89 protein-coding genes and 1 pseudogene (1 of these 90 running past the window's edge) are annotated in these 115,343 nt (G+C 73.2%); 41 read left to right on the top strand and 49 right to left on the bottom strand.

What is annotated here, in order from left to right; genetic code table 11:
- Positions 1–234 carry the 5' portion of an ABC transporter ATP-binding protein gene (locus tag ACZ7GJ_RS11070; protein WP_470750916.1) on the bottom strand. It extends 480 nt beyond the left edge of the window, so only the first 234 of its 714 coding nucleotides appear in the window; the start codon lies at positions 232–234; the stop codon falls past the left edge of the window.
- A 103-nt stretch (positions 235–337) separates the two neighbouring features.
- Between ACZ7GJ_RS11070 and ACZ7GJ_RS11065 the strand changes: the two genes are divergently transcribed.
- The 3 genes from ACZ7GJ_RS11065 to ACZ7GJ_RS11055 are packed head-to-tail and all read left to right on the top strand — an operon-like array spanning position 338 to position 7,337.
- Positions 338–3,643, top strand: coding sequence for an FtsX-like permease family protein (locus tag ACZ7GJ_RS11065; RefSeq protein ID WP_470750914.1), 3,306 nt, complete (start codon positions 338–340; stop codon positions 3,641–3,643).
- Complete coding sequence (locus tag ACZ7GJ_RS11060) at positions 3,640–6,384, top strand: hypothetical protein (protein WP_470750912.1); 2,745 nt, start codon at positions 3,640–3,642, stop codon at positions 6,382–6,384. The genes ACZ7GJ_RS11065 and ACZ7GJ_RS11060 overlap by 4 nt, the downstream gene beginning before the upstream one ends.
- Entirely contained in the window at positions 6,381–7,337 is a 957-nt protein-coding gene (locus tag ACZ7GJ_RS11055; protein WP_470750910.1) for an ATP-binding cassette domain-containing protein, read from the top strand. Before ACZ7GJ_RS11060 ends, ACZ7GJ_RS11055 begins: the two co-directional genes overlap by 4 nt.
- A gap of 9 nt (positions 7,338–7,346) precedes the next feature.
- Here the strand turns inward: ACZ7GJ_RS11055 and ACZ7GJ_RS11050 are convergent.
- Positions 7,347–8,103: pseudogene (locus ACZ7GJ_RS11050) on the bottom strand (ATP-binding protein); the annotation flags it as partial.
- Between the two features lie 166 nt (positions 8,104–8,269).
- Between ACZ7GJ_RS11050 and ACZ7GJ_RS11045 the strand changes: the two are divergent.
- From ACZ7GJ_RS11045 to ACZ7GJ_RS11035, 3 genes are all read left to right on the top strand, one after another.
- Positions 8,270–9,403 (top strand): hypothetical protein, encoded by a 1,134-nt coding sequence (locus tag ACZ7GJ_RS11045; RefSeq protein WP_470750909.1) that lies wholly within the window; start codon positions 8,270–8,272, stop codon positions 9,401–9,403.
- A gap of 139 nt (positions 9,404–9,542) precedes the next feature.
- On the top strand, positions 9,543–10,469 hold the full coding sequence (locus ACZ7GJ_RS11040; RefSeq protein WP_470750908.1) for a MurR/RpiR family transcriptional regulator: 927 nt from the start codon (positions 9,543–9,545) through the stop codon (positions 10,467–10,469).
- Between the two features lie 319 nt (positions 10,470–10,788).
- Complete coding sequence (locus ACZ7GJ_RS11035) at positions 10,789–11,178, top strand: hypothetical protein (RefSeq protein WP_470750907.1); 390 nt, start codon at positions 10,789–10,791, stop codon at positions 11,176–11,178.
- Here ACZ7GJ_RS11035 and ACZ7GJ_RS11030 read toward each other — a convergent pair.
- The gene (locus tag ACZ7GJ_RS11030; RefSeq protein ID WP_470750906.1) at positions 11,163–12,509 is read right to left on the bottom strand and encodes a M1 family metallopeptidase; all 1,347 of its coding nucleotides are present in this window, start codon (positions 12,507–12,509) and stop codon (positions 11,163–11,165) included. The two genes, ACZ7GJ_RS11035 and ACZ7GJ_RS11030, sit on opposite strands and share 16 nt — an antisense overlap.
- Positions 12,510–12,561: 52 nt before the next feature.
- The gene (locus ACZ7GJ_RS11025; RefSeq protein ID WP_470750905.1) at positions 12,562–16,494 is read right to left on the bottom strand and encodes a Pls/PosA family non-ribosomal peptide synthetase; all 3,933 of its coding nucleotides are present in this window, start codon (positions 16,492–16,494) and stop codon (positions 12,562–12,564) included.
- A 378-nt stretch (positions 16,495–16,872) separates the two neighbouring features.
- Here ACZ7GJ_RS11025 and ACZ7GJ_RS11020 point away from each other — a divergent pair, with 378 nt between their 5' ends.
- Entirely contained in the window at positions 16,873–18,543 is a 1,671-nt protein-coding gene (locus ACZ7GJ_RS11020) for a glycosyltransferase family 2 protein (RefSeq protein ID WP_470750903.1), read from the top strand.
- Positions 18,544–18,557: 14 nt separating this feature from the next.
- Entirely contained in the window at positions 18,558–21,575 is a 3,018-nt protein-coding gene (locus ACZ7GJ_RS11015; RefSeq protein WP_470750901.1) for an SGNH hydrolase domain-containing protein, read from the top strand.
- Positions 21,576–21,586: 11 nt separating this feature from the next.
- On the opposite strand, the gene ACZ7GJ_RS11010 is transcribed toward ACZ7GJ_RS11015, so the two are convergent.
- The 7 genes from ACZ7GJ_RS11010 to ACZ7GJ_RS10980 all read right to left on the bottom strand — a co-directional run bounded on the left by ACZ7GJ_RS11010 (position 21,587) and on the right by ACZ7GJ_RS10980 (position 31,485).
- Positions 21,587–23,272: a thiopeptide-type bacteriocin biosynthesis protein gene (locus tag ACZ7GJ_RS11010; RefSeq protein WP_470750899.1), complete on the bottom strand. Its 1,686-nt coding sequence runs from the start codon at positions 23,270–23,272 to the stop codon at positions 21,587–21,589.
- A 70-nt stretch (positions 23,273–23,342) separates the two neighbouring features.
- On the bottom strand, positions 23,343–25,286 hold the full coding sequence (locus ACZ7GJ_RS11005) for a TOMM precursor leader peptide-binding protein (protein WP_470750898.1): 1,944 nt from the start codon (positions 25,284–25,286) through the stop codon (positions 23,343–23,345).
- Positions 25,283–27,049: a hypothetical protein gene (locus tag ACZ7GJ_RS11000; protein ID WP_470750896.1), complete on the bottom strand. Its 1,767-nt coding sequence runs from the start codon at positions 27,047–27,049 to the stop codon at positions 25,283–25,285. Before ACZ7GJ_RS11000 ends, ACZ7GJ_RS11005 begins: the two co-directional genes overlap by 4 nt.
- On the bottom strand, positions 27,046–28,236 hold the full coding sequence (locus tag ACZ7GJ_RS10995) for a lantibiotic dehydratase C-terminal domain-containing protein (protein WP_470750895.1): 1,191 nt from the start codon (positions 28,234–28,236) through the stop codon (positions 27,046–27,048). Before ACZ7GJ_RS10995 ends, ACZ7GJ_RS11000 begins: the two co-directional genes overlap by 4 nt.
- 38 nt (positions 28,237–28,274) lie before the next feature.
- Positions 28,275–30,944 carry a lantibiotic dehydratase gene (locus ACZ7GJ_RS10990; protein WP_470750894.1) on the bottom strand — a complete coding sequence of 890 codons (2,670 nt, stop codon included), beginning with the start codon at positions 30,942–30,944 and terminating at the stop codon, positions 28,275–28,277.
- Between the two features lie 107 nt (positions 30,945–31,051).
- Positions 31,052–31,237 (bottom strand): thiazolylpeptide-type bacteriocin, encoded by a 186-nt coding sequence (locus ACZ7GJ_RS10985; protein ID WP_470750893.1) that lies wholly within the window; start codon positions 31,235–31,237, stop codon positions 31,052–31,054.
- A gap of 62 nt (positions 31,238–31,299) precedes the next feature.
- Positions 31,300–31,485 carry a thiazolylpeptide-type bacteriocin gene (locus tag ACZ7GJ_RS10980; protein ID WP_365927814.1) on the bottom strand — a complete coding sequence of 62 codons (186 nt, stop codon included), beginning with the start codon at positions 31,483–31,485 and terminating at the stop codon, positions 31,300–31,302.
- 376 nt (positions 31,486–31,861) lie between these two features.
- On the opposite strand from ACZ7GJ_RS10980, the gene ACZ7GJ_RS10975 reads away from it, so the two are divergent.
- The 7 genes from ACZ7GJ_RS10975 (at position 31,862) to ACZ7GJ_RS10945 (ending at position 40,741) form a co-directional block, all read left to right on the top strand.
- Entirely contained in the window at positions 31,862–33,589 is a 1,728-nt protein-coding gene (locus ACZ7GJ_RS10975) for a GH25 family lysozyme (RefSeq protein WP_470750892.1), read from the top strand.
- Positions 33,590–33,920: 331 nt separating this feature from the next.
- Positions 33,921–34,862 (top strand): nitroreductase/quinone reductase family protein, encoded by a 942-nt coding sequence (locus ACZ7GJ_RS10970; protein WP_470750890.1) that lies wholly within the window; start codon positions 33,921–33,923, stop codon positions 34,860–34,862.
- Between the two features lie 224 nt (positions 34,863–35,086).
- Complete coding sequence (locus ACZ7GJ_RS10965; protein ID WP_470751059.1) at positions 35,087–36,097, top strand: M4 family metallopeptidase; 1,011 nt, start codon at positions 35,087–35,089, stop codon at positions 36,095–36,097.
- Positions 36,098–36,115: 18 nt separating this feature from the next.
- The gene (locus ACZ7GJ_RS10960; RefSeq protein WP_470750889.1) at positions 36,116–36,382 is read left to right on the top strand and encodes a protealysin inhibitor emfourin; all 267 of its coding nucleotides are present in this window, start codon (positions 36,116–36,118) and stop codon (positions 36,380–36,382) included.
- Between the two features lie 116 nt (positions 36,383–36,498).
- Positions 36,499–37,266, top strand: a complete 768-nt coding sequence (locus ACZ7GJ_RS10955; RefSeq protein ID WP_470750888.1) for a hypothetical protein — start codon at positions 36,499–36,501, stop codon at positions 37,264–37,266.
- A gap of 416 nt (positions 37,267–37,682) precedes the next feature.
- The gene (gene fusA, locus ACZ7GJ_RS10950) at positions 37,683–39,773 is read left to right on the top strand and encodes an elongation factor G (protein WP_470750886.1); all 2,091 of its coding nucleotides are present in this window, start codon (positions 37,683–37,685) and stop codon (positions 39,771–39,773) included.
- Between the two features lie 128 nt (positions 39,774–39,901).
- The gene (locus ACZ7GJ_RS10945) at positions 39,902–40,741 is read left to right on the top strand and encodes a hypothetical protein (protein ID WP_470751058.1); all 840 of its coding nucleotides are present in this window, start codon (positions 39,902–39,904) and stop codon (positions 40,739–40,741) included.
- A gap of 49 nt (positions 40,742–40,790) precedes the next feature.
- Here ACZ7GJ_RS10945 and ACZ7GJ_RS10940 read toward each other — a convergent pair whose 3' ends face one another.
- Positions 40,791–43,202, bottom strand: coding sequence for an ABC transporter permease (locus ACZ7GJ_RS10940; protein WP_470750885.1), 2,412 nt, complete (start codon positions 43,200–43,202; stop codon positions 40,791–40,793).
- Positions 43,196–43,957 (bottom strand): ABC transporter ATP-binding protein, encoded by a 762-nt coding sequence (locus ACZ7GJ_RS10935; protein WP_470750883.1) that lies wholly within the window; start codon positions 43,955–43,957, stop codon positions 43,196–43,198. Before ACZ7GJ_RS10935 ends, ACZ7GJ_RS10940 begins: the two co-directional genes overlap by 7 nt.
- Before the next feature lie 132 nt (positions 43,958–44,089).
- Between ACZ7GJ_RS10935 and ACZ7GJ_RS10930 the strand changes: the two genes are divergently transcribed.
- Both ACZ7GJ_RS10930 and ACZ7GJ_RS10925 read left to right on the top strand, forming a co-directional pair.
- Positions 44,090–45,355: a sensor histidine kinase gene (locus ACZ7GJ_RS10930; RefSeq protein WP_470750882.1), complete on the top strand. Its 1,266-nt coding sequence runs from the start codon at positions 44,090–44,092 to the stop codon at positions 45,353–45,355.
- Positions 45,340–45,987, top strand: a complete 648-nt coding sequence (locus tag ACZ7GJ_RS10925) for a response regulator (RefSeq protein ID WP_470750880.1) — start codon at positions 45,340–45,342, stop codon at positions 45,985–45,987. The genes ACZ7GJ_RS10930 and ACZ7GJ_RS10925 overlap by 16 nt, the downstream gene beginning before the upstream one ends.
- Positions 45,988–46,081: 94 nt before the next feature.
- On the opposite strand, the gene ACZ7GJ_RS10920 is transcribed toward ACZ7GJ_RS10925, so the two are convergent.
- Positions 46,082–47,464, bottom strand: coding sequence for a M64 family metallopeptidase (locus ACZ7GJ_RS10920; RefSeq protein WP_470750879.1), 1,383 nt, complete (start codon positions 47,462–47,464; stop codon positions 46,082–46,084).
- A 139-nt stretch (positions 47,465–47,603) separates the two neighbouring features.
- On the opposite strand from ACZ7GJ_RS10920, the gene ACZ7GJ_RS10915 reads away from it, so the two are divergent.
- Both ACZ7GJ_RS10915 and ACZ7GJ_RS10910 read left to right on the top strand, forming a co-directional pair.
- On the top strand, positions 47,604–48,980 hold the full coding sequence (locus tag ACZ7GJ_RS10915; RefSeq protein WP_470750877.1) for a helix-turn-helix domain-containing protein: 1,377 nt from the start codon (positions 47,604–47,606) through the stop codon (positions 48,978–48,980).
- Between the two features lie 59 nt (positions 48,981–49,039).
- Entirely contained in the window at positions 49,040–50,317 is a 1,278-nt protein-coding gene (locus ACZ7GJ_RS10910) for a cytochrome P450 (RefSeq protein ID WP_470750875.1), read from the top strand.
- A gap of 33 nt (positions 50,318–50,350) precedes the next feature.
- Here the strand turns inward: ACZ7GJ_RS10910 and ACZ7GJ_RS10905 are convergent, their stop codons facing one another.
- Both ACZ7GJ_RS10905 and ACZ7GJ_RS10900 read right to left on the bottom strand, forming a co-directional pair.
- A complete protein-coding gene (locus ACZ7GJ_RS10905) occupies positions 50,351–53,548 on the bottom strand; it encodes an ATP-binding protein (RefSeq protein WP_470750874.1) in 3,198 nt (1,065 codons plus the stop codon).
- Positions 53,549–53,561: 13 nt separating this feature from the next.
- Entirely contained in the window at positions 53,562–54,518 is a 957-nt protein-coding gene (locus tag ACZ7GJ_RS10900) for an SMP-30/gluconolactonase/LRE family protein (protein ID WP_470750872.1), read from the bottom strand.
- Between the two features lie 143 nt (positions 54,519–54,661).
- On the opposite strand from ACZ7GJ_RS10900, the gene ACZ7GJ_RS10895 reads away from it, so the two are divergent.
- Positions 54,662–55,333: an HAD family hydrolase gene (locus ACZ7GJ_RS10895; protein WP_470750871.1), complete on the top strand. Its 672-nt coding sequence runs from the start codon at positions 54,662–54,664 to the stop codon at positions 55,331–55,333.
- Here ACZ7GJ_RS10895 and ACZ7GJ_RS10890 read toward each other — a convergent pair.
- Both ACZ7GJ_RS10890 and ACZ7GJ_RS10885 read right to left on the bottom strand, forming a co-directional pair.
- Positions 55,315–55,839 (bottom strand): GNAT family N-acetyltransferase, encoded by a 525-nt coding sequence (locus ACZ7GJ_RS10890; protein ID WP_470750869.1) that lies wholly within the window; start codon positions 55,837–55,839, stop codon positions 55,315–55,317. The two genes, ACZ7GJ_RS10895 and ACZ7GJ_RS10890, sit on opposite strands and share 19 nt — an antisense overlap.
- Positions 55,840–55,901: 62 nt before the next feature.
- Entirely contained in the window at positions 55,902–56,888 is a 987-nt protein-coding gene (locus ACZ7GJ_RS10885; RefSeq protein ID WP_470750867.1) for an NAD-dependent epimerase/dehydratase family protein, read from the bottom strand.
- Positions 56,889–57,124: 236 nt separating this feature from the next.
- On the opposite strand from ACZ7GJ_RS10885, the gene ACZ7GJ_RS10880 reads away from it, so the two are divergent.
- On the top strand, positions 57,125–58,639 hold the full coding sequence (locus ACZ7GJ_RS10880) for an alpha/beta hydrolase (protein ID WP_470750866.1): 1,515 nt from the start codon (positions 57,125–57,127) through the stop codon (positions 58,637–58,639).
- Positions 58,640–58,647: 8 nt separating this feature from the next.
- Here the strand turns inward: ACZ7GJ_RS10880 and ACZ7GJ_RS10875 are convergent, their stop codons facing one another.
- The 7 genes from ACZ7GJ_RS10875 to ACZ7GJ_RS10845 all read right to left on the bottom strand — a co-directional run bounded on the left by ACZ7GJ_RS10875 (position 58,648) and on the right by ACZ7GJ_RS10845 (position 66,037).
- Positions 58,648–59,475: an NAD-dependent epimerase/dehydratase family protein gene (locus tag ACZ7GJ_RS10875; RefSeq protein WP_470750864.1), complete on the bottom strand. Its 828-nt coding sequence runs from the start codon at positions 59,473–59,475 to the stop codon at positions 58,648–58,650.
- On the bottom strand, positions 59,472–60,629 hold the full coding sequence (locus tag ACZ7GJ_RS10870) for a hypothetical protein (protein ID WP_470750862.1): 1,158 nt from the start codon (positions 60,627–60,629) through the stop codon (positions 59,472–59,474). Before ACZ7GJ_RS10870 ends, ACZ7GJ_RS10875 begins: the two co-directional genes overlap by 4 nt.
- Positions 60,623–61,900 (bottom strand): glucarate dehydratase family protein, encoded by a 1,278-nt coding sequence (locus ACZ7GJ_RS10865; protein ID WP_470750860.1) that lies wholly within the window; start codon positions 61,898–61,900, stop codon positions 60,623–60,625. The genes ACZ7GJ_RS10870 and ACZ7GJ_RS10865 overlap by 7 nt, the downstream gene beginning before the upstream one ends.
- Positions 61,900–62,823, bottom strand: coding sequence for a 5-dehydro-4-deoxyglucarate dehydratase (locus ACZ7GJ_RS10860; protein ID WP_470750859.1), 924 nt, complete (start codon positions 62,821–62,823; stop codon positions 61,900–61,902). Before ACZ7GJ_RS10860 ends, ACZ7GJ_RS10865 begins: the two co-directional genes overlap by 1 nt.
- A 96-nt stretch (positions 62,824–62,919) precedes the next feature.
- On the bottom strand, positions 62,920–63,768 hold the full coding sequence (locus tag ACZ7GJ_RS10855) for a carbohydrate ABC transporter permease (protein WP_470750857.1): 849 nt from the start codon (positions 63,766–63,768) through the stop codon (positions 62,920–62,922).
- Positions 63,765–64,691, bottom strand: coding sequence for a carbohydrate ABC transporter permease (locus ACZ7GJ_RS10850; protein ID WP_470750856.1), 927 nt, complete (start codon positions 64,689–64,691; stop codon positions 63,765–63,767). Before ACZ7GJ_RS10850 ends, ACZ7GJ_RS10855 begins: the two co-directional genes overlap by 4 nt.
- Positions 64,691–66,037, bottom strand: a complete 1,347-nt coding sequence (locus ACZ7GJ_RS10845) for a sugar ABC transporter substrate-binding protein (protein WP_470750854.1) — start codon at positions 66,035–66,037, stop codon at positions 64,691–64,693. Before ACZ7GJ_RS10845 ends, ACZ7GJ_RS10850 begins: the two co-directional genes overlap by 1 nt.
- 123 nt (positions 66,038–66,160) lie before the next feature.
- Here ACZ7GJ_RS10845 and ACZ7GJ_RS10840 point away from each other — a divergent pair, with 123 nt between their 5' ends.
- Positions 66,161–66,946: an IclR family transcriptional regulator gene (locus tag ACZ7GJ_RS10840; RefSeq protein WP_470750852.1), complete on the top strand. Its 786-nt coding sequence runs from the start codon at positions 66,161–66,163 to the stop codon at positions 66,944–66,946.
- Positions 66,947–66,973: 27 nt separating this feature from the next.
- Here the strand turns inward: ACZ7GJ_RS10840 and ACZ7GJ_RS10835 are convergent, their stop codons facing one another.
- A complete protein-coding gene (locus ACZ7GJ_RS10835) occupies positions 66,974–69,943 on the bottom strand; it encodes a right-handed parallel beta-helix repeat-containing protein (RefSeq protein ID WP_470750850.1) in 2,970 nt (989 codons plus the stop codon).
- Here ACZ7GJ_RS10835 and ACZ7GJ_RS10830 point away from each other — a divergent pair.
- Positions 69,825–71,666, top strand: a complete 1,842-nt coding sequence (locus ACZ7GJ_RS10830) for a cellulase family glycosylhydrolase (protein WP_470751057.1) — start codon at positions 69,825–69,827, stop codon at positions 71,664–71,666. The genes ACZ7GJ_RS10835 and ACZ7GJ_RS10830 overlap by 119 nt on opposite strands.
- Here ACZ7GJ_RS10830 and ACZ7GJ_RS10825 read toward each other — a convergent pair.
- From ACZ7GJ_RS10825 to ACZ7GJ_RS10800, 6 genes are all read right to left on the bottom strand, one after another.
- Complete coding sequence (locus tag ACZ7GJ_RS10825; RefSeq protein ID WP_470750849.1) at positions 71,598–72,110, bottom strand: luciferase domain-containing protein; 513 nt, start codon at positions 72,108–72,110, stop codon at positions 71,598–71,600. The two genes, ACZ7GJ_RS10830 and ACZ7GJ_RS10825, sit on opposite strands and share 69 nt — an antisense overlap.
- A 77-nt stretch (positions 72,111–72,187) precedes the next feature.
- Positions 72,188–72,979, bottom strand: coding sequence for a class I SAM-dependent methyltransferase (locus ACZ7GJ_RS10820; RefSeq protein ID WP_470750847.1), 792 nt, complete (start codon positions 72,977–72,979; stop codon positions 72,188–72,190).
- 77 nt (positions 72,980–73,056) lie between these two features.
- Entirely contained in the window at positions 73,057–73,605 is a 549-nt protein-coding gene (locus ACZ7GJ_RS10815) for an NADPH-dependent FMN reductase (protein ID WP_470750846.1), read from the bottom strand.
- Positions 73,606–73,614: 9 nt separating this feature from the next.
- Positions 73,615–74,820, bottom strand: coding sequence for an acyltransferase family protein (locus tag ACZ7GJ_RS10810; RefSeq protein WP_470750845.1), 1,206 nt, complete (start codon positions 74,818–74,820; stop codon positions 73,615–73,617).
- Positions 74,821–74,982: 162 nt separating this feature from the next.
- The gene (locus ACZ7GJ_RS10805) at positions 74,983–75,444 is read right to left on the bottom strand and encodes a carboxymuconolactone decarboxylase family protein (RefSeq protein WP_470750844.1); all 462 of its coding nucleotides are present in this window, start codon (positions 75,442–75,444) and stop codon (positions 74,983–74,985) included.
- Between the two features lie 136 nt (positions 75,445–75,580).
- Positions 75,581–75,781: a hypothetical protein gene (locus ACZ7GJ_RS10800; RefSeq protein ID WP_470750842.1), complete on the bottom strand. Its 201-nt coding sequence runs from the start codon at positions 75,779–75,781 to the stop codon at positions 75,581–75,583.
- Positions 75,782–75,797: 16 nt separating this feature from the next.
- Here ACZ7GJ_RS10800 and ACZ7GJ_RS10795 point away from each other — a divergent pair, with 16 nt between their 5' ends.
- On the top strand, positions 75,798–77,327 hold the full coding sequence (locus ACZ7GJ_RS10795) for a Yip1 family protein (protein WP_470750841.1): 1,530 nt from the start codon (positions 75,798–75,800) through the stop codon (positions 77,325–77,327).
- 23 nt (positions 77,328–77,350) lie between these two features.
- Here the strand turns inward: ACZ7GJ_RS10795 and ACZ7GJ_RS10790 are convergent, their stop codons facing one another.
- A complete protein-coding gene (locus ACZ7GJ_RS10790) occupies positions 77,351–77,773 on the bottom strand; it encodes a nuclear transport factor 2 family protein (RefSeq protein ID WP_470750840.1) in 423 nt (140 codons plus the stop codon).
- Positions 77,774–77,893: 120 nt separating this feature from the next.
- Here ACZ7GJ_RS10790 and ACZ7GJ_RS10785 point away from each other — a divergent pair, with 120 nt between their 5' ends.
- Together ACZ7GJ_RS10785 and ACZ7GJ_RS10780 are read left to right on the top strand one after the other, a co-directional pair.
- Positions 77,894–78,463: a PadR family transcriptional regulator gene (locus ACZ7GJ_RS10785; RefSeq protein WP_365922542.1), complete on the top strand. Its 570-nt coding sequence runs from the start codon at positions 77,894–77,896 to the stop codon at positions 78,461–78,463.
- Positions 78,450–79,223, top strand: coding sequence for an SGNH/GDSL hydrolase family protein (locus tag ACZ7GJ_RS10780; protein WP_470750838.1), 774 nt, complete (start codon positions 78,450–78,452; stop codon positions 79,221–79,223). Before ACZ7GJ_RS10785 ends, ACZ7GJ_RS10780 begins: the two co-directional genes overlap by 14 nt.
- Positions 79,224–79,238: 15 nt before the next feature.
- Here ACZ7GJ_RS10780 and ACZ7GJ_RS10775 read toward each other — a convergent pair whose 3' ends face one another.
- The 5 genes from ACZ7GJ_RS10775 to ACZ7GJ_RS10755 form a co-directional block, all read right to left on the bottom strand.
- On the bottom strand, positions 79,239–81,296 hold the full coding sequence (locus ACZ7GJ_RS10775) for a prolyl oligopeptidase family serine peptidase (RefSeq protein WP_470750837.1): 2,058 nt from the start codon (positions 81,294–81,296) through the stop codon (positions 79,239–79,241).
- 100 nt (positions 81,297–81,396) lie between these two features.
- Positions 81,397–82,653, bottom strand: coding sequence for an SGNH/GDSL hydrolase family protein (locus tag ACZ7GJ_RS10770; RefSeq protein ID WP_470750835.1), 1,257 nt, complete (start codon positions 82,651–82,653; stop codon positions 81,397–81,399).
- A gap of 152 nt (positions 82,654–82,805) precedes the next feature.
- Positions 82,806–83,075, bottom strand: a complete 270-nt coding sequence (locus ACZ7GJ_RS10765) for a hypothetical protein (RefSeq protein ID WP_470750834.1) — start codon at positions 83,073–83,075, stop codon at positions 82,806–82,808.
- Between the two features lie 41 nt (positions 83,076–83,116).
- Positions 83,117–83,587, bottom strand: coding sequence for a cyanase (cynS, locus tag ACZ7GJ_RS10760; protein ID WP_470750833.1), 471 nt, complete (start codon positions 83,585–83,587; stop codon positions 83,117–83,119).
- 44 nt (positions 83,588–83,631) lie between these two features.
- On the bottom strand, positions 83,632–84,222 hold the full coding sequence (locus tag ACZ7GJ_RS10755; protein ID WP_470750831.1) for a carbonic anhydrase: 591 nt from the start codon (positions 84,220–84,222) through the stop codon (positions 83,632–83,634).
- Between the two features lie 136 nt (positions 84,223–84,358).
- Here ACZ7GJ_RS10755 and cynR point away from each other — a divergent pair, with 136 nt between their 5' ends.
- Entirely contained in the window at positions 84,359–85,267 is a 909-nt protein-coding gene (cynR, locus tag ACZ7GJ_RS10750; RefSeq protein WP_470750830.1) for a transcriptional regulator CynR, read from the top strand.
- On the opposite strand, the gene ACZ7GJ_RS10745 is transcribed toward cynR, so the two are convergent.
- Both ACZ7GJ_RS10745 and ACZ7GJ_RS10740 read right to left on the bottom strand, forming a co-directional pair.
- Positions 85,252–86,100 carry a MerR family transcriptional regulator gene (locus ACZ7GJ_RS10745; protein ID WP_470750829.1) on the bottom strand — a complete coding sequence of 283 codons (849 nt, stop codon included), beginning with the start codon at positions 86,098–86,100 and terminating at the stop codon, positions 85,252–85,254. The genes cynR and ACZ7GJ_RS10745 overlap by 16 nt on opposite strands.
- A gap of 29 nt (positions 86,101–86,129) precedes the next feature.
- Positions 86,130–86,603 carry a hypothetical protein gene (locus ACZ7GJ_RS10740; RefSeq protein WP_470750828.1) on the bottom strand — a complete coding sequence of 158 codons (474 nt, stop codon included), beginning with the start codon at positions 86,601–86,603 and terminating at the stop codon, positions 86,130–86,132.
- 404 nt (positions 86,604–87,007) lie between these two features.
- Between ACZ7GJ_RS10740 and trpS the strand changes: the two genes are divergently transcribed.
- A complete protein-coding gene (trpS, locus tag ACZ7GJ_RS10735) occupies positions 87,008–88,057 on the top strand; it encodes a tryptophan--tRNA ligase (protein WP_470751056.1) in 1,050 nt (349 codons plus the stop codon).
- Between the two features lie 21 nt (positions 88,058–88,078).
- On the opposite strand, the gene ACZ7GJ_RS10730 is transcribed toward trpS, so the two are convergent.
- From ACZ7GJ_RS10730 to ACZ7GJ_RS10720, 3 genes are all read right to left on the bottom strand, one after another.
- Positions 88,079–88,993 carry an ATP-grasp domain-containing protein gene (locus tag ACZ7GJ_RS10730; RefSeq protein ID WP_470750826.1) on the bottom strand — a complete coding sequence of 305 codons (915 nt, stop codon included), beginning with the start codon at positions 88,991–88,993 and terminating at the stop codon, positions 88,079–88,081.
- Positions 88,994–89,002: 9 nt separating this feature from the next.
- Positions 89,003–89,533: a TetR/AcrR family transcriptional regulator gene (locus tag ACZ7GJ_RS10725; protein WP_470750824.1), complete on the bottom strand. Its 531-nt coding sequence runs from the start codon at positions 89,531–89,533 to the stop codon at positions 89,003–89,005.
- Positions 89,534–89,742: 209 nt separating this feature from the next.
- The gene (locus ACZ7GJ_RS10720; protein ID WP_470750823.1) at positions 89,743–93,693 is read right to left on the bottom strand and encodes a type I polyketide synthase; all 3,951 of its coding nucleotides are present in this window, start codon (positions 93,691–93,693) and stop codon (positions 89,743–89,745) included.
- 195 nt (positions 93,694–93,888) lie between these two features.
- Between ACZ7GJ_RS10720 and ACZ7GJ_RS10715 the strand changes: the two genes are divergently transcribed.
- The 7 genes from ACZ7GJ_RS10715 to ACZ7GJ_RS10685 all read left to right on the top strand — a co-directional run bounded on the left by ACZ7GJ_RS10715 (position 93,889) and on the right by ACZ7GJ_RS10685 (position 102,762).
- Positions 93,889–94,878 (top strand): aldo/keto reductase, encoded by a 990-nt coding sequence (locus ACZ7GJ_RS10715; RefSeq protein WP_470750821.1) that lies wholly within the window; start codon positions 93,889–93,891, stop codon positions 94,876–94,878.
- Positions 94,879–94,970: 92 nt separating this feature from the next.
- Positions 94,971–96,671 carry a GH3 family acyl-acid amido synthetase gene (locus tag ACZ7GJ_RS10710; protein WP_470750819.1) on the top strand — a complete coding sequence of 567 codons (1,701 nt, stop codon included), beginning with the start codon at positions 94,971–94,973 and terminating at the stop codon, positions 96,669–96,671.
- Between the two features lies 1 nt (position 96,672).
- The gene (locus ACZ7GJ_RS10705) at positions 96,673–97,551 is read left to right on the top strand and encodes an alpha/beta fold hydrolase (protein WP_470750818.1); all 879 of its coding nucleotides are present in this window, start codon (positions 96,673–96,675) and stop codon (positions 97,549–97,551) included.
- Entirely contained in the window at positions 97,544–98,740 is a 1,197-nt protein-coding gene (locus tag ACZ7GJ_RS10700; protein ID WP_470750817.1) for a mandelate racemase/muconate lactonizing enzyme family protein, read from the top strand. The genes ACZ7GJ_RS10705 and ACZ7GJ_RS10700 overlap by 8 nt, the downstream gene beginning before the upstream one ends.
- On the top strand, positions 98,737–100,494 hold the full coding sequence (locus ACZ7GJ_RS10695; protein WP_470750816.1) for a thiamine pyrophosphate-binding protein: 1,758 nt from the start codon (positions 98,737–98,739) through the stop codon (positions 100,492–100,494). The genes ACZ7GJ_RS10700 and ACZ7GJ_RS10695 overlap by 4 nt, the downstream gene beginning before the upstream one ends.
- A gap of 64 nt (positions 100,495–100,558) precedes the next feature.
- Complete coding sequence (locus ACZ7GJ_RS10690) at positions 100,559–101,434, top strand: FAH family protein (RefSeq protein WP_470750814.1); 876 nt, start codon at positions 100,559–100,561, stop codon at positions 101,432–101,434.
- A complete protein-coding gene (locus ACZ7GJ_RS10685; protein WP_470750813.1) occupies positions 101,431–102,762 on the top strand; it encodes a hypothetical protein in 1,332 nt (443 codons plus the stop codon). The genes ACZ7GJ_RS10690 and ACZ7GJ_RS10685 overlap by 4 nt, the downstream gene beginning before the upstream one ends.
- Here the strand turns inward: ACZ7GJ_RS10685 and ACZ7GJ_RS10680 are convergent.
- Positions 102,659–103,027 carry an ArsR/SmtB family transcription factor gene (locus tag ACZ7GJ_RS10680; protein ID WP_365922582.1) on the bottom strand — a complete coding sequence of 123 codons (369 nt, stop codon included), beginning with the start codon at positions 103,025–103,027 and terminating at the stop codon, positions 102,659–102,661. The genes ACZ7GJ_RS10685 and ACZ7GJ_RS10680 overlap by 104 nt on opposite strands.
- Before the next feature lie 187 nt (positions 103,028–103,214).
- Between ACZ7GJ_RS10680 and ACZ7GJ_RS10675 the strand changes: the two genes are divergently transcribed.
- The 3 genes from ACZ7GJ_RS10675 to ACZ7GJ_RS10665 are packed head-to-tail and all read left to right on the top strand — an operon-like array spanning position 103,215 to position 105,822.
- Positions 103,215–104,690, top strand: coding sequence for an MFS transporter (locus ACZ7GJ_RS10675; protein WP_470750811.1), 1,476 nt, complete (start codon positions 103,215–103,217; stop codon positions 104,688–104,690).
- Between the two features lie 11 nt (positions 104,691–104,701).
- Complete coding sequence (locus ACZ7GJ_RS10670) at positions 104,702–105,109, top strand: 5-carboxymethyl-2-hydroxymuconate Delta-isomerase (RefSeq protein ID WP_470750809.1); 408 nt, start codon at positions 104,702–104,704, stop codon at positions 105,107–105,109.
- Positions 105,106–105,822, top strand: coding sequence for an SDR family oxidoreductase (locus ACZ7GJ_RS10665; protein WP_470750808.1), 717 nt, complete (start codon positions 105,106–105,108; stop codon positions 105,820–105,822). The genes ACZ7GJ_RS10670 and ACZ7GJ_RS10665 overlap by 4 nt, the downstream gene beginning before the upstream one ends.
- A gap of 17 nt (positions 105,823–105,839) precedes the next feature.
- On the opposite strand, the gene ACZ7GJ_RS10660 is transcribed toward ACZ7GJ_RS10665, so the two are convergent.
- From ACZ7GJ_RS10660 to ACZ7GJ_RS10650, 3 genes are all read right to left on the bottom strand, one after another.
- Complete coding sequence (locus ACZ7GJ_RS10660) at positions 105,840–106,820, bottom strand: endonuclease/exonuclease/phosphatase family protein (protein ID WP_470751054.1); 981 nt, start codon at positions 106,818–106,820, stop codon at positions 105,840–105,842.
- Between the two features lie 103 nt (positions 106,821–106,923).
- A complete protein-coding gene (locus ACZ7GJ_RS10655; RefSeq protein ID WP_470750807.1) occupies positions 106,924–107,703 on the bottom strand; it encodes an alpha/beta fold hydrolase in 780 nt (259 codons plus the stop codon).
- Positions 107,704–107,775: 72 nt separating this feature from the next.
- Complete coding sequence (locus ACZ7GJ_RS10650) at positions 107,776–109,422, bottom strand: AMP-binding protein (protein WP_470750806.1); 1,647 nt, start codon at positions 109,420–109,422, stop codon at positions 107,776–107,778.
- Between the two features lie 205 nt (positions 109,423–109,627).
- Here ACZ7GJ_RS10650 and ACZ7GJ_RS10645 point away from each other — a divergent pair, with 205 nt between their 5' ends.
- Positions 109,628–110,422: a maleate cis-trans isomerase family protein gene (locus ACZ7GJ_RS10645; protein ID WP_470750805.1), complete on the top strand. Its 795-nt coding sequence runs from the start codon at positions 109,628–109,630 to the stop codon at positions 110,420–110,422.
- On the opposite strand, the gene ACZ7GJ_RS10640 is transcribed toward ACZ7GJ_RS10645, so the two are convergent.
- Entirely contained in the window at positions 110,389–111,705 is a 1,317-nt protein-coding gene (locus tag ACZ7GJ_RS10640; protein ID WP_470750804.1) for a tannase/feruloyl esterase family alpha/beta hydrolase, read from the bottom strand. The genes ACZ7GJ_RS10645 and ACZ7GJ_RS10640 overlap by 34 nt on opposite strands.
- Positions 111,706–111,919: 214 nt before the next feature.
- Here ACZ7GJ_RS10640 and ACZ7GJ_RS10635 point away from each other — a divergent pair, with 214 nt between their 5' ends.
- The gene (locus ACZ7GJ_RS10635; protein ID WP_470750803.1) at positions 111,920–113,005 is read left to right on the top strand and encodes a sensor histidine kinase; all 1,086 of its coding nucleotides are present in this window, start codon (positions 111,920–111,922) and stop codon (positions 113,003–113,005) included.
- Positions 113,002–113,625: a response regulator transcription factor gene (locus ACZ7GJ_RS10630; protein ID WP_470750801.1), complete on the top strand. Its 624-nt coding sequence runs from the start codon at positions 113,002–113,004 to the stop codon at positions 113,623–113,625. The genes ACZ7GJ_RS10635 and ACZ7GJ_RS10630 overlap by 4 nt, the downstream gene beginning before the upstream one ends.
- A 337-nt stretch (positions 113,626–113,962) precedes the next feature.
- Here ACZ7GJ_RS10630 and ACZ7GJ_RS10625 read toward each other — a convergent pair whose 3' ends face one another.
- A complete protein-coding gene (locus tag ACZ7GJ_RS10625; protein WP_470750799.1) occupies positions 113,963–115,156 on the bottom strand; it encodes a cytochrome P450 family protein in 1,194 nt (397 codons plus the stop codon).
- Positions 115,157–115,343 lie beyond the last annotated feature (187 nt).

Raw genomic sequence — 115,343 nt, 5'->3', positions numbered from 1 at the left:
GGTGCCGTCGATGCGGACGGCGCCGCCGGTCGGGGTGTCGAGGCCGCCGACGACGTTGAGCAGGGTGGTCTTGCCGGAGCCGGACCGGCCCTTGAGCGCGGTGAGTTCGCCGCGGCGCACCTCGAAGGACACGCCGCGCAGCGCGTGGACGGCCTGCGCCCCGCTGCCGAAACTGCGGTGTACCTGATCAACCGTCACCATCGGCTCCAGTGCGGTGACTTGTGACTGCGTCATGGTGCGTGCTCCCTCTCGGGTCGTCGGCGTGCGCTGTCCCCGAGCGCCTCGCCTCTCAAATTTGTTCATCCGTCACCTTCCAGGCGCAAGACCCTTCCGCAACTTGATCGAATCTGACAGCATCGTCCGCTATCCGGGAGCAACCGTCCGGATGGGGGAGGAACGGCACATGCTCGGCTTCGTCATGCGCCGGCTGCGCGGGCGACTGCCGCTCGCCGCCGCCGTGTTGCTGACCGTACTGATCACCACCACGGTGCTCACCGCACTGCTCGCCTTCACCCGCGGCGTGGGTGAGGCCGGGCTGCGCCAGGCGCTCCAGGGCCCCGGCCGCGACCGGACCGTCGTCGTGGTCTCCGGGGAGCACCAGGCCAACGCCCGCGCCAAGGACGACGAGGCCGTACGGGCCTTCGGCGCCGACCTGTTCGCCGCGCTGCCCGTCGGCGTCGAGACCATGGCCCGCAGCCGCTCGTACGGAATCCCCGGCGCGCGCGCCCAGGGCAAGGACGCCGACCTCACCCTGCTCGCCGCCCTGGACCGCGGCCGCGTACGGCTCCTGGCCGGGCAGTGGCCCGCCGCCGTCGCGCAGCCGGGCGGACGCGTCCCGGTGGCGGTGCCTCAGGCCGCTCTGAGCCGGCTCGGCCTGGCCGCGGGCGCGCTGCCCGCCGAGGTGCTGCTGGACGACCGTTACGGCGGGCCCCCGCTCCCCGTGCTGGTCACCGGCGTGTACCGGGCCGCCGAGCCCGACGCCGCCTACTGGCGGCTGGATCCGCTCAGCGGCCGGGAGATCCAGGTCGGCACGTTCACCACGTACGGGCCGCTGCTCGTCGACGACTCCGTCTTCACCGCCGGCGGGCTGCCGCAGAACAGCCGCGGCGCGCTCCTGACCCCGGAGATCGCCGACGCCCCGGCGAGCGAGATCGCCGCGATCCGGGCCCGCGTCGTCCCGGCCCAGGCCCGGTTCCTGAACGCGAGCGGGCTCCAGAGCCGCACCCAACTGCCCGAACTGCTCCGCGAGGTGGAATCGGGCCAGCTGGTGGCCCGGTCCACCTTGCTGGTCGGTGCGCTGCAACTGGCCGTACTGGCTTCCGCCGCACTGCTGCTCGTCGCCCACCTGCTGACGGAACGGCAGGAGGCCGAACGCATCCTGCTCACCGCGCGCGGCGCCTCCCGCCGAAGGCTCGGCGCGCTCACGGCGACCGAATCGCTGCTGCTCGCGCTGCCCGCCGCGGTGCTGGCGCCGCTGCTCACTCCCGTCCTGCTGCGGCTGCTCGGCGGTGTGGGGCCGCTCGCCAAGGTGCCGCTGGACAGCACCGCGAGCCCGCGGCTCTGGCCGGTGGCGGCCGGCTGCGCGTTCGCGTGCGTGCTGCTGACCGCGCTGCCCGCCCTGCTGCGCGGGGCCGCGGCCGCGGCGCTGCGCCGTACCGGCCGGCGCCAGGCCGTCGTCAGCGGCGCCGCCCGCTCCGGCGCGGACCTCGCCCTGCTGGTCCTGGCCGCGCTCACCTACCGGCAGCTCTCCCAGTACAGCGGGGACGGCGCCTTCGCCGCCGAGGGGGCCGGCCGGCTGGGCGTCGACCCGGTGCTCGTGGCCGCCCCGACGCTCGCGCTGTGCGCCGGCACCCTGCTCGTCCTGCGCCTGCTGCCGCTGGCCGCCCGGCTGGGCGGGCGGATCGCCGCGCGGGGCCGGGGGCTGGGGCCCGCGCTCGTCGGCTGGCAGCTCGCGCGCCGCCCCGGGCGGGCCACCGGACCGGTGCTGCTGCTCGTACTCGCGGTGTCCAGCGGGGTGCTGGCCCTCGGCCAGCACGCGTCGTGGTCCGACTCCCAGCACGATCAGGCCGATTTCGCCACCGCCGGCGGGCTGCGCATCTCCGACAGCGCGCTGGCGCCCATGGGCCGCTCCGGCCGGTACGGATCGCTGCCCGGCGGCGACCGGATCGTTCCGGTGATCCGCAGTCAGCAGGACCTGCCGGGCGGGAGGCCGGGGCAGGTGCTCGCGCTCGACGCGACCGGCGTGGCCGAACGGGTACCGCTGCGTTCGGACCTGAGGGACGGACGGCCGATGCGCGACCTCTTCGCCCCCCTCGCAGCGCCCGCCCCCGGCGGCGCGGGCATCGCGCTGCCGCGCAACGCGCAGCGCATCGACATCGACGTGGCCGCGCAATCGGTGGACGTCTCGGGAGCGACGGGCAGAACCCTGCTGGGGCTCATGCTGCGCGACCGGTTCGGTCTGATCCACCAGTCCCCGATGCTGCCGCTGGCCGAGAACGGTGAGAGCACCCTCTCCATGAACCTCGGCACGCTGACGGACGCCCCGATCGGGTCGGCCGCCGAGCCGCTGCACATCGCCGGGGTGGTCATCACCTCCAGCGCGCCCGGCGGGCAGCTGACGGTCCGGCGGATCTCCACCGCCGCCGACGGGACCGGTCCCGCCGTCCCCGTCGAGACGTCGGGCCCCTCCGGCCCCGCCTGGAACCTGTCCGCCCCGAACGTGGGCGGTGGCGAACCCGCCGGGAAGCTGCTGACGGACGGCGGTCCGGCCGGGCCCGCCCTCCTCCGGATGAGCCACACGGGCGGTTCGCACGTCCCCGGCGGCGTCAAGGTCTCGCTGACCTCGACCGCCCCGCCCGCCGCCGAACTGCCCGCGACCGCCACCCGCGCGTACCTCAAGGCGATCGGCGCCTCCGTGGGCGACCTCGTCCCGATCGCCCTGGGCGGTGTCCCCGTCCAGGTGCGGATCACCGCCGCGACCGGTTCCCTCCCGGTGGTCGGCGACACCGCCGTGGCCGTCGACGCGGCCACCGCCGCCCGGCTGCTGGCCGTCACGGGGCAAGTGCTCCCCGCGCCCACCGAGTGGTGGCTGCCGGCCGCCTCCGCGCACGACCCGAATCCCGCACGGGCGGCCGCCGAGCTGCGGGCCGGCGTGGCCGCACAACAGGTGGCGCTGCGCGAGGAAGTGGCCGCCGGACTGCTCGACGACCCGCTGAGCGCGGGCCCCCAGGCGGCCCTGGCCGCACTGGCCGCGGCGTGCGCGGTCCTGGCGGCGATCGGCTTCGCGGCGTCGGCCGCCGCGGCCGGGCGGCAGCGGGCCCAGGAGTCTGCGGTACTGCTGGCCCTCGGGGCACCGCGCCGGAGCCTGGCCCGTACCGCCCTGGCCGAGAGCGGAGTGCTGGTGGGGCTGGGAACCGCCGCGGGCGTCGGACTGGGCGCCGCCATCGTGCACCTGGTCGTACCGCTGATGGTGCTGACCCCGACCGCCCGGCGCCCGGTGCCGTCGGCCGTGGTCGACCTGCCGGCCGGGCCGACGCTCCTGCTGGCCCTCGGCATCGCGGCGGTGCCGCTCCTGTCCGCCGTGCTCGGTGCGCGCGGCCGTCGCAATGTGGCCGCACGGCTGCGGTATCTGGAGGAGATGTGACCGGCCCCGCCCTCACCACCGGGAGCGGGCGCCGGTCCGCCGTCCGCACCGCGCCCTGGGTACGGACCCGGCTGCGCTCGGCTCCCGTGAGCGCACTGCTCGCCGCCGCCCTCGCGTTCGTCACCGTCTTCCTCGCCGCCGCCCTGCCGCGCGCCGTGGACCGCGGCGCCGACCAGGCGCTGCGCTCGTTCCTTCGCCACCAGGGCCCGGGCCCGACGAGCCTGCTGGCCACCGCCGGGGCGCGGTACGGCAAGGAGACGCCGCGGGAGCTGGACGAGGTACTGACCACCCTCATCGCCCATACCGGGCCGGGCTTCTCCGTGATCGGCGCCGACGCCGTGCACGGCTCCCTCGGCGCCAAGCCGCGTACGCTCACCAATCCGGAACTCGCCCGGCCCGATGACGTCCCGCCGCTGCTCCGCCTCGCCCACCTGCGGCAGGCCGGCGCCCACACCACGCTGGTGGCCGGGCAGTGGCCGGGAGCCCCCGCCGACAAGGACGCGCCCCTCCCGGTGGCACTGTCGCAGAGCGCGGCTCAGACCCTCGGCGCCCGGGTCGGCATGGTGCTGGAGGCCGCCCCCGATCTGAGCGGCACGCAGCGGGCCGAGGTCGTGGGCCTGTACAAGGTCAACGACGAGGCCGAAGCGTTCTGGACGGACTTGCCGTGCCTGGCGGGCGCCTGCGTGGCCTATGACAAGAAGGGCAGGGCGTACTGGCAGACCTCGGGGCTCGTCGGCCCCGACAGCCTCAACCGGATGAGCGCCTGGAGCCAGGGCTCCGAGGACTTCTGGCGACTGCCCGTGGACACCGACAGGCTGCGCTCCGACACCCTCGCGGCCAGCGCCAAGGACATCTCCTCGTACGTGGCCGGTCCCACGGCCAGCAAACTGACGTGGACCATCAGCCGGATGGACCTGCGCATCACTTCCCGGATGCCGCAGCTGATCACCGAGGTCCAGGCCCGCCAGCAGGCCGCCGCGCCGCTGGGCGCGATCGGTCCTGCGGGGGTCGCCGGGGTGGCCATCGTGGTGTTCTGCCTGGCCGCCGCGCTGACCGGGGACCGGCGGGAGGCCGAGATCCTGCTGCTGCGGGCCCGGGGCGGCTCGCGCCGCGGCATCCTGGGCAGGCTGCTCGGGGAGGGCGCCGTCACCGTGCTGCCGGCCGCCGCGCTGGCGACCGCGGCCGCGGTAGTGCTGCTGCCGACCCCGCGGCTGGCCGGCACCCTGTACGCGGCCGCGGCCGCGGCCCTGTTCGCCCTGCTGGCATTCCCGCTACGGGCCGCCGTGCTGCTCTCCGCGCCCCGCGGGCCGGTCGCGCGCAGGCGGCTGGTGGGCGAGGTGCTCGTCGTGGCCGCCACCGTCGCGGCGGTCGTGGAGGTCCGCCGCCGGGGTGTGGCGCCCGCCGGCGAGGGGCTGGATCCGCTGCTGGTCACAGCCCCTCTGCTGATCGCCCTGTGCGGGGGCCTGCTGCTGGCCCGGGTACAGCCCGCGCTGATCGGGGTGCTGGCCAGGGCGGCCCGGCGGAGGGCGGGGCTGGTCGGCTTCCTCGGGCTGGCCCGCGCCGCACGGACCACCGGCGGGCGGGGCGGGCCCTCGGTACTGCCGCTGGTCGCGCTGCTGCTGGCCGTGACCACCGGCGGGTTCGGCGCCACCGTGCTGGCGTCGGTGGACGACTCCCGGATCCGGGTGGCCCGGCAGACCGTCGGCGGGGACGCCCAGCTCGCGGTGGCCCCGGGGAAGGACCTGCCGGAAGCGCTCATGAAGGCCGCCGACGCCCTGCCCGGCGTACGCGGTGTGCGGGTGTGGAGCGACGCCGACGCCTTCCTGTTCGGCAGCGTGCAGGGCTCGCCCCGGGTCACGGTCCTCGTCGCGGAGCCCGAGGCGTACGCCGAACTGGCCCGGTACGTCGGGCGCGGCCGCTTCGACCCCGCGCTGCTCGCCGCCGGTCCCCCGGGACCGGACGCGCCCCTGCCCGCGCTGTTCAGCGGCGACCTGACGGGCCGGGCCACCGACGGCTCGTACCGGCTGCGCTTCAGCAACGGCGGGGAGCTGCGGGCGAAGCCCGTCGGCAGCTTCGACGGGACGCCCGCGCTGCCGGGCGAGGGGCACGGCACGGTGATCCTGCCGGCCGGCCCGACGCTCGCCCATGTGCCCGAAGTCGCGCGTCCCAACCAGTGGTTCGGGATCGGCAAGGTCGAGGACGCCCGTCTGCAGGCGCTGGTACGGGACATGGTTCCGGCCGCGGCGGTCGACGGCTACGCCGTCCGTACCAGCCAGGAGGTCGCGTCCACGCTCGCCGCCGATCCGCTCCAGCGCGCCGCGGCCCGGCTGTTCTGGGCCTCCGTGGCCGGCGCCGCGGGCTTCGCGCTGCTCGCGGTGCTGCTCACGCTGGTACGGGCCGCTCCGGAACGGGCGGCGCTGCTGGCCCGGTTGCGGACCATGGGCCTGCGGCCGCGGCAGGGCTTCCTGCTGATCCTGGCCGAGGCGCTGCCACAGGCGCTGGCCGCCGCGCTCGGCGGCGCCATCGCCGCCGCGGCGGCCGTCGCCCTGCTGGGTCCCGCCATCGACCTGACCACCCTGGTCGGCTCCCCGGTGCCGACCGGGCTGCCGCTCGCCGCGGGCCCCGTACTGGCTCAGGCGCTGGGCCTGGCCGCTCTGGTGGCGGTGGCCGTGCTGGCCGAGGCGGTCGTGACCGGGCGCCGGCAGATCACCACCGAGTTGAGAGCAGGGGACCAACAGTGAGCAGCGAAGCGCCGACCTACGAGGAACTGCGCCGACAGGCGCTGGCCGCCGTCGAACCCCGCACGCACGGGGCGGGTTCCGCGATCGTCTGCGACCGGCTGGTGCGGATCTTCAGCGCGGACGGGATCGAGGTGCAGGCCCTCCAGGGCCTGGAGCTGACCGTGGCCAAGGGCGATCTGGTGGCTCTGGTCGGCGCCTCGGGCAGCGGCAAGTCCACCCTGTTGAACATCCTCGCGGGTCTGGACGTCCCGACGGCCGGCGCCGCGCGGGTCGACGGCTACGACCTGCTGGAGATGTCCGCCAAGGACCGCCTGCGCTATCGCCGGGAGGCGGTGGGCTTCGTCTGGCAGCAGACGGCGCGCAACCTGATGCCCTTCCTGACGGCGGCGCAGAACATCGCCCTGCCGATGCAGTTGAAGGGGGGCGGGCGCGGCGCCGGCAAGCGCCATGCCGCGCAGGTGAGCCGACTCCTGGAGGCCCTGGACATCCCCGAACTGGCGGACCGGCGCCCCGCCGAACTCTCGGGGGGTCAGCAGCAGCGGGTGGCCATCGCCGTGGCCATGGCCAACGACCCGGCGGTGCTGCTCGCCGACGAACCCACCGGCGAGTTGGACTCCGAGACCGGATCGGCGGTCTTCGAGGCCTTCCGCACGGTCAACCGGGAACTGGGCGCGACGGTGGTCATCGTGACCCACGACCCGCTCGTCGCCGGTGAGGTCCGCCGCACGGTGGCGATCCGCGACGGCCGCACGAGCAGCGAGGTGCTGCGCCGTACGGTCACCGACGAGCACGGCGAGGAGTCGGTGAGCGAGCGCGAGTACGTGATGCTCGACCGCACCGGCCGTGTCCAGCTCCCCCAGAAGTTCCTGGAGGCCCTGGGCATGGAGGAGCGCGTCGCGGTCGACCTCGCTCCCGACCACATCGAAGTACGCCCGGACACCGAGACCGCCTGACGGGCATCAGCCCGGCGTGCCGGGCGCCTCGGCGTCCGGCGGCGCATGTGCCCCCTTCGTGCAGCCCGCGGGCCTCATGACGAGGGCAGTGGTGCCGCCCGAGTCGGAGGGGCGCAGCTGGATGCGGATGCCGTGGCGCTGGGACAGCCGGGCCACGACGAACAGGCCCATGCGGCGGGGGACGTAGACGTCCACGGTGGGCGGCGTGGCGAGCCGCTCGTTGATCGCGTCGAGGTCCTCGGGCGACAGACCGATGCCGCTGTCGTGGACCTCTACGAGGACGCGGCCGTCGGGCAGTCGGTAAGCGGTGACCTTGACCTTGGTCTGCGGGGAGGAGAAGTAGGTGGCGTTCTCCAGCAGTTCCGCGAGCAGGTGCACGAGGTCGTTGACGACGCGGCGGCGCGCACCACGTCGACGAGCGGGACGGGGCGGGTCCAACGGCGGCCCGGCTCCTCGCCCGCGAGGACGAGGAGGTTCTCGCCGTTGCGGCGCATGTGGGCCGCGAGGGGTCGACCTTGAAGAGCGAGGACAGCTGGTCCGGATCGGACTCGCGGTTCTCCATCTCGTCGAGGAGGGAGATCTGGCGCTCGGCGAGTGCCTGGGACCGCCGCGACAAGTGGGCGAACATCGTGTTGACACCGGTCTGGAGCAAGGCCTGCTCCGTGGCGAGCCGGACGGCCTGACGGCGGATCTCGTCGAGCGCGGTGGCCACCTCCCGGGCGCGGCCCGCGGCGGGGAGCGTGAGGGGCTCGACGCGAATGCTCACCGCCCGGGTCTCCACCCGGGTGCCCGCGGCGGAGGCGACGCCCGCGACCGCGAGCAGGGCTGATCCCGGTGGTTCTGGCGGGTTCTGGCTCCACCCGTCACGATCACGGGGCAGCATGAGTACAAGAACACATGAGTACAAGAACATACGAACCAGGGGGGAACACATGAAGAAATCCATGGCCGCGGTCGGGGCGGCGGTCGTCCTGGCCGGACTGGTCGGCGCCGGTGGGGGGCCGGCCTCGGCGGCCGGCGCCGCGCCCTGCAAGCCCGCGCTCACGGCGCTGGGGGCGCTGACGGGTGCGGAGGTGGCCTGGCCGAAGGAGGGCGTACGCGCGCTGGGGCGCGGCACCCTGTCGGTCGGCTCCTCCCGGGGCAAGGCGGTCTACTGGACCGGCACCACCGTGCACCGGGTTCCCGTCCCCGACGGGAGCCGGATCGAGAGCGAACTGCTCGGGGTGAACCAGAGTGGTCTGATGGCGGGTTGGTACCGGCCCTACGGCACCACCGATCAAGTGGTCTTCACCTACCGGGCCGGTGACGCCGCCGTCACCGAACTGCCCGGCGCCGCGCGTTCGGTCGCGGGGCTGGGCGTCAACGACGCGGGCCGCGTGGTCACCGCCGGGTACGGCAGCGGCTCCGTCCGGGTCTACGCCGACGGCGTGCTGGAGCGTACGCTCGCGGTTCCCGAGGAGCTCGGCCCGGACGCGTACGTCGCCAGCCTCGGCGGGATCAACTCCCGCGGCGACGTCGTGGCCAGTGTCCACAGGGCGGAGCCGGACACCGGCGGGCGCGTGGAGTACTCGCACCCCGTCCTGTGGCCCGGTGACGGGGGTCCCGCCCGGGTCCTCCCGCAGGCCGGCCAGGGCGGGAACTACAGCTGGGTGACGGGCATCGGAGCCGACGGGACCGTCGTCGGGAGCGACTGGTACGGGCCCGGGTACGAGTGGACGGCGTGGGTGTGGACCGCCCCCTACGGCACCGCGGGCTCCTCGTCGCCGGGCCGGCTGAGCACCCACCCGTACACGAGCCTCGACGGGATCAGCCCCTCCACCCGTGCGGCCGTCGGCACCGCCCGCTTCCACCCCGAGGACGCGGGCGTCAACGCGGCCGACCAGGCCGTGCTGTGGCCGGGGGCGGGCCCGGTGCTGGCGCTCCCCCGGCTGGCCGCCGGGAAGGCGTCCTCGGCGGTGGCCTCGGCCGACGACGACCGGGTGGCCGGCAGCGCCGTCAACGCCTCGGGCATGACCCGGGCCGTGGTGTGGAAGTGCGCCTCGCGACAGGCGTACCTCCCGGGCTAGCACCTGCGCGGTGACGGCTCCGGACCTGCCCGGGGCCGTCACCGCGGCCGCGGCCCGCGCCGTACCGCGGACTTTGATCATCCGAACACGAGGGGTGAGCTATGTTTGAACACGAGTGACATAGGAAGGAGGCCCGTCGGTGTCATCGGGGCAGCAGGCACGCGCACAGGCTTCTGCGATCACGCCGACCGGGCCGGGTGAGCGGACGCCGGATCAGGGCCGCGCGCCGGCCGACCGGCTCCTCGCGCTCTTCGACGGCCGACGACTGTCCCCCGGACAGCGGCGGATCGCCCAGTACCTGATCGACCACCTCACCGAGGCCGCGTTCCTCTCCATCACCGAGCTCGCGGAACGGGTCGGCGTCAGCCAGCCGTCCGTGACCCGGTTCGCCTCCTCCCTCGGGTTCAGCGGCTATCCGGCGCTGCGGGAGGTGCTCCAGCCGATCGCCCTGAGCGCGATCGCCGCCGTCCCGGACAGCCGCGAGCAGATCCGCCGCAACGAGCTCCAGGCGGCCGTCGACGCCGAGATCGAGAACCTGGAGAACGTGCGCCGGCTGCTGGCGGACACGAACCAGGTGCTGGACATCGGCCGTGAGCTGGCCCGCTCCGTGCCGCTGACGGTCCTGGGCCTGCGCATCTCGGTCTCGCTCGCGGAGTACTTCGCCTACGCGGCCCGCCGCATCCATCCGGACGTCCGCCTGGTGACCCGCGGGGGCAGCGTCGCGTACGACGCCCTGCTCCAGTCCCGGGCGGCGGGCGGGACGTGGGTGCTGGCCTTCGCCATGCCCCGGCACGCCAAGGAGACCCTGGCCGCGCTGCGGGCCGCGCGCAGTACGGGGCTGCGCGTCGCGCTGATCACGGACCCCACCCTGGGGCCGCTGGTGGACGAGGCGGACGTCGCGCTGACCGCCGGTACGGGCTCCCGCCTGGTGTTCGACTCGTACGCGGCGCCCGGGATGCTGTCCGCCGCCCTGCTGCAGGCGATGGCCGATGCGGATCCGGAGCGGACCCAGGCCCGCCTCGAAGGGTACGAGCAGGTCGCTGACCAGCACGGTTTCTTCCTTTAGCCAGAAATTCACCCGGTTCATCCCCGGCATATTCACACCGTCCAGGTGTATGAAATTTTTCATTCCCTTGCTTACCAGACGGTATATATGTTTACTGACGACGGCGTTCCGGATCCATCGCATGCCACGGAGTACGTCCCCACGCACTCCCAGAACAGACACCCGGCGTGACGCTCCTCCTCACGTCACGGCGGGGCGTCCCGTCCGGCTTACGGATCCCGCAGAGCGCCCTGGCGGCCTCGGTCAACCCCTGGGCCGAGGCCGCCCCAAGCAGCAGACCTCTCGATCAGAGTTCGACACCACTCGGAAGTGACGAGAAATGCCCCAGACGGCCACCATCACGCGTAGCCCGGACTGGCCCTTGCAGGTCAAGGCGCCCGGGACTCACGACTGGGAACGCACGGCCACGCGCTGGCTGCGGGACCTCCTGCCGGCCCGCTACGGCGGCTACCTGACACTGACCCGCCACCCCGCGCTCCTGTCACGGCACGTACAGCTCCAGCTCCAGCACGAGATGCGCGCGGTCCGCGTGGCCCTGCACACCTGCCGGGCCGAACTGCCCGTGATGGGTGTCGCCGAGTCGGTGATCGAGAACACGATCAGGATGTACGCCGTCGAGCTCGAACAGCTGGGCCGCCTGTCCCGCGGCGCCCGGCTCGTGACCGATGCGCTCCTCGTGGGCACCCCGCCGGCTCAGCGCAAGCGCTGACCCGCGACGCCGGAGGGCAGCGGCGGGAGGGACGGCCGGTACAGCCAGGCCGCGAACAGGTCGTCCAGCGGCTCGTGCGCGTAGTGGCCCACGTGCCGGGTGAAGGTGTCCGTGGTCACGACACCGTGGCTGCGGATGCTCGTCCACGCACGCAGCATCTTGAAGAAGTCCTCGTCCCCCAGCGCGCAGCGGATCGCGTGCACGGTGAGGCCCCCGCGCTGGTAGAGGCGGTCGTCGAACATGAGCTTGCGGCCCGGGTCCGCCAGGATCAGGTCCTGCGGCTGCGAGGCCAGCAACCGGTGCGCGGCGGCCGCCAGCTCCTGGGCGGGGCGGCCGCCGGAGCGCTCCGACCAGATCCACTCGGCGTACTTCGCCAGGCCCTCGTTCAGCCAGATGTGCCGCCAGTCGGCGATGCTGACGCTGTTGCCGAACCACTGGTGCGCCAGTTCGTGGGCGATGAGGCGCTCGGAGCCGCGCACGCCGTCCACGTGGTTGGTGCCGAACAGCGAGAGGCCCTGGGCCTCCACGGGCACGTCGAGTTCCTCGTCGACGACGACCACCGCGTACTCGCCGAAGGGGTAGGGCCCGAAGAGCTCCTCGAACAGCTCCATCATGGCCGGCTGCCGGGCGAAGTCGCGGGAGAACTGCGGCAGCAGGTGCGCCGGTACGTGGGCGCTCTGCGGAACGCCGTGGAGGCCGGGGTCGCCGAGGAGGACCGTCTGGTACATGCCGATGGCCAGGCCGACCAGGTAGCTGGAGGTCGACGCGGGCTGCTCGTACACCCAGGTGGTCGTGCTGGCCCTGGTCGTCCTGGTCAGCAGCCGGCCGCCGGCCACCACCGTGTACGCGGACGGGGTGTTGACCGAGATGTGGTACGAGGCCTTGTCGGCCGGCCGGTCGTTGCACGGGTACCAGGAGGGCGCGCCGACGGGCTGACTGGCCACCAGGGCGCCGTCGGTCAGCTCCTCCCAGCCGAGACCGCCCCAAGGGCTGCGCACGGGCTTGGGGTTGCCCGCCCAGTGCACCTCCACGGTGAAGGCGGCGCCGGCGGGCAGCGGCTTGGCGGGACGGATGCGGAGCTTGCCGCCCCGGTGGGTGTAGTGCGGCGCCCGGCCGTTGACCAGGACGCGGCCTATTTTGAACTCGGCCAGGTTCAGGTGGAACTCGGCGAGCGCCGCCCGGCCCGCGATGGCGCTGAGCCGGGCCGTCCCGGCCAGCCGGTTGGGGCCGGGACGGTACTCCAGGGCGAGTTCGTACCGGTGCACCCGGTAGCGGGGATCTCCGTTGGCCGGGAAGTACGGGTCGGATGCCGCTGTCGTCTGGCCGTTCACTGCCGCTTCCGCTCCCTGCGCTGTGCTGGTACGACGTGCAGGCGCCGCCCGTTCAGGAACGCCACGCCTCGATCGGATTGCCCAGCCAGCGGGTGTCGGCGGGGACGGATTCCCCGGCCATCACCAGGGACGCGGGACCCAGCGTGCTGCGGGGCCCGACCGTGCTTCCGGGCAGGACGATTCCGCCCGGGCCCAGGGTGGCGCCCTCGCGGAGGACCACAGTATCCGTCCTCAAGATCCGGTCGTGGAAGAGGTGTGTCTGCAACACGCAGCCGCGGTTCACGCTGACCGCGTCGCCCAGTACGACCAGGTCGGTCTCGGGCAGCCAGTAGCTCTCGCACCACACGCCCTTCCCGATCCGCGCCCCGAGCGCGCGCAGCCACACGGCAAGCACCGGGGTACCGGGCACCGATCCGGCCAGCCACGGTACGGCCAGCACCTCGACGAAGGTGTCGGCCAGCTCGTTGCGCCAGACGAAGGCGCTCCACAGCGGGTGTTCGGCCGCCCGGTGGCGGCCCACCAGCAGCCACTTCGCGGCCACCGCGACCGCGCACGCGGCCACTCCGGAGGCGAACAGGACCGCCCCCGACAGCAGCGCGGCGGCCCAGATCCCCGGACCGCCCTGCCCGGCCAGCGCGCAGAGCGCCGCCACGGTCAGTACGGCCAGCGCGGCCGAGCAGAACACCGGCACCAGCCGGCAGAGCTCCACCAGGCCCCGCGCCCACAGCAGCCGCGCGGGCGGGTCGTACGTCCGGCTCTGGTCGGCGTCGGCGGCGGACCGCGGCAGCCGGACCGGCGGCAGGCCCAGGTAGGAGCTGCCCTTCTTGGCCTTCTTCGGAGTGGCGGACAGTACGCCGACCAGCCCGTCGTCCGGTACGTTGCGGCCCGGCGCGGTCATTCCGGAGTTGCCGAGGAACGCCCGGCGGCCGATCTCGGAGTGTCCGATGCGCATCCAGCCGCCGCCCAGCTCGTACGGGGCGGTGAGGGTGTCGTCGGCGAGGAACGCGCCTTCGCCCACGGTGGTCAGGCTCGGCAGCGCGAGCACGGTGGACACCTCCGCGCCCCGGCCGATCTTCATGCCGAGCAGCCGCAGCCACACCGGTGTGATCAGCCCGGCGTACAGCGGGAAGAGGGTCTCCCGGGACAGGTCCATCAGCTGGGTGACCGTCCAGGCCTGCCAACCGATCCGGCTGTGCGTCGGGTGGATTCCGGTGCGCAGCCCGAGGCTGAGCAGGCGTACCGGGACCAGGAGCAGAGCTGCGTACGCGAACCCGTAGGCGAGGGCTGCGGGAACCACCGCGAGCAGGGCCCCGTGCAGGGCCCGGTCGAGACCGGCGTCGGCGGGCACGAACCGGCTGACGACGAGCAGGGCGGGCAGGGTGGCGAGTACGGGCAGGGCGCCCAGGCAGAAGCCGGCCGCCCCGTACGCGGCCCGCCAGGGGAGCCCGCGCGGCGGCCGCTCCCCCGGCCAGTTGCGCTTGGCCCTGCCGAGCTTGACGGCGGGCGCTCCGGCCCAGCGCTGGCCGGTCGGGATCTGTCCGACCACGGCGGACCCGGGGGCCACCTCGGCCCGCTTGCCGACCCGCGCGCCGGGGAAGAGGATGCTGCGGGTGCCGACCACGGCGCCCGCACCGACCTTGACCTGGCCGATCTCCAGCCGGTCCCCGTCCAGCCAGTGCCCGCACAGGTCCACCTCGGACTCCACGGCGCAGCCGCGGCCGAGCTTGAGCATGCCGGTGACCGGGGGCAGCGAGTGCAGGTCCACTCCGGGGCCGACCTTGGCGCCCAGCGCCCGGGCGTAGCGCTCCAGCCAGGAGCCGGTGAGCGAGGTCGCGCCGACGTACTCGGCGAGCCGCTCGGCCGTCCACAGCCTCAGGTGCACGCTGCCGCCGCGCGGGTAGCCTCCGGGCTTCACCCCGCGCAACAGCAGCCGTGCGCCGCCGGCCGCGATCGCGAGACGGCCCGGCGGGCTGAAGAGCAGCGCGGCGCCGGCGGCGACGAGCCACCACGAGGCGGTCGGCGCCCACGGGTAGGGCCCGAACCGGTGCAGGACGTTGCCGAGGGCCAGCAGCGCCACCGTCCAGCGCAGCCCGACCAGCGTGAACAGCGGGAGCAGCAGCAGCGACTGCGTCACCTTGGTCCGCAGCGGTACGGGCGCGACGGTCCGGGTCGCGCCGTCGTCCTGTGCGGACTTCTCCAGGTGCCGGGCCAGCTTGCGCAGGGTGGGCTGCTGGTAGATGTCGAGTACGGCCGCGGTCGGGTAGCGGGTGCGCAGCCGGGTGGTGAGCTGGGCGGCGGCGAGGCTGTTGCCGCCGATCGCGAAGAAGTCGTCGGCGGCGCCGGTGACGGCCACGCCGAGGGTCTCGCCCCACTGCTCGGCGAGCCAGGCCTCGGTGCCGTAGAGCTGTTCGGCGGGGCCGGTGGTCTCCAGTTCGGGCAGCGGCCAGGGCAGTGCGCCCCGGTCCACCTTGCCGGAGGTACGGGTGGGCAGTTCGTCGACGGGTGCGAGCAGCGGTACGAGGGCCGCGGGCAGTTCGGCGCGCAGCCGCTCCACGGCGGCCGCGCGGTCCCAGCCCTCCTGGGTGACGAGGTAGCCGACGAGCAGTTGGTTGCCGCTGCGCGCCGTGCGGACGGCGGCGGCCGCGCCGGCGACTGCGGGCAGGGCCTGGAGCGCGGCGTCCACCTCGCCCAGCTCGATGCGGCGGCCGCCGAGCTTGATCTGCTCGTCGCCGCGGCCGAGGAAGACCAGCCCTTCCGGTTCGGCGCGGACGAGGTCTCCGCTGCGGTAGGCGCGCTGCCAGCCGAGGGATTCCAGCGGGGCGTACTTCTCCGCGTCCTTCTCGGGGTCGAGGTAGCGGGCCAGGCCGACGCCGCCGATGACGAGCTGGCCGCTGCCGCCCATCGGCACGGGCTCGCCGGACTCGTCGACCACCGCCAGCTCCCAGCCGTTCAGCGGCAGGCCGATCCGGATGGGCTCTTCGCCGGTCAGGAGCGCGGCGCAGGCGACGACGGTGGCTTCGGTGGGGCCGTAGGTGTTCCAGACCTCGCGGCCCTCGGTGACCAGGCGCTGGGTCAGTTCGGGCGGGCAGGCCTCGCCGCCGAAGATCAGCAGCCGGACCTCGTTGAGGGTCTCGGGCTCCCAGAGCGCGGCCAGGGTCGGCACGGTGGAGACCACGGTGATCTCCTGCTCGACCAGCCAGGGGCCGAGGTCGGCGCCGCTGCGGACCTGGGAGCGGGGTACGGGCACGAGGCAGGCGCCGTAGCGCCAGGCGAGCCACATCTCCTCGCAGGAGGCGTCGAAGGCGACGGACAGTCCGGCCATGACCCGGTCGCCGGGTCCGATCGGCTCCTCGGTGAGGAAGAGTGCGGCCTCGGCGTCCACGAAGGCGGCGGCGCTGCGGTGGCTGACGGCCACGCCCTTGGGCCTGCCGGTGGAGCCGGAGGTGAAGATGATCCACGCGTCGTGCTCGGGTCCCGGCCGCGCGGCGGGGGCGGTGGCCTGCGCGGGGCCGGTGGCGTCGATGTGCCGTCCGGCACCCAGCACGGCGCGCACCCCGGCCTCGCCGAAGACCAGTTCGGCCCGCTCGTCGGGGTCCTCGGCGTCGACGGGCACGTAGGCCGCGCCCGCGGCGAGTACCGCGAGGATGCCCGCGTACAGCTCGTTGGTCCCGGAGGGCACGCGTACGCCGACCCGGTCGCCGAGCCCCACTCCGGCGGCCGCGAGGGCGCGGCGCCGGCGCTCGACCTCGGCGGCCAGGGCCCGGTAGGTCAGCTGCTCGGTGCCGTCGTCCAGGGCGAGTTCGTCGGGGTACGCCCGTACGGAGGCCTCGAAGACGTCGACGAGGGTGCGCGGCGGGGCGGCGGGGCCGGCGGAGAACCGGGCGGACTTGCCCGACTCCTCGCGCCCGTCGCCCTTTTCGAGGCGCGCGGGGTTCTCGACGTCTTCGAGCAGAGTGAGATCACCGCGCTCAGGTGTGGCTGCCATCGGCCCTCGCGTCTCGTTCCCGGAAACGTCCGGGTCGCCGGGCGGAGCCCGGGTCTGCCCAGGTTGTTCCGGTCCAGCGCCAAACAGCCCGCCAGTCTACTGCGGCATCAAGGATCTTCGTACTGAAGCCTTGCGCGTGGCCGGGAAGAGACGGTAATGAAGCCGTTCGGCGACTGTTCACCCCCGTGTGGCCTACACCTTCCCGAGCCGGGCCGGCTTGCCGGTGAAATGGAGCCACGCCGCAGGTCTGGACCATTTCATTCACGCCAACACCGTGTGTCATTCCGCCCGTTGCACCGCTCTCGGACGAATGGTCTACACCTTTGGCATTAGGGTGGGTCACCTGAAACGGGCGCATACACAGCCGTGGGGGGCTTTATGACCGTTCATCATCTTCCGCACCTTCCGCAACCTCCTTCCGACGAAGAGCTCTACTGGTACTTCGGGCCGCAGCGCCGCTGGGTCCTGGTCAGCACCTCGCTCGCCTTCGTGTTCACGGCGGCGACCATGTTCACCTTCGCGCTGCGGACCCCGGCCCTGTGGGCCTTCCTCGCGGTGCTCGGCCTCAACGTCGTGGCCCTCGCGCTCTCCTCCGTCAACAGCCTCCGCACCCGCCGGCTGACCCGGCAGTCGCACGAGGTGCTCGTCCGTGCGTGGCAGCCCGCCCGGCTGCCGGACGTCGACCTGTACCTGCCGACCTGCGGAGAACCGCTGCCCGTCCTGGCCAACGCCTACCGCGCGGTCGCGGCCGTCGACTGGCCCGGCGCGCTGACCGTCTGGATCCTGGACGACGCCGACCGGCCCGAGGTCGCGGCGCTGGCCGCCTCGTACGGCTACGAGTACGTCGTACGCCCCGACCGGGGCCACCTGAAGAAGGCCGGCAACCTCAACCACGCGCTCACCCTGAGCAGCGCCGAACTCATCGCGATCCTGGACGCGGACTTCGCACCCAGGCCGGACTTCCTGCGCCACCTCGTCCCGTACCTGGCCGACCCCGCCGTCGGCATCGTGCAGAGCCCGCAGTGCTTCGACACCGACGAGACGATGGGCTGGATCCAGCGGGCCGCCGGCTCCGCCCAGGAGTGGTTCTTCCGCTGGATCCAGCCGTCCCGGGACGCGAGCGACGCCGCCATCTGCTGCGGCAGCAACGCCGTCTACCGGCGCAGCGCGATCGACCTGGCCGGCGGCTTCGCCCGGCTCGACCACAGCGAGGACCTGTACACCGGACTCGCCCTGCACGAGCAGGGGTTCCGCACCCTGTACGTACCGGTACTGGTGGCCAAGGGCACCTCGCCCGACGAGCTCACCTCCTTCGTCAACCAGCAGTACCGGTGGGCGATGGGCAACCTCCACCTGCTCACCGCCCCCGTGCTGAAGCGGATGCGCGCGCCCTGGCGGATGCGGCTGTGCTTCTACGAGGGCATCGTCGGGTACCTGACGACGGCGGTGAACACCTTCGCGGCGCCACTGCCTCCGCTGGTGATGATGTTCTGGTACCCGGACCACATCCGGCCCTGGCACGTGCTGCCGCTGCTCGCCCCGCTGTGGCTCTGGCACGTGCTGCTGCCGAGGATCAGCCGGACCCGCTGGCGGGTGGAGGTGATCCGGGCGAACGTCCTGACGAGCGTGGCCGCCGCGACCGCGTTCCTGCACACCTTGCGGGGCCGCAGCGCCGCCTGGGTGCCCACGGGTACGCGCAGTGCCGCTGCTCCGGGCGGGATGGCCCGCCGCGTGGTGGCCGTCTCGCTGGTCTGGCTCGTCGTCTCCAACGGCGCCGCCGCCGTGGGCCTCGCGCTGGCCGTGGCCCGGGGCGGCTGGGAGCCCAACTGGGGGCTGCTCCTCTACCTCCTGGTCCAGTGCCAGATCAACGTCCCGCTGATCCGGGACCTGACGGCCGAGCTGCGCACCCGCGCACGGTCGGTGCGGCGCCCCCGCTCCGGCCTGCTGCCCCGCCGCTGGCCCGAGACGATCGCCGCCTCCGCGGTCCTCGTGCTCACCGGTCTGCTGGCGTCCGGATGGGTCGACCCGATGCTTCCCTGGCTGAGTTGAAAGGCTTCATCACCGTGTCGTTCCCCGTGGCACCCGGCCCGCGCCGTCTGCGCAGGCCGACGTCCGGATCCCGCTCCGGCGAGGAGTCCGGACCCAGCCCGCACCGCTCCGCCTTCCGGCCCGACATCGAGGGTCTGCGCGCGGTCGCCGTCCTCTCGGTCCTCGCCTTCCACGCCGGGATTCCGGGGGCGGCGGGCGGCTTCGTCGGCGTGGGCGTCTTCTTCGTCATCTCCGGCTACCTGATCACCGGCCTGCTGGTCCGCGAGGCGGTCACCACCGGCCGGATCCGGCTCGGGGACTTCTTCTCCCGGCGGGCCCGACGGCTGCTGCCCTCCGCCGCCGTGGTGCTCGCCACCGTGGCCGTGGCCGGAGCCTGGCTGACCTTACCGCTGCGCCGCGCCGACCTGGAGTACGACGTCGTCGCCGCAGCGCTGTCCGCCGCCAACTGGCGCTTCGTGTCGCAGCAGACCGACTACCTCGCCGCCGGGCACGACCAGAGCCCGCTGCTGCACTTCTGGTCCCTGGCCGTCGAGGAGCAGTTCTACCTGTTCTGGGCGCCGCTGCTCGCGGTGGCCGTGCTCTGCACGGCCCGGGCGGCCCGCCGGGGCAGGGCCGTACGCTCCACCGTGGCGCTCCTCACCGGGCTGCTGGTCCTCGCGTCGTTCGCCCTGTCCCTGCACTGGACCGACCGCTCCGTATCGCTCGCGTACCTCGGAACGCCCTCGCGCGTCTGGCAGTTCGGCGTCGGTGCGCTGCTGGCCCTGCTCCCCTGGCACCTGATGCGCGGGCCCCGGCCGCTGCGGCTGCTGTGCGGCTGGGCCGGGGCCGCGGCGATCGGCTGGTGCGTCGTGTCGTACGACGCCTCGACCCCCTACCCCGGTCACGCGGCGCTCGTCCCGACGCTGGGCACCGCCGCCGTCATCCTCGCCGCGATACCGGGCCGGGGCGAGCGGGACGCGACGGGTGCCCACGGCGTGGGCCGGCTGCTCGCGGGGCGGGCACCCCGGGCGGTGGGGCGGCTCTCGTACAACCTCTACCTGTGGCACTGGCCGGTGCTCGTCCTCGCCGAGGCCCGCCTCGGCGCGCTCGGCTGGCCCGGGAAGGCCGCGCTGACGCTGGCGGCGGTGCTGCCCGCGCTCGCCACCATGCGGTGGGTCGAGCAGCCGCTGCGCCGTAGCCGTACGGTCTCCGAACTGCCCCGGCGCGGACTGTCGGTGGGCGTCTCGGCCGTCGTGCTGCCGGTCGTGCTCGCCCTGGTGGTGGGCTCCACGACGCTGCACCTGCTGGGACCGGCCACCCCGGTCCAGCTGAACGGCCTGCCCCCGGGCGCCGTCTCCGGCCCCTCCCTGCTCGCCCGTACCCCCGGTGCCCGCGTGGACGACGGCCCGGTGGTGCCGGGTCCCGTACAGGCGCGCAAGGACTTCCCGCCGGACGGGGACTGCGAGGTCGCGCCGGCCGTGACCCGCAGCCCGGACTGCCTGTTCGGCGCGGTGGACAGCCCGGACCGGATCGTGCTGCTCGGCGACTCGCACGCCGGGCAGTGGTTCTCCCCGATGCTGGCGCTGGCCTCGCAACGGGGCTGGGCGCTCCAGGAGTTGGTCAAGCAGGGCTGCCCGCTGGCGCAGCTCGCGGTGGACAGCCCCCAACTCGGCCGCGCCTACAGGGAGTGCGACGCCTGGCGGGCGGACGCCCTGGAGCGGCTGCGGCAGCAGCCGAAGCCCCGGCTCATCGTGATCGCCTCCCTCAACCGCTACACCGGCGATGCCGGGCTCCTGGAGGAGGCCTGGGAGAAGACGCTGACGCCGCTGCGGGCGCTCGGGGCGCCGATCGTCTACATCGAGGACACCCCGGTACCCGGTACGGACGTCCCGGCGTGCGTCTCGGGCAGTCCCGAGTCCCCGGCCGCCTGCGCGTTCAGCCGCAAGGACTCCCGGCAGCCCGATCCGCTGGCCCGGCGGATCGCCTCCGGCGCACTGCCCGGCGTACGGAGCATCAGCGTGAACCCGGTCCTGTGCCCGGGCGACGGTCCGACCTGCCCGGCCGTGATCGACCGGATCCTGCTGTACCGGGACGACGCCCACCTGACCAACGTGGCGGCCGTCGTGCTCACCGGCCGCCTGGAGCGGCTGCTCACGGAGTCCGGGGCGCTGCCCGGTCCGCCCGGAGCGGATGCGGCCGGAGCCGGGCCCGGGCCCGGGGCCGACGGGTGGATCCGGCTGCTGCGGGACGAGTTCGACGGCCCGGCGGGCAGCCCGCCCTCCGCCGCCGACTGGATCCACGACCTCGGCACCTGCTACCCGGGCTGCCCCGCGCCGCAGTGGGGCACCGGTGAGGTCGAGACCATGACCGACTCCACCGACAACGTCCGCCTCGACGGGAAGGGGGCGCTGGAGATCGTCCCCACCCGCAAGGACGGCGCGTGGAGTTCGGGGCGCATCGAGACCAGGCGTTCGGACTTCGCGCCGCCGCCCGGCGGGATCCTGCGGATCGAGGCGTCGATCGCCCTGCCGGACGTGACCGGAGCGAAGGCGGCGGGCTACTGGCCGGCGTTCTGGACGCTGGGGGCGTCGCTGCGCGACGGGTACACCGGCTGGCCGGGCGTCGGGGAGATCGATGTCATGGAGTCCGTCAACGGGCGGGACACCGTCTTCGGCTCCCTGCACTGCGGTGTGCCCGAAGGCGGCCCCTGCGCGGAACCCGTGGGCCTGACCTCCGGTCCCCAGCCGTGCGCCGACTGCCGTACGGGGTTCCACTCGTACGCCGTCGAGGTCGACCTCTCCCCCGGCGCCCAGGAGGTGCGCTGGTACCTCGACGGCCGCGTGTACCACCGGGTGCCCGCCGCCCGGATGGACCCCGGGACCTGGCAGCGGGCGGTGGACCACGGGCTGTTCCTGATCCTCGACGTCGCCGTCGGCGGCAAGCTCCCGCTCGCCGACGGCGCGACCGTGGGCCCGGCCACCGAACCGGGCCACGCGATGCGGGTCGACCACGTCACCGTCTCGGCCCGGAAGGGGGGCGCGCAGGCCCGGTAGCGCTCCGCGTGTCACCCCGTTGTGCGGCGTCCGAGCGGCAGCAGGTACTGCAAGGGCTGGTCCAGGTCGTCCAGTCCGAGGAGTTCGTGGGCCAGGTCGTCGTGGAAGCCGCCCAGCGGGGTGCCGGCCAGGCCCAGGGCCGTCGCGGTGAGCAGCAGCGTCTGCGCCATGTGGCCGGTCTCCAACAGGGCCAGGCGCAGGGCCCGCAGGCCGTAGCGGCCGCGCAGCAGGCCGAGGTCCGCGTACACGCCCAGGACGACCGGCGCCTCCTCCACCCCGATCCAGTCCGGGTCCGTCGCCGGACGGGACAGGTAGGTGGACAGCGGCTTGATCTCCGACACCTCCGGTGCGGCGCCGATGCGGCGCAGTGTGCGGCGCTCGGGCACGCAGTCGTAGGTGCCGGACGGTACGCCGGCCACGTCGAGGACCAGCAGGCGCACCCGGGCGGTGTACAGGGCGCCCGCGCTCGGATACGGGCGGTGGGCCAGGACGCGGGCCGAGCCGTCCGCGAGGCGGTGCTCGGTGCGGCTGCTCTCGGACAGGGAGTGCCACAGCAGCGAGCCGAGGGTGCCCGCGTCCAGCGGCCCTCCGAGCGCGCCCCGCAGTGAGGACCGGCCGGCCAGCACGGTGCGCAGCGACACCTCCGGCAGCGGATCGGCGGGCAGGGCGACCTCGGGCCGGGCCGCCGCCTCGGCGTCCGCCGTCGGCCCCGGCGACCGCAGGGCCGAGTCCTCGCCCCGGCCGATCTGGAACTTGCTGCGCTCCAGGTACTGCACGTCGGCTGCGGTGTGCCCCGGCGGGAAGAAGCCGGGCGGCTCGTCCGTCTCCAGCAGGGTCCGGGCGGCCAGTCGGCACACCGCGCGCTCCTCGTCGGGGGTGATGCCGAGCCGGTTGAGGAGCATGTGGAGCTGAGAAGCCCACAGACACTCGCGCCTGGCCTCGGTCAGGCGCTGCCCGCTCCCCGTGCTCAGCAGTACGTCGGCCTCGCGGACCCGCTCCACCCACTCGCCGAGCCAGGGCGCGGCGGCGCCCGCGTCGAGCCGCTCCCGCAGGTTCGCCGCGCGGCGCGCCAGGCCCGCGCGCTGGGCGCCGTACACGGAGTTGACCTGCGTGTGCACCGACGCGCCCGGCAGCAACTGCACTTCGGTGATCCACCGCCAGCTCGCCGCGTGCCGGCGCAGCCAGCGCGCCGCGGTGAGCGCGTCCATGCCGAGCGCGTACGCCGTCGTGTGCGCCAGGTCCGCCGCGAGCATCAGCCGCGCCGCGGACCCGCCCCCTCCGCCGCCGTGCAGCTGCCTCAGGGCGCCGAGCACCACCTGGGTGGAGGCGACGAAGACCTGCTCGGCGACCGGCAGCGCCTCCGGGCCGCCGTAGCGGTCGGCTTCCGGCTCGTACGCCGTCCCACGGACCTCGCCGTGGCGCGACGGCCACGGACCCGGCGCCACGGGCACCGCCTGCGCCGCCCGGGCCAGTTCGCCCGGCAGTGCCGCGGCGGCCGCCGCGCTCGGGGCGCGTACCCGGATCCGTACGTGGGGGCCGTCCTCGGCATACCGGATGAAGAACCACTGGGCGGCCTGACCGGAGGCCACCAGGCCGTCGAGGAACGGGGCCGCGTCGCGGAGCAGGAACGCGTCGGTGTCCTCGGCGGCGGAGTGCAGGAAGAGGTGGTGGCTGTGCCAGGTGTCGGTCGTCGTCACGGCGGTTCCTCGCGTCCGGGTGGGCGGTGTCAGTGATCTCGGTGGTCTCGGTCGGCAGGCTCGGCGGGAGTCAGGGGAAGGGGTGAGGGTGGAGCGACAGGTCCTCGTAGCGCAGCGGCCGGTCCGTGCGGCCCAGCCGGTACGGCACCTCCAGCAGTCGGGGCAGCCCCCGGGTGCGGTGGTTGACGTGTCCGAAGGTCATCGGCAGCGAGCCCGGTACGACGGCCTTCACGCAGTGCAGGCCGAGCCGGTCGCGCACCCCCGGCTCGCTCTGGTCGACGGCGATCACCTCCAGTCCGGCGCGGGCCAGCCGCTCCACCGTGGCCGCGAGCAGGGCCGCGAGGTCGCCCACCGGCTCGGGCGCCCCCGGCCAGGCCTCCGCGACCGACAGGCACGGCGTCGGGGCGAACAGGAACTCCAGGCGCGGACCCGCCTCGGGCAGGGTGTTCAGCCCGACGTGGTCGTCCAGGCTCACCACCAGCTCCGGCCGGTCCAGCATCGGCCGCAGCCGTTCGGGGTCGCGCGGGCCGCCCTCGGCGAACGAGCGGTGCGCCGACTCCAGCACGTTGGTGACGACCTCGGCCACCGCGGAGCGGATCGCCGCGCGCGGGTCGTGGTGCGCCCCCGCCGCCAGGAACATCCGCGGCGCGGCCGGGTGGGAGCCCTCGTAGCGGCAGAGCGCCACGACCGCCGGGATGCCGAAGTCGTTGGTCGCGTCGAGCAGGACGAGCCGGTAGCCCGCCGCTGCCGCCCGGTCCGCGAGCATGGCCGTACCCGGGTCGTCCGACGGCGGCTCGATGCGGTGCAGCGGCGTCGCCGCGTACCAGGCCATCAGGAACGCGTCGCGCTCCGCCACCTCGAACAGGCCGTAGAGGGCGGCCTCTTCGGGGCTGTTGCCCAGGCCGCAGCCGTTGGAGGACTCGTAGACCACGCGCGGGCGGCCGGTGCCCGGTACGTCCCAGTACGCCACGTGCTCGGGAACGACCGTCGCCCGCCCGCGGGTCAGGGACCAGCCGTTCACCCAGTCCAGCTCCAGATCCGGGGTGTACGGGACGGTCGAGGACGCCGGGTGCCCGTGGTGGGCGGGGTCGGGCAGGCCGAGCCGCTCCGGGTCCACCGCCCGGTCGGGACCGAGCGCGGCGAAGGAGGCCCGCAGACCGGTGCGCCGGCCGGTCGGCCGCATCCCCGCGTACCGCTCGATGCCCTCGAACAGCGCGATCCGCTCGCTGTCGGCGAAGTCGCGGGCCCGGCCGTAGCCGCCGTCGTCCACGGACCGGCCGTCCGTCACGAACGCGCTGGTCAGGCAGAAGGCCGAGTCCTCGGAGCGCACCAGTCGGCGCACCGGGCCGAACCGCTCGTCGTGCAGGGCCGCCCGCAACAGGTCCGGGCCGGTACGGGGGTTGGGCTCGCGCAGTACGTACGGGTCGGGCAGCGGCCGGGGCGCCGAGGGCAGCGGGACCGCCCCGCAGGCGGCGTCCGACGGCAGCGGCCGGCACACCGCGCAGCCCCCGACCGGGCGGATGCGGTGGGTGGACCAGGTGCCGCGCCCCTGGTGCACGACGTGTACGACGGCGGTTGGATCGCCGTCCGGGTCGTGCGGGGCGCCCGGGTCGTGCGGCGGCTCCAGCAGGTCCCGTACGAGGGCGCCGACGGACTCGTCGAACGCCGGGGACGATACGCCGGCCAGTGCCAGTTTCGGGCTCTGCCAGGGCACCCGGCCGCCTGCCGTGGCCAGCCGCTGGTACTCGGCGCAGCACAGGCAGGCCGCCGCGCCCGGGCCCAGTACCGGCCCGACCACCGTGAGCGCCCCGTCGGAGCGCACCGGGACCAGGGCCACCGGGTGGCCGAGCGCGTGGCGGCTCAGCTCCTCGGCGAGTCCGAGGGTCCAACGCGGCAGCAGGACCACGGCCGGGCCGGCCGTGACCGCGGTGGCGGATCCGGCGTCGAGCACCGGAGCGGGCAGGGCGCCGAGCGGGCCGGTCGCCGTCGTGGCGGTCATCGTCGTGGCGGTCATCGGGCCTCCTCCGGGGTGCGCAGGACGGTGAATCCGAAGGCCCGCAGGGTCTCGGTGAGTTGGCGGGCCCGGTCCGGTACGGACGCCCGTGCGGGGAGGGCCGCTCCCGTCAGCCGGTGCAGCGCGTCCTGGAACGCGCCCTCGCGTGCGGCGGTGTCGGCCAGCCAGCCGCCGGTCCACCCACGGTCCTCCCAGGCGGCCGTCCGCGCCCCGGCGGCGGCCAGCGGGGCGAGCGCGCCGCCCGAAGGGCGGGCCCCGGCCGGTCCGTCGGCGGACACGGCGGCGACCGCGGCGAGCGCCGCGTACGCGGCCGCGTCGCCCGGCGTCGCCTCGACGGCGTCGCCCAGCACCTGCGGCGCGGTCCCGCGGACGACGGCCCGGTAGACCTCCTCGCCGGGGGCCGCCCGGAAGACCTCCAGGCGGGCGGGCACGCCGAGGCGGTCCGTGAGCGTGGTCCACCAGTGGCGCACCTGCGGATGCCCGGCCCACCGGGCCTCGGCCACCCGCGCGAGCCCGGCGGACGGCCCGAAGCGGCGGGCGGCCGCCCGGCGCAGGGCGCGGCCCCGCGCGTGGTCCGGATTCGCGCCGACGGTGAAGTCCTCCTCGTCCAGCAGCAGTTCGGCCGCACGGCAGAACACCTCCAGGCGCGCAAGGTCCAGCCGCGGCGCGCCGCCGATCAGGCTGCCGCCGGGTCGCACGGACTCGGGCAGTTCGCAGCGGGCGAGCGGTACGGGCAGCTGGCGCAGGTCCGCCGGGTGCGGTTCGGGCAGCACGCCGCTCCGCGCGTCGCCCAGGGCCGCGACGCGGCGCAGCGCTTCGCCGAGGGTGGCCGCGGGGGCGAGGTCCGTCAGCCGGTCGGGGTCGAGCCGTGCGGGACCGAGCCAGGTGCGGTAGTCGGCCCGCAGCGGGCGGCCGTCGGCGAGGAGCACCGCCGGAAGCCCGGGCAGCAGCCGCTCGTCCTCGCCCTCGCCCGCGGGGTCCGGCAGTCCGGCGGCCGCGCACAGCAGCCGGTGTGCGGCGGCGCCCGCGAGCAGGGTGGTGAAGGCGGCGGCGCCCTCCGGCGCACCGGGCTCAGCAGCCCCGCCGGACTCACCGCCGGCGCCGGCCGATCCGAGCCGCGCCTCCAGGGCCGCCGCGTCGGAGCACAGCTGGTCGGCGCTGCCGGGGGCGGTGGCGTATCCGCTCCCGCCGCACAGTCCGGCCGCGACTCCGCGCACCGGTCCGGCGCCATGGGCGTACAGCAGGACCCGGCCCGGCGGCAGGGCCGGGTCGACGGTGTACGAGACGGGCAGCCCGCCCCGCGCCAGCGCCCGTCCGGCGGCGCCGGCCAGCGGGGAGTCGGGGGCGCCGGCCACCACCTCGGCCCGCGCCGTGGCGAGCGCGGCCGCGGCGTCGGCGGGCCGCTGCGCCGTGACGGCGAGCCACTGCGCGACGGGACCGCAGTCGCCCGGCCCGGCGGGCCCCGCCACGAGCAGGTCGTGCGCGTCCAACTGCCCGACGAGGGTGTCCAGCGCGGCGCGCAGGGGCGAGCCCGGCTCCGTACCGTCCAGGAAGTCTTCGAGCCCTCCGTCCCGTAGCGGCTCCTCCAGCAGCCGCCACAGGGCGGGCAGCGCGGCGCTGCCCTCCAGGGTGACGCTCCCGCGGCGGCCCCGCAGGTGGAGGCCCTGGCGCAGCGGGGTCACGGCGACCCCGGGGCGCAGCCTGCGTACGGTCCGGGGAGCCGCGAGTTCGTACGCCGGCGCGGCGGCGGCCCTGGTGCTCACGCCCCGGCCTCCACCGCGTCGATGACCGCGCCGACCTCCGCGCGCCAGTCGCAGCCGGTCAGGCCGGGTACGGCGCGGACGACCAGGTGCGCCGCCAGGTACCGCTCCAGCGGGCGGACGTCGCAGATGGCGAGGAGCCGGTACAGGGCGTTGGTGCAGGCCCGGTACACGAGGTAGTCGGGGCGGCTCCACATCGCGCCCTGGGGGTCGGAGCGCCGCAGGAGCCGGTGGAACTCGCTGTACCGGGTGCGGACGTCCTGGTTCCAGCGTTCCGCCGCCGCGGCGTCGCCGGTGGCGGCGGCCCGGACCCGGTACTCCAGCGGGGCGCCGTGCAGATCCGCGCCCGCGTCGTACCGGTCCTGCGTCAGCTGCCACGCGCCGCCAGAGAACTCCGACCAGGCCCGCTCCCAGCCCTGTGCGCCGCCGCCGGAGATGCGGCCGACCAGGCCGGTCACCGCGTCGCCCGCCCGTTCCCAGTGCTGGTCGAAGCGGGCGCGCAGCTGCCCGTCCGGGTCGTCGTGGAGGAGGAAGTCCTCCAGGTGGGAGACGTACGAGAAGTGCCCGCCGGCCAGACCCCCGGGGTGGGCGCAGGCGTGTGCGGCGAGGGCGGCCACCGTGAGCTGGAGCCTCGCCTGCGCGCTGTCGCCGTGGTCCCCGAGGAACCCGGCGCCGGCCCGCAGCGCGCCGAGCCCGGAGCGCAGCAGGTCGTCCCGCAGGTCCGCGCCGTCGTCGCCGAGGAGGCCGCGTACCGAGGACCGGTCTACGGCCTCGATCCGGACCGTGTTGTCCGCCGTGATCGGCCCGTAGGGCGGGGCGATGAGTTCGGCGCGCCCCGCCTCGGCCGCCCGCTCCAGCAGTTCGGCGTCGGTGAGGTCGCCGTGCGAGGGGTGCGTGCGGAGGTGGTCGCGGATCCGGGACGCGGCGGACTCGGCGGCGGCTTCCACCTGTGCGGCCGGGCCCTGGAGGCGCAGCCTCAGGTGGGGTCCGCGCAGCCAGTGCCGTTCGACGTGTGCGGCCAGTCCGTCCGCCGCGCAGGACTCGGCGAGCGGCAGGATCGCCTCGCGCAGCAGCGGGGCCTTGACGGGGTGGTGGTAGTAGGCGACCACGTCGAGGGTGCTGGTGGCGGGGGCGCCGGCCGCTCGGGGGCCGGTCTCGTGGGCGCCGGTTTCGCGGGGATGCGGTTGCACGTGCGGCACCGTTCCTTCCTGTGTCGTCTGCGGGCGGGTCATCGCGGCCGGCCGGCCCGGTAGACCTCCGTCACGAGCTCGACCGCGCGGGTGGGGGCGGCCAGGCCGCCGGGCGCCGGCAGTGCCTCCTCCAGGACCGCGCCGTCGCCGTGGCGGGAGAGCCACTTGGCGAGGCAGTGCAGGTGCAGTGCGTTGCCGAGGTCCACGAACTGGGGCTTGGGCCGGCTGAGCCCGCTCAGGAAGTCCTCGGTGGCGCTCCCGGTGGGGGCGGTGGCGACCGGGTGCAGGAAGACCTGCTCGGGCAGGTCCAGCAGTGCGCGCCAGCGGGCGGCCGCCGCCGGGACCGGGCCCGCGGCGAGGTCGGCGCGCAGCTCGCGCAGTACGCCGGGCGGCAGCAGCCAGCGGCGGCGCTGGAGCACCACGTGGCGGTGGCTCAGCCTGGGGCTGTGGGTCACGGTGCCGCCCGGCGCGGGGAAGGCGCGCCGCGGGACGAGCCCCCGGAAGTCGACGACCCCTTGGGGCTGGTCGCACAGGTGGGCCCCGATGCGGCGCGGGAGCAGGACGGGTGCGAGGAAGCCGGGGTAGAGCACGTCGAGGAGTTCGCCGGTGCTCCGCAGCCGGAACCGCACCTGGTCGGTGGCCTCGTCGTGGACGAGGTCCAGGTCGCCTTCGCCGATCGAGGCCCGGCGGCGGTCGGGGCCGATCTCGTCGGGGACCAGCAGGGGGTGGAGGTTGGCGTTGAACCCGCCGACGGGCCGGATCTGGGCGGCGCGTGCGCCGGGCCCCAGTCCGCGGCGGACCTGCCGGGAGACCTCGGCGGTCGCGCGCGGGTCCAGGGCGTCGAGGAACCGGCTCGTGAACCTGCCCCACCCGCCGTACACGTGGTTCACGGCGAGCCGGCCCCGATCCGGGTCCCGCTGGAGGAAGTACGCGTAGCTGAGCGGGCGTTCGACGGTCCAGCCGGGCAGGCGTTCGCCGAGGGTCTTGACGAGGTCCGGTGGCAGGACGGCTTCCACGCCGGCCGGATCTTCCGCCAGGGCGTCCCGGATGCCTTCGGCGACCTCCGTACGGAGGTCGGCCAGCTCGTCGGCCCCGGTGGGGAAGGCGGCGCGTTCTGCGGGGTCGAGGAGCGAGAGGCGGCCGGCGGTCTCCCAGGCTTCGGTGACCTCGGCTCCGAACTCCCAGGGGTGGCGGCAGCTGCCGCCGCGGCCGTAGCGGGCGACGAAGCGGTCGCGGACGACACGGCGGACGAGGTGGCCGAGGTCGAACAGTTCCGCCAGCGCGGTGACCTCGCCGAGCGCCTCGTGGTCGGCGGCGTCGAGGAAGCCGTCGAGCGCCAGCGGGCGGGGGGCGACCACGTCCTCGGAGAGCACGGTGAGCGGGGCGGAGAGGGACGGTACGGGGCGTCCGGCGTCGGCGAGGAGCTCGGTCCAGCGCTGTGAGAGGGCGGCGAGCAGGGCGGGGCGCTCCGTCGCGGGTGTGGCGGCGAACGCCTCGGTCATCCTGGCGAGTTCGTCGATGCGGTCGGCGAGCGCCGCGTCCTCGGGGTGGCTCGCGCCGAGGTCCCGTAGCCACGCGGCGATGCGGTCCATCGGGTCGGGGTCCTCCGGCGGGACCGGGTCACCGGGGACCAGCAGGCCCGCCTCCGCGAGCCGGTCGAGGAAGGAGGCGGCCGCGGTGCGGCCGTCGCTGCCCCTGCCCTTGAGGGAGGCGGCCAGCTGTTCGGTCAGCTCGGCGAGCGTCAGCGGGCTTTCGGCGTGGCCGGTGACCAGGCCCAGCGGGCCGCCCCAGGCCACTTCCACCTCGTCCTCGCCGGCCACGAGATAGCGGCCGCCGGCGAAGGCGGCCCGGTCGCGGGAGTACGTCGCCCGCCCGGCTGTGACCCGGGCGGTGCTGGTGATCCGGTGGGGCAGCGCGGCCCGGCGGTGCGGGGCGTCCAGGAGGGCGAGGGTGAGGGCGGTCGTCAGGGTGCGGTTGGCCTTCACCACGGCGGTCAGCGGGTCCTCGAACAGCTCCGGGGCGCCCCATGACGGCACTGGACGGGCGGCGGACCCGGGCAGTTCGCCCCAGCCGACCGCGGTGAACCAGGACAGCGGGCTGGTCTTGGTGCTGGCCCGCAGGGCGTAGCGCAGTACGGCGGCTTCCTCTTTGCGCGACTTGCGGTCGGCGGCGCCGGTGCCGGCGCGTTCCACGGCCCGGAGCAGGTCGGCGCTGGTGAGGGCGACGGCCTTGCCGAGGGCGGGTTCGCGGCACAGGGCCGCCAGGTCCGCGCGTTCGGCGGTCAGGGCCCGCTCGGCGGCGGCGTCGAGCTCGGTGAGGAGCGTGCCGCGGCGGGCGCGCAGGTCGATCCAGGCCGCGAGCAGGGGCACCCGGGCCGGCAGGTCGCCGAGGCGCTCCAGCAGGGCGGGCCGGGGCTCGCGCCCGTTGTGCAGGGCGCGGCGCAGCGGGAGGACGACGTCGCGGTGGAAGTCCGCGGGGTGGCCGGGGCGGCTCTCGTACAGGCTGTCGCAGAGCGGTTCGGCGGTGCGCAGGAGCTGCGTGTCGATCCGGTGGAGTTCGGCGAGCAGGGCGCGGAACTCCACCGCGGCGGGCCGCTGCGCCGGGTGGGCGAGCACGGTGGCGCGGGCCAGCGCATACGGTGCGGAGCTGACCCGGTATCCGTCGGCGGCGGCGACGGTGTCTGCGGCCGTGCGGTGCGGCTGCGGCATGGTGGTCCCGTCCTGTCGGTGGCGGCGCGCGGGCTTCCCGCCGCACGTGAGGTGCGGCGGGAAGCATCCGGCGTGCATGTGTCGGCTGGTGGCCGGGGCTGGGGGCTCTAGACCGCCGGGATGTCCGGCATCTGCGGGTGGGCGCAGGAGGAGGAGCCGCAGGAACAGGAGCTGCCGCCGTTGGACGCTCCGCCCTCGGGCAGCGCGACCGTGTCGCGCATGGACGTCACGGTCAGTTCGCCGAGGTCGAGGTCCTCGAGGTCGAAGCCCGGGTTGTCGTTGAAGTGGGTCATGTACGTCTCCTCTGGTGGAGGCCTGCGGTGATGGGTGTGCGGGGGCGGGGTGTTCTCGGTGGTCAGTCCGTGATCACACCGGTGTCCAGCTGCGGCTGTGCGCACGAGGACGAGCCCTGGCAGGAGCAGGAGCCCCAGGAGGCGCCCCCCTCGGGCAGCGCGGCGGTGTCGCGCATCGAGGTCACGGTGAGGTCGCCCAGGTCCAGGTCCTGCAGGTCGAATTCAGACGAACGTGCGTTGTCAGACATATATGTCTCCCGTGGTGGAAGCGGAAGCCGAAGGTGATTCGAGACTGACCGGACAACGGGGTCGGGCGGGGACGTAACCCGCTTGAGGTCCGGTCCGGATCGAGGCCGGTTTACCCGTTCTCGACCCCAAGGGTCCCTCCCGCCACTGAAGAGTCGCTGGAGCCGAAATCCAGATCCACTCGGGGTTCACCGGAGGGCGGTTGACAGTGCATTGGGCGAGCAGCGCCCGCACAATCCCGACATATCACCCCAACTGACCCCGCAGTGTGGCCCGTTCCACAGTCCCAGCACGCCCGACCCCGAGCCGGTGGGCCGCCTGGCCGGTATTAGAGTCTGAGATCTTCAGAGGTCCGACTCTCAGACTGTGAGCGAGCACTTGTCACGAAACAGAATCCTCAGCATCGCCGTTGCCCTGCCGATGGTGTCCCTGGCACTGGCCGCGGTACCGGCGATGGCTGCGGACGGCAGTCAGGGCGTCACCAGCAACCAGACGCCCGCGCCCCTCCCCAAGAAGGAGGGCGAGGCCAAGATGGGCGATGGCGTTCGTCTGCACGAGGGGATATCCAAGGAGTCCCGCTCGCTCCAGGCACCCTCCGCGGGTGCGGCCGCCGGCGCGGCCACCGGCGTCGAGGGCGTCGACGTATCCAGCTGGCAGGGCACCAATGTCGACTGGCCCGGCCTCTGGAACGCGGGCAACCGCTTCGCCTACGTCAAGGCCACCGAGGGCGGCGAGTACAAGAACCCCTACCTGGGCACCCAGCTGCCGGGCGCCCAGAACGTCGGCATGAAGGCGGGCGCCTACCACTTCGCCCTGCCGAACAAGTCGAGCGGTGCAGCCCAGGCCACCCACTTCCTCAACAACGGCGGCGGCTGGACGGCCGACGGCAAGACCCTGCCGGGCGTCCTCGACGTGGAATGGAACCCCTACACGTCGACCGGGGTCAATTCCTGCTACGGGCTGACCAAGGCCCAGCTGTCCGAGTGGATCCGGGACTTCACCGCCACATACAAGGCCGCCACCGGGCTCGACGCGATCGTCTACACCTCGACCCTCTGGTGGAACCAGTGCGTCGGTTCGGACGCGCAGATCTCCTCCACGAACAAGCTGTGGCTGGCGAGCTACAACACCAGCATCGGTGCGCTCCCCACGGGCTGGAACACCCACACCATCTGGCAGTACACCGACAAGGGCGCGATCGTCGGCGACCACAACAACTTCAACGGGACGGAGGCCGACCTCCAGCAGCTCACCGTCCGGCCTGAGCCGCCGGTGGGGGTCATGTCCGCGGCGTCCAACGAGGCCGGTGGCAGCGAGCGCGTGCGCTGGGGCGACTACGACGGGGACAAGCGCCCCGACTACATCACCGTCGCCGACAGCGGTGCGATCAACGTGTGGCTCAACCACGGCGGGGACCCGGCCGGCGCGAACGGCTGGCAGCCCGTCGGCCAGATAGCCGGCGGCATCACCAACGACCGCAGCCGCGTGCGCCTGGCGGACTTCGACGGCGACGGCAAGTTCGACTACATCGTCATCGACCCGAGCGGCGCGGTGAACGTCTGGCTGAACCGCGGCGGCGACGTCGGCGGCGGCTGGCAGGGCATCGGCAAGGTCGCCGGCGGCATCACCAACGACGCCAGCAAGGTCCGCTTCGCGGACTGGGACGGCGACGGCAAGACCGACTACATCACCTTCAACGACAGCGGCGCCGTCGGCGTCTACCTCAACCGCGGCGGCGACACCGGCGGCGGCTGGCAGGCCACCGGCACCGTCACCACCGGCGCCACCACCGACCGCACCCGGATCCGGTTCGCCGACAACGACGGCGACGGCAAGGCCGACTACTACATCGTCAAGCCCAGCGGGGGCATCGACCTCTTCATCAACCGCGGCGGCGACGTCGGCGGCGGCTGGAAGCCGATGGGCCAGATCGCGGCCGGACTGACCAACGACCACCCCAAGGTCCAGTTCGTCGACTTCGACGCCGACACGCACGCCGACTACATCCTCGGCGACGCCAACGGCGGCGCCACCGTCTACTCCTGGAACGGCGGCGACGGCGGCAACGGCTGGATCGGCCTCGGCAAGGTGGCCGGCGGCGCCTGACCTGCGCCGCACAGCATCTCCCGGCCGGCCGTCGCGACCACGCGGCGGCCGGCCTTCCGCATTGACAGGTGACCACGCGGCGCGTGTAATGGCGGTGGTGTCGCGTGACGCCGGCCAAAGAGCAGTGGGCCGGCCGGCGGTCGGGCGAACACCCTTCACTCAAGGGATCCGCCATGAGCTCAAGCTCCGCGCCCTCTTCATGACGTAGCGCAGCCGCACGTCATTTCCCCTCCCGCAGCCCCCGGCACCGTCATGTGCGCCATGCCGTGCTGTGCGGTCGCTCCGCCCTGCGTACACATCACGCCTGTCATCTTCCGGAGACACAAACCGTATGCCCACGTCTTTCAACCAGTCCGTCATAGAGGAGTTCCGCGCCAACGGCGGGAAGGTCGGCGGACCTTTCGAAGGCAGTGACCTGCTCCTGCTGACGACCACCGGCGCCAAGTCCGGGACCGCGCGGACCACTCCGCTCGGTTACGTCCGCCACGGCGATTCCCTGCTGCTCATCGGGTCCAACCTCGGCGCCCCGCGGCACCCCGCCTGGTACCACAACCTGCTCGCCCACCCCGTGGTGCGCGTGGAGACGGGTACCCGGACCTTCGAGGCCCTCGCGGTCCCCGCCGAAGGGGCCCGGCGCGACGAACTGTTCGCGCATGCCGTGCGGGTGGCTCCCGGATACGGCGACTACCAGGAACGCACCACCCGTCGGCTGCCGGTCGTCGTACTGGAGCGCGCCGATCCCGACGGCTGGGAGCCACCCCTCGTGGTGGGCACCCTCGCCGAGAAGCTCATGGAGGTACACACCTGGCTGCGCGGCCAGTTGAGCCAGGTGAAGGCCGAGGTCGACGCCCACTTCGCCGTACGCGCGGCTCACCGCGGCCCCGGCGAGCCGCCCGCCCCGAGCCTGGGGCTGCAGATCCGCCAGCGCTGCCTGGCGTTCTGCCAGGCCCTTCAGTTCCACCACACCAGCGAGGGCGACCACTTGTTCCCGGGGATCGCCCGCCACCACCCCCACCTGGGCGATGTGTTCGACCGCCTCGGCGAGGAACACCGCACGATCGCGCGCCTTCAGAGCGACCTGGCGGCCCTGTTGACCCGTGTCGGCATCGATGAGCCGGAGCGCTTGCGTTCCGAGTTGGCCAGGATGTCGTCGGAGTTGAACGCGCACCTCGACTACGAAGAGGAATCGATTCTGCCGCTCCTGGCCGAAGTTCCCTGGCCGCCGGCCCGCCCCACGGACACGGCCGAGGACGGTGCGGGAGGCGACGTCTGACAGGAGCACCGGATGGTCCGGACGGTGGCACCGCCCCGGTGGGGACGGCACGGCCGTTCGGACCACTCCGGCGGGCCACAAGGGTGAGATCGCCGGTTTGTGCGTGACCCCCGCCGCATTCGCCTGGCAGCTTTTTTGACGTGCAGACCACTGAATCCGCCGGCTACGGAGAACACCGTAAGCCGAAGTCCGGTAACTGCTTCTGCGGCATCCTGCCGCCCTACATGCTCAAGAAGCTCGCCGAAGCACCCAGTCCCAAGGTGCGCGAAGCCGCTGAGAACACCCTCGCCATCGACGCCGCGTTCCGGCTGAAGCGGCAGGAAGCGCCCAGAACGGCGACACGGGCGGTCGGCCCGGCCGTCCTCAACCGAACGGTCTCCGACACCCACCACACCCGTGCGCTGCCCGGTGACGTCGTCAGGGCAGAGGGCAGCGACCCCGTGGCGGAGGGTACGGCCAACCGCGCCTACGACAGCCTCGGCCTCACCTTCGACTTCTTCGAGAAGGCCTACGGGCGGCGCTCGATCGACGACTCCAACCTCCCGCTGGACGCGACCATCCACTACCGCCGCCAGTACAACAACGCCTTCTGGGACGGCGAGCGCATGGTCTTCGGCGACGGAGACGGTCTGGTCTTCAACGACTTCACCATCTCGATGGACATCGTCGGCCACGAACTCACCCACGGCATCACGCAGTACACCGCGGATCTCGTGTACCAGGACCAGTCGGGCGCCCTCAACGAGTCGATGTCCGATGTCTTCGGCTCCCTGGTCAAGCAGTTCACCCGTGGCCAGACCGCGGAGGAGGCCGACTGGCTGATCGGCGCGGGCCTGTTCACCCCGGCCGTACGCGGACAGGCCCTGCGCTCCCTGAAGGCGCCGGGCACGGCGTACGACGACCCCATGCTGGGCGGCAGGGACCCGCAGCCGGCCACCATGGACGACTTCCTGGAGACCGACGAGGACAACGGCGGCGTCCACATCAACTCCGGCATCCCCAACCACGCGTTCTACCTGGTCGCAACCGCCATCGGCGGCCCCGCCTGGAAGCGGGCGGGGCAGATCTGGTACGACGCGCTCAGCTCCGGCGGACTCTCCAAGAACGCCGACTTCAAGGAGTTCGCGCAGGCGACGGTCACCGCCACGCGCAGCCGCTTCGGTTCGGGCGAGGAGCTGGAGGCCGTCCTCAAGGCGTGGGCCCATGTGGGTGTGAACGGCAACGGCAATGGCTGATCGGATCCCCACGGCGCCATGCGCATCCGGGTGACCAGGAGCGGCGGTATCGCCGGTCTGACCCTGAAGGCCGAACTGGAGACGTCCGGCCTGCCCGACGCGGCCGACCTGGAGCGCCTCGCGCTGGAGGTCGTCGCCGGGGCAGGGCCCGGGCCCGTCTCCGGTGTGCCCGACGGCTACCACTACACCGTGACGGTGGACGACCGTACCGTCGAATTCGCCGACCCCGACATCAGCGACGCCCAGGAGGAACTGGTCGAGCGCGTGCTCCGGGACGGCACGTAGCCGCTGCCCGGGCCCCCGCCCCTCGGCGGTCCGTTTGGGCCGTCCGGGGGTGTGGGGCCGTGGGAGAGGGTGGTGGGCGGGATGCGGGCCCCGACCCGGCGTGCGATAACGGCACCATGACCGAGTCGCCGACAGCCACGTCCGCGGAGATCAAGATCAGCTTTTCCGGCGCGGAGGCCGAGGCGGCCTTCGAAGCGCTGGAGCTCGACCGCGGGGACGGGCGCCGTCGGGCCATCCACTTCTGGGACAAGCCCCGGAGGTCGGCCGCCGACGGAGTCGTGCTGCCCCTCCTGGACCGGAAGGTCATCCTGCGCCTGCGCCGCGACCACGAGGAGCACGGGCCCAAGACCGATGCGGACATCACCGTCAAACTGCGCCCGTGCCCGGCGCTGCCGCCCCCGTGGCAGGAGGACCTGGAGGGCGAGCGGTGGGAGTTCACGATCGAGGAGGACCGGACCGGCCCCGTGTTCACCCCTGTCGTGGCGGCTTCTCTGCAGGCCGAGCGGAACTTCGCAGTCGCGTTCAAGGCCGCCGAGCGCGGCTCGCTCGACCACGTGCTGATCAAGCCGCAGTTGGAACTGTTGCGGACCGCCGGAGTGGCCGAGAAGGAGCTTGAGGAACTGACGGCGCTCGGCCCGGTGCGGGCGGTCAAGTGGAAGCAGGAGTGGGACGCCCTCCCCGGCACCGTGGCGATCGAGGAGTGGACCACCCTGGGCGGTCTGCGCTTCCTGGAGCTCTCGGTTCGCACGGACCTCGCCGACGCGGCCGAGGTACAAGCACATCTCGGGCGCGCGCTGCGGGAGTTCGACATCACCCCGCCGTCGTCCGGGGAGACCAAGACCCGGTCCGTGATGCTCGCCCTCGCCCGCGACCTGCTGCTCTGACCGCCCGCGGTCACAGGCCCGCTCGACGCGGCGGGGCCCGCGGACGAGCGCCGGAAAATCACGTGCCCCGGAGCCGGTGTGCTCCCTAGACTCGCCGAGCGCGCTGCCCACGAGAACGGCACCGCGCAGTTGCCGCCGTGTCGAAGAGAAGTCGAAGAGAAGGGGAACCGGGCCATGTGCATGCACCGCACCGCCGCCTTCGTTCCCCCGTCCCGGTACGACGTGATCCCGGTGTCTCGCAGTGCGCGGTGCCGGCCGCGCGGCCGTCACCGTATGCCCGTGTCACACCTCTAGCCTCCGCCTCCACCGCTGCCCGTACGCCGCCACGCGCCGTACGACGACGCGCGGACGGACGGGCGGAGCCGTGGCCGGGAATCGCGCCGCCCTCTTCCTCGTCGTTCGAAAGGCCTCGGGCCATGCGCACCAACAGGCGACCCCTCGCCGTCACTTCCCCCACCACCGTCCGGAACCTGGGCATCCTCGCCCACGTGGACGCGGGCAAGACCACGATCACCGAACGCATCCTGTTCGCGACCGGCGCCATCCACAAGCGGGGCGAGGTCCACGACGGGAACACCGTCACGGACTTCGACGCTCAGGAACGCGACCGCGGCATCACCATCTTCGCCGCGGCCGTGAGCTGCACCTGGGGCGGACACCGCGTCAACCTCATCGACACCCCGGGGCACGTCGACTTCTCCGACGAGGTCGAGCGTTCCCTGCGGGTGCTGGACGGGGCGGTGGCGGTGTTCGACGCCGTCGCCGGCGTCGAGCCGCAGAGCGAGTCGGTGTGGCGGCAGGCCGACCGGCACGGTGTGCCGCGGATCGCGTTCGTCAACAAGCTGGACCGGGCGGGCGCCGACCTCGACGCGGCGGTCGCCTCGATCCGGGAGCGGCTGGGCGCCGTACCGCTGGTGGTCCAACTGCCCATCGGGCGGGAGGACGGCTTCACCGGCGTGGTCGACCTGCTGGGCATGCGCTCGCTTGTCTGGCACGCCGGCGCGGACAGCTACGAGACGGGGCCGGTCCCCGAGCCGCTGCGGGAGGAGGCGGACCGGCGTCGCCGGCTCCTGGAGGAGACCGTGGCCGAACTCCATGCGGAAGCCCTGGAGGAGTTCTGCGCGGCTTCGGCGCTGACCGGGGAGACCCTGGCCCGCGCCCTGCGCGAGCTGACCCTCCGCGGGGACGGCGTGGTGGTGCTGTGCGGCTCGGCGTACCGCAACCGCGGGATCGAACCGCTGCTGGACGCGGTCCTGGCGTACCTGCCGTCGCCCGCGGACATGCCGCCGGTCCGCGGCACGGCGGACGGTTCGGTCGACGGCCCGGTGCGGGAGCGCGCCGCCGATCCGGCGGAGCCGCTGGCGGCGCTCGCCTTCAAGGTGACGGCGACGGCGACCGGGCGCCTCACCTACCTGCGCGTCTACGCGGGAACCCTCCGCAAGGGCGCGTCCGTACTGGATGCGGCCACGGGCCGCACGGAGCGGGTCGGCCGGATCCTGCGGGTGCAGGCGGACCGCCACGAGGAACGGGAGGAAGCGGTGGCGGGTGACATCGTCGCGGTGGTCGGCCTCAAGGCCGCCCGTGCCGGGACGACCCTGTCCGCGCCGGGTGCGCCGCTGGTCCTCGAACCGCCCTCGGTGGCCGATGCGGTGGTGTCGGTGGCGGTCGAGGCCCGCCGCAGCAGCGACACGGGCCGGCTCGCGACCGCGCTGGCGCGGCTCGCCGAGGAGGATCCGTCGCTGGTCGTGCGGTCCGACGCGGAGACGGGCCAGACCGTTCTGTCGGGGATGGGCGAACTCCATCTGGAGGTCGCGGTGGAGAAGATCCGCAGCGGCCAGGGCGTGGAGGTCGTCGTCGGCCGTCCGCAGGTCTCCTACCGGGAGACCGTCGTGCGCGGTGTGTCCGGTCTCGTCCACCGGCACGTCAAACAGGACGGTGGATCGGGGCAGTTCGCGCATGTGGTCCTCGACGTCGAGCCGCTGGAGGAGGCGGTGTTCGAGTTCCGGTCGACGGTCGTCGGCGGCCGGGTGCCGCAGGAGTACGCGCGGGCCGTCGAGGCCGGTTGCCGGGACGCCCTCGCGGAGGGGCCGCTCGGCGGCCATCCGGTGACGGGTCTGCGGGTGACCCTGCGCGACGGGGCGACCCACTCCAAGGACTCCTCGGAGATGGCGTTCCGGGCCGCGGGCCGCTTCGGTCTGCGCGAGGCGCTGCGCGCGAGCACGCTCGAACTGCTGGAGCCGGTCGTGGAGGTCACGGTGAGCGTTCCCGAGGACGGCGTCGGGGCGGTTCTCGGCGACCTCGCCGCGCGCCGCGGCCGGGTCTGCGGGTCCGTCACGGAGGCCGGCACCGCGGTGATCACGGCGGCCGTGCCGCTGGCCGAGCTGTTCGGGTACGCGTCCCGGCTGCGCGGCCGGACCCAGGGCCGGGGCACCTTCACCACCCGTCCGGCCGGCCTGGCGGCGGTACCGGCGTCGGTCGCCGCCGTGCTGGCGGCGTCGGCCCGGTAGTCGGGGGGCGGCCGGACGGGCCGGTCCGTTCGTCCCTCGGGGCGTCCGGGCCGGCCCGGGCGGCGTCGGTCGCCGCCGGTGCGCGCGTAGTGCGTGCGGTGGGGTGCTGGCAGTCTTGCCGGGTGTCGATGAGCAGATTCCACGATGATCCGCTGGTCCGTCGCGTGGCACGGGCCTGGGCCGGGCGCCGGTCCGCACCGGCGCCGGCCGACGGATGTGCCGAGGAGCTGGTGGCGGGCGGCGACAGGTCGCTCTCCCGGCCGGGTTTCTGGGCCGGCTACTTGGCGCGGATGTGGGCCACGGACGACTCGGTGGGCCCGCTCGTCGCCGACTGGTTCGGCACGGACGCCGCCGCCGGCGACGCCGCGTGGGAGGCGCACCTGCGCGACGTGGGGCGGTTCCGGGTGCCGTTCGGCGGCGGTCACGCCGTGTGGGTGGCGAGCTGCGACTTCTTCCCCACGGACTGGGGGACGGAGTTCTACGTCACCCACCCCGACTGGGCTCCTCTGCGGGGCGGTGCCCGGCGCCTCGCCGCGACGGACGACGACGTGCTGCGCCGACTCGGCTTCGATGACGACGGCTACCGGACCGGCCCCGGCCTGTCCTGGCGGGAGCTGGCGCACATCGCCGCCACCCCGGACACCGGCGCCCCGGGCGTCCACGACCCGCGCTCCCGGCTGTTGCTCCTGCTGCCGGCGCTGGGTGACGCGGACCTGCCGGCCGACGCCCCCGGGGTGGTCGGCGCGGCGCTGGTCTCGGCGGGTGTCCCGGCCGCGGGTGCGGTGCCTGCGGCGGAGTTCCTCCTGGGGCGAGCCCGCTGGGAGGCGGCCCGCTGGACGGTGCCGGCGGGACGGGCGCCCGGCATCGCGCGGTGCGACGTCCCGGCGAGCCCGCGGTACGGTCCGGGGCCGGCCCGGGGTCTGTCCCGGAGGCAGCGACTGCGGCTCGCCCGCGCGCTGGGGGCCTGAACCGTTCGCGGACGACCGTTCGGGCACCGGCAGTTCGGGCACCGGCCGTTCAGGCTGTCCTCGCGCCTGGGCGCAGGGACCGGGCCGCCGGGATCAGGGCCGCGGGCAGTGCGATCGCCGTGCAGGCGGCGGCCACGGCGCCCAGCGCGGCCCAGGGGACCACGGGGAGCGCGGGGAGGCCGAGCAGGGCGAGCGCGGCCCCCAGGCCCGCCAGGTTGAGGCCGGTGGTGAGCAGGCCGGCGGTCGTGCCGATGGCCACGACGAGCAGGGTCTCGCCCGTCACCAGACGCAGGAGTTGGGGTTTCGTCGCGCCGGCCAGGCGCAACGCCGCCAGGTCCGGCAGCCGGTCGCGGGCGGCCATGACCAGGGTGTTGGCGACGGCGACGGCCGAGTAGAGCAGGGCGATGCCCAGGGTCAGGAGCAGGCCGAGCCGGGTGGTGCGCTTGGTGTCCGGGGCGGCGGCCCGCAACCACTGCGTGCGTGTGGACACCTCGGCCGAGGGGGCCGCGGCGCGCAGGGCGGCCAAGGAGCCGCCGCGGACGTCTATGCGGTCCACCGGGGCTCCGGCGGCGTTGCGCGGGGTGACGTAGGCGCCGTTGCCGCCGGTGCCGGTGCGCATCACCGCGGCGATGCGCAGGGTGCGCGGTGTGCCGTCGGGGAGCCATACGGGGACGTGGGCGCCGACGGTGTGCTGCTGCCACTCCTGGTTGACGACGATCGAGTCGTCGTCGAGGTCACGCAGGTCGCCCGCCACCAGCGGCAGTCGTACCGTCCCGGCCAGCAACTGTGGCTCGACGGCGCGGACTTCGGAGCGGACCGGCGCGATGCCGTCCTCCACGGCGTACACCGTTCCCGCCGCGGAGGGGGAGACCACCGCGCCGGGCAGCTCGCGCAGCCGCCGCAGTTCCTCCTCGGGGAGGCCGCCCGCGGGTGGGACCACGATGAAGTCGGCGAGCGTGCGGGTCCGCAGCTCTTCGGCTTTCGCCGCGTTGAGCGTGGCGGTGGTCCCCAGCAGTGATCCCGCCAGCGCCACCGTGACGAGCACCGGCGCCGCGACCGCGGCAGTGCGGCGGACGCCGGCCGCGGCGCTCTCGCGGACCAGCATGCCGAGCGCGCCGGGCAGCCGGGAGGGGAGCCAGGCCAGCAGCCGGGCGAGCGGGCGCACCAGGAGCGGTGTGAGCAGGGCGCATGCGGTGATGAGCAGAAGCGGGCGCGTCATGTACGTCTTGCGGTGCAGCAGGTCGCCCGGGTCGTCGGCCAGCGCGAGCAGCACGGTGGCGAGCGCGGTCAGCAGCAGGGCGCCGCCGGCGGCCCAGCGTCCCGGGGTCATGACGCGGCTGTCCACGGAGGCCTCGCGCAGCGCCTGCACCGGGGCGGTGCGCCCTGCCCGCCAGGACGCCGCGGCGGAGCCGAGCAGCGCGGTCGACAGGCCGGTCCAGAAGGCCAGGTGGTACGGCCAGGTGTGCTCGCCCAGGGCGAACCACGCGGGGGCGAGTCGCTCCCGTACCGTCCAGGAGGCCAGCCGCGGGGCGGCGTGGGCGGCGAGCAGGCAACCCGTGGCGGAGGCGAGGACGCCCACCGCCGCGGCCTCGGCGTTGACCATGCCCCGCAGTTGCCGCGGGGTCGCCCCGGCGGTGCGCAGCAGGCCGAACTCCCGGCGGCGCTGGGCGACGGCGAAGGAGAAGGTGGAGGCGACGACGAAGACGGAGACGAAGGCGGTGACTCCTCCTGCGGTCCCGAAGAGGGCGTTCAGCGCCATGAGCGCCTGCGCGTCGCGGTCCGGGTCGGCGTCGGCGAGCCTGCGGTCGTCACCGGTGAGCACCTGGGCCCGCTCGCTGTCCCGCACCACCTCCCGTACCCGCTCCGCGGCGGCGTCGACGACCACCCGTTCGGTACGGGGGGCGAGCTGTGCGGCGCGTACGTCCGTGTAGAACACCGCGTGCTCGAAGCCGAGTTCGCCTACGGTGCCGACGATCCGCACGGTGCCCCGGTCGGTCTCCAGCCGCTGCCCGGGGGTGGCCCAGCCGCCGGTCGCCACGGCTTCGTCGTCGGCCTGTGGCGCGCGGCCCTGCTGGAGTTCGTAGCGGGCGAACGGCGCGGTCGACCAGGGATGTCCGACGAGGTCCGCCGGGCCGCCCCGGGCCCGGACCGGGAAGGCCCGGTCCTCGGTGACCGGCCCGAGCCGGCGCAGCTGCCCGATCAGTTCGGGGGGCAGGGGGCGCGGGCGGTCCAGCCTGCCGGTCTTCGGGCCCCGCCCGGTCGGTATCGGGAAGGTGTCCGCGCCCTGTACGACGACGGGTGCGGCGGCGAAGCGCTCGGGCCGCTGCTGGGGTGCGTCGAGGGAGGAGGCGAGGACGAGGCCCATGACGCCGGTGAGGGCGACGCCGAGGCTGAGGGCGAGGAAGCTGCCGGCGAAGGCGGACCAGCGGGTGCGGAGGGTGGCCAGGGCGAGGGTCAGCACGGCGCGTCCTCCAGGGTGGTCATCCGGGTGGCGATGTCCGCGGCGGTCGGGCCGGTGAGTTCGCCGTCGATGCGGCCGTCGACCAGGAAGAGCACCCGGTCGGCGTACGCGGCGGCCACCGGGTCGTGGGTGACCATGACGACGCTCTGGCCGTCGCGGTCCACCAGTGCGCGCAGCAGTTCCAGGACCTGCCGTCCGGCGCGGGTGTCCAGTGCCCCCGTCGGCTCGTCCCCGAAGAGCACCTGGGGCGAGGTGACGAGCGCCCGGGCCAGCGCGACCCGCTGCTGCTGCCCGCCGGAGAGTTCGCCCGGCCGGTGTCCGGCCCGCTCGGCGAGCCCCACCTGGGCCAGGGCCTCGTAGACCCGGGTCTTGGAGGGGCGGCGGCCGGCCAGGCGCAGCGGGAGCGCGACGTTCTGCGCGGCGGTGAGCGAGGGCAGCAGGTTGAAGGCCTGGAAGACGAAGCCGATCCGGTCCCGGCGGAGCTTGGTCAGCCTGGACTCGCTGAGCGTGCTCAGCTCGGTGCCGGCCAGGGTGACGGTGCCGGAGGTGGGCCGGTCGAGTCCGGCCGCGCAGTGCAGGAAGGTGGACTTCCCCGAGCCGGAGGGGCCCATCACCGCGGTGAAGCTGCCCCTGGGGAGGGACAGCGAGACCCGGTCCAGGGCCGTGACCGCGCCCTCCCCCGATCCGTACCTCCTGCTCACCGACCGGAGGGTGATCACGTCGTCGTCCGTGTGGTCCATGCGTTCCTGATCCATGGCTCAAGCCAACCGGCGTACGACGGGCGGCACATCATGGCCGGGCCTACTCCTGGGGTATGCCTGGCCCTACCCCCCTCACCCCTACTGGGCGGATGGTCCGGTCCACGCGCGGGCTTCTAGGGTGATCACATGCATCCGACTTCCGTGTGGCAGGCCCTGGCGCAGCGCCGCTATCTGCTCGGTTCCTGGCCGTGGCGCGCGACGGGCTATCTGCTCGGCGGGGTGTGCGTGGGGGCCGTGACGCTGGTGGCGCTCCTGGTGCTGACGCTGAGCGGAACGGTGCTGGCCGTCGTCGTGGTGGGGCTGGTGCTGCTCGTCCTCGCCGCGCTGTGCGGGATCCCGGTGGCCGCGGTGGAGCGGCGCAGGCTTCGTCTCATGGGCGCCCCGCCGATGGTGGGCGCGCATGTGGTGCCGCCCGTGCCGGGGTTGTGGGGGTGGTTGCGTACGCGGCTGCTGGAGCGGGCGACGTGGCGGGAGCTGGCGCACGCGGCGCTGCTGGCGTGCGTGGTGTGGCCGCTGGAGGCGTTGCTGGTCACGTCGGTGCTGGTGTGTCCGCTGGCGGCGGCGGCCGCTCCGGTGCTGTTCGCGACCGTCGGGGGCGGGCGCGAACTGAGGGTGGTGAAGCTGTGGACGGTGACCTCGTATCCCGGGGCGTTTGGCGTCATGGCCGTCGGCCTCGCCTGCCTCGCCGCCGCCGGGTACGTGCTCGGGGTGGCGGCCGGCGCCCGGGCGGCGCTGGCCCGGGCGATGCTGGTGCGGGAGGGGCCGGAGGTACGGGACCTCGTACGGTCCCGGGCGCGGCTGGTCGACGCGTTCGAGGCGGAACGCAGGCGGATCGAGCGCGATCTGCACGACGGGGCGCAGCAGCGGCTCGTCGCCCTGTCGATGGCGTTGGGGCTGGCCCGGCTGGACGTACCCGCGGGACCGCTGGCCGATCGGCTGGCCGCCGCGCAGGACGAGGCCGGCAAGGCGCTGACCGAGTTGCGGGAGCTCATTCACAACATCCACCCGCAGGTGCTGGCCGACTACGGTCTGGAGGCCGCCGTCCAGGACGCGGCGGACCGCTCCCCCGTCCCCGTCGAGGTGGCGGTGGACCTTCCGGGCCGGCTGCCCGAAGCGGTGGAGGCGGCCGCGTACTTCGTGGTGAACGAGGCCCTGGCCAATGTGGCCAAGCACAGTGGCGCCGCCCGCGCCTGGGTGCACGGCGGGCACCGCGCCGGCAGGCTCGTGCTGGAGATCGGCGACGACGGCCGCGGCGGCGCCGACTTCGCGGCGGGCAGCGGACTGGTCGGGCTGGCCGACCGGGTGGCGGTGCTCGATGGCACACTCTCCCTGAAGGCGCCGGCGGGCGGCCCGACGGTGTTGCGAATGGAGATCCCTTGCCGCTGCGCGTAGTACTGGCCGAGGACAGCGTGCTGCTGCGCGAGGGGCTCATCGGGCTGCTCGGCCGCGGTGGCCATACGGTGGTCGCCGCCGTCGGTGACGCCGAGGCTCTGCTCGGTGCGGTCGCCGAGCACTCCCCCGACATCGTGGTCACCGACGTCCGGATGCCCCCGGGGCTCCAGGACGAGGGGCTCAGGGCCGCGGTGCGGCTGCGGACCGAGCGTCCCGGGCTGCCCGTGCTCGTACTGAGCCAGTACGTACAGCGTGCGTACGCCGCCGACCTGCTCGACTCCGGCGACGGGACCGCGGTCGGCTATCTGCTGAAGGACCGCGTGGGCCAGGTGGAGGAGTTCCTCGACGCGCTCACCGAGGTCGCCTCGGGCGGCACGGTGGTGGACCCCGAGGTCGTACGGCAGTTGCTGCGCCGCCGCCGCGATCCGCTGGAGCGGCTCACCCCGCGCGAACGGGAAGTGCTCGCGCTGGTCGCCCAGGGCAGGTCGAACGGGGCGATCGCGCGGGAGCTGGTGGTCTCGGAGGCCGCGGTGGGCAAGCACATCGGCTCCATCCTCACCAAGCTGGACCTGCCGCAGACCGACAACACGCACCGCAGGGTGCTCGCGGTGCTGGCGTTCCTGCGGGACTGAGGACTGCTGCTGAGGCCCTGTTCCCCGCGGTGCCTTCCGGCGCTGCGGGGAACAGGGCGTTCGCGTGGAACCCGTACGGCCCCCGGCGGACGGCCTACAGGCGGACGTTCCAGCCGACCGTGGAGCGCAGCGTCCGGGTGATCTCCGGGTCACGGACCGAGGGCGTGCGGTCCTCGGCGGTGACGGACAGCTTGTGCGTCCGCAGGTCGAAGAGCCACAGGTCCGCCACCGCCACCTCGGTCCGGCCCTGCAGCCGCTTCAGCTCCCGGCCGTCCAGGTACCAGCGGACCACGAGCTGCCGGCCGTCCGCACCGGTGAGCCGGGGCACGGCCGCCTTCGCGGTGTGGCGCAGGCGCAGGGTGCGGTCGGTCGGAGTGAGCGGGGTGACGGTCTTCGCGTGCCGGTGGAAGCCGGCGATCATCGATTCGACGCCGGGGAGGTTGAAGGGCTTGCCCAGGACCCGCATGAGCGAGTTGTCGGTGGGCCGTTGCAGCCCGGTGACGAAGTAGCCGCCTCCCTCGTACGCTCCGACCGTGCCGCCGTCCGGCGAGGGTTCGCCGAGCCAGCGGTACCACTTGGCGCGCTGCCCGGTCATCTGGTCGGCGGACAGGGTGGAGATGTTGGAATCGGCGGGCTCGGGGCCCGTGTACTTCTCGTAGTCCGGGACACCGGGGTAGAAGTACTCGTCAGCGAGCTTGCCGAGCGAGTGGCCGGTCTCGTGGATGGCGACCTGGCCGGACTTGGGGTGGCCGGCGGAGGCGGTTGATATGCCCTCGTAGCCGAGGTCGGCGCTGGGCTCGTTGTAGCCCGCTCCGCCGTACTTGGCGCTGTTGGCCAGGACGATGACGAGGTCGGCCGCCGGGGCCTTCGCCACGTACGAGTCCACCTTGGGCTGGTCTATGCAGAGCAGCCGTTCGATGTCCTCGCACCAGAAGTACGAGCCGAGGGCGGTGTCGCGGGTGGTCGCCCGGTCCGGGTCGCCGGTGACGCCGGACTCGTTCGAGACGGCGTCGACGGTCCAGACGTTGAAGAGGTTCCTGTAGGTGGTGTACGGCTCGACGGCCGTCACCTCGGCCCATTTGTCCTTGGCGTCGGTGTGGAACTTCGCCAGCTCGTCCGCGGTGTAGCCGTCGCCGATGATGACGACGTCGAGGCGGTCCGTGGTGGGGCCGTTGTCGACGACCTTGGTGACCCCGCCGTCGGCGGCCCGGGCGGCCTCGGACAGCCCGGCCGATCCGCTCTTGGCCGATCCGCTCTTGGCCGGGCCGCCGGCAGCGGGTACGCGGGCGTGGCCCGAGCCGGCTTCGCCTCCGTGCTCCGGGCCCGGTATCTCCACCTCCACCCGCGACTTCACGGGCGCGTCCGGCGCGTCTGCCGCGCGGGCGGGTCCGGCGGCCAGCAGCGCGGCGGCGGCGCAGGCCGCCGCGACGGCCGAGCGGACGGCGGTGCGGACGGTCGGGCGTTTGGGCCGGGGCATGAAGTCCTCCTGAGGAAACGCGAGTTAAGCGGGAAGATAAATTCAGTGAATCGGCTGCTTAAACTAGGTGGCGCACGGGAGGTGCGCAATGGCCCGCTCCCCCTGAATACTGGGGAGTTCGAGCAACCAGGGGGACTCCATGGACGAACCGGCCGCAATCGGCCGCAGGGTTCAGCGCATGCGCAAGGAACTCGGCCTGACCCAGCGCCAGTTGGCGGAGCCGTCCTACACCCCTGCCTACGTCTCGACGCTGGAGTCGGGCAAGGTGCGGCCTTCCGAGGCCGCGCTGCGCTTCCTCGCCGGGCGCCTCGGCACCTCGTACGAGGAGTTGAGCACCGGGCGCCCCGTGCACCTGGGCACCGAGCTGCGGCTCTCCCTCACCGACGCCCAGCAGACCCTGGCCTCGGGCGCCGCCGGCGAGGCCGCCGCGCAGTTCCGGCGGCTGCTCGCCGACGCGCAGCGCCTCGGGCTCGCCCCCGAGCAGGCGCAGGCCCTGCTCGGACTCGGGGACTGCGCCTTGGAGTCGGGTGAACTGCCCGACGCGATCCGAGAGTTCGAGGCCGCGGAACGGCTCCTGGCGGACGAGCCGCTCACCCGCCGCGTCCGCCCGATCCGCGGCCGAGCCGTCGCGCACCTGCTCGCCGGGGAGCTGCGCTACGCCTGCTACCTCCTGGAGACGGCCATCGACGAGCTGGGCGCGAGCGGACTGGCCGACCCCGAGGCGCTGGTCCTGCTCTACGCCGCGGTCATCGGGCCGTACATCGACATGGGCGCCCACGCCCGGGCCGCCCACGCCGCCGAGCTCGCGCTGTCGCTGGCACCGCAGGTCAGCGACCCGGCCCTGGTCGCCGGCATGCACCGGCAGGTCGCGCGGACCTTCCTCGCCGAGGGGCGCGTGGCCGACGCGGACGCCTCCCTCGCCAAGGCCCAGGCGATCTACGGGCAGCTGCAACTGCGCACCGACCTGGCCCACTGCCACTGGATGCGCGGCTACGTACAGGCCCAGAACGGCGAACTGGAAGCCGCCGAGCGCGAGTTGCGTACGGCCCGGGAGATGCTCTCGGCCCGGCGCGCGGCCCTGTACACGGCCCAGGTGGAGGTGGAGCTGGCCGACGTACTGCGCCGGCTCGGCCGGTACGACGAAGCCGCCGGGCTGCTGTCGGCGCTGCTGGAACTGGGGGACAGCCACGGCGCCGTGCACGCGGGCGGGGCGCACCGGCTGCTCGGGCTGATGGCGGAGGAGCGCGGCGAGACCGAGGCCGCCGAGGAGCACTACGTACAGGCCCTGGCGCTGCTGGAGCGCAGCGGGGCGACGGGCGACCTCGCCGATCTGTGCCGGCTGCTGGGTGACCTGCTGCGGCGCACCGGTCGGCCCGAGGCGGCCCTGGACGCGTACCGTACGGGCCTCGGCCACCGCTCCGCCCCCGGCACCACCACCCTGGGTCCGGCGCCCGCCGCCCCGGGGTTGCCCCCGCCCCGTCCGGCGGCGCGGCAGCCGGGGGCCGGTACCGGCTGAAACCGCGGTGAAGCCGGGCCGAAGCCGAACTGAAGCCGGGCGCCCGCAGGCTCTGCGGCATGACAACACCTCACGGCACCTCAGCGGCCCGGCCGGCCATCACCGCAGTCCACCTGTCCCCCGAACGGCTTCAGGACCCCGGTGCCGGTTACGCCGGCCTGCGCGACCGGGACGGCCTGTCACACGTGGTGCTGCCGGGCCTGCAGACCCCCGTGCGGCTCGTCACCCGCTACGAGGACGTCAAGGCCGCGCTCACCGAGCCCCGGCTGGTCCGGGACCGTGGCGCCGTCCCGGGCGGCGTCGAACGACCCGACGCACAGGCCGAGTTGCTGGAGTCGCTGAGCGGATTCCCGCCGGAGTACGTGCAGTTCGTATCCGGGCACCTGTCCCTCTTCGACGGCGAGGAGCACGCCCGCCGCCGTGCTCCCCTCACCCGCGCGTTCACCGCCCGGCGCATCGCGTCGCTCCGGACCTTCGTCGAGGAGGCCGCCGCGCGGCTGATCGCCGAACTGGCGGCGAAGGAGGAGGCGGATCTGCTCGGCGAGTTCGCCTACCCGCTTGCCACTTCCGTCATCTGCGAGCTCGTCGGTGTCGACGAGAAGGACCGGGCACAGGTCTGCGAGTGGATCCGGGACTTCGCCTACGGCGACGGAAGCAGGATGGGCGAAGGCCTCGCCGGCATCGTCGAGTACGTCAGGGCCCTGATCGAGCGGCGCAAGGCCGAGCCCGCCGACGACCTGGTCTCCACGCTGGTCGAGGCCGTGCGCGAAGGCGGTCCCGACGCCCTCACCGAGGACGAGGCGGTCGCCATGGTGTTCCTCCTGATCGACACGGGGATCACCCCGCCGGCCCTCTTCCTCGCCCACGCGGCCCTCGCCCTGCTCGACCGCCCGGACCAGTCGGCCCGGCTGCGCGCGGAGCCCGAGCTGTTGGCACGGGCCGTTCCCGAACTGCTGCGCCACATCTCGCTCGTACGCATCGGCGCCTCGATGTACGCCACCGAGGACTTCGCGTTCGCCGGGAGCGACCTCAGGAAGGGGGAGACCGTGACCGTGGCCCTGCTGGCGGCGAACCACGACCCGGCCGCGTACGGGGAGGGCTGCGAACGGCTCGACATCACCCGTGAGGCGGGCCGCGGCGAGGGCCACCTGGCCTTCGGGCACGGCGCGCACTACTGCATCGGCGCCGCGCTCGGCCGCCTGGTGACCTCTGTGGTCCTCGACGGGCTGTTCGTCCGCCGGGAGGCCCCGGTGCTCGCGGTCGGCCGCGACGAGCTGGAGTTCGGCCACTGGCCCGGCGACGGCTTCCACCTGCTGCGGCTGCCGGTGCGGCTCTGACCCGGGTACGGCTCTGACCCGGTCCGGCAGGGGTCAGGATCGGCCGCGCTCCCCCACCAGGGCCAGTGCCACATCCCGCAGTTCGTCCCGCTCCAGGGCGGCGTACGTCGACACCGCGTCGCCGTAGGCCGCCTTGTCGGCGCTCTCGGCAGCGTCCCGGGCGCGTACGGACGACATGGTCGGCTGGAAGGTGCGCCGGCAGCGGAACAGCTCGGCCAGCACGACCAGCCGTACGCCCGTCCCGATCAGCCGTGCGTCGCCGGCCCGGGTGCCCCGGTCGAGGTCGGCCGTCCCGAGCGCGAGGAGCAGCGCACCGCAGACCGGGTGGTCCGCCAGCGCCTGTCGGGGCGTTGCCGCGGGCCGGAGCAGGAGGGCCGTCGTGCGCTCCGGGAGGCGGGCGGCGAGTTCCTCGACCAGGTCGAGGCGGCCGTGCTGCGCGTGGGCGGTCACGGTGACCGCCTGGACCTCCAGCGCCCATGGTTCCAGGTCGAGTTCGACGCCGAAGACCGGTTCAGCGGGCCGCTCCAGGCGAGCCGCGGCGCCGCGCCACAGCGTCAGCCCCTGCTGCGTCTCGCCGCGCGCCAGTGCGATCTCGGCGCGCGCTCCCAGGTCGGGGGTCAGTACGTCGGCGGCCTCCTCCGGCCGGTTCAGGACCGCCAGCTTCAGCCAGTGCTCCGCCTCGTCGACATCTCCGGTCTGGAGGTTGGCGAGCACCATGCCCCAGCGCAGGCCCATCAGGTCGGACCATGCGCCGAGCCGGTCGAGGATCCGCATGGCCTCGTGCAGGTGCAGCAGCGCTTCCTCGCCCTGTTCCACGTGCAGGCACAGCTCGCTCAGCCGCAGCAGGGCCAGTACCCGGAACCAGGGGATGCGGCCGGCCTCGGTCGCGGCGAGGGTCCGCCGGGCGGCTGCCATGGCCCGTTCGGGTTCCTGCTCGCGCTCCCACAGGTAGCAGGCCAGCCCCTCGGCGGCGCCGGCGAGCAGCGGCTCGTCACTGTCGCGGAAGGTGTCCAGGAGCCTGCGGTCCGGCCCGAAGACCTCCGGGGCCGCGCACAGGACGGTCGCGATGGCCCCGACCAGGGTGCCGGCCGGTGCGGGCGGCAGCCGGCGCAGCACGGCGAGGAGGCGCAGCGGGGCGTTGCCGCCGCCCAACAGCATGCTGACGGTGATCAGGACGGCGGCGGTCCGGGCCGCCTCGGCGCAGTCGACTCGCGGCCGGTGGCGCGAGAGCAGCCGGCCGATGTCCGCCGCCAGGGGGATCAGCCGCCCGTAGTCGCCCTCGGTGGCCCACAGGCCGCACAGTGCGGCGCCGGTCGCCGCGACCGCGGGCGCGTCCTCGCGTGCGAGGCCGAGCCGCAGCGCCCGTACGAGGTTGTCCTGCTCGGCCTTGATCCGGTGCCACGCGGCGAACGCGTCGCCGCCGAAGGGCGCCTCGTGGTGGGCCAGGCCGAACTCCGTCGCCCATTCGAGGAACCGGGCGGTGAGGCGCTCGGTCCCGCCGGCCCGGTCCAGGTGGGCCGCGCTGAACTCCCGTACGGTCTCCAGCATCCGGAAGCGGCAGTCGGACCCGGTGTCGGCCGCCTTGAGCAGCGAATGGTCGACCAGGTGGCCGAAGGTGCCGAGGACGTCCGTCTCGTCCTGGTCCAGTACGCGCGCGGCCGCGGCCGCGGTGAACCCGCCGGGGAACACGGACAGGTCGCGCAGGGCCTCCTGGGCCTCCGCGTCCAGGAGGTTCCAGCTCCAGTCGACGACGGCGTACAGGGTGTGGTGGCGCAGGGGGGCGTCCCGCGCACCGCCCCGCAGCAGCGCGAACCGGTCCTCCAGGCGCCGGGAGATCTCGGCGACCGACATGATCCGCACCCGGGCCGCCGCCAGTTCCACGGCCAGCGGCAGCCCCTCCAGCCTGCGGCAGAGCTCGGCGACCTCGCGGTGGGGCAGTTCGGCGTCGGGGCGGACGGCCCGGACCCGCTGCGTGAACAGCCGGGCCGTGGTGGCCTCGTCCAGCTCCGGCAGCGGGTACACCGCTTCGGAGGACAGGCCGAGCGGCGCCCGGCCGGTGGTGAGGATCCGCAGCTCACGGGTCATGGCGACCAGGGCCCGGACCAGTTCGGCGGCCCCGTCCAGCACGTGCTCGCAGTTGTCCAGCACCAGCAGCGCCGGGCCGGAGCCGAGGGCGCCGACGATGCCGGCCAGCAGGTCGGGCGGCGGGCCGAAGCCGCCCGAAGACCCCCTCCCGGTCTCGGCGGCGCCCAGCGCGGAGGCGACCTCGGCGGCCACGTCCTCGTCGCTCGTGACCCCGGCGAGGGCGACCAGGTGCACCGTACGCTGCTCCGCACCCCGGGCGACGGCGGCGGCGAGCCGGGTCTTGCCGAGGCCGCCGGTCCCCACGATCGAGGTGACGCGGGAGGTGCTCAGCAGCCGGGTCACCGCGGCGATGTCATCCGCGCGGCCCAGCAGCTCGTTGGGCTCGTGCGGCACGCCGCGGCGGATCAACGGGGCCTCGCCGCGCAGCAGTTCGCGATGCAGGGAGCGCAGCGCGGGACCCGGGTCGGCGCCCAGCTCGTCACGCAGCCCGCGCCGGTGGCGGTCGTACGTCGCCAGTGCGGCGGCGGGCCCGGCGGTCTCGGCCTCGCAGCGGATCAGCTCCAGCAGCAGTTCCTCGTCCCGCGGGCGTTGGCGTACCAGCGCCGCCAGCGGCTCCACGGCTTGCGGGCGGCGGCCGGTCCGCGCCAGGGCGAGGGCCCGGGCGCGGACCAGCGAGCGGTACGCCGGGTAGCGCTCTCGGCGCAGGTCGTCCACCGGGTCGCCGAACGAGCAGTCGGCGACCTCCGGGTCGCCCCCGCCGACGTACCACAGCTCCATCCCGGCCTCGGCCTCGGCGAGGGCCCCGGCATGGTCGCCGGCCCGCGACTTCTCCGCGCACGCGGCGAGGTGCAGCAGGACCGCGGAGGAGTCGACCTGCTCCTCCCGGAGCGCGAGCCGGTAGCCGGTGGGCGTGCTCTCGATGACCTCGGACCCGAGCTGTGCGCGAGCCCGCGAGACCAGGATCTGCAGCGCCTTGGCCGGATGCGCCGGCCGGTCCTCCTGCCAGAGCCCTTCGATGAGCCGCCCGGTGCCGCATCCGGCGCGCAACTCCCCTGCGAGCAGGGCCAGCAGGCCGCGCAGCCGGGGTGCGGTGATCTCCTGGCCGCGATGGGTCACCGCCGTGAGGACGGTCAGCTCTATGGTCACCGGTGCAGCGTAGTCACCGGGAGGCCGGCTCCGCCCAGGGCCGGTGTCCGGGTCCGGTCGGGTGGGTGCCGGTGACGCCCATGACCAGCGAATAGAGGCTGGTCTCCGCGGCGATGAAGAGGCGGTTGCGCTTGGCTCCGCCCCAGGAGATGTTGGCGACCGTCTCGGGGACGTTGAGCCGCCCGATCAGGGTGCCGTCGGGGTCGTAGCAGTGCACCCCGTCGTCCATCGCCGCGGCCCAGAGCCGGCCGCCGTCGTCGAGGCGGAGGTTGTCGAACCGGGCGGTGCGGCCGGCCGCGTCGGCGAACACCTTGCCCTCGGAGAGCGTGCCGTCGTCGCGTACGTCGAAGACCCGGATGAAGCCCGCCCGGGTGTCGGAGACGAACAGCTGCCGCTCGTCCTGCGAGAAGACCAGCCCGTTCGGCGCGCCGAACCCGTCGGCGACCAGCCGGACTTCGCCCGTGTGCGGGTCGATGCGGTAGACGTTGTTGGCTCCGATCTCGCTCTGCGCGCGGTAGCCCTCGTAGTCGCTGGTGATGCCGAAGTCCGGGTCGGAGAACCAGATCGAACCGTCGGACTTCACCGCCGCGTCGTTCGGGCTGTTGAGGCGCTTGCCGTTCCACCGCTGTGCCAACACCGTGATGGTGCCGTCGTGTTCGGTGCGCGTCACGCGGCGGTTGCCCTGCTCGCAGCTGACCAGTCGGCCCTGGCGGTCGAGGGTGTTGCCGTTGGTGTGCCCGGCGGAGCGGCGGAAGACGCTGACGGCGCCCGTCTCCTCGTCCCAGCGCAGCATCCGGTCGTTGGGGATGTCGCTCCAGACCACCTGGCGCCAGGCGGGCAGGTAGATCGGCCCCTCGGCCCAGCGGCAGCCCGTGTACAGGACCTCCAGCGCGTCGTCGCCGTTCATGCACCGCCCGGTACGGAACCGGTCGTCGAGCATCTCGTACAGCGCGGGGCGCTCGCTCGTCATGGGGCCCCTCCCTTCCCGTAGCTCTCACCTGCCGAACCGCATCTGGTCCAGAATGAAGATTGCAGGATGATCTATGGCAACCACAAGGTGATTCCGAATCGAGAGTTGTGGATCACACCGGGCGCATCGCCTACGCTGCGGTCATGATCAAGCCGATAGAGCTCGTGATATTCGACTGCGACGGTGTCCTGGTCGACAGTGAACGTCTCGCCGTACGCCTCCAGGTCGCGCTCGGGGCGGAGTTGGGCTGGCCGCTGACCGCGGAAGAGGTGGTGGAGCGCTTCATCGGACGCGCCAAGGAGTCGATCGTCGAGCAGCTCACCGAGCGGCTCGGCGCGGAGACGGCCGCGCTCTGGTGGAAGCTGTTGATGCAACGGCACCGGGACGCGGTGGACATCGGGCTGGACCCGGTGGACGGGCTGCCCGAGGCGCTCGCCGCCCTCACCGTGCCGACCTGCGTCGCCTCCAGCGGTTCGCACGAGAAGATGCGCCACACGCTGGGACGCACCGGGCTGTACGACCACTTCGCGGGCCGTATCTACAGCGCGAGCGAGGTACCCCGGGGCAAGCCCGCCCCGGACCTCTTCCTGTACGCCGCCCGGCAGATGGGCGTCGACCCGGCGGCGTGCGCGGTGGTCGAGGACAGCGGGCCCGGGGTCCGGGCGGCCAGGGCGGCCGGCATGCGCGCCTTCGGCTACGCCGGCGGCCCGACCCCCGCCGAGCGGCTCGAAGGCCCCGGCACGGTCGTCTTCGACGACATGCGCGAGCTGCCGCGGCTGCTCGCGTCAGACACCCCCTACAGGTCGATCCAGTAGCGCCGCTTGGGGCCGATCAGGGTCTCGCGGACGTCTTCCAGCACACCGCCGTTGCGCTCGATCGTGCGGATCGAGGCACGGTTGTCGGGGTCGCAGGTCAGCAGTACCCGGTCCATCCCCAGCAGCCGTGCCTCGTGCAGGACCTCACCCAGGGCCCAGGTGGCCAGCCCCCGGCCGCGCGCCGAGGGGCGGACGCTGTAGCCGATGTGGCCGCCCGCGTCGAGCAGGAAGCCGTTCAGGTAGTGCCGCAGGTCGATGGCGCCCAGGTAGGTGTCGCCCTCGGCGATCCACCAGTACGTCGCGTGGACGCGGCCGTGCTCGACCGGCAGCGTGCGGTCCCCGTACAGGGACAGCCGCTCCGTCCACGCCGCGAAGCCCTCCAGGCTGTCCACGTCGTCGTCGGAGCTGAGCCCGGCGCCGTCCATGTGGGCGTCTTCGCCCCATTCCCGCTGCGCGGCGAGCCACGAGTCGTACAGGCGGGGGGTGGGTGCGATCAGCTCGGGCATAGCCGGACGATAACAGTCCGCTCATCCGCCCCCGGCGGCCGGATGGTGGTGCCCGGGCCGTCTCAGCGCAGCGCCTCCAGGAGTGCGCGCTCCCGCTCGGGGCTCAGGCCGGCCCGGCGGGGGCGGTCCAGGCCCGCCTCGCGCTCCCAGCGCAGGGTGTCCGCCAGCAATTCCGCCCGGGGCCGGTGCCGCAGTCCGGCCGCGCTCGCCGCGGCGCCGCTGCGGGCGCTGAACCCCGCCCAGTCCGGGTCGGCCATCCACATCGCGAGCGAGTCCGGGCCCATGAACTGGGCCACCCCCTGCCCGAGCAGCCAGTCGGGGTCGGCCTCGACCACCTGCCCGGTGTGCCCGCCGATCTCCCGCGAGAGGTCCACCCACTGCGTGAAGGGCACGACCGGGCCGACCGCGTCGTACGTTCCGGCCGTCCCCTTCTGCGCGCAGTCCAGGAGCCACGCCGCGAGGTCCCGGGCGTCGACCACCTGGGTCGGGACTCCGGGGGCGCGCGGCACCAGCAGCGGCGCCAGCGGCTCCCGGGCCGCGCGGCCCACCCAGTAGCCGGTGCGCCCGCTGTGGTCCCCCGGACCGCCGATCAGTCCCGCCCGCGCGATGAGGAGCCGGTCCCCCACCGCGGCCGTCGCGGCCTCCTCACAGGCCGCCTTGGCCTCCCCGTACTGCTCGCGATCGACCTCGTCCCGCCCGGTCGGCGCCAGCAGTTCGGCCGACTCGTCGGCGCCGGGCCGCGCGTGCGAGGCGTAGGCGCTGACCGAGGACACGTAGGTCCAGTGGGCCGCCCGCCCGCCGAGTGCCGCCAGCGCACCGCGGACGAAGCCCGGCTGCCACGACACTTCGACCACCGCGTCCCAGTCCCGGCCCGCCAGGCCCTCGTACGCGGACGGATCGTGCCGGTCCGCGGCGAACAGCTCGGCGCCCTCGGCCACTTCGCCGCTCTCCCCGCGGGCCAGGCAGGTCACGCGGTGCCCGCGCTCCAGTGCCTGCCGCGAGACCTCGCGGCCCACCCACGCCGTTCCACCCAATACCAAGATCTCCATCGGCCCACTCAAACACGGACCTCGGGCCCGCGCGGTCCGGCTTCGCCGAGAGCAGAGTCCTGGAAGCAGCTACCAGGTGGCCAACGACATGGAGGCGCACCGGTCCAGCACCGAGGTGGGCGCCCGCCTGTTCATCGTCGGCTGACTCCGGACCGGTCCGGGGCGGGGGTTACCCCCACCCCGGGCGGCCGGGCACCCGGATGGGGACCGGGAGCAGGATCAACAAGGCTTGCCCCATGACGACTTACGCGAAGAAGACCCTGCTGCTCGCCCTCTCCGCGGCCTCGGTGGCCGCCGGCCTGACCGTCACGGGCACCGTCGCACCGGCGGCCGCCCACACCGGTTCCGGAGCCCCGCAGCTCGCCTGGCACCCCTGCGCCCGACCGGACGGGCCGGCCGCCCAGGAGTGCGCCGAGCTGCCCGTGCCGCTCGACTACCGCGACCCCGCGGGCCGGCAGCTCACCCTCGCCGTCTCCCGGATCCGCAGCGACCGGCCCGAGGCCCGGCGCGGCACGCTCGTCGTGATCCCCGGCGGCCCGGGCAGCTCGGGCGTACAGCGGCTGGCCCAGAAGGGCGCCGCGCTCCAGCGGGAGATGGCCGGCGCCTACGACCTCGTCGCCTTCGACCCCCGCGGGGTCGGCGCCAGCACCACCGCGAGCTGCGATCTGGACCCCGAGGACCGCTACCTCACCACCCTGCGGTCCTGGCCGGGCCCGGACGGCGAGATCACCGAGAACGCGGCCCGCTCCCGGCGCGTCGCCGAGGCCTGCGCGCGCAGTGGGGGCGCCGTGCTGCGCAGCTTCACCACCGCCAACCAGATCCGCGACCTGGAGCGCTTCCGCGAGGCGCTCGGCGAGCGGAAGCTGTCCGCCTGGAGCGTCTCGTACGGTACGTACGTGGCGGCCGGCTACGCGCAGAAGTTCCCGGAGCGCACCGACCGCTGGGTCCTCGACAGCAGCGGCGACCCTGACCCCGAGCGCGTCGCGCGGGGCTGGCTGGCGAACATGGCGCAGGGCGCGGACGACCGCTTCCCCGACTTCGCGGCCTGGGCGGCCCACCCGGACCGGGACCGTGACGGCCTGCGGCTGGCGGCGCGGCCCGAGGAGGTGGAGCCGCTGGTCCTCGCGCTCGCGGCGGCGCTGGACCGCGCGCCGCGGGAGTCGACGACCGCGGGTGTGCCCCTGACGGGCAACCGCCTGCGCCAGGCCCTGCAGAACTCCCTCTACAACGACTCGGCCTTCGCCTCCTTCGCCCGGCTGGTCAGGGCGGCGCAGGACCGGGCCCAGCCGCCGGTGCTGCCGCCGGAGCTCGCCCAGCCCCTGCGTGACGAGGACGCCGCCGTCATGGTCGGGGTGGTCTGCAACGACGTGGCGTGGCCGCGCACCTCGCAGGCCGCGTACCAGCGGGCGGTCGACGAGGACCGGGCCCGGCACCCCCTGACGGCGGGGATGCCGGTGAACGTGCTGCCCTGCTCCTACTGGAAGAGCGCCCCGGCGCAGAAGCCGGTGCGGATCACCGACGACGGCCCGTCCAACATCCTGATGATCCAGAACCGCCGGGATCCGTCGACGCCCTACTTCGGGGCGCTGAAGATGCGAGAGGCCCTGGGCGAGCGGGCCGTCCTGGTCACGGTCGAGCGCGGCGGCCACGGGGTCTACCTCGGCAACGGCAACCCGTGCGGGGACCGGGCCGTGACCGGGTTCCTGACCACCGGCGAGCGCCCCGCCGGGAACACGGAGTGCGCCGGCTGAGACACCCCCTAGCCGCCGGGCGGCGGTCGGTGCGGGTCCGCCGCGGTGAAGGAGCCGCCGATCCAGCGGGCGTCGGGGTGGGCCGGGTCCAGGGGGCCGTGTTCGGCGAGGACGGCCTCGGCGTAGACCTCGGCGTCGTCCTGCGGGGCGTAGCCGAGGGCGCGGGCCGAGGTGAGGTCCCACCAGGCACGGGTGTTGGCGCTGATGCCGTTGACGACGGTGTGGCCGACGCCGGGGGCGGTGAGGGCCGCGTGCACGAGGCGGGCGCAGTCGGCCGGGCTGAGCCAGGTGGCGAGCATGCGCACCGATCGCGGTTCGGCGAAGCAGGAGCCGATGCGAAGGGACACCGTTTCCACCCCGTACTTGTCGGCGTACAGCGAGGCGAGGTTCTCCCCGAAGGCCTTGGAGAGGCCGTAGTAGGTGTCCGGGCGGGCCGGGACCGCGCTGCCGATCGGGGCACCGGCGGTGAGCGGGACGTAGCCGACGGCGTGGTTGCTGCTGGCGAAGACCACCCGGCGCACGCCCTCGCGCCGGACGGCCTCGTAAAGGTGGTACGTGCCCTGGATGTTGGCCTGGAGGACCGCCTCGAAGGTGTCCTCCAGGGAGATCCCGCCGAGGTGGACGACGGCGTCGACGCCGCGCACCGCCTCCCGTACGGCCTGTGCGTCGCGCAGGTCGCAGACCACCGACCCGGCGGACGCGGCGGGGTCCGCCGGGTCGAGCGGTTCGAGGTCCGCGAGGCGCAGCCGGTAGCCGTAGCGGGGCAGGCTCTCGCGCAGGAAGCGGGCGACGCCGCCCGCGGCGCCGGTGAGCAGGACGGTCGTGGGCTGGTTCACGAGCGGAACTCCTTTGCCAGGTCGGCCAGCAGGGGAAGCCGCCCGGGCGGCAGCAGGCCGAGGTGGTACAGGCTGAGCCGGTCCGCCCCGGCGGCGCGCAGCCCGCGTACGTGGCCGGGCAGCAGCCCGGGGTCGGCCGGGGGCTGCGCGGTGACGTAGGCGTCGACGGGCAGGCCGGTCCGCGCCGCCTGCCGGACCAGGTCGGCGGTGGCGGGGGCGGTCGGCCAGCAGGGCACGAGCAGGGCGTCCACCTCCTCGGCGGCCCGGGCGGTCAGCCCGGGGGACGGCCCGGTGGCCCAGGGGTCGGGGTGGGCGTGCAGGGTGACCGGAGCACCGGGCAGCACCTCCCGTACGGCGGCCGCCACCTGGGCGCGCAACGCGTCGGCCGCGGTGTGCCGGGCCGCGAGGAGTACGGCTCCCACCTCGCCGGGGACGGGCGGCCCTCCGGCGGCGTCCGCGGCCCGGCGCAGTACGGCCACGGCCTCGTCCGGGTCGAGCCCGGCCGCCCGCCAGGACTCCCGGCAGGCGCCGCAGCAGCACGCGGACAGGGCCCGCAGGGCGGCGGGGGGGTAGGCGCCGTCGGACTTCTCGTGGCAGCCGAGGTGGACGGCGCCGAGCTGGCCCGCGGACTCCAGGGACACCCCGCGGACGGCTCCGGGGGCGAGGTCGCGCAGCGCTTCGGCGGCGAGGGTCGCACAGTACTCCCGTACCTCCTGCCGGGCGGGGCAGAGCGCGTACGGGTAGGGCTCGCCGAAGCAGTTGGTGACGGCGAGGTCCGGGTGGAGGGCGCCCAGGCGGCTGTCGTGGGCGAGCACCAGCCAGGCGTTGACGGGGATGCCCGCGGCAGCGAGCAGGCTGACGGCGGCGCCGCCCGGGTCGGGTCCGGGCACCCAGTCGGGGCGTACCGGGACCAGCCGCCGGCCGGCCCAGGCGGGGCCGCGCACGGGACGGTAGAGGGCCGAGTGGCGGGCGTCGACGAACCGGCGGTCCGGGTGGAGCGGGGTGGCGGCCCGGGTGGAGTGGTAGGTGAGGGCCAGGGTGACGGCGTCGAGGCCGGCGCCGTGGACCCGGTCCGGGAAGGCGGGGTCGTCCAGGACGTCCCAGGGGAAGGCGTGGGCCGAGACGGTCGGGGTCCGGCCCGCCGGGTTCACCATCGGGGGCGCTTCTTTCGGTAGGCGGGGTCGAAGCGTTGCATGTAGGCGGTGTCGTCGCGCTCCCGGATGCCGCAGCGCTGGTGGTTCTCGTGCAGGCGGGCCAGCGCATCGGGGTCGAGGCGGACGCCGAGGCCGGGGCGGTCGGGTACGGCGACGGATCCGCCTTCGATGGGCAGTGGTTCGGCGAGCACGTCCACCCCGTACTGCCAGGGGGTGTGCGTGTCGGCGGCGTAGGCCAGTTCGGGCAGGGCCGCGCCGAGGTGGGTCATGGCGGCGAGGCTGATGCCGAGGTGGCTGTTGGAGTGCATGGAGACGCCGATGCCCCAGGTCCGGCAGATCGCGGCCAGTTCCGCCGTGCGGCGCAGGCCGCCCCAGTAGTGGTGGTCGGCGAGGACCACGCCGACGGCGCGGGTGGTGAAGGCCGGCGGTATGTCGTCGGGGCTGACGACGACCATGTTGGTGGCGAGCGGCATGGGGGCGCTGCGGGCGACCTCGGCCATGCCGTCGATGCCGGGGGTGGGGTCCTCCAGGTATTCCAGGAGGCCTTCGGTCTCGGCGGCGATCTTGCGCGAAGTGTCCACGGTCCAGGCGGCGTTGGGGTCCAGGCGCAGCGGGTGGTCGGGGAAGGCCGCGCGCAGGGCGCGGATCGCCTCGACCTCCTGGTCGGGCGGGAGGACACCGCCCTTGAGCTTGATCGACCGGAAGCCGTACGCCTCGGTCATCCGCTTCGCCTGGTCGACGATCCCGTCGGCGTCGAGCGCCTCGCCGTAGGGGTCCTCGGGCCCGCCGTGGACGCCTTGCGCCTGCGGGTGGGCGGCCCACTTGTGGAAGAGGTACGCGGAGTAGGGCACGCGGTCGCGCACCCTGCCGCCGAGGAGGTCGGCGACCGGGCGTCCGGTGAGCTGTCCTTGCAGGTCGAGGCAGGCCACCTCGAAGGGGCTGAGCACGCGCAGGGTGGTCTTCTGCGGGCTGGATCCACCGGTCAGCCCGTGCCGGTCGGGGGTGTCGGTGCGGTCGCCGAGGACGGCTCTGATGCGGCGCAGCAGGCCGTGGGTGTCGAAGGGGTCGAGTCCGGTGAGGGCGGGGGCGACCGTGTGCAGCAGCCGTAGGTGGGGGGCGTCCCCGTAGGTCTCGCCCAGTCCGACGAGTCCGTCGCCGCAGTGCAGTTCGACGACGGTGCGCAGGGCCCAGGGCTGGTGCACGCCGGCGGAGTTGAGCAGTGGCGGGTCGGGGAAGGCGACCGGGGTGATGACCGTTTCGAGGACGCGCATCAGATCTCCAGGGCAGAGAGGGCTGCGCGGCCGCGGGCGATGACGGCGGCCAGCCGCTGTTCGTGCTCGGGGGTGGGGTCCACGAGGGGTGGGCGGACGGGCCCCATGGCCAGGCCGGACAGGCGTGCGCCGGCTTTGACGAGGGAGACGGCGTAGCCGGGTGCCTCGTCGCGCAGGGCGGCGAAAGGCAGGTAGAAGGCGGCGAGCAGGCTCTGGACGGCGTGCGCGTTGCGGGTGCGCACCGCGCGGTGGAACGCGGTGGCGATGTCGGGGGCGAAGCAGAGCACGGCGGAGGAGTAGCACTCGACGCCGATGGCTCCGTACGCCTGGGCGGAGAGTTCGGCGGTGGGCAGGCCGTTGAGGAAGCCGAACCCGCCGGCGCGTACGTGGCCGCTGGTGCGGACGGCGGTGACCAGGCGGAGCATCGCGTCGACGTCGCCGCGGCCGTCCTTGATGCCGGTGACGGTGGGGATGTCGAGGAGCGCGAGGGCGGCGGCCTCGTCGAGGACCGCGTTGGCCCGCTGGTAGACGGTGACGGGCAGGGCGGTGGCCCCGGCGACGTAGCGGATGTGCTCGACGAGTCCGGCGGGGGTGGAGGAGATGAGGTAGGGCGGGAGCAGCAGCAGCCCGTCGGCGCCGCACTCGGCGGCTGCGGTGGCGAACTCGCGGGCCAGGCGCGGCCCTCCCCCGCAGCCGGCGACGACGGGGAGCCGGCCGTCGGCGACGCGGACGGCGGTGGCGACGAGGTCGCGGTACTCGTCCTGGGACAGCGCGGTGAACTCGCCCGTGCCGCAGGCGACGAAGAGCCCGGCGGGGCCGGCGGCGATCTGCTGCTCCAGGTGTTCGGCGAAGACCGAGAGGTCCACCTTGTCGTCGGTGGTGAACGGGGTCAGCGGGAAGGACAGCAGGCCGTGCAGGCGCATGGAATCCCCTTGTGCGAAGGACGGGAAGGACGGGAAGGGCGGGAAGGGCGTGAAGGGTGTGGAGAGTGCGGACGTACGGTCGGCGGTCCGGGCCGGTCAGCCCTTGACGGCGCCGGAGGTGAGGCCGCGCATGAACTGGCGCTGCATGGCGACGAAGGCGAGCACGCTGGGCAGCAGGGCGAGGAGTGCGGACGCGAGCAGGACGCCGACGCCGACCTCCTCGTCGGCGCGCAGGGTGCGCAGGGCGAGCGGGAGGGTGAACTGGCGGGCGTCCGTGGCGACGAGCAGCGGGAGCATGTACTGGTCCCAGATCATGGTGAAGCCGAAGATCCCGATGACACCGAGGGCGGGCCGGCACAGCGGAAGGATCACCGACCAGAAGACCCGCAGGTCTCCGGCGCCGTCGAGGCGGGCCGCCTCCTCCAGCTCGACCGGAATCTCCTTCATGAACTCGGCGGTGACCAGGATGGAGAAGGCCCAGGCGCCGACCGGGACGATCATTCCCCAGAGGCTGCCGGTGAGGGAGAGGTCGGAGAGGACCAGGGAGAGCGGGATGGCCAGGATCTCCTCGGGGAGCATCATCGTGCTGAGGATCAGCAGGAAGACCAGTCGCAGCCCGGGGAAGTGCTTGCGGGCCAGGGCGTAGGCCGCGGAGATGCTGACCCCGATCTGGAGCAGGAGTCCGCCGCCGACGACGAGGAAGGAGTTGAGGAGGTAGCGCAGTACGTCGCGGTCGAATGCGGCCCTGAAGTTGGCGAGCGTGGGCCGGGTCGGCAGCAGGGTCAGCGAGGTGGGGTCGGTCGTCCGGTTGAAGGAGCTGGCCAGCAGCGCGAGCAGGGGTCCGGCGAAGACCAGGACGAGCAGGGCGTACAGCAGGAGTTTCGCCGTGACGGCGAGCGCGCCGCGCCGGGACTCCAGGCCCAGGGCGGTGTCCAGGCGGCTCATCGGGCCGCCTCCTCTCCGGTGCGGGTACGGGCGCGGGTGCGGGTACGGGTGTGGTCGCGGGTGCGGGTACGGCCCAGGCGTACGGCGAGGGTGAGCGCCACCGACGCGGCGAGCAGCACCATGGATCCGGCGGTGGCCACGCCGAGTTCGCTGCGTTCCAGGCCCAGCTTGTAGATCAGGGTCATCAGCACCTCGGTGGAGCCGTCGGGGCCGCCGTTGGTGAGCAGGAAGATCTCGGTGAAGACGCGCAGGCTGCGGATGGCAGCGAGGGTGAACAGGATGGCGAAGGCCGGGCGCAGGGCCGGCAGCGTGACGTGCCACACCCGGCGCCACACTCCGGCGCCGTCGGCCGCCGCAGCCTCGTACAGGCTGCGGTCCACTCCCGCGAGCGCCGCCAGGAAGATCATCATGTCGTACGGGGCTCCGCGCCAGATGCCAACCGCCATCACCGACCCGAGGGCGCTGTCGGGGCTGCTCAGGAACTGTGAGGGCGCCGCCCCGAGCCAGCCGAGCAGGGTGTTGGCCACGCCGTCGGCAGCGGGGTGGTAGAGGATCCGCCACAGTTCGGCGACCACGGCCATGGCGGTGACGGTCGGCAGGAAGACGGCCGTGCGCACGATCCACAGGTGGCGGGCGGTGCCTTCGAGGAGCAGTGCGAGGACGAGGCCGAGCAGCAGCGAGCCGCCGGTCTGGCCGAGGGCCAGGGCGAGGGTGTGGCCGATCGCGTCGAGGAAGGCCTCGTCGGTGAGCACCTGCCGGTAGTTGGCCGTGCCCACCCAGCGGTCGCCCAGGTAGGGCCGCACCTCGTGGAAGCTCATCTCGACCGCCCGCCACATCGGCAGGAACTTGAAGAGCGCGAAGAGGAGCAGCGCCGGGGCGAGGAAGAGCCACGGTGTGAGCCGGCCCCGCCGCGGCGGGCGCATCAGGAGCCCGCTCCCTGCTTCTTGAGCTCGGCGGAGAACGTGCCGGCCAACTCGGTGAGGGTGGCCCGGGGGTCCGAACCGCAGTCGGCGACCATGCCGTTGATGGCCTCGGCGGAGGCCTGGCGGAAGGGGGTCCAGTCCTTGACGACGGGCGAGTAGCGGCCGGACTCGCGGTAGACCCTGTCGAAGACGAGCCAGCGCCGGTCGGTGCGTACGGAGGCCAGGTCGACGGTCTTGTTGACGGGCAGCCGTACGACATTGCCCGCGGTGTCGCCCGCCATGCCGGCCTTCTGGCCGTCGGCGCCGATCAGGAACTCGGCGTACTTCAGCTGGCCCTCGGAGTTCTTCGAGCCGGCCATCAGGTACGTGTTCTCACCCTCGGCCAGTACCGAGCGCCCGCCGCCCGGGCCCGGGCCGCCGGGGAGCGCGAGGACCTCGTACTTGTCCGCGCCGAGCGCCTTGTCGAAGCGGGCCATGTTGTAGGGGCCGGTGAAGTAGATGCCGCCCTTGCCGGATTCGAAGAGCGGGTGGGCCTGGGTGGTCTCGGTGGTCACGGCTCCCGGCACCACGCTCTTGGCGGCGCAGAACTGGTCCTTGAGCCGCTGGGCCGCGCCGACGGCGGCGGGTCCGTCGATGGCCGGCCGGTAGGTCCTGGAGTCGGCGCCGCTGAAGTAGTCGCCGCCCGCGGACCAGAGGAAGCTGGAGAAGTACCAGTCCAGGTAGCCGCGTTTGGTGGTGCCGGGGATGACGTAGCCGTAGGTGTCGGCCTTGCCGTTGCCGTCGGGGTCCTTGGCGGTGAAGGCGGCGGCGAGCGCGTCCAGTTGGTCCCAGTCGGCGGGCTGCGCCATGCCCAGCTTCTCCCGCCAGTCCTTGCGGACGAAGAGGGCGAAGGTCTGCGCGGAGAAGGGGACGCCGTAGTACTTGCCGTCGACCGCCTTCGCCGCCTCCCAGGAGGCGGGTATGAGCTGGTCACCGCCCTGTACGGCGCCCTTGTCGACTTCCCGTACGAGCCCCTGCTTGACCAGGGTGCCGAGCTGGGAGGTGTCGTTGACGATCAGGTCCGGCAGTTTCCGCTGAGCGGCCGCCTGTTGGAGCTTGGTCTCGAAGTCGTCGAACAGGGCGGTCACTTCGGCCTTGATGCCGGTCGCCGCCGTGAAGGCGGCGGCCAGGTCGCGGTGGGTCTTCTCGGTGGGCGAGCCCGGGGGCTTGCGCACCCAGATCTCCAGCGGGGCCTTGGCGTTGCCGGCGGCGGGCCCGGAATCGCCGCCGCAGCCGGTGAGGGAGGTGAGGGAGAGCACGGCGGCCAGGGAGGCTGCCAGGGAGGTGGATGCGGCTCTGCGATTCATCGGATACGGGTGCCCGTCTAAGTATGTGGACAGGATCTGAGAATGTAGTCGCTCTGCAAGGGGAAGTTAGCGTCCGCTACCATGCCGGTCAACACTGATGAGGAAATGATCTGGAGGGTGGACATGCCTGCTGCCGCTGCCCAGTCGGACGTCTCGACCGTGAAGTCGGCCGAGCGGACCGTGCGCATCCTGGAGGCGCTCGCCGCCTCCGCCGAGCGGCTCACGGTCTCCGAGCTCCAGGAGCGCCTGGGGTATCCGCGCAGCAGCCTGCACGCGCTGATCCGCACCCTGCGCGAGCTCAAGTGGGTCGAGGCCGACGAGACCGGCTCCGCCTTCGGGGTGGGTCCGCACGCACTGCTGTCCGGCACCGCCTACCTCGACCGCGACCCGGCCCTGCCGTACGCGCACGAGGTGATCGAGGACCTGCGCGCCGAGACCGGGTACACCGTGCACTTCGCCCGCCGGGACGAGGCGTACGTCCTCTACCTGGCGAGCCGCGAGGCACGCGACAGCGTCCGCGCCATCTCCCGGGTCGGACGCCGCCTGCCCGCCCATCTCACCGCGCTGGGGCAGGCGTTGCTCGCCGAGCTCACCACCGAGGAGGTGGACGCCGTCCTGCCCAGGCGCCTGGAGGCGCTGACCCCGAGCACCGTCACCGACCGCGCGACCCTCCACGACGAGCTGGCCCGGGCGCGCGACCGGGGCTGGGCCCTGGAGCGCGAGCAGGGCACGCCCGGCGTCGCCTGCCTGTCGGCCCCGGTTCACTACCGGATCCCCGCGACCGACGCGATCAGTTGCTCCATGCCGGTGGCCGCCGCCACGGAGGCGGAGGTCGAGCGGGTGGCGAGGGCGGTGGTGGCACACGCCACCGCCCTCGCCACCACGCTGCGCCGGCACGGCATCAGGTAGCCGCGGAGGCACGGGCCGGCGGCCGCGCTACGGCGTGACGGGGATGTTGGCGAGCCCTTCCACCGCCCTCGTCACGGTGTTGGAGGAGTGGACGGTGTTCGGCCGGCCCGAGCACTTCGAGACGGAGCTGACCTTGATGGCGTACGCCCCGACGCCGCCCAGGTCGGAGGTGTTGTTCCGCCACACCGTGCCGCAGCCGTTCGGGAAGGACGGCGTCGTACCCGGGTTGTGCGTCTCGTAGCCGTTGGCGAAGGTCCCGGGCGGGGCGAAGGTGCCCCTGTTGCCCTCGATCAGGTAGTCGACGCCCTTGACGTCCACCCACGAGTCGGCGGAGTTCTCGCCGGTGATCCCACGGCCGTCGAAGGTGTTGCCGCGGATGATCCCGCCGGTGGTGCCCTCCTTGACGTCGATCGCCTCGGCGGCGACGTACGGCCCGATGCGGTTCTTCTCCACCAGCACCCGGTCGGAGCGGTCCGCGCCGCCGGAGTTGCCGTGGCAGCCCCAGTTGGAGCCGGCGGAGCCCAGGTAGACGCCCTCCCCGTAGCCGGGCTGGACCAGGCCGGTGTACTCGACCACGGAGTTGCGGAGCACGCCGTCGGCGGAGGAGCGGCGGAAGTGCACGCCCTCCTCCTCGACGTGGTGGACGTACAGCCCGTCGGCCGTGACGTGGTGCGAATCGTCCAGCACCACGCCCTTCTTGGAGTCCTTGACCGTGAAGCCGGTCAGCTTCCAGTACGGGGCCCCGTACAGCCAGAGCCCGTAGCCCGGGTCCCAGCCGGCGGTGGGAACCGGGCATGACGGGGCGTCGCCCGACGGGCCGTCGTTGACGAGCACCGCGGTGCGGGGGCCGGTCAGCGTGATGGGCTCGGCCGCGGTCCCGGCGCGCCGGGTCACGAAGGAGCCCCGGTACTCCCCCGCAGCCAGCCGGATGGTCTGGCCGGGTACGGCCGCCGCGAGGGCGCTCTTCAACTGGGCGGCGGTGGCCACATCGACCACTGGGCCGGCGGGCGCGGTGGGAGTCGGCGTCGGCGTCGGCGTCGGGGTCCCTCCGGTCGCCGACTTGAGGAAGAGCGAGTCCCGGGTGTCCGTGCGGGTGGCGTCGACGCCGTGGCCGCCGGAGTAGTCGAGCTGCTCGCGTCCCGCCCAGTCGGCTATCGGAGTGCCGGCCGAGTCCAGGTGCCGCCACCCGGTGCCGTTCCAGCCGAACTGGTAGACGCGCCGGTGGTCGGCGTAGAACGGGGTGTACGCCGCGCCCGCGGTCACCTGCTTCGTCATCGTGTTGTTGAAGAAGACGTTGCGCGGTCCGGTGGAGCCGGACCATTTCACCGCCTTCTTGCCCGCGCCCCACCAGATCGGGAACCAGGTGGAGTCGTCGGGCGCCCCGCCGCCCTCCTCCCCGCAGTTCGAGCGGCAGTTGGCGGAGCGGTGGTCGTAGGGCACGGTCACCTTGTTCAGCTCGAACAGGTTGTTGCGCTCCCAGCCGCCGTGCAGGTTGAGGTCGGAGTCGAAGTCGTTGCCGATGACGACGTTCCCGGAGGCCGACCACGGGAAGGTGAAGTGGCGCAGGTTGCGCGAGGTGTTGCCCGCGTAGAGCGAGTCCCAGACCCGGGAGCCCCGGAAGTAGCCGTTGCCGCCCTTGCCCTTGTTCCAGGAGCCGTCGAGCCGGTTGTCGACGATCTGGAGGCGGTAGGCCTCCTCCGTGACGATCGGATGCGATCCCGTCATCTCGGTCCTGATGCCGCGGACCCACGAGTTCGCCGCCCACTTGAAGACGATGCCGTGCATCTCCCGGGCGGGGTCCATGTTGCCGTAGTTGCGCACCGCGTCGGCGGGGTCGAGGCCCGGGATCTCCTGGGTGAGCGCGAAGTCCTCGAAGCCGACGCCGAGTACCGGATCCACCAGGGGTGCGGCCTTGGAGTCGTAGACCGCGCCGTCGATCGGCGCCGAGCCGTCGGAGGTGGAGGTGACAGGTACGTCGTACTCCAGCGGCTTGTCCAGTGTCAGCGTGCGGTTCGCGGGGTCCACGGCGGTGATGGTGAAGATCTGCTGTCGCATGTGGATGTTCTGCAGGCTCCCGTCACCCGGCCGGATGTTCTGCTGGGCGTAGAACGTGAGGGAGTTGGCGGCGCGGATGTTGACCAGGCCGCCGACGGTGAGGTTGGCGAGTGAGCCGCTGGTGGCCAGCGGTACGACGGTGTCTCCCGTGCGGGCCGCGAAGGCGGTGTCGCCGGTCTTGCCGCGCAGCTTCAGCCCGGACTTCCAGTGGACGTTGACCGTGCCCTCGAAGAGGTCCTTGCGGTTGGCGGGGGCCGCCGCGTACTCGGACGAGTAGCTCGTGTGCACCCCGCGGGACTGGACGCGGAACAGTCCGCGTCCGGGCCAGATCCAGCCGCCCTTGGCGGAGCCGGAGGTCATGCCGTCCTCGTCCCAGTCCGACCCGTCGGGGGTCAGGGCGTCGTACCGGGTGTCGGCGCCGGGCCGGAAGACGATCCGGGTTCCGCCGGCGCCGCTGCCCGCGCCGCGCAGGGTCAGGTAGTCGGCGTCCACGGAGATCTGGCGGGACACGTCGAGGATGCCCGCGGGCAGGGTGATCAGGGAGAGCTTGGTATAGCCCGCCCCGGGTGAGCAGGCGGTGCGGATGTGGTCGATCGCCGACTGGAGGCCGGCCGAGTCGTCGGCCCCGTCACCCGCCCTGACCCCGTAGCGGGAGGCCAGTTCGGCCGCGGTGACCTGGCAGTTGGCGTCAGGATGGGTGTGGGCCGCGCCCTGCAGGCCGCCGCCGCCTCGGTATCCGGCCTTCGACCAGTCGTACAGACCGGCCACCGCTGCACGGCGGTTGGCCTGCGACAGGTCGAGGCCGCCCGTGATTGCGGCCGCGGTGGCGCCCGGTGGGGCTCCGGCGGTTCGGGCATCGCCGACGCCGGCCGCGACGCCCGAGGCCAGCAGTACGGCCGTGGCGCCGCCGAGGGCGGCGAGGGCTCTCCATCGTGCGGACAAGGTTCCTCCAGGCAGTGGGGGGAGGGAGGCAGGGGCTCAGAGACGCAGGGCCAGTGGGGGGGTGGCCGCGTCACATCGTGCTGACAACCATCCAGCCCGTCAATGCCTGTCTCGGAATCAACTCGACGTCCACATATGTGGATTGCTGGTCGGATCCCTTGTGCACCTCCGTCGGACGCTGCTATTCCATGTCGTTAGGAAACTTTCCTTACGACTGCTCGAACGTCAACGGGATGGAGACACCTTGAGACCCCCACGCATTCGCCCGCGCTCGCTCGTCGGAGCCGGAACGCTCGTCGGCGCGCTGCTCGTCGGCCTCACCACCGCGGCCACGGCCACGGGCACGACGCCGGTCACCGCGGTCGCCGCAGCCGCCCCCGTCGTCCACGAGGCGGAGGCCGCCGTCATCTCGCAGGGCGCGGCCGAGTCCAACCACGCCGGCTACACCGGCAGCGGCTTCGTCAACTACGACAACACCACCGGCAGTTACGTCGAGTGGACCGTCAACGCCGCCCAGGCGGGCAGTGCCACGCTGAGCCTGCGCTACGCCAACGGCACCACGGCCAACCGCCCGATGACCATTACGGTCAACGGCACGGCCGTGGAGACCGCCAAGGCCTTCAACGCCACCGGCGCCTGGACCAGTTGGTCCACCACCGCCCTGACGGCAAACCTCAAGGCCGGCGCCAACACCGTCCGGGCCACCGCCACCACGGCCACCGGCGGCCCCAACGTCGACCACCTGGCGGTCGAGGCCGGCTCCACCCCGCCGACCCCCGGCACCACCCCGGTCGGGATCAACGGCCAGCTCACGGTCTGCGGTACGAAGCTCTGCAACCAGTACGGCAAGCCCGTCCAGCTGCGCGGCATGAGCACCCACGGCACCCAGTGGTACGCGCAGTGCGTGACCAGCGGCTCCCTCGACGCCCTCGCCAAGGACTGGAACGCCGACGTCCTGCGCATCTCCACGTACGTGCAGGAGGAGGGCTACGAGTCGAACCCCAGGAAGTTCACCGACCTCGCCCACAAGTTCATCGACGAGGCGAGCAAGCGGGGCATGTACGTGATCGTCGACTGGCACATGCTCGACCCGGGTGACCCGCAGTACAACGCCTCCCGCGCCAAGACCTTCTTCACCGAGATCGCGAACCGCCACAAGGACCGCAACAACGTCCTGTACGAGATCGCGAACGAGCCGAACGGTGTCAGCTGGTCAAAGATCAAGACCTACGCTGAGCAGATCATCCCGGTCATCCGGAACATCGACTCCAACGCCCCGGTCCTGGTCGGCACCCGCGCCTGGTCCTCCCTCGGCGTCTCCGAGGACGCGACCGAGGCCGAGGTGGTCAACAACCAGGTGAACGCCTCCAACATCATGTACACGTTCCACTTCTACGCCGCCTCCCACAAGGCGGAGTACCTCGACGCGCTCTCCCGCGCCGCCGACCGGATCCCCATGTTCGTCACCGAGTTCGGCACCCAGGACTACGCGGGCGAAGGGGCCAACGACTTCGCCCAGACGCAGAAGTACCTGGAGCTGATGGCCGCCAAGAAGATCAGCTGGACCAACTGGAACTACTCCGACGACAACCGCTCGGGCGCGGTCTTCAAGGAGGGCACCTGCGACGCCGGCGGCCCCTACGCCGGCACCTCTTCACTCAAGCAGGCCGGCGTGTGGATCCGTGACCGCATCCGCACGGCCGACAACTTCCCCACCGGCTGACGGACCGGTACCGGCCGGTCTCCCGGCCGCCCCCGCCCGCGCCGTGGCCCACCACGGTCGGGCGGGGGCACCGGTGACGGCGCTGCCCTGCGTACTCGCGTACCGGGTGCAGGGATCCGATCCCCGGTCCTCGCCGCCTGTGGCGGCCTGGAGAGCGGCGCTGACGAGGGTGGCCAGCAGGTCGATGTCGGAGCCGATGTCGAGGCGTACGGTCACCCATTCCGATCCGGAGCGCAGGCGGACGGCGGTGGACCGGTCGAGGGCGGGCCGGAGTTTCCTGATCATCGCCAGGGTGAGGTGGACATCGGCCTCGTGTTCGCCGTGGAAGTGGACGATCTCCTGCGAACCGGCGTTCAGTCCGAGTCCGGCGCCGCAGGGCGGCCGGCCTTCGCTGAGCGCGGACCAACTCATCAGCTGTTCACTGGCGTGCCTAGCCGTGTTCATACCCCGAGCGTGCCTGCCCGGAGGCGGCCACCACAAGGCCCGTGGCGCGATATCGCGGTACGGGAATCCGAGTTCGGTCAGACCGCCGACGCCGTGGTGATCACCAGCGGCGGCCGCTCGCGCTCCGCCGACCAGGGGCGACTGCGGGCGAGGCCGGGGTCGGCGAGACCGAGGGCCTCGGCCACGGTGGGGCGGTGCTGGACGATGTCCCGGAAGCCGACGCGCTCCAGCAGTGTCGGGTAAAGGCCCACGGGCCAGGCGTGGTTGCTCATCTCCTGCCAGGACCCGTCGGTGCGCAGCAGCCGTACGGTGACGGGCTCCCCCGGCGCGTACGCCTCACCGGGTTCGCCGATCCGCAGCGAGGCGTACTGCGTACCGCTGCACGCGGGGTCGGTGGTCAGCAGTACGAACGGGGCGCCCGGGCGCAGCAGTCGGCGGATCTCCGTGAACACTCCGAGCACGGCCTCCTCGGTCGGCAGGGACGCGAGCACGTGGTTGCACATCACCGCGTCCGCGCAGCCGTCGGGCAGGCCGCTCACCCGCCCGTCCTCGACCAGGTGGTACTCCGCCACGGCCGTGCCCGAGGCACGCGCGAGCGCCAGCATCTCGGGGGACGTGTCCACCCCCAGCACCCGCACGCCCAGCCGGCGGGCGGCCTGGTCGGCGACCTTTCCGGGGCCGCATCCGTAGTCCACCAGGACGCCTCGGGCGCCGATCCGGCGGGAGAGCTCCCGGAAGACGAAGGGGTACCCGAGCAGCCAGTCCGTGGCCGCCTCCACCGCCGCGAAGGCCTGCGCACCCTCGCGCCCGGACCAGGCGGTCTTCTCTCCGGGCCCGGTGTGCCCGGGGTCCTGCGACCAGTCGCTCACAGCCCCACTATCGACCCTTCGCCGCCGCGCGGCGCCCCTGCGACACGGCCTGCCGGGGCGCCGCCTGCCCGGATGGGTCAGACGTCCGCGCGCCGGCCGCGGATCAGGGCGTCGAGCGCCGCGCCGAGGCGCTCCCGCGCCCCCGTGTCGGTGATGACGCCCTCGGCGTCCAGCATGCCGCGGTCCACGGGGATCCGTACGCAGGCCGGTTCCACGATGTCGGCGCCGGTGTAGCCCAGCACCGTCCGCAGGGTGTCCTCGGCGCCCTGGCCGCGCCCCGGAGCGGCCGCGTTCACCCAGGCCGCGGGCTTGTCGCAGATCTCGGTCCCGCCGACCGTCCAGTCGAGCAGGTTCTTGAAGGAGCCGGGCAGGGTGCCCGCGTACTCCGGCGTGCAGATCAGGACCGCGGCCGCCTCCGCGATGGCCGTACGCAGCTCGGCCACGCCCGCGGGCAGCGGATCGGTGTCGTGGTCGGGGTTGAAGTGCGGGAGCCGCGCCAGGCCGTCGTAGCGCACGGTGCGCACGTCCGGTGGCGCGACGGCCTGTGCGGTGCGCAGCACGGACTCGTTGGAGGATCCGGCGCGCAGGCTTCCGGAGAGCAGGAGGATCACTGGCTGTGTGGACATCCGTCCAACCTAGCCGCTGCTGACGGAGGTGATCCGTTCGGCCTGGGGGGCGGAGGGCTGTGCGGGGAGGCCCGCCAGGGTCGGGCGCGAGGGGGTCTGTGACCGGATGTCCTGGACCCCGCGGCGCAGGCTGTCGCGCAGGGCACGTCCCAGCGGGCGTTCGATCATCCGGTGCACGGTCCAGGCCAGCAGCACCATCCCGGCGGTCACGCCGAGGACCAGGGGGACGGGTGCCACGTCGTGGCGGAAGCGGTGGATGAGGGTCAGCCCGGCCATCATGTGGATCAGGTAGAGCGGGTACGTGACGGCTCCGGCGTGCGGGAGCCAGCGCCAGCGGACGCCGTCGAACCTACCGAGCGCTATGCCCGCCATGAGCAGGAAGCCCAGCGCGATGGTCACGTGGGCGGGCCAGGCGGGCGTCTCGGCGGTGACGCCGGGGCCCAGGTTGGAGATCATGCGCGAGTTCACGTAGTGCTGCGCGAGGAGGAACTGGACGCCGACCACGGCCCACAGCACGGCGTTCGGCCCGAACCGGCGCATCAGGTAGAAGGCGATTCCGGCCGTGAAGTACGGGGAGAAGGGCGGGATCGCGAAGAACGACAGCACACCGCTGTCGGCGGTGGGGGCCACGATTCCCGCGAGGGTCCATATCCCGCAGAAGAGCACGCAGTTGCGGTAGGTCGTCCCGCGCATCACGACGAGGGCGAAGAGCACGTAGAACTTCAGCTCGGCGAAGAGCGTCCAGTACGCGTCGTCCATGTGCGGGACGCCGATGCCGCCCTGGAGCATCGACAGGTTCACCACCACGTCGGTCAGGCTCGTGACGCCGCGCACCTCGGGCCAGGTGAACAGCACGGCGGAGGTGAAGGCCACGGCGACCCAGTAGGCGGGGAAGAGGCGGGAGACCCGGGACACCGCGAAGTCGCCCACGGTGCGGCCCCAGGCGCTCATGCATATGACGAAACCGCTGACCATGAAGAAGATCTCCACGCCCAGCCAGCCGTAGACGGCGAGCCGGTGGGAGACGGGGAAGACCTCGGTGTTCGGTACGCCCCAGTCCCTCGACAGGACCACGTAGTGATAGAGGAGCACGGCGAGCGCGGCGAGGATCCGGACGCCGTCCAGGACGGCGAGGCGGGACCCGGGAGCTCCGCCGGGAGCGCCGTCCCGTGCCGGGGCCGTCGGCGGTCGTCCGGCTGAAGTGCGCGCTCTCATCCCCGGACTCATCCCGGACCCATCTCCTATGAATGTAGGACTGTCACAATGCCGCCGTCAGGTCAGCGGAACTGTACAGCTCACTCACAGGTCGGCCACCCGGGCGGGCGCGTGCACTCGCCCGCCCACAGGGCGGCCCTCCGGTCCGGCGGCGGCGCGGCATCAGCTCCAGGACGCGCCGGCGGGCTCCTGGATGGTGGCGTTGAGCCGGTTGAAGAAGTTGGTCGTGGCGATCATGAGGATGATCGCCGCGAGCGCCTGCTCGTCGAAGTGGTCGGCCGCGTCGTCCCAGATCGCGTCCGGCACGGCCTGACCGGTGCGGTCGGCGAGGCGGGTGGCGGACTCCGTCAGCGCGAGGGCGGCGCGCTCGGCGTCCGTGAAGAACGGCGCCTCGCGCCAGGCAGCCACCGCGTGCAGGCGCTCGTCGGTCTCGCCGGCCTTCTTGGCGTTCTCCACACCCGCGAACACGCAGGCGCTGCAGCCGTTGATCTGGCTCGCGCGCAGGTGGACGAGCTCCATGAGCTCCGGTGACACCCCGCCCTGGTACATGGCCTTGTAGAGGTTCTGGATTCCCTTCATGGCGTCGGGCAGGACCATCGCGGGGTTCTTCATACGGGCGTTCATGCGCTTCTCTTCCGTCTCTCGTGTCGTGAGCCGCCGGTGCCTGTCGCACCGGCCGGATCTCGTCATCCACAGCACTGACGAAACGGAGCGCGCGGATGTGACGGGCGAGCGAGAAAAAGATTCCGCGGGTTCTGCGTCAGTCGATGGGTTCGCCGTCGTACTTGCCTCCGATGCAGGTCCACAGGCCGGTGCTGGAGTCGTACTCCACCTTCCCGACCTTGTCGGCCACGCACGTCGGTCCGTCGACGGCGGGTACGGCAGCCTGCGCGACGGGGCCGATGACGCCAAGGGCGGCCAGTACCACGGCAGCTGCGAACCCGATGAGTCGTGCACGCATGGGAGCTCCTATGGGGATGAGCGACACCAGCACGTCGACACCAGCTTCGCCCCTGGCCACGTCGAGCGCACCCTGGCGCGGGGGGCGGCGGGCAGCAGCGGGCGGCGGGTCGCGGTCGCGGTCGCGTGCTCCACAGGCGCCTCCCACCGACGAGGCGCAGGCTGGTGTCATGGCGAGAACGCCCGAGGTAACCGTGGGGGCGCCCGACCGTCTCGGCTTGCGGAAGGTCCTGGTCAACGGCAAGCCCGTGGGCAAGGCGCGGTCCCCCAGGGAACTGCGAAGGATCCTGCACCGTGCCGACTTGCCGGAGGGGTACGAAGTCCGTTGGCTCGGTGCGGACGAAACCGCCTGGCCGGACCGGGCGTGGCAGCGGCGGACGGAAGCCTGCTTCATGGTCGCGGGCCTCGTCGCGACCGCCTGTCTGCTCATCAAGATCGGACTGGCGGACAGCGGCAATGCCCTGACCTATGGCGGACGCGTCGCGGGAATCACCATCCTCGCCGCGGCCGTGGTCGAACTGATCGCCGCCGCGGCCGCCATCGACTATTGGCGCAAGCGGCGCATCCGTTACTCCGGTGTGGCCGTTCTGGCCGGAGTCGTGATCGCCTTCCTCTGCAGCATCATCCTCCTGCTGCTACAGATCGGCGAGCAATTCAACAATTACACCCTGATCGGGATGATCCTCCTCGCCTGGTCGTCCTTGGCCCTGTACAGACTCATCCGGTGCAAGGCCTGGAAGGGGCTCCGGAACCCCAGGAGGATCGCGATCGGAGCGATCATCTCCTTCCTTCTCGCCGGCTCCAACCTGGCCTATTCACTGGTCTACGTTCCCTACGTGAGGACCCCGCTGATCCTGAGCGGGGCCGAGTTCAGGGAGTCGAGCCTGGACAAGGCGAAGAAGCAGATGTACGTGACGGTGCGTCTGAACGTGAAGAACTCCGGCCAGGTCCCCGTCTACGTCCTCGGCAGCATCTTCTGGATCCACGGCGGGCCCGCGAGCAGCATCGCCGACGCCAAGCCCGAGAGTTTCAAGTTGATCTACGACGGCGAGTTCGTCACCCCGGGCCGCGTGCTGAACCCGGGGGAAGTGGTCACGCAGGATGCGGTCGTCGAGATCAGGAACCCCGAAACGCTCAACTATGAAGCGATCAGGGCCCAGACCGAGGTGTACGTCATCAGGAAGGACCGGATGAAGATGACCAGCGCCTACGCACGTTCCCTGGCGGGAGGCGAGAAGATCAAGAGGGAAGCCGAGAAGGGCGACCCCCTCGGCGCCACGTACAGGTACCGGTCCCAGATCTCGAACAGCAGCGAGATCCTGAACGTGACCCGCGGTCGCCAGCTCATCACGCTGTGGAGGGTGTCCAGCGGTGACTGGCCGCGCATCGTCGTGGACGTGTCGCCTCCCGACAAGCGGATAGCCTTCGACCCCCTGTGGCCCAACGCCAACGAAAAGGCCTTCGAGCGGTACGGGCTCACGCAGGTGCGCGGCTCGACGGCGCAGACGCCCTACCCCGAGCTGATGGAGAAGGCCCGCGCGGACTGACTGCGGACTGACTGCGGACTGGCCTAGGGGGCGGGGACGAGGCCGTCGGCGACCAGGCCGGCGAGTACCGCCTGTCCCAGGGCCTGCACGGCGGACTGGGGGCGGACCATCACCGTGAACTCCTTGACCCGGCCCGACTCGTCGAACTGGAGCATGTCGATCCCGTGGATCTGCCTGCCGTCCACGGTGGCGCGGAACGGCAGGATCGCCGACGGGGCCTGGGCACCGTCCGCGCTGGTCTCGGCCGCCCCCTCGAAGTGCCCGACGTAGCGGAGGTCCTCGAAGACGCGCAGCAGGACGCCGAAGAGGCCCAGCACCATCGGCTTGCCCTCGAACGGGGTGAACTTCACCGGGCTGTAGAAGCGGATGTCGTCGGTGAACAGGCCGTCCAGCGCGGACAGATCGCGCTTCTCGACGGCGGCGCGGAATCGTTCGGCAGTCTCCATGTGACCCTCCGGATACTCGGATGCTTGCTTACTCACGCACTTGCTTACTCAATGATGTGACTAGTCAGTTTTTTGAGTAGGATGCAGGAGCGGACGAGGAAAGGGAAGGGGGCGGTTGCGATGGCACTGAGACACGCCGTGCTGGCGGCACTGCTCGACGGCGAGTACAGCGGGTACCAGCTCGCGAAGGCGTTCGACATCGGCGTCGCGAACTTCTGGCACGCCCTGCCCCAGCAGCTGTACGCCGAGCTGGCCAAGCTGGAGAAGGAAGGGCTCGTCGCGGGTCGCCAGGTGGTGCAGGAGACCCGGCCCAACAAGCGCCTGTTCCACGTCACCGACGCCGGCCGGGCCGAGCTGGAGGCGTTCGCGACGGCCTCTTCGAAGCCCTCCTTCATCCGCGACGACCTCCTCGTCAAGGTCCAGTCCGCCGACCTCATCGGCACCGCGCCGGTGATCGAGCAGCTGGAGGAGCGGGCGTCCGCGTCCGCGGGCAAGATCGAGCTCCTCGGCAAGCTGCTGCGGCAGATGCGCGGCGACGCGGACGAGGAGGAGTTCCTGCGCCACGGCGAGCGGATCGGCCCGTACTTGACGGGCCTGCGCGGCCTGGCCTTCGAGCAGGAACACCTGGACTGGTGCCTGCGGATCGCGGCGGTTCTGAGGGAGAGGCAGACGACCCATGCCGAACGGTGAGTACCTGCGCTACGTCGCCCTGGGCGACAGCCAGACCGAAGGAGTCGGCGACGGGGACGACACCGCGGGCCTGCGGGGGTTCGCCGACCGGCTCGCCGAGCACCTCGCGGCCGCGGGCCCGGGGGTCCAGTACGCCAATCTCGCCGTACGGGGCCGGCTCGCCGGCCAGATCCGCGCCGAGCAGCTGGCGCCCGCGCTGGCCCTGCGCCCCGACCTCGCCACCGTGGTCGCCGGGGTCAACGACCTGCTGCGGCCGCGGTTCGACGCCGCGGACGCGGTCGGGCACGTGGAGGAGATGTTCGCCGCGCTCACGGCCGCCGGGGCCCGGGTGGCGACCGTGACCTTCCCCGACGTGGGGAAGATCGCGCCGCTCGCACGGCCGCTCAGGTCCCGCGTGATCGACTTCAACGAGCAGCTCCGCGCGGCCGCTGCCCGGCACGGGGTCGTGGTCGCCGAAACCGCCCTGGAGCCGATCGCCACCGATCCGCGGATGTGGACCTCCGACCGGCTCCACGCCAGCCCCCTGGGGCACGCGCGGATCGCCGCGGCCGTCGCCCAGGCCATCGGGCTGCCCGGGAGCGACGACTCCTGGACCCTCCCCCTGCCACCCCGGGCGGTCCCGACGGGACCGCAGGCCGCCGCGGCCGAGCTGCGCTGGGTGGCCGGGTTCCTCGGCCCCTGGCTCGGACGCCGGCTGCGCGGCCGGTCCTCCGGTGACGGCCGCACCGCGAAGCGCCCGCAGCTGCTGGCCGTGGGCTGACCTCCGCCCGGTCCGTCAGGTGGCCCGCCCGTCGAGGTGCCGCCACAGGAAGGTGTGGGTCAGCGCCTGGTTGAAGGCACTCTGCTCGTTGTCCGTGGCGCCGGCGTGGCCCCCGCCGGTGTGCTCGTGGAAGAGGACCGGGTGGCCCAGCTCCCGCAGGCGGGCGGCCGTCTTGCGGGCATGGCCGGGGTGGACCCGGTCGTCGCGGGTCGAGGTCGTCAGCAGCACCGGCGGGTACATCTGGCCGGCGGCCAGATTGTGGTACGGCGAGTACGCCGCGAGGTGCGGGCGGTCGGCCTCGCTGTCCGGATCGCCGTACTCGGCCATCCAGGAGGCGCCGGCGAGGAGCCGGTGGAAGCGCAGCATGTCCAGCAGCGGCACGTGCACGACGATCGCGCCGAACAGCTCCGGGTAGCGGGTGAGCATGGCCCCCATGAGGAGCCCGCCGTTGCTGCCGCCGGCGATGCCCAGCCGCTCGGGGGTAGTGATGCCGCGGACGATCAGGTCGGCCGCGACCGCGGCGAAGTCCTCGAAGGCGAGCACCCGGTCCGCGCCGAGGGCGGCCTGGTGCCAGCGCGGACCGTACTCTCCGCCGCCGCGGATGTTGGCGACGACGTACGTTCCGCCGCGGCCGAGCCAGGCCCGGCCGGTGACCCCGCTGTAGGAGGGGACCATGGAGACCTCGAAGCCGCCGTACCCGTAGAGCAGCGTGGGACCGGGTTCGCACTCGCCGCCCGGGGCTGCGGCGGGGTCGGGGCCGACGACGAAGTACGGCACCGCGGTGCCGTCCGGCGAGGTGGCGAAGTACTGCCGGACCGACAGCCCGGTGGCGTCGAAGTGGGCGGGCGCGGACTTCAGGATCTCCGCGTCCGCACCGATCTCACCGCGGTAGAGCGTCGAGGGCCGCAGGTAGGAGTCGACGTCGAGGAAGTACTCGTCGCTCACGTCGGCGTCGGTGTCGGTGACGGTCGCGCAGGCCAGCGGCGGGACGTCGGCCAGCGGCTCGCGCGCCCACCCGGCCGGGCCGGGGGTCAGGACCTCCATACGGGTGGACACGTCCGCGAAGGTGTTGAGGATCAGGTGGCGCCGGGTCGGGGAGAAGCCGGCCAGCGCGGTGTGCTCGTCCGGCGCGAAGAGCACCTGCGGGCTGCGCTCCCCCGCCAGGAAGCCGTCGAAGTCGAAGGCGAGGAGCGAGCCGGCCGGCTGCCCCAGCCACGGCGTCCGCAGCGTCACCAGCAGCCACTCCCGCCAGGCGTCCGCGTCGGCGTCGGCCGGCACGTCCACCTTCACCAGCCCCACCCGTCCGTCGGCCCCGCCGGTTGCGTCGGTGTCCGAGAGGAGGAAGACCTCGGTGGTGAAGAAGGTGGGGCGGCAGCCGACGAAGCTCCGCTCGAAGCCGGGGGTCGCATCGTGCCAGCCGAAGGCGGACACGTCCCCGGCCGCCGCCTCGAAGACGAGCTCCGCCTGCTCCGGCGCGGTGCCGCGCCGCCAGCGGCGTACGGTGCGCGGGTAGCCGGAGTCGGTCATCGTCCCGGGCCCGAAGTCGGTCCCGAGGAAGACGTGGTCCTCGTCGATCCAGCCGATGGTCGTCTTCGCCTCGGGGAGCCGGAACCCGTCCTCCACGAACTCCTTCGTGCCGAGGTCGAACTCGCGGACGCAGACGGCGTCCGAGCCGCCCCGCGACAGCCGCACCAGGGCCCGCCCGTAGTCGGGGTAGCGCACGGCCGCCCCGGCCCACACCCAGCTCTCCCCTTCGCCCGCCGCGAGGGCGTCGACGTCGAGGAGGATCTCCCACTCGGGGTCGTCCTCGCGGTACCGGCCGAGCGTCGTGCGGCGCCAGACCCCCTTCGGGTGCCCGGCGTCCCGCCAGAAGCTGTAGAGGAACTCGCCCCGGCGCGTGGTGTAGGGGATGCGGCCGGTGTCGTCGAGCACCTCCCGCAGCTCGGTCTGCAGCGCACGGAAGCCGGGGCCTTCCGTCAGCGCTGCGCGGGTCTCGGCGTTGCGCTCCGCCACCCAGGCCAGCGCGTCCGCACCGTCAACGTCTTCGAGCCACAGAAAAGGATCATCGGTCACACCCCGATTGTGCGGCCTCGCGGCCGCGACCGGGACCAGTTCACCGCAGTGGCCCCCGGAGTCGCCGCTCTTGTGCTCGGCGGCTCCGGGGGCGCGGGGCTCAGAGGGAGTTCAGGTCGACGGTGTCGGCCATCGCCTTGTACCCGGCGTCGTTGAGGTGGAGGTAGTCCGGGGCGGCGTACTCCTGCCGTATCCGCCGCGGGTCGGCCGGATCGGCCACGGCGCGGTCCAGGTCGACGACGCCGTCGTAGGCGCCGCTGGTACGGATCCAGTCGTTCACGGCGGTGCGCACGCCCTCGCCGCGCTCGGTCCAGTAGGCGGCGTCCTCGGACCGGTACGGCGGGAGGGTGGTGCCGAGGATCCTGATGCCGCGGCTGTGGGCCTCGCGGATCAGCTGCCGGTGCCCGGCGATGATCTCCTGCGCGGTGGCCTTCTGGTCGGGGTCGTTGCAGCGGTCGGCGGGCCGGTCGGGCTGGATGATGTCGTTGGTGCCCTCCAGGACGATGACCGTGCGCACGTCCGGGCGGGCCAGGGCGTCCCGGCGGAAGCGGTCGACGCCGCTCTCGCCGTAGCAGGTGTCGGCCAGGAGCTTGTTGCCGCTGATGCCCGCGTTGAGTACGGCGCGGGGGCGGCCGGTGGCCGCGAAGCGTCCGGTGAGGGCGTCGGTGTAGCGGCGGTCGGCGCCGGGGGTCGAGCCGAAGCCGTCGGTGAGGGAGTCGCCGAACGCGACGACCGCGCCGCGGCGGCCGGCCGGGCCGCTGCTCTTCACGTCGACGCCGGCCAGGTAGTACCAGGAGTAGCTCTGCTCGCCGAAGGCGTCCGCGGACGCGTCCCGGAGGTGGTTGCCGGTGGCGCGGTAGGTGGTGGTGATGGCGGAGTTGTGGAAGGTGGCGGGGCCGGTGGGGCCCTCGAAGTAGAGGGTGACGGTGAGCTGTTCGAGGGCGGTGACGGGCAGGTCGAGCGCGTCGCTCGACAGCTCCCGGCCCGCGGGGATCGTCACGGCGCCGGACCCGTTGAAGCGGAGCGGGCGTACGCTCTCCGGCTTCACGGCGGCCCCGCCGGCGCTCCGGGCGACGCTGGCGCCGGTCAGCCGCAGCGGGGTGGTGCCGTACGTGTTGGAGAGCCGTACGCGCAGTTCGGAGCCCTCGGCGCCGACGCGGATCACCTGGCGTACGGAGTGGTCGGAGAAGCCCGCTTCGGACCAGTTCGGGTACCAGTCGGTGTGCTCGGGGGCCTGGTGCGAAGTGCCCCAGGCGCTGCGCCAGGGCGTCGTGGTCGCGGCGGCGGGGGTGGTCGCGACCCCGGCCACCAGGACGGCGGCGAGCGGGAGGGCGAGGGCGATCGTTTTGGAAGTCATGCCCCTCTGACCCGGCACGTACGGGAAACGTGACATGCCGGGTCGTCGGGCTGCCGATCGGTGTGTGGTCATGACGGCCACCGAAGACCAAGGCGGTGGAGTACCGGTACAGGGCGCGGCCTCGCGCCGGGTGCGGGGAGACCGTGCGGCCGTCAGGCGGCGGGCGCCTCGGCCCCGCCTCCGGCCCTGACCGCGTCCACGACCCGGGCGTGCAGCTCGGCGACGCCCGCGGCCGGCACGGGTACGGGGCTTCCCGTCAGCGTGTACCACTCCTCCGCGCCCGTGTACTGGACGTCGATCCGGGCCACGCCCTCCGGGCCGGCCGTGGTGGTGACCGTGAGGTCGCCGGTGATGACGCCGACCTCGTCGGTCATCGCCCCGCCCGGGCCGGCCGTCACCTGGCTGCTGTGCTGTTCGCTCATGAGGGACAAGTGTTCAGCATTCCGGCCATTTCTTCACGTCGTCAGAACGGCCGGGTCGGGAGGTACTTGCCGTCGAGCGTGATGACCGCGCGCTCGCCGCCCTCGGGGTCGGCGACCTTCTTCACGTCGAGCTTGAAGTTGATCGCGCTGATGATGCCGTCGCCGAACTGCTCGTGCACGAGGGCCTTGAGAGTCGTGCCGTAGACCTGGAGCATCTCGTGGAAGCGGTAGATGGTGGGGTCGGTGGGGGTGGCGCCGCCCGTGGAGCCGCGGGTCGGAATGGTCTGGAGCAGCAGCGCCGCGTCGGCGTCCAGACCCAGGATGTCGGCGACGGCCTTCGCGGCGGCTTCGGGCAGCGGGTGCTGGCCGAGGACGGCGGCGGTGACGAACGCGACGGACAGGCCCGCGGCGTCGGCGATCTGCTGCCAGGACAGGTCCTTGCGGATCTTGGCCTCGACGGCGGCGTCGGCCAGGTTCTGACGGGCGGCGGGGGCGAACTGGGCGTGCACCATGGAAGTGCTTCCTTTCGTAGGGGTGGAGCGAGGGAGGGGCGGGGTCAGACCGCGAGGACGGGCCGGCGGGCGGTGGTCGCGCCGAGTTCCTCGACGGTGCCGGTGGGGATGTCGTAGACCCAGGCGTGCAGGGTGACGGCCTCGGCCGCCAGGGCGCGGGCGACCGCCGGGTGGGTGGCCAGGTTCGCCAGCTGGGCGAGGACGTTCTCGCGTACGAGGGTGTCCACGTCCACCTGCCGCGCTCCGCTGCCGGGGGCCGCGTTGCGCAGCCAGTCGGCGATCGCGGGGGCGGCGCTCAGGTCGTGGCGCTCGGCGAGGGCGGTCATCGCGCCGCAGGCGGAGTGCCCGCACACGACGATGTCGGTGACGCCGAGGACGGCCACGGCGTACTCGATGCTGGCCGCGACACCGTCCGGGCCGGCGGTGCGGGCGGGGACGAGGTTGCCGGCGGTGCGGATGACGAAGAGCTCGCCCGGCTCGCTCTGGGTGATCAGTTCGGGCACCACGCGGGCGTCGGAGCAGCTGATGAACAGGGTCGTCGGCCGATGGGTCGCGGCCAGGTGGGCGAAGAGCTCCGCCTTGGCCGGGTAGACGTCGCGCTGGAACCGCGTGACGCCCTCGGTGAGGTCGTGCATGGTCACTCCCTTCGGTGGCTGTCGGCCCCTCGGGGCTGACGAGATCCACCATGCATGACCTGTACTCATAGTGTCCAAGACGCAATATCCATGTCTGCTATTGGTCTCATCTATAGCCGTGTCTATAGTGATGTCCATGGCTCCGGAACTGCGTCACCTGCGCTATCTGCTCGCCGTCGCCGAGCACGGCAGCTTCACCCGCGCCGCCGAGGACCTGCGCATCTCCCAGCCGACCCTGTCCCAGCAGGTCAAACAGCTGGAGCGGACGGTCGGCGTACAGCTCCTGGACCGCACGGGGCGGACCGTACGCCTCACCGACGCCGGCGAAACCTACGCGCACTACGCCCGGCGGGCCCTACGGGACCTGGCGGCAGCCGAGCGGGCCGTCCTCGACGTCGCCGACCTCACCAGGGGCCACCTGCGCCTGGCGATCACCCCGACCTTCACCGCGTACCTGGTCGGACCGCTGGTCGCGGAGCTCCACTCCCGCCACCCCGGCATCACCGTGGACGTGAGGGAGCTGACGCAGGACCGCATCGAGGCGGGCCTGCTGGCCGACGAACTCGACCTCGGCATCGCCTTCCACGGCGCACACCTGCCCGGGATCGGCGCCACCGCACTGTTCACCGAGACCCTCAGCCTGGTCACCGCCGCCGCCGGCCCGCACGAGGGCGGTCCCCGGGATCCACTGTCCGTACGGGATCTGTCGGAGCGTCATCTGGCCCTGCTCAGCGGTGACTTCGCGACACGGGCGCACATTGACGCCTATCTCGCCGCCCACCGGGTGGTGCCGCACATCGCCGTCGAGGCCAACTCCGTGCAGGCCCTCACCGAGATCGTCCGGCGCACCGCACTGGCCACCGTCCTGCCCGACGCCGTCACCGACGACCACCCCCACCTGGCCCCCGTCCTCCTGGACCCGGCCCTGCCCCCGCGCACGGTGGTCCTGCTGCGCCGCGAGAGCGCGTACGAGCCCGCGGCCGCCCGCGCCTTCGCCCGGCTCGCCGAGGAGCTCGTGCGCGAGCGCGGCTACGCCCCTGCCTGAGCCTCGCCATCCGCCATGCTCAGGTCCAGATAGCGCTCGATGGCCCGGGCCTGGGCCGGCGACGGCTGGTCGCGGGCCGCGCCCATGGCCCGGGCCCCGAGTGCGAGGACGCGCTCGTCGACCTCGTCGAGGGCGGACTCGTCCACCGGGACGCCGGCCTCCCGCTCGGCGGCCTCGACCTCCGCGGCGTGCTCCGCCATCTCGCGGGCGTACCGCTCTACGCGCGGGTCGTCGGCGTCGGCGCCGGCCAGTTCCTCGAAGCACGCGGCCAGCCGCAGGCTCACCTCCTTGAGGTCCGGGCGGCTTTCCAGAAAGGCGTCGGCCCGCACCTGGCCGAGTACGGCGCCGGGGCCGTGCGTGGCTTCGAGCAGCAGCAGGAACTCCTGCTCCTGCCTGCCGGGAGCCGGGAGCCCGGCCTCCCGGTGCGCGGCGGCCACCTCGGGGGCGAGCAGGCCGGTGGCGGCGCCGAACTCGCGCAGCCGGTCCAGCGCGGCCCGCTGTCGGCGCAGTTCCTCCTCCTTCGCGGCGAGGGTGCGCTCCAGTTCGTCGAGCAGGGGCTGGATCCCCTGGTCGCCGGTCGCTCCGGCGGCCTCGCGGACGGCGTCCAGACTCAGCCCGACGGCGGCCATCCGCCGGACCCACAGCAGCCGGGTGATCTGTTCCATGCGGTAGGCCCGGTTGCCGGCGCCGTCGCGGTCGGGCTCGGGGACCAGGCCGAGCTCGTGATAATGGCGGATGGCCCGGGGCGTGAGGGAGGTCAGCTCGGCGACCTCGCCGATGGACAGGGGGGCGTCGAAGAATTCTTCGGGGTTCATGGCGGCCATGGGGGTCATACCAGCACCTTCCGTCGCGTCATCCGCAACTACTTCGCGTCCCACTTCTCCGGGACGGAGCTGGTGACGACCTCGCACACCGCCGGCTCCCCCGGAGCGGGCGAGGTGCCCGAGGCGACCTCGCGGACGCCGTCCAGGAGGATCCGGCAGGTGGCCACGCCGCCCTTCTCGGGCCGGACCTCGACCCGGGCCTTCTCCCCGACGTTGATCACCGTCTCCCGGGTCCACGGGAGCGCGACGGGGCCGACCTGTTCGGTGGAGACGCCGTTCTTGTACCGGTCGGGGCTCCGGCCGTAGAAGATCTCCCGCGCCTGCGAGGTCGTGCCGTCCGCGCCCTTGGCCTCGTACGTCAGGGACCAGCCGGCCCCGCCGACCGCCTTCTTGAGCCAGGTCATGTCGCTCCCGACGACCGCGAGTCCCGCGATGACGACCAGGGCCGCCCCCACCGCCATCCACGCGCACCCGTTGCCGCCACGTCCACCCTGTCCCGCCGTCCTGTTCATGTACCTCACCGTATGACGCCGGACACACCGCACTCTTAGGAGCAAAGTAGGACTTTGTGTCCGTCGTGTCATACCCCAGAGGTAGCCCTTCCCTCCGGCCCCTCCGGAGCGACCCGGCCGGGAATGAACCGACCTCGGAAGCCGGCGCACGGTATGATCGCGGCATGCAGCTTTCTTCGTGCTTGAGCTGGTGGCGCCCCCTCTGAGGGTGGCCACCTACTCACGCATGACCCGGGCCGCCCTGATGGGCGGCCCTTTCGTGTCCCTGGAGCAGGGGTGGACGGCCGTCCTCGGGGTGGCGTCGACCTTCAGGAGACCCCGTGAACACCACGAACACCGCCGACCTCGGCGCCAGCACCGCCGACCTTGCCGCCGCCACCGACCCGCACGCCGCCTCCGACGCCCTGGGCACGTCCACGGCCCGGGCGCGCAGCGCCGTCCTGGAGCAGGAGATCCGCCGCGATCCGGGCAGGTTCCGCATTCTGACCGGAGACCGGCCGACCGGCCGCCTCCATCTCGGGCACTACTTCGGCACCCTCCACAACCGGGTCCGCCTCCAGAACCTGGGCGTGGAGACGTTCGTGGTCATCGCCGACTACCAGGTGCTCACCGACCGCGACATCGCCGACAACCTCACCGAGCACGTCGAGGACCTCGTCCTCGACTACCTCGCGATCGGCATCGACCCGGACCGGTCCACGATCTTCACCCACAGCGCGGTCCCCGCCCTCAACCAGCTGCTGCTGCCCTTCCTCAGCCTGGTCTCGGTCGCCGAGCTGAACCGCAACCCCACCGTCAAGGACGAGATCGCCCACTCGCGCCAGTCCTCCGTCAGCGGTCTGATGTTCACCTACCCCGCGCACCAGGCCGCCGACATCCTCTTCTGCAAGGCCAACCTCGTCCCCGTCGGGCAGGACCAGCTCCCCCACCTCGAGCTGACCCGCACCATCGCCCGCCGTTTCAACGACCGTTACGGCAACGGGACCCCGGTCTTCCCCGAACCCGACGCCCTCCTGTCCGCCGCCCCGCTGCTCCTGGGCACGGACGGCGGCAAGATGAGCAAGAGCCGGGGCAACGCCATCGCCCTGGCCGCCGACGCCGACGAGACCGCCCGGCTGCTGCGCGGCGCGAAGACCGACTCCGAACGGCACATCACCTACGACCCCGACGGCCGCCCCGAGGTCTCCTCCCTGCTCCTGCTGGCCGCGCTGTGCCAGGACCGGGACCCGGGGGCCATCGCCGAGGAGATCGGCTCGGCGGGCTCGGCGGCCCTCAAGAAGTACGTGACCGAGGCCGTCAACGAGCACTTGGCCCCGATCCGGGCGCGGCGCACCGAGTACGCCGCGGACCGGGGGTTCCTGCGCCGGGTGCTCCGGGAGGGCAACGCGCGGGCCAACGCCGTCGCCGACGCCACCCTCGCGGAGGTGCGCACCGCGATGAACAGCCGCTACTGAGCAGCCACAGCGGTCTGGTGGTCACAGCCTGGCGACGGCCTCCACGAAGCGCTCGACAGCACCCTCGGCCGTCGTCAGGAAGAGGTTCGGCTCGATCAGCTCCAGCTCCATCACGACCGGGGAGCCGTCCCCGGTCAGCGCGAGGTCGACCCGCGCGTACAGCAGCGGGTCGCCCGCCGCGAGCCCCACGGCGGTCCCCGGCACGGCCAACGCCGCCTCGGCCACGGCCCGTTCGGCCTCGTCGGGGACGTGTACGACCAGGTCCGGGTGCGGTACGCGCGCGTTGTCCACGCGCCCCGTGTCCGTGAGCACCGGCCCCTTGCGCATGGCGTGGCTGAACTCCCCGCCCAGGAACACCAGCGCGCGTTCGCCGTCGACGATCCGCTCCATGTACGGCTGGACCATCGCGGTCTCGCCGCTCCCGTGCAGCAGCCGGACGTGCGCCTCGGCCGCGCCCCGCTGCTCCTCGGTGTACCGGGCACTGTTGCGGGCACCTGCCGAGACCGACGGCTTGACGACGATCTCACCGCGCTCCGGCAGCCGGACGTCCTCGCCGGGGGCGATGAACCGGGTCGGTACGGTCGGGACCCCGCGGGCAGCCAGTTCCGCGAGGTACGTCTTGTCGCTGTTCCAGTGCACCACCCGGGCGGGGCTGTGCAGGGCGGTCACCGCACCGACCCGGTCGGCCCACGCCAGGAACTCCGCCAGCCGGCCCGTGTACTCCCAGGTCGAGCGGATGATCACGGCGTCCTGCGCGGACCAGTCGTACCCGGCCTCGTCCCAGCCGACGGCGGCCGCGTCGATGCCTCGCTCACGCAACGCCGCTACCAGCAGCGGCAGTTCCGCGTCCTGCTCGCGGCCGAACCCGTCGGTGGCCAGGGCCACCCGCCGCACCGGCCGCCCGTCCGGAGCCGATCCCGCTCTCGCTCCCGTCATGGCGCGCCCCTACCGTTTCGCCGCGACAATTCCGTGGAGAAAGATGCCGAGTACTCCGTGTAGTTCGTCATGGAGGGAAATGTCCGGATCGGCCTCTCGGGACCAGCGGTAAAGCACACCGAGGTAGACGTCGCGCAGCACGTTTCCCACGCGCTGCGGGTCCACCTCCGGTGAAATCTCGCCCACCGCGCGCCCGGTCTGGAGAATTCCGGCGAATATCTCGGCGGCGAACGGCTCTTCGAGGAGCGGGCGGCCCGCCTTCACCCAGGCGGCCAGCATCGCCCCCGCCACTTCGCGCTCCTCCTCGTTGATGTCGGCCAGCGCGGCCATGCACCGTTCGAGCTGGGAGGCCACGCTTCCGCCGCGATGCGGCTCCACCATCTCCAGACGCTCCCGCAGTTTGTGTCGGCGCTGTTCACCCCATGCGGTGATGAGGTCTTCCTTGCGGGAGAAATAGTTGAAGAATGTCCCGCGGGCGACATCGGCACGCTCGGCGATCTCATCGATCGTGGTCTTGTCGTAGCCCTGTTCGGCGAACAAAGCGAGGGCCGAGGTGTAGACACTCTCCCGGACTTTCTGCTTGTTCCGTTCGCGACGCCCCGGTGGGGTACGGGGGGCCGTGGAGGGGAGTGGGTCCATCGCGCTATTCCGTTCAGCAGGTCGGCATGTACTGCCCGTACATTGACTCCCAATTAACTTTAGATTGCGGTCAACGTTTCTGGCAATGCCCCTACACTCCCCTGACCTCGTCATCCGGCCGAATCCCGCACCACTTCCGCCACACTCGCCCCGCCCAGGAGCCGGTCCGCCGTGATGTCCACGCCGTGGTCCTCCCGCACCCGTCGGCTCAGCCGCGTCGCCATCAGGGAGTCGAGCCCGAAATCGCGCAGCGGCCTCCTGGAGTCGAGGAGGTCGGCGGGCATGCCGAGCACCACGGCGGCGTGTGACGTGAATGCCTCCACCGTGAGCCCGGCCGGCGTCGGACGCACCGCCGCAGCGGGCTGCGCGGGTCGCGGCGCCGGAGACGCGGCGGGCGTCGGCGCGGGCGCCTGGGCCTTGGGGCGTACGGGGACCCGCTGCTCGGGGGCGAGCCACGCGGCGGCCTCCCCCGCCAGCCCCGCGAGCGCGGACAGCAGCGCGCCCGCACCGGAGCGCAGAGCGCCCGCAGGGGCTTCGACCGGGCCCGCCGCACGCAGCCGGATCCCCTCGAAGAGCGCGAGCCCGCGACCGTCGGCGGACACCACCTCCACATCGGCGCGGTCCGCGGCGGGCGTGCGGCGGGCGATGCTCCAGAACTCCCCTTCGAGCCGCTCCGGTAGCCGGACCCGGTCGAAGGAGACCGGCAGCCGCAGCTCCGCGGGCAGGGCGGCGAGCAATGGCTGGAATGCCGACTCCAGCGACGCGGGATGGGGGACTTCCGGCGCCGTCATCCGGGCGACGGCCTCCGCCTCCCCGGTCCACAGCCGGCGTACGCCCTCGAAGCGCGCGTCGATCGTGTAGCCGCGGTCCGCGGCCAGCTCGCGGAAGGCCGCGGCCCGGTGGAAGCGCGTGCACCGCTCCAGCGCGGCGTCCACCCGGGCGGCCCCGTCGAAGCCCTCCCCGCCCGCGTCCGACGCGTCGTCCTCCGGCTCCGCCGCCCGCAGTCGGGCCCGCAGGCACTCCGCGGCCGTCCCCTCGCCGAAGGCCTCGACGCGGACCTCCCACTCCCCGGCGCCGGGCGCGGGCAGGACGGTGGTGCGCAGCGAAAGGCCGGCCGCGTCGCCCGCGTCCAGGTACGTGTCACCCAGTCGGGCGTCCAGCAGCTCCAGGCCGGCGGCGCCGGTCAGTGCCCGCCCCGCGTCCAGGGCCGCCGCGAGGTAGACCACCGGCGGCACCGGCGTCAGACCGCGTACGGACACCGCGCTGCCCCACTCGCCCGCGCCCCACGCGCTGAGCGCCGTCTCGCGTACGAAGGGGACGGGCCCGGCGAGCGGCGCCGCGGCGGGCTCAGGCCGCCGGGCCAGCCGGAACTCCCGGGTGTCCCAGGCGTAGCGGGGCAGCGGCACGTCCTCGGGGGCGGCACCGAACCAGCGCTCCCACTCCACCCGGCCGCCGTGCGCGTACACCTGCCCGAGGGCCTGGACCAGCGCGGTCCGTTCGTCCTGCCCGCGCCGCAGCGAGGGTACGGCCCCGCCCTGCGCCCCGGCCTCCTCCAGGGTCTGCTCCAGGGAGCCGACGAGCAGGGGGTGCGGGCTGATCTCGACGAACACGGGGGTGTCCGCCTTCAGGACGGCGCGCACGGTGTCGACGAACCGGACGGGCATCCGCAGGTTGTCCATCCAGTACGCCGGGTCGAGCTCGGGCCCGGTGACCGGGGTGCACCGGGTGGTGGAGACCATGGCGGTGTGCGGCGCCGTGGGGGTCAGCGAGCGCAACGCGTCGGGCAGTTCCTCGCGCAGGGCGTCCATGGCGGGCGAGTGCGAGGCGACGTCCACGCGGACGGGCCGGCTGAAGACCCCGCGCGCCGTGAGCTCCTCGCCGATCTGCCGCAGGGCCTCGGCGTCGCCGGCCAGGACGGTACCGAGCGGGGCGTTCTCCGCGGCCACGCAGACGGCTCCCCCGTGCGGGGCGGCGGCCTCCCGCGCTTCCTCGGCGGAGAGTTCGACGGCGAGCATGGCGCCCTGCCCGGCGAGGCGCTTCATCAGCCGGCTGCGGCGGCAGATGACGGCTGCCGCGTCGGCGAGGGAGAGCGCGCCCGTGACCTGTGCGGCGGCGGCCTCGCCCATGCTGTGGCCGATGCAGAGGTCCGGTGCGACGCCCATGGACCGCCAGGTCGCGGCGAGCGCGACCTCCATGGACCACAGCAGCGGCTGGACCACGTCGATCTCCGTGGGCAGTTCGTCGCGCTCCAGCCAGGCGAGCGGGGACCAGCCCAGTTCGGCGCGGACCACCTCGTCGCAGGCGGCCATGGCGGCCGCGAAGGCGGGTGAGGCGGCCAGCAGGCCGCGGCCCATCAGGGGCCACTGGGAGCCCTGGCCGGGGAAGACGAAGACGGTGGGGCGCGGGGCGAAGCCCGCCTCGGCGATGCCCGCGCCCGGGACTTCCCGGCCCTCGGCGAGCGCGGTCAGGGTGGCGGCCAGTTCCTCGTGCGTGCCGGCCACGGCCCACAGCCGGTACGGGTGGGCGTCCCGGCGCAGGGCGGCGGCCGCGCACAGGTCCCGCAGGGGGACCCCGCGTCCGGGCCCGGTGGGGCCCAGGTGCGCGGCGTACGCCCGGGCCAGCGCCAGCAGCGAGGCGTGCGACCGGGCGGAGAGGACGAGCAGTTGCGGGCCGTCCGGGCCGGACTGGGCCCGGGTGAAGGCCGGTTCGGCCGCGGGCTCGGCCCGTACGGTGTCCGGCCCCGCGGTCCCGTGCTCGTACGCGCCCACGACGACATGGGCGTTGGTGCCCGAGATACCGAAGGAGCTGACTCCGATCAGCGCGGCTCCGGCCCCGTCGGGCAGCGGGCGGTTGGCCGTGACGACCGCGAGCGGGGAGCCCTCGGCGGCGAGGATCTCGTGGGGCTCGGTGACGTGCAGGGAGGCGGGGATCAGGCCGTGGCGGGCGATGAGCACGGCCTTGATGAGGCCGGCGATGCCGGCGGCGGCCTCCGCATGGCCGATGTTGGTCTTCACCGAGCCGATGAGGAGCGGGTCCCCGGGCCGCCGGTGTCCGGCCACCGCTTCGGCGAGCGCGCGCAGTTCGACCCCGTCGCCGGTGACCGTGCCGGTGCCGTGCGCCTCGACGTAGCGCAGGTCGGCCGGGTCGGCTCCGGCGCTGCGCCAGGCGGTGCGGGCGGTCTCGACCTGGCCGTCGACGGCGGGCTGGAGGAGCAGGCCGCTGCCGCGCCCGTCGTTGACCACGGCGCTGCCGCGCAGGACGGCGAGGACCCGGTCGCCGTCGCGGCGGGCGTCGGAGAGGCGCTTGAGGACGACGGCCCCGACGCCCTCGCTCCGTACGAAGCCGTCGGCAGAGGAGTCGGCGAACTTGCAGCGACCGTCGGGGGCGAGCATGCCGGCCTGTGAGTAGGCGATGGCGTCGGCCGGGGACAGGACGAAGCTGACGCCCCCCGCGACGGCCAGGTCGCTCTCGCCGGCAAGAAGGCTCTGCCGCGCGGTGTGGACGGCCACGAGGGAGGAGGAGCAGGCGGTGTCGAGGACGAGGCTGGGGCCGCGCAGGTCGAAGGCGTAGGAGACGCGCCCTGCGGTGGTGGCCCGCAGGCGGCTGCCGGCCGCGCTGCGGATGCCCGAGACCGCCTGGTCGGCGCCGACTTCGCCGTACTCGGCGGTGGCCTGGCCGACGAAAACGCCGGTACGGGTGCCCGCGAGGGCCGAGGGCCGGATGCCGGCGTCCTCGAACGCCTCCCAGGCGACGTGCAGGAGCAGCCGCTGCTGCGGGTCCATGTCCCGGGCCTCGGCGTGCGATATCCCGAAGAACAGGGCGTCGAAGTCCAACGCCCGGGTGAGGAAGCCGCCGTGGCGCGAGGCGGTCCGGCCGGGCGGGGCCGGGGCCGGGTGGTAGACGGCGTCGATGTCGAAGCGGTCGGACGGGACTTCCGTGACGGCGTCCGTGTTGCGGGTCAGCAGGTGCCAGAACTCCTCGACACCGTCGGCGCCGGGAAACCGGCACCCCATCCCGACGATCGCTATCTCGTCGCCCTGCTCGTGAACCGGCGTCTTCATGACTCCCCCTCAACGCAAGTGATGCGTCCAAGAATAGACGAGGGGTCAAGTTTGAGCTGCCGTCGAGGTCCCTTGTGGGCAGGTTTAACACGGCGTTGACATGGTTTCCGTGTGACTTGGAGCACACAAATCTTGACCTGAAGTACAAACATGGTTTCTGATCTAACTTCCCGAAGCGAAACGGAGTACGCACCGATGGAGCACACGAAGCTCGGCCGTCAGGGTCTTGAGGTCTCACGCATGGGCCTCGGCTGCATGGGGATGAGCCAGTGGTACGGCACCCCCGACGACACCGAGTCGATCCTGACCCTCCACCGCGCCCTGGACCTGGGCGTCACCCTCCTCGACACCGCCGAGGCCTACGGCCCGTACGACAACGAGGAGCTGATCGGCGCCGCCCTCAAGGGCCGCCGCGAACAGGCCGTCATCGCCACGAAGTTCGGCTTCCCCATGAAGCTGAAGGACGGCACCACGGCTCCGGTCGACAGCCGGCCCGCCCACATCGTGGAGGTCGTCGAGGCCTCGCTGCGGCGCCTGCGCACCGACCACATCGACGTCCTCTACCAGCACCGCGTCGACCCGGACGTCCCGATCGAGGAGGTCGTGGGCACGATGGCCGGGCTGGTCGACGAGGGCAAGGTCCGCTACCTGGGGCTGTGCGAGGCCAGCGAGAGCACCATCCGGCGCGCCCACGCCGTGCACCCCCTGTCCGTCGTCCAGAGCGAGTTCTCCGTCTGGGAGCGCAACCTGGAGGACGGCGTCCTGCCGCTGCTGCGTGAACTCGGCATCGGGCTCGTCGGGTTCTGCCCGCTCGGACGCGGTTTCCTGACCGGCTCGGTCGACCGGGCCGAGAGCTACCCCGAGACGGACTTCCGCAGCCACGACCCGCGCCTTCAGGGCTCGAACTACGACCACAACATGGCCATCGCCGGACGCATCCGCGCGCTCGCCGAGGAGCACGGCCTCACTCCCGCGCAGCTCGCCATCGCGTGGGTGCTGCACCAGGGCGAGGACATCGTGCCGATCCCGGGCACCAAGCGCCGTACCTACCTGGAGGACAACCTCCGGGCCGCCTCGGTCGTGCTGGACGCCGAACTGCTCGCCCGGATCGACGAGGTCGCGGCGCCCGGCAAGGTCGCCGGCCCCCGCTACAACGACCGGATGATGGCGCTCATCGACCGCTGAGCGGCCCACCCGCGTGCGCGTCCCCGTCCGCGCCCACCCCGCGCACCCTTTCCCCACGCACCCTTCATCACGCATCGGAGTGCATCGCAACCATGGCCACACACCACGGGTCGCCCTGGCAGGAACACTGGTCCGACCGCCGAGGCCCCTTCGCCGAGGAATGCCGGCGGGCCCGCGCCGACCTCCTGGCCGATCTACGGAACCCGGCGGCCGCCCAGGAGCGCGTCCTGGCCGACATCATCGAGTTCAGCGCGGGTTCCCTGCACTGGAAGGAGAACGGCTACGACGCAGTGCGCGGCGAGCCGGCCGCCTTCCGCAAGGTCCTGCCGATCATGCGGTACGACGACTTCGCCGAGCCCATCGAGCGCGAGACCCGCACCAAGGGCGGGATCCTCAGTTGCAGCCCCGTCCTGCGCTGGCTCAAGACCAGCGGCACGACCGGAACGCCGAAGCGGGTCCCGTACACCCTGCACTGGCTGCTCACCTACCGGATCCCCGCGATGAAGGCGATGTGGGGCACCTACCTGGAGCAGCACCCCGAGCTGCTGGCGCACCCGCACGCCACGCTGGACACCCAGACGGTGCGCGAGGACGTGCTCGACTTCGTGCACGGCGTCGAGCACCAGGCGATCAGCAACCGCCATCCGCAGATCAACAGCCTGGACTGGAACCCGCCGTGGTACGACGCGCCGTGGTTCGGGCCGCAGACGCCCACCACCCACGAGGGCCGGATGTACCACCGCGTCCGGCACCTCGCCGGGCGGAACCTGCACTACATCTCCGCGATCAACCCCAGCACCCTGGTGTCGCTGCGGGACCTGATCGCGGTGCACGGCGAGCGGCTGGTGGCGGACCTGCGCGCCGGCACACTGGAGGGCGAGCCGTACGGGGAGCCCGACGAGGCGGCGGCCGCGCACCTGGAGGCGGTCCTGCGCGACCCGTCCTTCAGCCTCAAGGACGTCTGGCCGTCCCTGACCCTCTACAGCTGCTGGCTCTCCGCCTCGGCCGGCCTGTACCGCGGCAAGCTGGACGCCGTACTGCCCGGCGTCGACAAGCTGCCCTTCATGACCTGCGGCACGGAGGGTGTCACCACCATCCCCGTCGACGGTACGACGCACTCCCAGCCCCTCGCTGTCAGCCAGGCGTTCTTCGAGTTCGTACCGGCCGACGTGCCGCTCGGGGAGATCCTGGAGGGCGGCGGCACGGTCAGCACCCTGCTCTTCGACGAGGTCGAGGCGGGCCGGGACTACCACCTGATCATGTCCCAGGGGAACGGCCTGTACCGGCTGTGGACCGGGGACATCTACCACGTGGACCGCGTCGACGGCGGCGTGCCGTGGGTGCACTTCGTACGCCGCAGCGGGGTCTTCCACTCCTTCACCGGCGAGAAGATCACCGAGGCGCAGGTCACCGAGGCGATCGAGAGCGGCTTCCGGCTGCTCGGCGTGGACATGGGCCTGTACCTGTGCGGGCCCCGCTGGGCGGAGCCGCCGTACTACGTGGCCGTCGTCGAGACGGGCGCCGAGCTCACCGCCGAACTCGCAGCGGCGCTCTCCGAGCGGATCGACGAACAGCTCGGCGTGATCAACATCGAGTACGCGTCCAAGCGCGAGAGCGGCCGTCTGGACCCGATCGAGGTGCTGCCCGTCGCACAGGGCGCCGTCGGCGCGTACTTCGAGAGCCGCCGGACCCTCGGCAACACCACCCAGTACAAGTACAAGCCGTTCCAGCAGGACATCGCCTTCGTCTCCGAGATCACCGGAGACGCGGACCGAGACAAGGGGGAGAACTGACATGCTCGAACTCACCAGGGCGCCGCAGAGCACCCGCAGGGAGATCGTCACCGTTCGCCGGCCCGGCGCCGACCTGGCCCTGCACGTGTGGCGGCCCGGCACCCTGAAGGGTGCGGTCTTCTACTTCCACGGCCTGCAGAGCCACGCCGGCTGGCTCTGGGAGGCGGGCCCGCAGTTCGCCGACAACGACATCGCCTTCTACGTCCTGGACCGGCGCGGCAGCGGCATCAGCGACGGCGAGCGCAGCGACATACCCGACGCCCGGACCCTCCTGGACGACTACGCGGCCGCCGTCGCCGCCGTCCGCGAGGAGATCGGTCCGGACGTCCCGCTCACGCTCTTCGGCCACTGCCTCGGCGGTTCGTTCATGGCCGCCCTGCTGCACGACCCGGCCTTCCAGGTCCCCTACGACGGGGCGGTGTTCTGCTCGACGTGGCTGGGCAAGCTGCACGCCACCCTCTCGGACGAGCAGCGTGCCGCGCTCGCGGCGGACGACAGCACCGACCCGTGGGACGCGGGGCTGGACTCCGCCGACTTCACCGACGACCCCAAGTACCGCAGCCACATCGACCACGACGACCTCGCCGTGCGCACGCTCACCCGGCGCTCACGGGCCGTACTCCTGCGCCTGGAGGAGTACTACATGAACGCGCAGCGCGAACTCCCCGACGTACCGACCGCGTTCGTGTCGGGGCTCGCCGACCCGATCGTGGACCTCGACGACGCGCACAAGACGTACATCGAGATGACCCGGGGCCGGGGCTCGCTCCACAAGTTCCCCACGGAGAAGCACTACCTCTTCTACACGGGCGTCCGCCGCAGGCTGGTCAACTGGACCTCGGCGTTCACGCTGCTGCCGGGGCTGGAGCACCGTGGCTGAGGCGCTCCTGCACCACGTCACCCAGCCCATGCGGACGGGCTTCGACCATCCGGCGGCCCGCCGCCGGAGCTCCGACAGCCTCCTGCTGCGCCTGAGCGTCGACGGACACCACGGCATCGGCGAATGCGCGCCCCGCCCGTACGTCACCGGCGAGACGAGCCACTCCGTACGGGCCGCCCTCGAACTCATCGACCTGGGCCCGCTGTTCGCGCGGCTGCGCACCACCGATCCCGCGGAACTGCTCGGCTCCCTCCAGGCGGCGGGCTTCGAGCAGACCTTCGGCATCACCGGCGGCAACAACCTGCTGTGCCTGCTGGAGACCGCCGTACTCGACCTGCTCGGGCGGCGCCTGGGCACCCCGGCCGGAGCGCTGCTCCCCGGCCGCGCGGGCACCGCCGACGCCGCAGGCCCGGCCGCGCTGCCCGTCTCGCAGGTCCTCGACCTGGGCACCGATCCGCAGGAGTTCCTCGACACCCGGGGCCCCTTCCACTTCGTGAAGATCAAGGCCTCGGAGGACCCCGCCCGCGACGTCCGGACTGTGGCCGCCGTCCGGGGCCGGCTGGGCGAGTCCGTCCCCGTCATGGTCGACGCCAACATGAGCTGGAGCCCCGACACCGCGGCCGGCCTGGTCGGCCGGCTGCGGGACGCGGGCGCCGACCTCTTCGAGGAGCCGCTGCCCCAGCGCTCATGGGCCGACCTGCGGGAGCTGCGCCGCGCCACCGGTGCCACGGTGATGCTCGACGAGTCCCTCAGCGGCCCCGCCGACGCGCACACCGCGCTGCGCAGCGGTGCCTGCGACGCGTTCAACGTCCGCGTCTCCAAGTGCGGCGGGCTGCTGCGCTCGGCCCGGGTCGTCGACTTCGCCCGCGAGCACGGCATCGCCTTCCAGATCGGCGTGCAGGTCGCCGAAGTCGGCCCGCTGATCAACGCGGGCCGGGCGCTGGCCTTCGCCAACCCCGACGCGCTCACCGTCGAGGCCGGACAGAGCGACCGGTTCTTCGACCGCATGGTCGTCTCGCCCCGGCCGGCGGTCGACCGCACGGCCAACACCATCTCCCCCGTCGAGACCCCCGGGGTCGGCCTGGAGCTCGACCCGAGCGCCGGACCCTACGCGGTGCTCGCATTCACCGAAGGCAACAGACTGTGGCATCCCCCGACTCCGGACCCGCGAACGAAGGTCCGGGCATGACGGCCTACTTCTCCGACCTGGTCGTCGACTTCCTGCGGCAGCAGGACATCGACCTGGTGTCCTTCAACCCCGGCGCCTCCTTCCGCGGGGTGCACGACTCGCTGGTGCACGAGGGCAACGCCGACATCGCCCCGGGCATCGTCATGGCCTGCCACGAGGAGATCGCGGTCGCGGTCGCCCACGGCTACCACAAGGCGGGCAACCGCCACATGGCCGTCTTCGTGCACGCCAACGTCGGCCTGCTGCACGCCTCGATGGCCATCTTCAACGCCTGGTGCGACCGGGTGCCGCTGCTGGTCATCGGCGGCAACGGCCCGATCGATGCCGCGAAGCGCCGCCCCTGGATCGACTGGATCCACACCTCGCAGAACATCGAGTCCGTCGTCAAGGACTACGTGAAGTGGTGCGACCAGCCCACCAGCCAGCGCGGCACCGTCGAGTCGCTCTACCGCGCCTTCAAGCTCGCCCGGACCGAGGCCCAGGCACCCGTGTTCGTGGCGCTCGACTTCGACGTGCAGGAGCAGCCCATAGAGGAGGGCGTACGGCTGCTGCCCGCCGGGGCGACCCGGCCCGCCGCCCTGCCGGGCCCCGCGCCCGAGACCGTACGGGACCTCGCGCGGCGGCTGCACGACGCGGAACTCCCCGTGCTGATCACGGACTTCTCCGGGCGGGAGCCGCGGACCGTCGCCGAGCTGATCGCGCTCGCCGAGGCCCTGGGTCTCGCGGTCGTCGACCGCGGCAACCGGATGAACTTCCCCACGACCCACGAACTGAACCTGAGCGGTGCGACGGACACCGGCGTGCTGCGGGATGCCGACCTGGTCATCGCGCTGGAGGTGCAGGACCTGGTCGGCGCGCTCGGCTCGTTCCTGGAAGTGACGGACCAGGGCGTCCCGGCGAACGGCGCCCACGTCGTCACCATCGGCTCCAACGACCTGCTGACCAGCAAGTGGGCCGCCGACTACCAGCAGTTCGTCCCGGTCGCCGACTCGATCGTCGCGGACAGCCTGCGCACGCTCACCGCACTGCGCTCGGCCGCCCTGGACCCCGAAGGCCCCTTCGCCTCCCGTGCGTTCACCGAGCGGCGCGACGCCCGGGCCAGGACGATCGCCGCCGTCCACACCCGGGCGCGGACCGGCTGGGCCGAGCAGGCCGTAGCCGCCAAGGGGCGCGAGGTCATCAACGTGGCCGCCGCGGTCGACGAGATCCACCGCGCGGTGCGCGACGAGCAGTGGGTCCTCGCCAACACCGGCAGCCTGACCATCGACGGCTGGGTCAAGAAGCTCTGGCCCATCGAGCGGCCGCAGAGCTACCTCGGCCTCAACGGCGGCGGCGGGCTCGGCTACGGCCTCGGGGCCTCGGTCGGCGCCGCGCTCGCCCTCAAGGACGAGGACCGGCTCTGCATCAACCTCCAGGCCGACGGCGACCTGCTGTACACGCCGAGCGCGCTGTGGACGCTGGCCGCCTACGACGTCCCGCTGCTGGTCGTCGTCATGAACAACCGGCTCTACCTCAACTCCACCCAGCACGCCGCCCGCGTCGCGGGCAACCGCGACCGCGACATCGACCGCGCCCACATCGCGACGAGCTTCTACGACAACCCCGTCGACTTCGTCACCCTCGCGCAGTCGTACGGCATCCACGCGCTGCCCCGGGTCGAGGAGGTGGCCGACATCGCACCGGCCGTCGCGCGAGCGGTCGCGTACATCAAGGAGCACGGCAAGCCGGCGCTCGTCGAGATCCTCATGGAATGAGAGGGCCGCACCTGCGCCCCGCCCATTCCCCCGCCACCAGGTCCGTCCCGGGAGGACGTCCGTCATGACCCCCTTCTTCGAATGCTCCTACGAGGGCGAGCGGTTCGTCTGCTTCGACGACACGCCCCCCGGCGAGCCGCTGCTGCTCTTCCCCGCCCCCGCCGACACCGCCCTCGCCCTGCTCGATGCGGGCGGCTCCCCGGACGCCTTCGCCGAGTCGGTCCGGGGCGCGGGCCCCGGGCGGCTGGTCCCGGCCGCGGCCCGGGGCGCGGTGCGCCCGCGTCCGCCCGTGCTGCCGGACGCGCCCGGCACTGCCGTCGCGGGCGGCTTCATGCAGACCCACAACGTGAAGGTGGCCGCCGAGGGCGAGGCGGCCGGTCCCGAGCACCCGAACTGGTTCTTCAAGGGGCCGGGCAGCGCCCTGCGCGTCACCGGCGATCCCCTGGGCGTGCCGGCCGGGTCCGTGGCCATCTGCGAGGAGGCCGAGGTCGTCCTCGTCTACCGGACCGACGAGAAGGGCGAGCCCGCCTACCTCGGCCACACCTTCGGCAACGACCTGACCGACATCGGGCGGTTCCGGCAGAACCCGGCCCACCTCTCGTACGCCAAGCTGTGCGAGGCCTCGGTCTCCCCCTGGTTCTTCCCCGGCGAGCCGCCGAGGCGGGTGACCGGGCGGGTCACGGTCGAGCGCGCCGGGCAGGCCGCGTGGGAGGGGGAGTTCAGGACCGGCCTGGACGCCCTGCACTACCCGGTGGAGTCGATGACCGGGAACCTCTTCTCCCACCCGGGGCTGCGGGTCCCGGGCACCGTGCACTACGTGTTCCTCGGCGCCGACCGGAGCAGCTTCCACGCCGGATTCACCATCGCCGACGGCGACGTGCTCTCGCTCGACTTCCCGGACCACGGCGTCACGGTCACGAACCAGGTGCGCTGGCTGTGAGGCCCGCGCACGCACTGCGGGAACTCGACGACATCGAGGCGTCGTTCGCGTACATGCACGCCGAGCTCGGCGGCAGCACCCAGGTGACGACGCACCTCGCGGTCGCGCGCCGGTTCGGCCCGGGCGAGCTCGCCCGGGCCGCGGCGGCCTGGGTGCGGGGCCTCCCCGTACTGACGCTGCGGATCGGGGAGTCGGCGGACGGCGGGCTGTGGTTCCATGCGGGCCCGCCGCCCGGCCCGGAGCAGGTGCGCCACGGGGTGCTGGCTCCGGGCCACTCGCCCGGGCAGGTGCTGCGGGAGGAGCTCAACGAGGTACTGGCGACCGGCGGCGCCCTGTGGCGGCTGCGGGCGGTGGAGGACGTCGAGGGCGGGGCGACCCATCTCTTCTTCACCCGCAACCACGCGATCTCGGACGGGTTCACGACCGGGGTCATGGCGGGTGCGCTGCTCGGGCACCTCTTCGGCCCGGCACCGGAAGCTGATGGGGCCCCCGCGCAACTCGCCTCGCGTGAGGCTGCGTTCGCGTACCGTCCGCCGCGGTACGAGCCCGCCGTCGCCCCGGCGCCCGATGCGGCGGCCGCGCCGCCGGTGCCCTTCGACGCGGTGGCCCCCTGGGCGGAGCGCCGGGCGGACTACACGGCGCTCGACCTCTCGCCCGCCGAGTCCGCGCAGGTCCGGACGTACTGCGCGCAGCAGAGCGTCACCGTCAACGAGTTCTTCGCGACGGCGCTCGCGGAGTCCTTCGCCGCCGCGACCGGCCGGACCGAGCTGGAGATGTTCACCGCCGTGTCCCTGCGCGGCCGCGGCGAGCAGGAGCGGTTCCTGTCCGACCCCGGCTGCCGGATCGGCGTCGTACGGGCCCCGTTGCGGCTCGGGGACGAGGGGCTGGCGGCCAACGCGGACCGGTACCGGTCCGCCTTCCGGGCGGCCGACACCCGGTGGCGGCCGCCCGCGCGCGGCCACGCCGAGATACGTGCGGCCGTACGCTCCCTGGCCGACCGGGACGGCGCGCCGGGCATCTGCATCACCAACGTCGGCGTCGTCGATGCGGCCCTGGGCCCGCACGCGCACCACGTCACGCAGTTCCGGACCGTGGTGAACCGGACCGCGGCCAACTACGCGGTGGTCCTGCACCTGTCCACGCTCCGGGGAGCCTTCGGCCTGTCCCTGGCCTACGGCGCCCCGAGCGTGGACCGCGCGGTCGTCCTGCGGACGGCGGAGCTGCTCAGGGCGCGGGCGCTGGATCCCCGCCGTCCGGGGCCTCCCGCAGTACGAGGTCCAGCAGCCCGGGGAACCGCTCGTCGAACTCCGGCCGCCGCAGCCGGTTGAACCGCTTGGCCCCGTTGTCCCGCTGCTCGATCAGCCCGGCGGAGCGCAGCACCGCGAAGTGGTGACTCAGGGCCGCCTTGCGCACCGGGACGTCGAAGCTGCCGCAGGCGCGCGCCCAGTCGTCCGCCTCGCCGATCTCCCGTACGAGCGTGATCCGTACGGGATCGGCGAGCGCGGCCAGGGCGGTCTGCAGCGGGACGTCCCGGGGGTGCGTGTGCTCCGGCGGAGTGCGGTGCCGGGGCGCCGGGGGCTGTTCTGCGGTCATGGCGCCTCCTGGGCCGGATTGCTAAGTGTTCGATGGTGGGCATACACTTCTTTGTGTTCACGCTTCATCGAACAGTCTACTCGAGCGGCTTTCCGTACGCCCCTGCGCGCGATCCCCCAGGGCGTCACGACGACGAGGATCCCACCCGCCTCGCCGCCTCCTCTTCCATTCCATCCGAGGACGATTCATGTCTGAACCTCACAACCCGGAACACTCCGACGCCAAGAGCTCCGGCCTCAAGCGGCAGTTGACCCTGCTCGCGGCCTGCCTCGGCTTCGTCGTCGTCATCCTCGACGTCAGCGTCGTCAACGTGGCGACGGACGCCCTCAGCGAGGACTTCGGCGGCAGCCTCTCCGGCCTGGAGTGGGTGATCAACGGCTACACCCTCACCTTCGCCGCGTTCCTGCTGACCGCGGGCGCGATGGGAGACCGCTTCGACCCCAAGCGGATCTTCCAGGTGGGCTTCGCCCTGTTCGCCGTCACCTCCTTCGCCTGCGGCGCCGCCGACAGCCTGGTGGCGCTGGTCATCGCCCGGATCCTCCAGGGGGTGGGCGCCGCGATGATCGTGCCGTCCTCGCTCTCCATCGTGAACAAGGCCTTCCCCGACCCCGCTGAGCGCACCCGCGCCGTGAGCCTGTGGGCCGCGTCCGGCGGACTGGCCCTCGCGCTCGGTCCCGTGGTCGGCGGCGTGCTCATCTCCCAGTTCGGCTGGCGCTCGATCTTCTTCGTGAACGTGCCCATCGCCGCGGCCGGCGTCTGGCTGACGCAGACCAGCGCCCCCCGCAGCGCCGCCGCCCCGGCCGGCCGGCCCGCGCGTTCCTTCGACGTACCGGGACAGCTCCTCGCGATCGTGACCCTCGGCGCGCTGACCGCCGCCGTCATCGAGGCCAACGGGCTGGGCTGGGGCGCGCCGCTCGTCGTCGCCTGCCTGGTGGTGTTCGTCCTGGCGCTGGCGGGCTTCATCCTGGTGGAGCGGCGCAGCTCGGACCCCATGCTGCCGCTGTCGCTGTTCGGCCGGGGCGCGTTCACCGCGACCTCGCTGATCGGCGTGCTGGTGAACTTCTCCTTCTACGGCCTGATCTTCGTCTACAGCCTCTTCTTCCAGAAGGCCTGGGACTACTCGCCCATCGTCGCCGGACTCGCCTTCCTGCCCATGACCGCCACCATCATGATCGCGAACCTGGCCTGCGGGCCCCTGGTGAAGCGCTTCGGCTCGCGGACCGTGCTGATCAGCGGCAGCACCCTGGCCGCCGTCGGCTACCTCACCATGCTGCCGGCCGTCGGCTCCGCCTCCTACCCGGCCCTGGTCGCCCAGTTCCTGGTCGCGGGCGCCGGCATCGGCCTGGTCGTCCCGGCCATGACCAACGCCATGCTCTCCGCGGTCGACCCGGGCAACGCGGGCATCGCCTCGGGCGTGCTGAACGCCTCGCGCCAGATCGGCGGGCTGATCGGCGTCGCCGTCATGGGGATCCTCGTGGGCGCCGCCACGCCCGGCGACGCCTTCCTGTCCGGTCTGCGGGCCGCCCTGGTCCTGGCCGCCGTCGCCCTCGCCGCGGCCGCCGTCCTCAGCGCCACCGGTGTACGCCGCGCCGCCGGCGCCACCGCCAAGGCCGCGGCCGCGCGCCCGGCGAAGGCCGCCGCCCCTGCCACCGAGAACGCGTAAGGAGCCACCGCATGCCCCACCTCGTACTCGAATACTCCGGCAACGTACGGGAGACCCCCGACCCGGCGGCGCTGTTCACCGAACTGCACACCGCGCTCGCCGAGGCCGGCGGGTTCCGCCTCCAGGACTTCAAGAGCCGTGCCACGCGGGCGCAGGTGTACTTCATCGGCGACGGAAGCCGTGAACAGGCCTTCGTGAACCTCGACATCCGCACCTTCGCCGGCAAGTCCCCAGAGCTGCGCACCGTCGTGAGCGAGACCGCGCTGGCGGTCCTGCGCGAGCACTTCCGCCACACCCTCGCCGAGACGGACTGCGACGTGTCCGTCCAGATCACCGAGCTCGACCGGCCGAGCTACGCCCGTACCCGCTCGGCGGACCTCGCCGACACCACCGAACACGCCGCAGGAGGCGCAGCATGACCACAGGATTCCAGGGCCGACGCGTCCTCGTCGCAGGCGGCACCTCCGGGGTGGGACTGGCGGCCGCCGGTGAGTTCGCGGCCCGCGGGGCCGACGTCACCGTCGTCTCCCGCACCGAGGACAAGGTGCGCCGCGCGGTCCAGATCCTCGGCCCGACGGCCGACGGGCAGGTGCTCGACCTGCGCGACGCCGAAGGCATCGCCGCCTTCACCAAGGCCGCCGGCACCTTCGACCACGTGGTCGTCTCGGCGGCCGAGACGCCGATGGGCCGCGTGGACACCCTGCCGCTGGAGGACGCGTACGCGGCGATGGACAGCAAGTTCTGGGGTGCCTACCGGCTCGCGCGCGCCGTCTCCGTGGACCCGGCGGGCTCCCTCACCTTCGTCGCGGGGTACCTCTCCGTACGCCCCGGCAAGGCCTCGGCGCTGCAGAGCGCGATCAACGCCGCCCTGGAGGCCCTGGTCCGCGGGCTCGCCCTGGAACTGGCCCCGATCCGCGTCAACGCCGTATCGCCCGGGCTGCTGCGCACGCCCCTGTGGGACGCGCTGCCGGCGGAGGGTCGCGCGGCGATGTACGAGGCGGCGGCCCAGCGCCTGCCCGTGAACCGGGTGGGAGAGCCGCAGGACGTGGCGGCCGCGATCGCGATGGTCGCGGACAACGCCTACATGACGGGCACGACCCTCTTCGTCGACGGCGGCGGCTCCATCGCCTGACCCCCTACGACGGCGGCTCAGAGCCGGATGCGGGCGGCGATGGGCAGGTGGTCGCTGCCCGTGGGGGGCAGCGACCAGAGCTCCGTGACGGCCGCCGACCGGGTCATGATCTGGTCGATCCTGGCCACGGGGAACGCCGCGGGCCAGCTGAACGCGAACCCCGTTCCCCCGGTCTTGAGCCGGTGGGCGACCGGATCCAGACCGCGGTCGTCCACCGTGCTGTTGAGGTCGCCCAGCAGGACGACCCCGTCCACCGGCTCGGCGGCGATGGCGGCGCCGAGCAGCTCGGCGCTCTCGTCCCGGCGCGCGGAGCGCAACCCTGACGGGCCGATCCGGACCGAGGGCAGGTGCGCGACGTACACGGCGAGGTCCCCCCGCCGCGTGCTCGCGGTCGCCCGCAGACCTCGGTTCCAGTCCTCCCCCACCCCGGTCGGCCGGATGTCCACCGGCCGCACGTCCGCCAGCGGGTACTTCGACCAGAGCCCGACGGTGCCGTGCACCGCGTGGTGCGGGTAGTCCGCGGCCAGGGCCGCCTCGATGGGCGCCAGGACGGCCGGGGTCAGCTCCTCCAGGGCGATGAGGTCGGCGCGGACCTTCCCCAACGCCCGTGCGGTACCGGCCGGATCGGGGTTCTCGTCGCTGACGTTGTGCTGGACCGCGACCAGGTCGTGGGCCCGGCCGTGCGCGGGCAGCAGCAGGCCGCCGAAGAGGACCAGCCACGCGGTGACCGGCAGCAGCAGCGCGCACAGCGCCAGGGCCGAGCGGCGCAGCAGGGCCATGCCCAACAGGACCGGGACGCTCAGGCCCAGCCACGGCAGGAACGTCTCCAGCAGGCTGCCCGGCCGGCCGGCGACATCGGGCACGGCCCGGTGGAGGACGAGCAGGCAGGCCACGAGCGCGGCGAGCGCCCCGAGCACGCGCCCCCGCCGCGGCGACAGCCACCGGGGCTCCGCCGGCGCCGTACGGGTCTGCGCCGGCGCCGGCGCGGCCCCTTCCACCTGTTCCACTGCCCGCCCACCTCCGCTCGGATCCGTCCGGTGGACGACGCACGGCCGTCCCCCTCCGGTTCCGCCGCACGGTTGGGCCCCCGGGCGGAGGGGATCAGCCGATGCCCTCGCACAGCTCCAGGACCAGGGCGGCCACGGTCTGCGGTTCGCGCAGCGCCGGGTAGTGGTCGCTGGCGGCGATCCGTACGAGCCGGCAGTCCGGGATCCGCGCGGCCATGTCCTCGTTGCACCGGACCGCCTCGGGCTGGTCCTGCTCGCCGAGGGCGAGAACGCACGGGACGTCCAGTTCGCCGAGCCGGTCGAAGGCGGGCGCGTCCTCCACCTGGTGGGGCTGGTTGGCGAACCAGCCGGGGATCGCGGAGCGCAGCTGGGCGTCGACCTGGGGGTCGTCGCCGACGCCGGCGTTGCCCCACGTGCGCCGGCCGAGCGCGACCAGGCCGTCCACGTCACCGGCCTTGGCCAGTTCCCCGATCGCGGCGAACAGCTCCGGCACTTCCAGCCCGGCGTAGCCGGTGACACCGGGACAGAACAGGCCGAGCCCCGCGACGCGCCCGGGCGAATCCAGGGCGAGGCTGATCGCCGTGGCGCCGCCCATGCTGGAGCCGACCAGCACCGCCGCCCGGTCGAGTTCGAAGTGGTCGAGCACCGCCCGCAGGTCCTCGACCAGCGAGTAGCTCGCAGTGGGCGCCGGGGAGCGGCCGAAGCCCCGTACGTCGTAGCGGATCACCCGGTGCCGCGCCGCGAGCGCCGGCAGGATCGGGTCCCAGACCGTCGAGTCGCCGACGCCCGGATGCAGCAGTACGATCGGCTGCCCGGCGCCGCCCGAGTCGTCCGCCCACACTTCGCCGTCCTTGACGGCCACCATGAGTTCCATGGTCCGAGCCTGGCCGACGGGCGCCCCGGCGCGCCAGCCGCCCACGGGCCAACCGGCCGCCGCTCCACCGCCCTACGAGGAGGACTCCAGCAGCCGGATCGCCATCTCGCGCATCTCGATCTTGCGGATCTTCCCGGTGACGGTCATCGGGAACTCCTCGACGACGTGGACGTAGCGCGGGATCTTGTAGTGGGCGAGCCGGCCCGTGCAGTAGGCGCGCACGGCGGCCGCGGTCAGCGGCCGCGCGCCCTCGCGCATCCGCACCCAGGCCATCAGCTCCTCCCCGTACTTGGCATCGGGTACGCCGATGACCTGGACGTCCAGTACGTCCGGGTGAGCGTGGAGGAACTCCTCGATCTCGCGCGGGTAGAGGTTCTCCCCGCCCCGGATGACCATGTCCTTGATCCGTCCGGTGACGCTCAGGTAGCCCTCGTCGTCCATGACCGCCAGGTCGCCGGTGTGCATCCAGCGCTCCGCGTCCACGGCTTCGGCGGTCTCCTGCGGCCGGCCCCAGTAGCCGAGCATGACGGAGTAGCCGCGCGTGCACAGCTCGCCCGGTTCTCCGCGGGGCAGGGTCCGCCCGGTCCGCGGGTCGGCGACCTTCACCTCCAGGTGCGGGCCGACCCGGCCCACGGTCGACACCCGGCGCTCGACCGTGTCGTCGGCGCGCGTCTGCGTGGACACGGGTGAGGTCTCGGTCATGCCGTAGCAGATGGACACCTCGCGCATGCCCATGCGGTCGATGACCTCCTTCATCACCTCGACCGGGCAGGGCGAGCCCGCCATGATCCCGGTGCGCAGGCTGGACAGGTCGTACGCGTCGAAGCCCGGATCGGCCAGTTCGGCGATGAACATGGTCGGCACCCCGTAGAGGGAGGTGCAGGACTCCGCCTCGACCGCGGCGAGGGTGGCCGCCGGATCGAACGACGGCGCCGGGATGATCACCGCCGCGCCGTGGCTGGTGCAGGCCAGGTTTCCCATCACCATGCCGAAGCAGTGGTAGAAGGGCACCGGCACGCAGACGCGGTCCTGCTCGGTGTAGTGGCACAACTCACCGACGAAGAAACCGTTGTTGAGGATGTTGTGGTGCGACAGTGTCGCCCCCTTGGGGAAGCCGGTGGTCCCCGAGGTGTACTGGATATTGACCGGGTCGTACGGGCTCAACTCCACCTGAGCCCTGACGAGTTCGGCGGGATCTGCGTCTCGCCCCCGGTCCAGCAGAGCGGTCCACCGGGGTCCGTCCAGCAGGACGGTGAACTCCAGCTCCGGGCAGCGCGGGCGGACCTCCTCGATCATGGCGGCGTAGTCGGAGGTCTTGAAGCGGTCGGCCGCGACCAGGAGCCGGACCCCTGACTGCCGGAGCACGTACTCCAGCTCGTGCGAGCGGTACGCGGGGTTCACGGTCACCAGGATCGCCCCGATCCTGGCGGTGGCGTACTGGACCAGCATCCACTCGGCGCGGTTGGGGGCCCAGATCCCGACCCGGTCGCCCTTGCGGATGCCGAGGCCGAGCAGCCCGAGAGCCAGTGCGTCGACGTCGGCACCCAGCTCCGCGTACGTCCAGCGGCGTCCTGCGGCCATGTCGACGAGGGCGTCGCGGCCCGGGAAGCGGCGTACGGTGCGGTCCAGGTTCTCCCCGATGGTCTCCTCCAGCAGCGGGACTTCACAGGCCCCGGACGCGTGGCTCGACGAGGCAGAGGACGACGCGGCAGAAGACAACACGGACTCCCTGGACGAAGTGGACCGGCCCTCCCATGATCCCCGCCCCCCGGTTCCAGGACCAGGGGGCGTCTGGCGCGGCAGACGGGTGAAGGCGGCGTCCCCCGGACGGGGTGCCGCGCGGAGTGGTGTCCCGCGGGATGGCCCGCGGGTGCGGACATAGTGCCCGTATGACTCGAAACCTCTCGGCACCCCGGTGCGCCGGATGACCGGGCCCGCGACGGGCTGGCGGCCCGACGGCTGGGACGTGCGGGTCCGGCTCGGCGTGCTCACACCGCACGGGGACGTGGGGCCGGAGTCCGAACTGCGCGCGATGGCACCGGCCGACGTCGGCCTGCACGCCGCGCGCGTGCCCTTCGGCGCCATGCGGCGGGGCGGTGCGATGGATCCGGCGATCCCGCTCGCCCCGGTACGGGACTTCGCGGCGCCGCCCCATGTCGACGAGGCCGCCGGGCGGTTGGCCGCGGCCCCCCTCGCGGCGATCGCGTACGCGTTCACCAGCTCCGCCTACGTGATCGGCGCACAGGGCGAGGCGGAGATGCTCGCCCGGCTGAGCGCCCGCGCGCACGGGCTGCCGGTGGTCGCCACGTGCGCCGCGACCGTCGGCGCCCTGCGCGCGGCGGGCGCCGCCCGCGTCTGCCTGGTCGATCCGCCCTGGTTCGACGCGGCGCTGAACGGCCTCGGCCGGGCCTACTACGAGGCGGCGGGCTTCGAGGTGTGCTTCTCCGCCCCGTGCGCCCTGCCCAGCGACCAGGCCCGCATCAGGCCGGTCGATCTGCACGGCTGGGTGGCGGGCCACGTCCCCGACCGGGCCGAGGCCGTGGTCATCGGCGGCAACGGACTGCGGGCGGTCGGGGTGATCGAGGCCCTTGAGGCCACGCTCGGCCGGCCCGTGTTCACCGCGAACCAGGTGCTGTTGTGGGCGGCGCTCAACGCGGCCGGCACGCACACGGGCGACATCACGGGCTACGGACGGCTGTTCTCGCTGCCCACCGGTTGACCCCCGGTGCGCGGGCCCTTCGCCGTCCAGGCCTCCAGCTCGGCGAAGGCCGAGACGAAGGAGGGCAGCATGGGCCGCAGCCTCTCCGCGTCGTAGGGGACCAGCCCGTCGACGTGCGTGCCGCCGGGCACGAGTACGTAGCGGTGCAGCCGCGCGCGCCCGGCGCCGGTGACCATGCGGTCGTAGACGTCACCGAAGGTGGACGGCGGGGTCAGGGCGTCGAGGGTGCCCTGGATGCTGATCAGCGGGCGCTTGATCCGGCCGGTCAACGCGACCCGCTCGACGGCCCGGTGCACCTCCGGCGGGCGCGAGGCGAAGTCGTAGTCGGTGTCGCACCCGGCGCCCGTGCCCTCCGGGCACAGCGGGGTGCCCGCCTCGACGGCCCCGTCGTAGCCGGGGTCGAGCTCCTCGCGGACCACCCGCTGGAGGAAGTCCCACTGGCGCTCGTGGTGGGCGGCCCAGAGCTTCTCCGATCCCGCGGGATAGCCGGCCGCGAGCATCTGCGCGTGGGCGACCGGGTCACGGTCCTTCGCGTAGCGGGGGTAGGCGCGCAGGGCCGGCGGCAGCGTGGCGAGCAGGCCGCCCTCCTTGGTGAAGACGAGCGCGTTCCAGTCGAGGCCGCCGGTGTAGAGCGAGGGATGGTGCTCCAGCTGCCAGCGCACGAGGTAGCCGCCGGCGGACAGTCCGGCCGCGTAGGTGGTCCGCGGCGCGCGGCCGTAGTGCCGGTCCGCCACCTTCTTGGCGGCGACGGTGAGTTCGGTCATCCGGCGGTGCCATTCCATGATCGCGTCGCCGGGGCGCCGCCCGTCCTCGTAGAGCTCGGGGCCGGTGTTGCCCTTGTCGGTGGCGGCGTAGGCGTAGCCCTTGGCGAGCACCTGGTCGCTGATGATCCGGTCGTTGGCGTACTGCTCGCGGACCGAGGGCGGGCCCGCCACGACGAGGCCGCCGTTCCAGTGGTCGGGCAGCCGGATGACGAACTGGCTGTCGTGGTTCCAGCCGTGGTTGGTGTTGGTGGTGGAGGTGTCGGGGAAGTAGCCGTCGATCTGGACGCCGGGGACCCCGGACGGGGTCCGGGTTCCGGGGGCCTCCAGGCCGTCCCAGTCCTTGCGGTCGGTGTGCCCGGTGGCCTCGGTGCCCGTCGTGGTCAGATCGGCGAGGCGGGCGCTGACCGCGTACTCGGCGCCGGGCACCCGTACGGCGGGCGGGGCGCCCGGCCGGGCCGCCGCGGGGACCGCCAGGGTGGTCGCGACCAGCAGGGTGGCGAGGGCAGCACTGCGGAGCATGAGGTCTCCTCTCGGTGGGGGCTGTGACCCTGATGAACCTAGGAACCGCAGGTCACCGCGGGTAAGTGAGAGATGGCCAGGATCCCGCCGGCCACCGGGCACATGACCTCTGGCCAATCCTTCGCCCCGGTCTGCCGGCAGGCCCCGGATCCCGGCGCCCGCCCCCGTAGGCTGCACGGGAGACGAACGTGCGCCCGCCCCTTGAGGAGGCCCGATGACGCGGCCGGTGCCCTGGATACCCGCCGTCCTGTACGGCTCGGTACTGGCGGGCGGTGTCTACTACGCCGCGATCGGGCCGGGACTCGCCTGGCGGACGGCCGGATTCGCCTGCCTGCTCGCAGTGTTGACCGTCCTGGACGCCCGCGAGTGGCGGATCCATCCGTACGCGGTGTTCGCCGCCAGGGCGGTGCTGCTGTGCGCGGTGGCGGCCCTGGACGTCTCCGGGCTGTCGCGGGTGCTGTTCGTACTCGTCCCGTTCCTGGGGTACTTCGCCTTCGGCCCCGCCGCGGGCATCGCCCTGGGCGCCGGCTGCGTGGTCCTGCTGGCGGGGGCGCTCACCCTGTGGGTTCCGCAGTGGCAGCTGCGCGCCGAGTACATCTCGGACCTGCTGATGTTCTCCCTCGGCGTGGTGCTGGCGCTCGCCATGGCGGCGGTGGCCGTCCGCGAACAGCGGGCCCGCACCCGGCTGGAGGGCACCTTGGGCCAGGTCGCCGAGCTCTCCGCGGCCCGCGAGCGCAACCGGCTGGCCCGGGAGATCCACGACAGCCTCGGTCACCATCTGACGGCGATCGGGATCCAGTTGGAGACGGCGGAGGCGTTCTCCTCGATCGATCCGGCCGGTTCCGCGAAGGCGCTCTCCAGCGCCCGCTGGTCCGCGGGGCGCGCGCTGGACGAAGTACGGGCCTCCGTGCACACCTTGGGGCCCGGTGCGGAGTCCGGGGCGATCGGCCTGGACCGGGCCCTCGCCGACCTCGTCCACCACCTCGACGGCGGGGAGCGGCGCATCTCCCTCGCGGTGTCGGGCACCGAGCGCAGGCCGCTGCTGGTGCTCTACCGGGCGGTCCAGGAGGGCCTCACCAACGCCTGCCGGCACTCCGGCGCCACCGAGATCGACGTGGCGGTCTCGTACGACGAGCAGGGCGCGCGGCTGCGCGTGGCGGACAACGGCCGCGGTTTCGGCGGAGCCGAGGAGGGCTTCGGGATCGCGGGCCTGCGGGAGCGCGTGCGGCTGGCCGACGGGACCGTGGACATCCGCAGTTCGGAGCGGGGCACCGTACTGACGGTGGGGGTGCCCTGGTGACCGGGCGGAGCGTACGGGTCTATGTGGTCGACGACCAGGACCTCGTCCGGGAGGGCATCGCGGCGCTGCTGGGCATCCAGCCGGGCATCGAGGTGGCGGGCAGTGCCTGCGACGGCGCACAGGCCGCCGAGGAGGCGCCCGCCTGCCGGCCCGACGTGGTGCTGATGGACATCCGCATGCCCGGGCTCGACGGTGTCTCGGCGACGGCTCTGCTGCGCCGCCGGCTGCCGGAGTGCAAGATCGTGATGCTGACGACCTTCAACGACGACGAGTACGTCAGCCGGGCCCTGAAGGCGGGTGCGGTCGGCTACCTGCTGAAGAACCTGCCGGCCGCCGAACTCGCCCGGGCCGTGCGGCTGGCGCACGCCGGGATCGCCCAGTTCGACCAGACGGTCCTCGCGGGGCTGGCGGCCGGGCTGCCGGCCCCCGACGCGCTCACGCCCCGCGAGACCGAGGTCCTGCGGCTGATCTCGGGGGGCGCCACGAACAAGGAGATCGCCTCCCGCCTCTACCTCAGCGAAGGCACCGTCAAGAACCACATCTCCCGGGTCCTGAGCCGGCTGGGGCTGCGCGACCGGACCCAGGCCGCCCTCTACGCCCGGGACAACGGCCTCATCTGAGTCCCCTCCGGTGCACGGTGTACTCGACGGTGAACACCACATCGCGAGGATCTCGCGGCCCGAGCACTCGGCCATCGTCCTGGCACGTGGTCGCCCGGCTTGTCGGGGAGGAGTGCGCAGTACCACCACACGAAGGTGGCGTCGGGCGGTGAGGTCCTGGGCCTCCAGCACCGTGATGGACCGGGACCGGCACGGCGCCCGCGGTGAGCGGAGACGTCCGGCGGCCAGGTCCTGTCCCGACCGCGCGGTCACCGCCCCCCGCCCACCACTGCCGGCCGGGGGCCGCGACCCGGTGGACCTTGCCGGTCACGGCACTAGGGGGTGTCTGACGGCCGGCCTACCAGCGCACCGGGAGCCGGCTCACCCCTCGCATCAGACTGCCGGGCAGCCACAGCGGCGGGCCGCCGGCGGGGTCGTCGGCCAGGTCCGGGAACCGCTCCAGCAGGCCCCTGAGCGCGATACGACCCTCCATCCGGGCCAGCGGGGCGCCGATGCAGAAGTGCAGCCCGTGGCCGAAAGCCAGGTGGCCCTGGGGCGCGCGGTGGATGTCGAAGGTGTCGGCGTCCGCGAAGCGGGCGGGGTCGCGGTCGGCCCCGGCCAGCGAGACGAGCACGGTGGCTCCGGCCGGGATGGCGGTGCCGGCGATCTCCAGGTCCTCGCGGGCGAAGCGGAAGGTGGAGTTCTGCACGGGGCCGTCGTAGCGGAGCATCTCCTCGACCGCCCCGTCCAGGAGGCCGTCGAGGTCGCCGCGCAGCTCCGCGAGCTGTCCGGGGTGGGCCAGCAGGGCCCGTACACCGTTGGATATGAGGTTGACGGTGGTCTCGTGCCCCGCGACCAGCAGCAGGAAGGCCATGCCGATCAACTCGTCCGGGGACAGGGAGTCACCGTCCTCGTCACGCGTGCGGATCAGCGCGCTGAGCAGGTCCTCGCCGGGAGCCTTGGCCTTGGCTTCGACGAGCTCGGCGAGATAGGAACTGAGCTGCTGGTGCGCGCTGTTGTCCAGGCCGCCGGGGGTGGGCGCGACGACCTCGTTGGACCAGTAGCGGAAGCGCTCGCGGTCCAGGTCGGGGACGCCGAGCAGTTCGCAGATCACGGTCATGGGCAGGGGGAACGCGAGCGACTTGATCAGGTCGGCGCTGCGCTCCGGCCGCGCGGCCATCGCGTCGAGCAGTTCGTCGGTGATCTGCTGGATCCGGGGGCGCATGGCCTCCATCCGGCGGGAGGTGAACTCCCGGGCGACCAGGCGCCGCAGCCGGGTGTGGTGCGGCGGGTCCGACTCCAGCATGTTGGAGTTCGCCGCGGTGGCCAGCGCCTCCGGGAACCGGCCGGAGCCGGCCCAGTCCTTCGACAGGGCCGGGTGGTTGAGGGCCTGACGGGCCGCTTCGTGGCCGACGACGAGCCAGCTCGGTTCGAACTCGGCCGCCGAGGCGATGACCTCGTGGACCGGCCCGGCCTCGCGCAGCCTGGCGTAGAACGGGTAGGGATCGGCGTTGAAGTCCTCGGCGCTGGCGCTGATGTCGACTACGGGCATCGGTCCACAGTACGTGCGCCCCTCGCCCCGGCACGTGGTGATTTCCGGACACTCGCGCGGGGGCCGTAACCACCCCGGCGAGCGGTCGTTGAGCAGTGCACGCAGCTCCTCGCCGAGCTTGCGCCGGCGTACCGCGGGACCGTGCTGCACACCCGCCTCCTTCCACCGGCACAGCGCGCACCAGTCT

The sequence above is a fragment of the Streptomyces sp. NPDC037242 genome (assembly GCF_055604165.1).
This window is presented reverse-complemented; position numbering and strand designations above follow the sequence as displayed.

Coding starts and splice junctions, on each gene's coding strand:
- ACZ7GJ_RS11025 (WP_470750905.1), bottom strand. CDS start 16,494: ATGGCAGCCACACCTGAGCGCGGTGATCTCACTCTGCTCGAAGACGTC.
- ACZ7GJ_RS10920 (WP_470750879.1), bottom strand. CDS start 47,464: ATGCCCCGGCCCAAACGCCCGACCGTCCGCACCGCCGTCCGCTCGGCC.
- fusA (WP_470750886.1), top strand. CDS start 37,683: ATGCGCACCAACAGGCGACCCCTCGCCGTCACTTCCCCCACCACCGTC.
- ACZ7GJ_RS10825 (WP_470750849.1), bottom strand. CDS start 72,110: ATGAACACGGCTAGGCACGCCAGTGAACAGCTGATGAGTTGGTCCGCG.
- ACZ7GJ_RS10870 (WP_470750862.1), bottom strand. CDS start 60,629: ATGGTGAACCCGGCGGGCCGGACCCCGACCGTCTCGGCCCACGCCTTC.
- ACZ7GJ_RS11020 (WP_470750903.1), top strand. CDS start 16,873: ATGACCGTTCATCATCTTCCGCACCTTCCGCAACCTCCTTCCGACGAA.
- ACZ7GJ_RS10730 (WP_470750826.1), bottom strand. CDS start 88,993: ATGACGGGAGCGAGAGCGGGATCGGCTCCGGACGGGCGGCCGGTGCGG.
- ACZ7GJ_RS10865 (WP_470750860.1), bottom strand. CDS start 61,900: ATGCGCGTCCTCGAAACGGTCATCACCCCGGTCGCCTTCCCCGACCCG.
- ACZ7GJ_RS10795 (WP_470750841.1), top strand. CDS start 75,798: ATGAGCGACACCAGCACGTCGACACCAGCTTCGCCCCTGGCCACGTCG.
- ACZ7GJ_RS10745 (WP_470750829.1), bottom strand. CDS start 86,100: ATGACCCCCATGGCCGCCATGAACCCCGAAGAATTCTTCGACGCCCCC.
- ACZ7GJ_RS10690 (WP_470750814.1), top strand. CDS start 100,559: ATGACCCCCTTCTTCGAATGCTCCTACGAGGGCGAGCGGTTCGTCTGC.
- ACZ7GJ_RS10915 (WP_470750877.1), top strand. CDS start 47,604: ATGGACGAACCGGCCGCAATCGGCCGCAGGGTTCAGCGCATGCGCAAG.
- ACZ7GJ_RS10965 (WP_470751059.1), top strand. CDS start 35,087: ATGCTCAAGAAGCTCGCCGAAGCACCCAGTCCCAAGGTGCGCGAAGCC.
- ACZ7GJ_RS10710 (WP_470750819.1), top strand. CDS start 94,971: ATGGCCACACACCACGGGTCGCCCTGGCAGGAACACTGGTCCGACCGC.
- ACZ7GJ_RS10790 (WP_470750840.1), bottom strand. CDS start 77,773: ATGGAGACTGCCGAACGATTCCGCGCCGCCGTCGAGAAGCGCGATCTG.
- ACZ7GJ_RS10680 (WP_365922582.1), bottom strand. CDS start 103,027: ATGACCGCAGAACAGCCCCCGGCGCCCCGGCACCGCACTCCGCCGGAG.
- ACZ7GJ_RS10625 (WP_470750799.1), bottom strand. CDS start 115,156: ATGCCCGTAGTCGACATCAGCGCCAGCGCCGAGGACTTCAACGCCGAT.
- ACZ7GJ_RS10640 (WP_470750804.1), bottom strand. CDS start 111,705: ATGCTCCGCAGTGCTGCCCTCGCCACCCTGCTGGTCGCGACCACCCTG.
- ACZ7GJ_RS10885 (WP_470750867.1), bottom strand. CDS start 56,888: ATGGAGATCTTGGTATTGGGTGGAACGGCGTGGGTGGGCCGCGAGGTC.
- ACZ7GJ_RS10715 (WP_470750821.1), top strand. CDS start 93,889: ATGGAGCACACGAAGCTCGGCCGTCAGGGTCTTGAGGTCTCACGCATG.
- cynS (WP_470750833.1), bottom strand. CDS start 83,587: ATGGTGCACGCCCAGTTCGCCCCCGCCGCCCGTCAGAACCTGGCCGAC.
- ACZ7GJ_RS10695 (WP_470750816.1), top strand. CDS start 98,737: ATGACGGCCTACTTCTCCGACCTGGTCGTCGACTTCCTGCGGCAGCAG.
- ACZ7GJ_RS11005 (WP_470750898.1), bottom strand. CDS start 25,286: ATGACCGCCACGACGATGACCGCCACGACGGCGACCGGCCCGCTCGGC.
- ACZ7GJ_RS10840 (WP_470750852.1), top strand. CDS start 66,161: ATGCCTGCTGCCGCTGCCCAGTCGGACGTCTCGACCGTGAAGTCGGCC.
- ACZ7GJ_RS10675 (WP_470750811.1), top strand. CDS start 103,215: ATGTCTGAACCTCACAACCCGGAACACTCCGACGCCAAGAGCTCCGGC.
- ACZ7GJ_RS10935 (WP_470750883.1), bottom strand. CDS start 43,957: ATGGATCAGGAACGCATGGACCACACGGACGACGACGTGATCACCCTC.
- ACZ7GJ_RS10780 (WP_470750838.1), top strand. CDS start 78,450: ATGCCGAACGGTGAGTACCTGCGCTACGTCGCCCTGGGCGACAGCCAG.
- ACZ7GJ_RS10955 (WP_470750888.1), top strand. CDS start 36,499: ATGACCGAGTCGCCGACAGCCACGTCCGCGGAGATCAAGATCAGCTTT.
- ACZ7GJ_RS10770 (WP_470750835.1), bottom strand. CDS start 82,653: ATGACTTCCAAAACGATCGCCCTCGCCCTCCCGCTCGCCGCCGTCCTG.
- ACZ7GJ_RS10705 (WP_470750818.1), top strand. CDS start 96,673: ATGCTCGAACTCACCAGGGCGCCGCAGAGCACCCGCAGGGAGATCGTC.
- ACZ7GJ_RS10635 (WP_470750803.1), top strand. CDS start 111,920: ATGACGCGGCCGGTGCCCTGGATACCCGCCGTCCTGTACGGCTCGGTA.
- ACZ7GJ_RS10895 (WP_470750871.1), top strand. CDS start 54,662: ATGATCAAGCCGATAGAGCTCGTGATATTCGACTGCGACGGTGTCCTG.
- ACZ7GJ_RS11035 (WP_470750907.1), top strand. CDS start 10,789: ATGCCCCAGACGGCCACCATCACGCGTAGCCCGGACTGGCCCTTGCAG.
- ACZ7GJ_RS11045 (WP_470750909.1), top strand. CDS start 8,270: ATGAAGAAATCCATGGCCGCGGTCGGGGCGGCGGTCGTCCTGGCCGGA.
- ACZ7GJ_RS10720 (WP_470750823.1), bottom strand. CDS start 93,693: ATGAAGACGCCGGTTCACGAGCAGGGCGACGAGATAGCGATCGTCGGG.
- ACZ7GJ_RS10890 (WP_470750869.1), bottom strand. CDS start 55,839: ATGCCCGAGCTGATCGCACCCACCCCCCGCCTGTACGACTCGTGGCTC.
- ACZ7GJ_RS10740 (WP_470750828.1), bottom strand. CDS start 86,603: ATGAACAGGACGGCGGGACAGGGTGGACGTGGCGGCAACGGGTGCGCG.
- ACZ7GJ_RS10810 (WP_470750845.1), bottom strand. CDS start 74,820: ATGAGAGCGCGCACTTCAGCCGGACGACCGCCGACGGCCCCGGCACGG.
- ACZ7GJ_RS10960 (WP_470750889.1), top strand. CDS start 36,116: ATGCGCATCCGGGTGACCAGGAGCGGCGGTATCGCCGGTCTGACCCTG.
- ACZ7GJ_RS10850 (WP_470750856.1), bottom strand. CDS start 64,691: ATGCGCCCGCCGCGGCGGGGCCGGCTCACACCGTGGCTCTTCCTCGCC.
- ACZ7GJ_RS10665 (WP_470750808.1), top strand. CDS start 105,106: ATGACCACAGGATTCCAGGGCCGACGCGTCCTCGTCGCAGGCGGCACC.
- ACZ7GJ_RS10860 (WP_470750859.1), bottom strand. CDS start 62,823: ATGCGCCTGCACGGCCTGCTGTCCTTCCCGCTGACCCCGTTCACCACC.
- ACZ7GJ_RS10970 (WP_470750890.1), top strand. CDS start 33,921: ATGCCCACGTCTTTCAACCAGTCCGTCATAGAGGAGTTCCGCGCCAAC.
- ACZ7GJ_RS10945 (WP_470751058.1), top strand. CDS start 39,902: ATGAGCAGATTCCACGATGATCCGCTGGTCCGTCGCGTGGCACGGGCC.
- ACZ7GJ_RS10755 (WP_470750831.1), bottom strand. CDS start 84,222: ATGCACGACCTCACCGAGGGCGTCACGCGGTTCCAGCGCGACGTCTAC.
- ACZ7GJ_RS10645 (WP_470750805.1), top strand. CDS start 109,628: ATGACCGGGCCCGCGACGGGCTGGCGGCCCGACGGCTGGGACGTGCGG.
- ACZ7GJ_RS10990 (WP_470750894.1), bottom strand. CDS start 30,944: ATGCCGCAGCCGCACCGCACGGCCGCAGACACCGTCGCCGCCGCCGAC.
- ACZ7GJ_RS10785 (WP_365922542.1), top strand. CDS start 77,894: ATGGCACTGAGACACGCCGTGCTGGCGGCACTGCTCGACGGCGAGTAC.
- ACZ7GJ_RS10670 (WP_470750809.1), top strand. CDS start 104,702: ATGCCCCACCTCGTACTCGAATACTCCGGCAACGTACGGGAGACCCCC.
- ACZ7GJ_RS10655 (WP_470750807.1), bottom strand. CDS start 107,703: ATGGAACTCATGGTGGCCGTCAAGGACGGCGAAGTGTGGGCGGACGAC.
- ACZ7GJ_RS10985 (WP_470750893.1), bottom strand. CDS start 31,237: ATGACCCACTTCAACGACAACCCGGGCTTCGACCTCGAGGACCTCGAC.
- ACZ7GJ_RS10930 (WP_470750882.1), top strand. CDS start 44,090: ATGCATCCGACTTCCGTGTGGCAGGCCCTGGCGCAGCGCCGCTATCTG.
- ACZ7GJ_RS10765 (WP_470750834.1), bottom strand. CDS start 83,075: ATGAGCGAACAGCACAGCAGCCAGGTGACGGCCGGCCCGGGCGGGGCG.
- ACZ7GJ_RS10855 (WP_470750857.1), bottom strand. CDS start 63,768: ATGAGCCGCCTGGACACCGCCCTGGGCCTGGAGTCCCGGCGCGGCGCG.
- ACZ7GJ_RS10900 (WP_470750872.1), bottom strand. CDS start 54,518: ATGACGAGCGAGCGCCCCGCGCTGTACGAGATGCTCGACGACCGGTTC.
- ACZ7GJ_RS10815 (WP_470750846.1), bottom strand. CDS start 73,605: ATGTCCACACAGCCAGTGATCCTCCTGCTCTCCGGAAGCCTGCGCGCC.
- cynR (WP_470750830.1), top strand. CDS start 84,359: ATGGCTCCGGAACTGCGTCACCTGCGCTATCTGCTCGCCGTCGCCGAG.
- ACZ7GJ_RS10980 (WP_365927814.1), bottom strand. CDS start 31,485: ATGTCTGACAACGCACGTTCGTCTGAATTCGACCTGCAGGACCTGGAC.
- ACZ7GJ_RS10910 (WP_470750875.1), top strand. CDS start 49,040: ATGACAACACCTCACGGCACCTCAGCGGCCCGGCCGGCCATCACCGCA.
- ACZ7GJ_RS10880 (WP_470750866.1), top strand. CDS start 57,125: ATGACGACTTACGCGAAGAAGACCCTGCTGCTCGCCCTCTCCGCGGCC.
- ACZ7GJ_RS10800 (WP_470750842.1), bottom strand. CDS start 75,781: ATGCGTGCACGACTCATCGGGTTCGCAGCTGCCGTGGTACTGGCCGCC.
- ACZ7GJ_RS10805 (WP_470750844.1), bottom strand. CDS start 75,444: ATGAACGCCCGTATGAAGAACCCCGCGATGGTCCTGCCCGACGCCATG.
- ACZ7GJ_RS10845 (WP_470750854.1), bottom strand. CDS start 66,037: ATGAATCGCAGAGCCGCATCCACCTCCCTGGCAGCCTCCCTGGCCGCC.